The sequence below is a fragment of the Aquimarina latercula DSM 2041 genome (assembly GCF_000430645.1).
Classification (GTDB): Bacteria; Bacteroidota; Bacteroidia; order Flavobacteriales; family Flavobacteriaceae; genus Aquimarina; species Aquimarina latercula.
This window is the reverse complement of sequence record NZ_AUMK01000005.1, coordinates 1-115,343: the sequence shown is the minus strand read 5'-3', so window position 1 is coordinate 115,343 and position 115,343 is coordinate 1. Positions and strand designations below refer to the sequence as shown.

Below are 115,343 nucleotides of genomic sequence, written 5' to 3'. Positions count from 1 at the left end.
CCGTATACCTGCCTAATTTAGCTCCTAGTTTATAGTTGTAGAAATCTTTTGTATTTTCAAGATTTTCACACGGTAAGGCTAGGTGGAACTCTGCTTTTTTCATTGTTGTAATGGTTTAGGATTATTTTATATCTGATTCCTCTGGTAACTCAGTTTCCTTATCTTGGTCATCATCATCATCGTGGTCTTCCATTGCGTTAATTAGGCGTTTACTTACTTTAACCAGATATAAAGTGTCTTCAGTTTTTACCTCGACACATTCTACGATTTCGTTTTGTGCATTTCTGAACGTAATGATATCGTCATCATCGTATCCGTCAGGATATTTTGTAACCAATAAATCTAAAATGGTATTGGTTAACTTTTTGAAGTCGACAATAACTTTTTTTAAATGATTGTTTTTTGAAGTATTCATATCTTTTACATATCTAATAAGTAAGCAAATATTAATGGAGCTACGATAGTAGCGTCTGACTCAATAATGAATTTTGGAGTATCTATATCTAGTTTACCCCAGGTAATCTTTTCATTAGGTACCGCTCCACTATAGGACCCATAACTTGTGGTTGAGTCACTTATCTGACAGAAATAATTCCAGAATGGGGTATCTGTACGTTCCATATCCTGGTATAACATAGGCACTACACAAATAGGAAAATCTCCTGCAATACCACCACCTATCTGGAAGAATCCGATCCCATTATCAGAATTATCAGTATACCAATCTGCCAAGAATGTCATATACTCGATTCCAGATTTCATCGTATTGGCTTTCAATTCTCCTTTCAGAACATAGCTAGCAAAGATGTTACCCATGGTACTATCTTCCCATCCTGGGACTACCATTGGTAAATTCGCTTTTGCAGCAGCGTACATCCAGCTATCTTTGATATCAATTTCGTAGTACTGCTCCAAAACTCCAGATAATAACATTTTATACATAAATTCGTGTGGAAAATAGCGTTCTCCTTTTTCTTCGGCATTTTTCCAGATTTTAAAAATATGTTGCTGTAATCTTCTAAAAGCTTCTTCTTCAGGAATACACGTATCCGTTACGCGATTTAATCCTTGCTCTAATAAATCCCACTCTTGTTGTGGAGTGAGGTCACGATAATTTGGCACACGTTTATAATGACTATGTGCTACCAAATTCATAATATCTTCTTCCAGATTCGCACCTGTACAAGAGATAATATGTACTTTGTCTTGGCGTATGATTTCGGCAAAGATTTTACCTAATTCGGCAGTACTCATGGCTCCGGCAAGAGAAACCAGCATTTTTGAACCATTATTGATTTGGGCTTCATATGCTTTGGCGGCATCAACTACAGAAGCGGCATTAAAATGCAGATAATATTTCTCTATAAATTGTGAGATTGCTCCTTTAGTTTTCATCTTGATCGTACTTTAACTTGTTAATATTGTTTTCTTTTTGATTGGTGTATAGGTTTTCATTTTCGTCATCAGCATCTTGCTCTGTAAACTTGTAGCTCAACATTTTATAGTACAATTTGGCAGCAGCAAAATCAGAGGACTTATCATTTTTATTTGGGCATAATTCAACAATATCAAATCCTACCACATTTTTTTCTTCAAATATTTTCTTAAGAAACTCAAGGGTTTCATACCATAATAATCCTCCTGGTTCTGGTGTGCCTGTAGAGGGTAGGATAGAAGGGTCTAATGCATCCAAATCAAAAGTGATATAGACATTATCGGTCATTAATTCGATGGCATTATCCATCCAATAATCATCAGTTGCCATTTCGTGTGCGAAAAAGACATTTTCTTCATTCATCACTAATTTTTCTGAAGCATCCATACTTCTAATCCCAACTTGAATGAGATTTGTATTTTGATTGGCTTCATACAATGCACAAGCGTGATTGTACTTAGAACCTTCATATTCTTTTCTTAAATCGGCGTGAGCGTCTATTTGTACTACAGTTAAATCTCTAAAACACTCATCAAAAGCACGTATAGCCCCTATAGAAATGGAATGTTCTCCCCCGAAAAGGGTTACAAATTTGTTGCGTTTTATATTGGATTTAACAACATTGTGTACAGCAGTAACCATAGTTTCCGAAGAGGTGTTTTCATCCACAGGTTCTGTAAGGTAAATGCCTTGTTTGTATACCTCACTATTGGTTTCTATATCATATAGCTCCATATTTTCTGAAGCGTGTAGGAACGCTTCAGGACCTTTGTCTGCTCCTTTACCCCAAGTACTAGTTCCATCATAAGGAACAGGGATTAATACTACTTTTGATTTGTCATAGCCAGCGTATTGTTCTGGAATTCCGGCATATGTTTTTTTAGTTTCCATTTTAAAAATGTTTGGATTTAATAAATTTGATTAGTTAGGATTTATAATTATTTCATTTTGTGAATATTCTAAAACTTCTTCTTTTACTGTTTTTTGGTATCCAAGAATAGATAGTAACTGTTCTGAAGTTTGTTGCAGTGCAAAAACTTCTGTAGTTAATTTCCCCTTCTCGTCACGATCTATCAAAATGTGTTTAGGTTGCGGGATCAGGCAGTGTTGCAATCCTCCAAAACCACCAATGGTCTCTTGATAAGCACCCGTATTGAAAAATCCAATGTATAGCGGTTTGTCTTTTTTGTATTTTGGCAGGTAAATGGCGTTCATATGCTGTTCGGAGTTGTAATAATCATCACTGTCACAGGTTAATCCACCAAGCAATACACGCTCATATTCATCATTCCATCTATTTACAGCCAACATCACAAAGCGCTTGTTTATAGCCCAAGTATCTGGCATTGTGGTGATGAAAGATGAATTGATCATATTCCATTTTTCACGATCGTTTTGTTGTTTTTGATATAGTACTTCGTAAATAGCACCACCACTTTCACCAACTGTAAAACTTCCAAATTCTGTAAAGATATTAGGAACATCTACTCGTGCCTCTTCGCAGGCAATTTGGATTTGGTTTACGATTTCATTAATCATATACTGATAGTCATAATCAAATGCCAAAGAGTTTTTTATAGGGAAACCGCCACCTATATTTAAGCTATCTAAGGATGGACATATTTTCTTAAGACTGATATATACCTTTAAACATTTTACTAACTCATTCCAATAATAAGCGGTATCACGAATACCTGTGTTGATGAAGAAGTGAAGCATTTTTAGTTTCACCTTTGGGTTATTCTTGATTTGATTATTATAAAAAGACACAATATTTCTATATCCAATTCCTAATCTGGAAGTATAAAATTCAAACTTTGGTTCTTCTTCAGAAGCAATTCGGATACCAACCTGAAAATCTTCATTAATTACATCACTTAATAGCTCTAATTCTTCGTAATTATCGATTATTGGAATGCAGTTACGATGCCCGTTATTAATCAATCGGGCAATATTTTGAATGTATTGATCACGTTTAAAGCCATTACTAATAACATAGGTATCGTCATTGATTTTACCTTGTGCTTTTAGATTTTCGATGATATCAATATCAAAAGCAGAAGAAGTTTCTATATGAATATCATTTTTTAGTGCTTCGTTTAATACATGTTGAAAATGTGAGCTTTTGGTACAATAACAATAGTTATAGTTGCCAGCATAGTTATTTGCTCTAATAGCGTTGTCAAACCAACCTTTTGCTCGGTTAATGTTTTCAGATATTTTAGGTAGGTAGGTAAATTTTAGAGGTGCTCCATATTGAGCGATCAACTCCATAAGATCGATACCGTGAAATTGTAATTGGTTATCCTCCAGTTTAAATTCTTCTTGAGGGAAATGAAAGGTTTGATCGATAAGATCAATATATTTTGTTTTCATCTGTTTTGTTTTTGATTTGCAGATGAAATTCACCATCAGAATCACAGACCAGAATAGCCTGAAAATCTATGGATCATTCCATTATACGAGATTTAAAAAATTAGAAAGTGATAAGAAAAATGGCAATGCCATTTTTCTTATCTCATACTCGAATAATAGAAATGGTGTAGGGAACGAATTGTATTCGCTCTAAGGATCTTAGTGCAGTAGCATATTTTTCAGAAGTCAGCCTGAGAATTCGGTTCCCCATCCCTGAGGCAGCTTTTGGAGTAGACTTCTTTATGCTCCTAAGCCCGAATCTGAAAAACGGTTTCATTTATGTAGGCAATGCGTCCTTAAATAGACTCATTATTAATTATATCAAATGTAATAAAAAAGTGATATCAAAAACTTTTTTTGAAAAAAAAATCAAATTATTTTTTGAAATCTTTCTTATGTCTTAATATCACTAGGATTAATTCTCTTATGTATTATGACACGGTAAATAGAATTAGGTCACATTTAAGAAAATAAAAGAGCTGTTTTTTTATGTTTTACAGCTCTTTTGTAATGAACTAGCCAGAATTAAATTTTAACTTAAACACTTTGATAAATCCAAGAAAGCGTTTAGAGTAACTGTTTTCTATTTCTTAGGAATCAACCTTTTTTTCATTGATACCAGTATTCCCGCTATAACTCCTATTGAAAAACTACCAAGAATAACAAGAACACGAGATGTAGAAAGTTTCCAAACAAAAAAGGTAACATCAATTACCTCTGAGTTTTGCAGAGAAAAAATCACAATTAGTATAACAATAATAAGTGCTATAATGGTTTTAAATTTCATATCGGTTGTTAGTAAAAAATAGTTTCTTAGATATTTAGACCCTGTTATAAACAATAAGTCACTTTATTCATATAATAAGTTTTTAGTGATCAAGAATATTAGCTTTGTGTTTTTCAATGGCTAGATGTTGCATATCGTCAGTAAGATCAGCCTCATCTACTATTTCGACTTTAATAATTTCCTCGATGATATCTTCTAAAGTTACCACTCCTATGAATGTTCCGAACGTATTAAACACCAATGCTAAGTGCATTTTTTGCTTAATAAAATGATTCATTAGTGCATCTAATTGTATAGTCTCTTTTACCATAATAGGATTTTTATTAGTAAGATAATCTCCAACTATTTTGCCTTCTTCTACTATACCGATTAAATCTTTAGAATATAGAATACCAATCACATTGTCTTCTGTAGTATCGTAAACCGGAATTCGAGTGAATCCTTTTTCACGGATTTCTATCAACTTATTTTGATCTAATAGAGTACCTTTTTCTAAAGTGTATAAAACAGGTTTAGGAGTCATAATATGTAACGCAGTAGTTTCAGAAAAGGATAATGCACCAATTAAGATGCGTTCTTCGTCTTTATCAATATCGGAATCTTCGTTCTCTTCGTGATGTTTGATAATTTCTTTTATTTCACGTTTGCTCCATACAGTTTGTAACTCTTCTCCCAACATTTTATCAAGTAATAGTGATAATGGATATGCTACAGGGTATAGTAAAAAGATGAAAATTTTAACTAACCAAACGGTTTTAGCTCCAAGACTTAATGCAAATCTAGAGAACACTGCTTGAGGTATAATTTCTCCAAAAATTACAATAAGCACTGTAGAAATAATACCAGCAATAAGACCACTGGCGATTTCTCCTAAAAATATAGCGGCAGCCGAGTTAACTGCGACATTTCCTATTAGTAGTGTGCAAAGCAAAAGATTTCCTCTTTTACGTATCGGATATACCTTAATAGCTCTTTTATCCTTGAGCTTAATTTTACGTTCTAAAGAAGTAATGTTTAAGCTAAAAAAGCCTAAGGTGAGTCCGCTGAAAGATCCGGACAAAATAACTAAAATGGTAACTATCAAATATTCCATAAATTTATTAATATGATTTTATACGATATGAGACACAGAAAATTAATTAGGTCACACTAAAAGGTGGTTTTTGAAGAATGTTATTCTTTTCACAGTTCAACCTAGATGATATATTCAGGAATAAGAGTTCACTCTTGAACTTACCAAAACGAAAACCGAGCTTTGAAAAGCTCGGATTAAAGTATTCTTAGATATTTTTGACAAACCAGGAGATGAGATATGTGACTATCGCTAAAAGGATAACTGCCCAAATTTTCTCAGAGTTACTCTTTATTTTCTCCACAGTATTAAGATAAAATAAGTCTGTCTGATAGATGAGTTTATCAAATAAGTTATCTTCTAGTTTTATAGCTAGGTTAGGTCTTAATTCCTTTTTAACATGATTAATAGGAATTGCATCTGAATAGGGTTTGAAAACATCTTTTTTCTTTCTCCCTTTCAAATTCTTTTTGTTTTTTATTACTTTCATTTTATTTAAGAATTATTAATCATTAGACATTATAAAATTAGCTTAGCCTATAATCTTTTCAGAATGCATTTCAGCTTCAAAGCTTGTTAGATATTTCAGATCTTTAAACCAATATGCAGAGGATAAAATTTCGAAAGTCACTGAGTTATTATTGGTTTCAATTTGTATATACTGCCATACGATATCTCTCGCCTCATTAAATTCGTTGCTTCTTATTTGATAATTATAGAGCCTATTGATAAGTGTATTTTTTGGCATACCTTGAGTAAGTAATCGGATTAAAGCAGATTCTCCATTTTTTTTGAAAACCCATAAATCTTCTTCGTCTTTGGTAGTTATTTTGATTTGAAATTTTACAGCTTCGGGATGAGGAAACTTGCCATTGAAAGCTTCATATAATAATTGGGTTACATTAAAAAAATCTTCATGCATCGATAGATCTGAATATTCTTCCCATAATTTTTCATCAACTATTTCATGAGAAAGATTATCCAATTGCCCTGAAGTGAGTCTTTCTTTAAATACATATTCTAAAACTATCCTAGCAGCTTCTTCTGGTTCATTGTCTGTAAGTGATAGTAGACACATTTCTTTGAGATCTTCTGCTGAAATATCAGAGGTATCTCCATACTCTAATAGTGTCAATAACTCTCTGTAGTTTTTGAAAGTCCAAAAATTTGGCAATTCTTTAAGGTATTCAAACTTTAAGAGTTCAACTTCAAAAAGGGTTTTCATAAGCTATTATTTAAATTTAGTTGTCTATTTTCTTTATGACACTAAAAAAAAATAAAGTCACTGCAGAACAGTCTTTTTTTTGAATTTATTTGATAATACTATTCAAGTTTGGCAGTACATTGATGGCAATACTTTGCATCCACAGGATGATTGGTAGCTTTACACTTGAGGCAAGCATATGGTTTTACAGCATTAGCTTGGACTTTAGATTTAGTCATCTCAGAAGTTACAATTCCAGTAGGAATGGCAATAATGCCATATCCTAAAATCATAATGAAGCTAGCGATTGCTTGCCCCAAGTTTGTGGCCGGTGCAATATCTCCATAGCCAACGGTGGTAATGGTTACTATGGTCCAGTAAATACTTTTAGGAATACTCGAAAAACCAGAGTTTGCACCTTCTTCTACGATATACATCACCGAACCCATTATTATACACATAATAAGTACGATATAGATAAAGATGCTAATTTTAAGTCGTGATGCGACAATTGCTTTAGAAAGCGTATTTGCCTCGCCCATATATTTTACAAGTTTTAATATTCTAAAAACCCGCAATAATCGCAACGCCCGTAGCGCAAGAAAAGTAGAACCTCCTGTAAAGAAATAAGATAGGTACAAGGGTAGCGTAGATAGTAAATCTATAACCCCGTAGAAACTGAAAATATACTTTGCAGGTTTGTTTAGACTTATCACTTTGAGAATGTATTCCAAACTAAATAAAATAGTAATAATCCACTCTGCAGCTACCATATATGGATGGTATTTCTTGTCAATATCATCAACACTTTCTAACAAGACGTAGATGACACTAATAATAATAAGCACGAACAAGAAAAGATTAAAAATCTTTCCTTGTTTGGTGTTTGATGAGTGAACAATGCTATAAAGCTTAACTTTCCAAGAATGATGCTTTTCAATTGTTTCCATTCTATATTATGATTCCGTTTTTTCTAGTATCGGGGCTTTCCACTTAACTGTACCTACTTTGCGTTCGTTTGCTAATTTAATAGCGCTTGTAGCTCTTTTTTTATCATATATCATAGCTCCAGTCATAATCAAACTAGTGCCTATGATAACAAATAAGAGAATACCCGGTTCGAATGTGGCTATCTGTGCTTCTACAGGGATTGCATAGAATAGTAATACTGTAATTAACCCTCTTGGTGCCACAAATAATTGAGGAAGAATATCTTTGCCAACAAATACACGTAGTAATATAAAACGTATTGCATATATTGAAAGAATAATGAGCGTGCTTATACCTGCCACTTTAAGATCAAGTAGTGATGTAATTGCTATCGTTACTCCAAAAATTACAAAGAAAAATGTTCTTACCACAAAAGCGGTTTCAGCAGTTATTGTATGTAGCTCGTGGTATATGTGATGTGCTTTATCATAATTAAGAAATTTGGAAAGTTTCCCTTTAAAAAACAACTTCATATTAGCGATTACCAAACCAAAAATAAGAATGATGATGAGTGAAGATAAATGCATTTGTTTACCCACTGCATAAAGCAATAACAATACTGCGATTAAAAGAAATAATTTAACCTGACTCTTTATACGTTGAAAAATAAGAATAATCACATAACTGGCTACTAATGAAATTACAATAGTTAGTGCCAGATTTCCTGCAAAACCAGTAACACCTGTATCATTTGCTGGGTTTAGTTTTCCTGTTAAAAAATAAAACATCATGATACCCAGAATATCAGAGAATGTACTTTCGTAGACATGAAATTCTTTCTTGTCTTTATGTAAGCCAGATACACTAGGGATAATAATCGCACTAGATAAAATCGATAATGGCGTTGCATACAACCAAGCAGACTGCATGGTCATTTCTGGTATAAAATTATATAGGATTAGGGCTGCTACCCAGGCAGATCCTACTAATCCTATTAATGCAATAACGAGAGACTTAAGTATGGGAACTAGTTTTTCTCTTTTAAGTTCTAACTCAAGAGCAGCTTCTAATACAATCATTATCAATCCAACAATACCTAAAACTTCTAATATGGGGAAAAAATTTAACGAATCTGCACTAAAGTATTTAAGCGCATACTGTAATACAACTCCTAAAACAATAAGCATTAAGACCGCTGGTATATTTGTTTTTTTGGATATACTGTTGAAAAGGAATGATAAAATAATGATCACTGATACTTCAATGATAAGATAGTAGGAATTTAAAATTTCCATTTTATGATATATTATGAGTTAGACCTGTTTGTATATTTTGTTCTTTTAAAAAAGCAATTAAATCTTCGGTAGCACTACCTTGCTCTAATGTGTATTGCATTTTTAATTTTTCTGATTCTTTATCTCGGGTAACAGAAGGAGGATCATTGTAGTTAAGAATAGGATTATCAAAAAGTAAATCCAGAAGTTGCTCTATAGCAAGATCGGTTTTTAAGTACATTGTTTTTCTTAAAGAACTATCCTTGTCAGATTTAATAGTGAACCCTTTTTTTTCTACGTATGAATAGTTTATATAATGTTCACCTTCTTCTTCACTAATTGTAATACCAAAGGGTAAAACTTTTTCAATTTCGCCTTCGATATCACCAATCTTCACGAAAACTTCTTCTCTAAATAATGGATTGTTGCGAAAAAAGATACCATTGATATAATTTTTAATGTATTGATATCCAAAAAGACTAATTACTACCAAGATAATCGTATGAGTGATATAGTTAATAGATATGAAATCCAATATCAGTATTAGCGATGCAGCCGGAATATAAAATAGGGCTACTTTTTTGATAGTATTAATGAACCGTTTGTTTCCAAGATTTCTTTTTGCAAATCTTTTTAAAAGATAAATGATAAGCTGTATCGCCCAATATGTAATAATCAGGAAAATAAAAAGTGACCAAAGCCCTCTCCAGGTATTTAATGTTGAAATCATTTTATTATTAATTAATTATATCCCTATATAATAGAATTTCATAAATGTCATTACTCACTACAGGGTTTAGTTTTAATATCCCAGATGTGTCTCTTAATAGAACTTTAGTGTTGATCAACCTTTTTAAAGCGGATTGATAGCTCACATACTGTTTTCCTATGAATTTCTTTAGGAGCATCTCATTGATATATTTATACATAAAAACATATTTGAGCACGATAATTTCTTCTGAAGTAAAGAAATCCCTGAATACAAAATCTTTTTCGTCATAGATCACACTATTGTTATCAATTACGGTGGTACCATATGTCCAAGTCTGTAGTACTTCTCCAATATTATAATTTAGTTCTTTACCTAATTTTAGAACCTTACGCTCAATCTGCTTGGGAGGAATAGTTTGTTGATCGGCATTAACTATGGTTTTATGTGCCGCTCCGTGACGCAGTAATACAGCATTATAAATTTCTTTTGCACTGGCTTTATTTACATTGATCACAGAGGAAAAAGCGTTAGAGAAGGGTAATCTTTTATCCAGATGAGACTGCATTGCTCCAGAAGTAGATACCATAAGATATGCATTATCAGACTCTGATTCTATAAATTGAATTACGGCCCTTACATTATCCAGTAATGTTGACTTTTCATCTCTCCATAATTCAATATCATCAATAATAATTAAAAGCTTAGTGTTGTAAAGATGGTTCTTTATATACTGAAGTACTTCTTTCAAATTATGAGAAGTTTTAAACTTTCTTCCGTCTATTGTAATAGTGCTATTTATTGTTAGCGATATGATATGCTTTCCAAAATACTTTTTGGCAGCATATTCAATAAAAGTTGATTTTCCGCTCAGACTATTGCCTAAGATGAGCACAGACTGATTAAAACCTTCATTCCAAAGAGAAATACTGTCCCTAAATGTTTTTTCAGCCTCTGATCGAGGTACTAGAAATAAATCTCCAATAAAGTTTTTGTTTAAAAACAAAGTATCATAGTGTGCATTAGATTCTTTATACATTCTATAGTTAATACACTTTATAGTAGCTTCTAATTGCTTATGATGTTCTAGGTGATTCGTTTGCTCATATTTTGAACTGAAATCACTGAATAGATGTTTTAATTTATTTTTTATGCGCAGGAATGCTCCTCCTTTTATAGATGCATACTGGGTAATGGAAGATTGTAATGACACTTCTAGGAAATCCTCTACTCCATATATTTTTGTTGCCAGAAATTCTGTATTTATTTTATTTTCAATTTCTGCAATTGATTGTTCCTGCCTTATAGAATTTTTAGATAAAGTATCTTGTATCTCATGTAAGATCTGAAGCTGAGATGGTATAGCATCTAGTGTATCATTGTTTTTTGCCAGCGTTAGACTGCTCTTTAAGTTTAATAAGCTATGGCTTATAAAAGAAGTCATCGTTACTTTTGTATCCCAAATCTCAATCAATAACGGTAACGATTCATAATCCAACCATTTTTTTACTGATTTGTTAAAATCTACTTTTCTTTTCTGTAATAATCCTTCACTTGTTGAAACAGGGAGATTAATTTCGATAAGATTTTTTACTTCATTTTCCACCATACGAGTATAATTCTCCTGTTGCAAGTTGCTAGTATCAACTTTGGAGATTGTCTTTTCTATCCAGTGATTGATTTCACTTATTTGATCATTTTTTTCAATACCCTTAATCTTTTGAATAGCTTGGTTAAGTATTTCTGAGGTGCTATTGATTTCTTCTCTATTATCTGCACAGATTTGTATTGTTTGAATTTTAATATTCTTAAATGAGTTTACAACTTTGACAAAATCTTGATTAGCATCTTTTATTTCTTTTAAGTGTTCTAAGCCAACACGAAATTGTTCTTTGTAGATCTCCCAAGGATTTTGCTGGTGTTTGATCTTTAAAGCAATTTTATTTTCGCCTTTACGAGATAAAGTAGTAGTGTTTTGATATCCTCTAATGGTATTGCTTAACGAGTTGATTGCACTTAATAAGATGTTTCTGGAATTTTCGAAATGAGTAATTAAAGCATCTTCTATAACAGTGCTTTCTAATGCTTTATTTTGAGCTATTTGTAATTGCAAAAAAACATCGCGATGAAGTAATAGTATATCTTTAAACCATTCTGGTAAAACATATTGCAATAACTCTACTTCTTTAATTTCTGGTGTTGACCCTTCTTGTGTATTCTTTGATAGTTGATCCCCAATAGCTATATATAGATTGCATAATCCTACAAACTCAGATAAAATGAGTTTTGTAAGTTGCTCTCCGGATTCAGTTTTTTTAAGCTGTATGGTGTAGTACTCAATTTGATTTGTTAATTTCTTAGATGTAAATAGATCGGTAACTTCAAATTTTTCTGTGGTACTTGTATTCATTTAATTGGGTTTCGGTGTTGAACTACTTCTTTTATGTTAGACACATCTTTTTTGATTGGGTCACATTATATAATTCTATTTAATCTAATTATTTACCAGAATTACTAGGTGGCTTTTTCTGTTTCATTTTGTTGTTTTTATCTTTAATCTGGGTCTTTTTTCTGGTTTGTACCGAAAACCCATTATTCATTAAAGAGAGTAGTGCTATGCTTGATTTCATAGTGCCCTTTGGGTATATTTTATATCTCTTTAGACACGATTTTTAAAAAAAGTCACTTTCCATAAATTACTGAAATATCAAAGCTTATATTTTGTACATTTAATATAGATTTAAATCCTTACTAAAATGAAAAAAGTCTTAATACCAATTGATTTTTCTGACAATTCCTATAATGCGTTACAATATGCTAAGGTTTTGTTTAACAATGAAGATTGTACATTTTTTTTATTGAATGTTTATATAAGTAATCCTTCTAATCTTTTAAGTGAAGAATACAATGATACAATGCTTAATGGAATGTCGGATGAATCAGAGGAAAGCTTAAAGGATTTCCTAAATATTGTAATTAAGGAAAGTGATAATCCGAAACATCATTTTGAAATGGTTTCTAAAGCTAACACTTTGATCAAAGCGATTAATGCTATTCTAGTTTCTAAAAAGATCAATTGTATTGTGATGGGCACAAAAGGTGCTAAAGGTGCTAAAGAAATTTTCTTAGGGAGTAATGCGGTAAAGGTTATTAATGGTGTTGATGATTGTCCCGTAATAGTCGTGCCACAAAACTATATAACAAAAACACCATCCGTTATATCATTTTCTACCAATTTTAAACGATCTTTTTATGAGGATGAGCTAAAGCTATTGGTTGAGGTAGCTTTAGCTAACGGTGCCAAAATTAACATAGCTCGAATAATGCAGGAAGAATACCTAAACAATGACCAAAAGATAAACAAAGAAACCCTGAAAACACTGCTTAAAGATTTGGATTATATCTTTTGCAAGATAGATGTGAAGACCTCAGAAACAGAAGCATTAAAGGAATTTGCAAAACAAACAGAAAGTGATTTGATTTCATTGATACACCACAAACATAATTTCTTTCAAAGACTTACTGAAGAAGATGTGGTAGATAAGATTAGTTTTAATAGTCCGGTGCCTCTTTTGATTTTACCAGAATTAAAATAAAAAATGCCTCCACTTTTGGAGGCATCCGAACATAAGAATTCAGTGCGATTAACAGTTCTTTTGCTCTATTTTTTAATGATTTTAGACTTATCAGTTAATCCCTTAACTTCTACTTTAGGATTTCCATAGACATAAACGTTACTTTTCCCTTGTGCATATAATTCTAGATTTTTACTGGCGTATACATACACATCGGATGAATTAGAGGTATATAGATCTACTGAAGATACTTTCATTTTTTTAGCTTCTAGTTTTGCTGAATCTTTCAGGTTAAAAGTTGCGAAACCTGAATCTCCATCTAAGCTTAACTCTGATGATTTAGTCTGGGTGACACGAGTTTTATCTGCTACTACATAGGCTTTCAGATCCGTTCTGTCATTCATAATGATAGTGGTGTTTTTAGACTTTACTTTAATTTTTCCCCCAGCATCACGTTGTAGTGTGATGATGACATCATCTGCCTTTATATCCAGATCAAAACGACTAGAATTATAACCACTTAAATACAATTTATCAGAAGTCAATCTACCCTTACCTTCCACTTTGGCATCATTTTTAAGGATGAGGTGTTTTATCTCTTTAACATTCAAACTAATTTCCAGCTTTTTACTACTTACAATTCTATTGGTTGTATATATTTTTAGAATACTATCTTTTACAGAAAATTGAACAATATCTAATAAGTTTTCATCCGTGGTAATAAAATAGCTGTTTTCTCCTGTTTGGGTTAAATTCACCTCTAACGCATCGTCAATTTCAATAGCATTGAAATTTTCCAAAATCTCTTTATTCAGCTCTGTAACCACTTTATTACCCTTTATTTTTGGTTTTTTTTGTCCAAAAGTGATAGTCGTAATCGATAGTAATACTATGAGTATTGTTATTTTTTTCATTTTTATCTTAAGTTATGTTTAAATTTTGTTTTCATAGATTAAGACACTTCTTTTTAAGAAAGTCACTTTTATCATTTTTTTTATCTGTTTGTATTATAATATGAAATATTTTTGTAGAAAATTTGAGATAGAAATTCATGATTACTTATAAGCAAGAATTAATATATACTGTCGTACTGATTGTAATTGTATTTTTGGTGGTTGTCGTTACTAAAAGTGCAATAAGAAAATTTGGTTTAGCAAAATCCATAGAAGCTAATAGAAGAAAGATTATCTTTTATTTAAGTTATTTGGTTATTTATATGATTGCAGGATCAGCACTGGCATTAATCTGAGGCGTTGATCTCAAACAATTTACTGTTTTTATTTCTTCGGTATTAGCTGTTTTAGGAGTTGGTTTTTTTGCGCAATGGTCTATCCTATCCAATCTTACGGCAAGCGCTATTTTATTCTTTAGCCATCCATTACGAATAGGAGATAGAATTAAAGTTTTAGATAAAGACTTTGATTGGTCTGGAGAAGTAAAGGATATTACAGGTTTTTATCTTTTTATGAAGACGGATGACGGAAAAAATATTACGATTCCTACTTCTATAATTATGCAAAAAGGCATAGAAATTCTGGATAAAATTGATCTGGATGATGAGGAGCATTATGATTAATTATTTTTAGTTAAGAGTTCATAAAGTTACATTATATAAAATTTCTTCGTACCCAATGGTTCAGGAATATCTTCATCGTCAATAAGCTGTTTAATATTTATTTCTATAGTTCTGGCAATAGATGTCATTGCCGTATCCATAGGTCTATTCTCAAATGGATCTTGTATTTTGAGTGCTATTTTTTCTAACAAAAAGAATGGCAGCGAAATAAGAATCAAAATTGGTATCTCGATAAAGCTATCTAACTCCGTTAAGGAAAATGATAAAATGACTAGGAACAAATAGATGAAAAACTGCAATGTTAACCGATATGGTTTAGGAAAATTTGTGTTTTTTATACGTTCTGCCATCCCCATCGAAGCAATTAATCTTACTATTGTATTGTCTAACTGAATCTGTTGAAAATCATTAATGTGTTTGTCTTTATGTAGTTTTCTTAACTCAGCAGAATGGTTGTTCAATAATGCCAATGGAATGTTTTTGTGATGTTTAATTTTCGAATATTCTTCTTTTGAAATATACTTTTCTATACCTTGGAGTGAATCAAGTTTTCTGAGGTTTTGTCCTAAAGAATAACACCAGGCAATTTGGCGATATGCAAAGGCACTTGTTTTTGCATTATCATTATTTTCCGAGGTAAAAGTTAGCAGCTGATTTATTAATGTTCTGGAATCATTAACAATTGCACCCCATATCTTTCTAGCTTCCCACCACCGATCATAAGACTGACTGAGTTTAAATGATAGGATTAATGCAATTGCAGTACCCATAAATGCTCCTATCGATAGCGGAAGATTAATATCGATATAATATTTTGAAATATAATGAATAGCTGAAGCAAAGAGAGTTGTACATAATAAGTCCCATTTGACCATACTTAATGGGTACTTTAAAGGAATTCTTTTTTCGGTAATCATTTTTGAACCTTATTTTGTGAGTTTTCTCTCTTAAAAGTATCACTTATCTTATTAAATACCTTACATAAAGCAATATTTTGATAGTTATACTTTTGTTCTGATTCGTTCATATACTGATTTTCGCTATAGCTACTTATTATCAATTCTTTGTGATTGTCATAGTAGTCGGATTCCCAGAAATCAATAAAGCTTTCTAAATCATTATTAGACAATAATTGAAGGTGTTGATCTGGAAAACCTAGTTTTAAGTAGGATTCGATCTGGCGTCCAATTTTACTAAACATTTTAGCAGGTTCCATTTCTGTAAAGGAATAATAGATGACTGAATAACTTAACAAATGAAACAATTGCCTGTACCAAAAATGCAAATATTGGGGATAGGGGATTCTTTTCAGCCTTGGGCAATTGTCTTTGTTCCGCTCTAGGAAGCAAAAGAACTAACTAATAATAAATGAACGTACTTCTTTGAGCGGGATGATATTATGTTTTTAAGATATTTGAAAGAAACAAGATTCATTGCGATACACGTATTATTTTGAATGATTGTTTCTTTCTTTGATAGTTGTTTTGGGATGATTCACTTATTACATTTGCTCCTTGTTTAAGTTCTAATTTGCCCCTCAATCGCAACTATTATTGTTAATCTATAAGGAAGTTTTTACTTTTTGATTTCGACTTGACTTTCTACGACGTCTTTAATCGGTAATATAATTTTTCCGTCTTTGGTATTCAGAGTCATACAAATATTATCTATTGCTTCAATACTTCCTTCTATATCATTAATCTTTACCTTATCACCAATCTCATAATTTTTTCGGGTATAAAATGTACGTAGTAAGTCACCGATTACTTCTTTAGATCCTAATCCAAATCCAATAGATATGGCTAACAAAAACGCACCTAAAATTACAGTTACATTATTAGTGACAACCGTAGTGTCTATACCTGCTTGATTTAGTGCAGTGATGGTAATAATTATTGCTATAATATAAAATACCAACGTACTTATGATTTTAGAACCTGCTAAATCGAAGGATTCATAAAAGCCTTGTATGGCTCTCTTTACAAATTTAGCGATGTAAATCCCTATCATAAACAGTGCAATGGCACTAAATAATCTAGGTAAATACCTTAATAGGTTTCCAATTTCTTCTGAAACAATTGTCCAATTCATAATGTCAGAAGCAATTATTAAGAACACTAAAAACATTATCCATTTTACAAATATTACAATGGCATTAGTAACCCCAAATTTGATATCAGACTTTCCAAATAATTTCATTTGATTGATCTTCTCGGTAAGCTTATCTATTTTTACAAATTTTAGCACTCTTTTTAATAGGAATACCACTATTTTGGTGACTAACCATCCGATTAATAGGATAAGAAGCGCACCAACAACATTGGGTAATGCAGTCATAATTTTTTCTCCCATTGCCGTTAATGATTGAAATGTAAGGTCTTTCCATTCAGTTATTGTTTCCATTTTCTTATGATTTGATATTTGTGATTAGTTATTTTTGTTTTTGCTTTTCGTTCTGAAGAATGCTTTTAAGGCTGCTTGATAATTACTCGTAAATAATCCGGCCATATCTGTGATTAATTTTACCGAAGCTACATCTGCCATTACCTTATCTTTAAGCTCTTTTGGCACCTCCCTTGGTGGGGTTCCTATTTTCTTAAATGGGTTTTCTCTTTCCATATATTATATTGAATTATATACTTCAATAATTCTTGCTTTAGCTCTTTTTAATCTCATTTTTACAGCACTTTCTTTAATGCTAAGTAGTACTTCTAATTCTTTTATCGAAACATCATCTTGATATTTCAGTAATAAGATCGACTTTTCTTCTGGTGCTATAAGCTCTAATGCTTTTTGCAATTTATCAACTCGCATCTGAAACAAGCTATCATCACTAACTTCAATATGTAAATGGAGGTCTTCATCTTTTATCGTATCAGATACTTTACTAATCTTATTCTCTTTATCTCTATTGACATAATTAACGCACAGGTTATATGTGAATGCATATAGCCAGGTAGAAAATTTAGACTGCCTTTTATAACTATGCAGCTTGGTAAATAATTTCAAAAAAACATCCTGAGTTAGATCCTTTGCCTCATCTTTTGATTTTACAAACCCAAAACATTTATTATAAACTTTGTGGGCGTACCTATCATAGATTTCACTAAACATCATTGTATTTTCTTTAGATACAATTTTTTCTACAAGTTCCTCATCGCTAAGATGATGGAACGGATCATTATTTTTCAATTTTAGTTAAAGATTAGTTTCTTGTTATTTAAGACACTAATATTTTGAAAAAGTCACTTTTATATTTTTTTTATCTGAAATGAACTATGGGAGGTAGCTTTAATAGTTTTAAAACCAGCTGTTAACTATAGCGTCTTTACCTATAAATAGTTATGATTTGTTGTTTTTGGTTTTGAAAAAGTCTTCAATTACCGATGGGTATTTTATAAAAAACAAATCACCTAACTCCATAAATAGTTTTACCGAAGCGATATCTTTCATTACATTTTCCTTAACTTCTTCAGGAACTTCTTTATCAGTTTCTAGTTCTTTAAATGGATTCTTTTTCATCAGTTTACATTTATTGTATTTTGAAGGTCAGATGGAATCGCCAATTATCATATTGCTTTCCAGAAATATACTTGTTATGGCTTATTTCATTACTTCAATTTATTGTGCGCTTCAATAACTTTTGTTTTTGCTCTTTTTAATCTCATTTTTACAGCACTCTCACCAACTTTTAATAAAACCTGTAGATCTTTTACAGATACATCATCTTGATATTTAAGTAACAGCATCGTTTTATCTTCTGGATCAATAGTATCTAATGCCTTTTCTAACTTGGATGCTTTTAATTCAAAAAGCTCTTCATCATCGATATCTTCAATATTGGATAAATGGTAATCGTGATTATCCATAGTGTCGGATAAGTTATTCATTCTTTTTCCGGAATCTCTATTTAAATAATTAATACAGAAATTGTAGGTAAAAGCGTATAACCAGGTAGAAAATTTAGAATTACCCTTAAAAGTACTCAACTTGACAAAAAGTTTAAAAAAAACATCCTGTGTTAGGTCTTTGGCTTCATCTTCATTTTTGGTAAAACTATAGCACTTATTATACACCTTCTTACTGTATCGATCGTAAAGGATGCTAAATAGCAGGGAATTTTGTGTAGCAGTAATTTTGGCTATTAACTCTTCATCAGTTAAAGCTTTGGATTCTTTTAGAATAGCTCCTCTCTTTGGGTTGATTACTACGAGAAATATTCTTTTTAGAAAATTCACGACAATTTTAGTTTATAGAGTTGTTTGCTTGGTTATTCAAATTTAGTTAAAAATGTGACCCATTACGTATTGTAGTGTCTAAAAAATATATAACTCAAAACAACAATTATTATGTCAATTTCAGAACTATATGAGTCAGGTACTCAAAAAAACAATATTGCACATTTTGCAGCAATTACTAAAATAGCATCCATAGACGGCGAGATTAACTATGAAGAAAAAGAGCTACTAGCTAAGTTTGCAAATAAACTAGATATTAATGAAGAACAGTTTGCAGAGATTACAAAGAACCCACATAAATACCCCATTATTCCTGCGAACTCAAAAGAAGAGCGTTTAATGCATCTGTTTGATCTTTTTAAAATGATCTTTGCAGACCATTTTGTAGATCAACAAGAGGTGAAACTAATTCACAAATATGCAATTGGACTAGGATGCTCTGAAGAAAGAGCAAAAGATGTCATTAAAAAATCAATTAAAATTTTTAGTGGTAAAATTGATTTTGAAGATTATCAGTATCTCATTGAAAAAGGTTAACGTTTTTTAAACTTTTAAAACTTGTTATGATGAATACCAAAACCATACTATTAATAGAAAATGATATAGCATTAAGAGAAAATGTTCAAGAGCTTCTTGAACTATATGATCATAAAGTAATAACGGCTGCAAATGGTGCCATTGGTATAGCACTAGCTAACAAAGAAAAATTTGACATTATTCTTTGTGATATTATGATGCCTCAAGTTGATGGATATAGTGTATTTAATACATTACGTAATAATTCAAATACTTCGCAAATTCCATTTGTGTTTTGTTCGGCAAAGACGGAGAATAAAGAAATTAAAAAAGGACTTGAAGGTGGAGTAAAAGCCTATCTTAAAAAACCATTTGAGGAATAGGAGTTGATGAAGTGTGTTGATAATGTATGGCTGGATTGAATTAATGGGTTATCGTTTTAGTAAATAAGAATAGGGAGATTATGATTTTATCAAAGTTACTTAATAACAATAGGGCAGAAGACAATTTATTGCATTTTGCTTGTTTGGTCAGTTTAGCTAGAATAGATGGCGAGATTGATATTCAGGAACAGAAAACATTAGAAAAGCTTGCAACCGAACTTAAAATAACTCAAGATCAATTTGATAACTTGTTAAGTAATACAGATAAGGTTGTGATAGAACCAATAAAATCTTTTAGTAATCGCTTACAGTACGTATATAATTTCTTCAAAGTGATTTATACTAATAAAGAGTTAGGTGAAAAAGAAAGAGGATTAGTAAAACAATATATTTCTTCACTGGGTTTCAATGAAGAGAATACTGTTAAGTTAATGAAAACAAATAAGAAAGTTTTTGAGGAGAACTTAGGATTGTCTGAATATGAGTATTTTATTTTTGGTGATTAGCAAATATTTAAGACTCTCATAATAGTTTTAGATTATATTTTCTGTGCAAATTTTGTGCAAATAAAAAAGCGTTACAGTGATTTATTTCTGTAACGCTTTGATTATCAAGTGACCTCGGCAGGATTCAAACCTGCAACCTCTTGAGCCGTAATCAAGTGCACTATTCAGTTATGCTACGAGGCCTTTTTTGCGGGTGCAAATATATGAGTATTTAATAAAATATAAAACTATTTTGAAATTTCTTTTTTAAAATTTTCAATGATTTCACTAGCTTTTTTGGCATCATCGTTATAAATGAATAGCTCAGTTGAACCTTCAATAGCTCCAAAACCTGCTAACCTTCCAGATTCTTTGTGATCTTTTATAATAAAATGAATATTTATTTCATCTAATAAATAAGCTAGTCTGTTAACTATGATAGATGTTCCTGTATATATTTTTATATGCTTTTCCATATGTATTATGTTTATTTAGTTATTAGCGGAATGAAAATGTTTCATTCCGCTTTTTTTTAATGTTACTCTTTGGATGTTTTTTGTGACATCATCTTTTTGGCAAGATCAGCACCAATCAAAGATTGTAGTAGGTTGCCGTTGGTTCCCGATTTACTTCCATCTTGGATATAAATCTCTGGAAGCTGTAAATCTTTAAGCTGTTTCGCAACATTGACAGAGGTTTTAAATTCCCACTCCGCTCGTTCCTGTGGCGTAAGTCCTGCTGTTACTAGTTTTGCGTTTTCATAAGATTGTGCATCGGCCATGGTTTTCTGAGTTTTGGCCTTAAACTGTGCCACCTCATAATTTTTACGCTCCTCAATAAGGTTAAATTCTGCTACTTTGGCTTTTGTTTCGGCTTCAATAGTTTTCTGAATTTGCTCTTTTTCTAATCTAGCTCTTTCTGCGGCTTTTTCAGCTTCACCTCGTGCAGTTTCTTTTTGAGCACGATAAAATTCACGTTCTGCTTGTTGTTTTTCTAACTGAGTCTGCGCAACTTCTTCTTTTTGTAACTGAAGACGTTTGTCAAATTCTGGTTCCCAGTCTATTTCTGTAACAACAGCTTGTACAACCGTTAGACCGTATCCTTTTAACGAGTTTCCTTTTTCTCTAACAGGTTCTCCATTATGATATTTAATTCTAAAACGTTTTTGCTTTGATTCCTTGTTAACAATTGTTCGGACTGTAGTACTATCACCAATGGTTTCTCTGTTTTCATTAGCAATAAACTCCTCTAGAACATACATTCCATTTTCTAATTGATCTTTAAAATATCTATCAAAATCCGAAGCTTGTCCAGATATATAATCTTGAGCATCCATAAGCTTACAAGTGTTTTTAATAGATTGATCGATATTAGGAATGATTCTGGATCTAATCAAGTTTCTTTCGGTTTTGTTACGATCAGCAACAGATAAAAATTGATTTTGATCTGCTGTATTGATACTGATAACTACCGAAGTTGCAATTCTGGCTTTTACTGCATCACTAAACGCCCAATATTTAGCTTTGTCAACATTAGCGTATTTACTTTGCTCTCCTAATTCATTTTTCTTGTTAGGGATTACATATTTAATAGGTAATTCGAATTGAATAGGGATTAATCGTCCCCACATTTTAGTATGTATTCCTTGATGTACAACCGCTTTTTGACTCCCCCAAGGATACTGAACTGCATAAGCGGTTCCTGGTTCTGCATAAAAGAACATTCCTGAAATTACGCTCATGACTAATCCTATTATAATCATCGAGATATTTCTTTTTCGAGTAAACTTATGCAGTGTTTTTGATTCTTTAAAAAAAGGTTTAATTATGAAAATGGTGAGTCCGATAAACACCATGGTAATTCCTAGATATGTTAGCATATTAATTTTGTTTTAAAATTTATTAATCACTTAGTTGATAATTAAAGAATGCTTAGAATTACATGATTTCTATGGTTTTTATAATAGTTATAATTGATTTCTTTTTTAAAATATAGATCAAAGAATGATTAGAAAAATTTTTAAATAAAAATCTATGAAATTAAATAGGTATTGTAAGTTTAAAGATGGTTATGGTTTTGGAGTGTAATTAGATTTTCTTTAATGTTGTTATAAATTTAAAGTGAAAAATAATATTTGATTGGTAATTGTAATAATTGAAGATGCTTTTTTCGAGTACTTTTATTTCTGTAGTCGTTTTTCATTCTTTTTTGTACTCTTTTTTCTAATTTCATTATTTTGCGTTCATGAATTTAGAAGAATTAATTAGAGATGTTCCTGATTTTCCGAAGGCTGGTATTGTTTTTAAAGATATTACACCGCTTTTAGCGAACTCAGAAGCTTTAGTGTATTGTGCGGATCGATTAGCTGAACAATGTCCTACGGGTGTAAAAATTGATAAAGTTATTGGTATTGAAGCAAGAGGTTTTATGTTAGGCTGTATGATTGCAGAACGATTAGCCGCGGGTTTTATTCCGGTGCGTAAGAAAGGGAAGTTACCTTCTGAAGTAATTTCAAAAAGCTATGGGTTAGAATATGGAGAAGATATTTTAGAGATCCATAAAGATGCAATCAAACCGGGGGATAACATTTTGATACATGATGATGTTTTAGCAACAGGAGGGACAGCAAATGCTGTTTGCCAACTTGTAACAGAACTCGGTGGAAATATAGTACAATGTAATTTTATAATGGAATTAGGCTTTCTAAATGGGAAGGAAAAACTTAACTGTAATGTAGCTTCGTTGTTAAGTTATTAATAAAAAAGAAACAACTTTCAGTATTATAACCTGAAAGCCGTTTCTTTAATAATTTGGAATCTTATTTTTTAGAAGTTGCGATAATAGCACCGTCTTTTGCTTTGTCACCATATAAACTTATTGCAGTAGTAGCTTTTAGGAAGTCTACCGCTTCTAGTTTATCTGCTTTAGCTAATTCGTCCAATGTTTTAAAATCAGATTCTTTTCCGTCAATGATTATTAGCTTTTCTATGTCTGGATCATCTATAAAACTAAACTTTTTTGATTTGCTAAAATGCGAAGGGAATTGTTGTCCATTAAAAATTAGGTTTCCGTTTTCATCTTCTTCAAATTCGAAAGAGTTCATGATTTGATCTTTTAAACTACCGATATCAAAATGTTTTCCATTAAAAAATATGGAGTCGCCTTCTTTGTCAAAATCAAAGTTAAATTTAAAGTTTTGGTTTTTTAAAATACTATCTAAATCAAAGTTTTGTTTGTTAAAACCAATCTGATTTCTCCAAGAAGAAATGTCAAACATGCCAGAGTTAGTGATGTAAAGATTTCCATTCTTATACCCAAGCTCAACATCAGATATTGGTTCGGATGATGAGGAAGAGTATTTGCTTTTAGCATTTCCTTTTTTTAGAATAATGTTTAAACTAGTGATTTCATTTTGACTATTAAACTCTATGTTTTCAATAATTAGCTCAATGCCATTTTCTAAAAAAAACATTTTAAGATCCTCTAACTCCTTTTCAGTGGTGTTTTTGTTTATTGTTGCTATAATTTCATTAAACTCAGATACTAACTGTTGAGGTGTGTTTGTAGTCGATCCTGAGGTGAATGCTGATAGGGAAAGTATACCTAGTATACCCATTCCAAAAATGATCCATTTTTTCATACTAAATATTATTTTGATTTTCGATTTTTAATTGAAATGAATTCAATATAAAAACGAAAAAGGAAAATGGATGTTGCAGAATATAATTCTTTCTTATCAGAGTTTGTTGTTTGTATTTAAGCGGATACTAAAGAGCTCTTTTGGTTACATATAATCTCCAACCAAAAATTAGCATTTGTAGTTTAGAAGCTTTACTAAGATCCAGTTGTCGTTTTGTAAAACTAGGAAGTAATAGTTTGTTTAATTTTGCTAAAAATATAAAAAGCTGTTTTTTCATATATCTAAAGTAAAAAAACTCACTTAAATTTAAGTGAGTTTTTAAGTAATTGTGATATTGATTTTGTTATTTCAATATAACTTCTATAACACCATTTTCTCCTTTAGAACCAAATTTAGTGATTGCTTTTAAGGATTTATAGACATTTACAGATGCTATGTTATCCGGATTTATGTTGGTGAGTTCACTGTATTTAGATTCTTTTCCATTAATAAAAATTAAGGGCTTCGGTTCGTTGTCATTAGATGATCCAATTTGGATATCCTCTTTATCTATTCTAATGTCAAAACCAGTTTCTTTTTTTGCGCTCTTTTTTGTTGTAATATGAATGACACCATCTTCTCCTTTTTTTCCATATTTCATTACATTTTCTTTTCCTTTGGATACATCTATACTTTGTATCTCATCAGTCTTCAGCTTTTTCACTTCTTTTTTACTAGCTTCTTTTCCATCGATAATGTATAAAGGGTCTTTATCAGAATCATTATCAAAATCAAAAAGTGTTTTGCTATCGTTGGAGTGAAAAGATAAATGACTTTGATTGTCATCAGTTTTTATGAAAATTGTGTTTTTCCCATCTTTTTTTCGTGATACTTTTCTTTTTTTCTTTTTATCACCTTCTACAATAAAAATACTTTCTTCGTCATCATCAGAATTAATTTCTATAATATGTGTATCACTATGTTTACTTCCTTTATTCTTGCTGATCCAAATGTTATTACTGGATTGTCCGATGTTTATTTTGTCTTCTTTACTATCATAGGATAAAACTAATGGTGTAATTGGAGAATCATTTGATAATGAAAAATTAGCATTACTGTTTTTAGATGATACATCAACACTTATACTAGTGATGTCATTATTGCTGTCGCGTTCGACATCACTAAAAGTCACTTTTACGTTATATTCATTTTTTAAAATCCGCTTTATCTTTTCAAGATCTTTTTTGGTGGATTTCTTATTAATTACAAACTCAATCGTATTTTTCTTACTCTTTGTATGTACTTCTTTTTTTACACCAGTTTTGTTTTCTTCAATATTTTCTTGTTTAGGGAACTTGGTTGATAGGATTACTTTTTCTTTGTTAGGTGTATTATTGGTAGGGAACTCTTTTTTAGAATCCTCTTTCTTTTCTATAGGGAATTTCTCCTTTTTAATAATATTATCAGTTTCATTAGGTACTATATCTTCTATAGTAGTTGTGGCTTGATCAGAAGTTTTGTTTTGGATATATTGTATTTCTGTTTTAGTGTTAAAACTCCATAAAAATAAACTTAGCAATGGTAAGATAATTGTTGCTTTCCATAAATTTTGATTTTTTGATTCCTTTTTGTTTAGCATAACGATTCGTTTTTTGATTAATGATTGATAAAAATTATTGGTGATAGATGAATAATTATTAGATGATACTTTGACCAGTGTTAATTGATACTCTTTTTTTGAAGAAATATCTCGTACGGCCTCTTGATCAGCGATAAATTCTAAATTTTGCTGTAAACTTTTTTTATATATCCAAGAAAAAGGGTTGATCCACTGAAATATCACAAAAACATTGGCGATCAGTATATCTAGTGTATGATATTGTTTAGCATGAATTTTTTCATGTTTTATGATCATTTCTAGTTCTTTAGATTCGTGTAATGTGGGATTGAATATGATGTATTTAAAGAAAGAAAATGGAGCGATATCTTCTTCGGTTTTTAAGAAAGAAAACCCATTATTTCGTTTATTAGGGCTTTTTTTAAATATCCTTTGTAAGGATACAAGTTGAAAAATAAATCGTATTAATAAAATGGAGGTAATAGTGATATATGTGCTAAAGATTATAACCCACCAGTCTATCGACGTTGTCTGATTTTCGGAAATAGAAGCAGTTGAAGAATTAACTTCTATTATCTGAAAATTAGGTTGTTCTATAAATTCTATTGTTGTGAACTCTAAGAGTGGTAGTAATAGAGCGCTCACAATTCCTGTAAGTAAGAAGTGTCTATTAACTGTAAAGAAAGTGTCCTTTCTTAAAAGAAAAAAATAAACAAGGTAAAATAAGGATAATACAATACTGGACTTAACTAAATAGATTAAAAAAGCTTCCATAAGTTTATTTTTTTTGTTCGATTACATCTAAAATCTCTCTCAACTCTTCTGCGGTTATTTTCTCTTCTTTAGCAAAAAAAGAAACCATGTTTTTGTAAGAGTCATTAAAGTATTGACTCATCGCTTTACTAACAAAGTTGTTTCTGTACATTTCTTTTGTAATAACAGGGAAGTATTGGTGTGTTTTTCCATATGCTTTATGATCAATGTACCCTTTTTCTTCAAGGTTTCTTATGATAGTCGATACTGTATTATAATGAACAGTATTGTTTAATTCAGCTTGAACCTCTTTAGCAAAAGCTTTTTCTAATTTCCATAGCGCTTGCATGATCTCCTCTTCCTTATTAGTAAGTTTTTCCATTTTATCTTTTTATATGAGCTCAAATATATAACTACATAATTAGTTTTACAACTATTTTTATAGTTATTTAACTATTTTAATAGTTTTCATTTGTTTTTTAAGCAGAGTTACTACTAAAAAATGATTGTTATATTCATTACATATGGTATACTTATTTTATATTCGCAAACAAATTAACAGCATATGATTCAGAGTGTACTTTTTGTAATTATAGGATTTGTACTTCTTGTAGTTGGAGGAGAATATTTAGTACGTTCTTCGGTGGCATTGTCTTTTAGATTAAAGCTTTCAAAAATGGTGATAGGTCTTACAGTAGTTTCTTTTGCTACTTCTGCGCCAGAGTTATTAGTTAGCTTACAGGCCGCTTTGGGAGGTTCTGCTGATCTTTCTTTGAGTAATGTGATTGGATCAAACGTTGCTAACATTGGGTTGGTTTTAGGTATTACTGCATTAATTGGTCCATTGGCTATAGATAAAGATTTTTATAAGTTTAATTGGCCAGTGATGATGCTTTTGTCTTTAGTACTTTATTTTTTCTTAGATAATGATGGTGTTCTTACCAGAGTTGAAGGAGGGGTATTATTAGGATCACTTTTTGTGTATATGTTTTTGTTGATAAGAAGAGCAAGAAAGCACGCTGATAAAACGGTAGAAGATGTTGATGATTCGTTAGAAAAGATATCTAATTTTAAAATGATTCTCTGGTTGCTCATTGGTGGTGTAGCTTTGTATTTTGGTTCAGAGTTGTTAGTAGAAGGAGCCAAGGATATAGCAACTAGAATGGGAGTTAGCGAAGCTGTGATTGGTCTTACGATGGTTGCAATTGGGACTAGTGTTCCTGAATTGGCAGCTTCAGTAATTGCAGCATTGAAACAAGAAAAAGCAATTTCTCTAGGAAATCTTATAGGTTCTAATATTTTTAATATCGCATCTGTTTTAGGTGTTACTTCTTTAATTCAACCTATCGCTGTAACAGATACTCGTTTAATGAATATAGATATATTTTGGATGTTAGGATTTGCAATGATTTTATTGCCTTTGGCATTTATTCCCAAAAAAATGGTTTTAGGTAGACCAAAAGGGTTTTTGATCTTTTCTTGTTATTGCGTGTTTATTGCCTTGGTTTTTTTAAAGTAGATAGTTTTATGTAAGCTTAATGGTTTCTGTTGGTTTGTTTTAAATTGATTTATTTACTATTAGTTTGATTTTTTCTTGCAATAGAGATTTATACACATATATAGTTATTGCGGGATGTAGCTTATTCTTTTTTTAGGTTTAATAAGATGTAATCTTTGTTTTTAATTTGTTATTAGTGCAATGGCAGTTTAAATTGGTATTTTATTTAGGATAAGAGAATAAAAAAGCCTTCAAAGTACTTTGAAGGCTTTTTTGCGTTTAACAAACTTTTAGTTAGTTACACTTGCATCAAATCAATTATGCTGTTACTGCTGAAATATCAGCTGTTTTAACAGTCTTAACGATTCTAGCAGCGATTTTATAAGGATCACCATTAGATGCAGGACGACGATCTTCTAACCATCCTTTCCATCCATTCTCTACAGTGATAATAGGAATTCTTATTGAAGCTCCTCTATCCGATATTCCGTAAGAAAATTCATTAATAGATTGAGTTTCATGTTCTCCTGTTAATCTTTGGTCATTAAATTCACCATAAACAGCGATATGCTCCTTAGTTACTGGTCTAAATGCTTCACAAATAGTTTCGTAAACTTCTTTAGAACCACAAGTTCTTAATACTTCGTTAGAGAAATTAGCGTGCATACCAGAACCATTCCAGTCACCTTTTACTGGTTTTGGGTGGTATTCAATATAGTATCCATATTTTTCTGTAAGTCTATCTAGTAGGTATCTAGCTACCCATATTTCATCCCCCGCTTTCTTAGCTCCTTTAGAGAATAATTGAAATTCCCATTGTCCACTTGCAACTTCTTGGTTGATACCTTCGAAGTTAAGGCCAGCATCAATACATAAATCAGCGTGTTCTTCTACAAAGTCTCTACCGTGAGTATTTCTACCTCCAACAGAACAATAATACATACCTTGTGGTCCAGGATATCCTCCAACAGGGAAACCTAAAGGTAATTGAGTGTTTTTGTCCATAATAAAGTATTCCTGTTCGAAACCAAACCAGAAATCACCATCATCATCAATTGTAGCTCTTGCGTTGGATTCGTGTGGAGTTCCATCAGCATTAAGAACCTCAGTCATTACTAGGTATCCATTTCTTCTTGTTGGATCTGGATAAATAGCAACTGGTTTTAATAAACAGTCAGAAGATCCTCCTTCTGCTTGTTTTGTAGAACTACCGTCAAAAGACCATACAGGACAATCTTCAAGCTTTCCACTAAAATCATCTTCAACTTTTGTTTTACTTCTTAGATTAGCAGTTGGCTTATAACCATCTAACCAAATGTATTCTAATTTAGCTTTACTCATAATTAACACTTTATAAATTGAACTCTTAAAGGTTTCAAAATTAGTTTTATTTTGTGATAACGGAAAAAAAATAGGGGGTCAATTGTAGTTTTTTTATTAATTTTTATCAACACCCTACTTTTTTGCAGGGTATTTTGGTTTTATTTTAATTTTTAAAGAGCATTTTTTTAATATCAACAATAAAAACTTCTTTTATATTTGTAAAAAACTTATTCAATTATGTCAACACTTAGATTCCAAGCATTAAAAGAAGCATTAAATCGTAGTTCTGTGGTAATTACAGAAACAGAACGTAGATCTGTCTTGTTTGGGGAGAATGTATTTAATCAATCAACGATGCTCCAATATTTAACTAAGGACGCTTATAGTAGCGTGATGGATGCGATTGATCATGGAACTAAGATTGATAGAAGAATTGCCGATCAGATTGCATCTGCAATGAAGGATTGGTCATTGTCAAAAGGAGTAACTCATTATACACATTGGTTTCAACCTCTTACAGGAGCAACTGCGGAAAAACATGATGCATTTTTCGAAACTATAGGTAATGGTTTAGGGATAGAAAAGTTTGGTGGTGGTCAGTTGGTACAACAGGAACCTGATGCTTCTTCTTTTCCTCATGGTGGTATCCGTAATACATTCGAGGCTAGAGGTTATACTGCTTGGGATCCTACATCACCTGCATTTATTTATGGAACTACTTTGTGTATACCAACTGTATTTGTTGCTTACACAGGAGAAGCTCTAGATTATAAAACGCCATTGTTAAGGGCTTTACATGCAGTTGATACTGCGGCTACAGCAATTGCGAAGTATTTTGATAAAAATGTAAAAAAAGTAAATGCTTCATTAGGATGGGAGCAAGAATATTTTTTAATAGATCGAGCTTTAGTAGAGTCTCGTCCGGATCTTGTAATGACTGGTAGAACTCTTTTAGGTCATTCTTCTGCCAAAGGGCAGCAGTTGGATGATCATTATTTTGGGAGTATTCCTAATAGGGCTTTGGCTTTTATGAGAGATTTAGAAATTGAATGTATGTTATTGGGTATTCCTGTAAAAACTAGACATAATGAAGTAGCTCCGAATCAATTTGAACTTGCTCCTATTTATGAGGAAACTAATCTAGCAGTTGATCATAATTCTTTATTAATGGATATTATGGAAAAAGTTGCTTCTAGGCATAATCTAAAGGTTCTGCTACACGAAAAACCTTTTGCAGGAGTAAATGGATCCGGTAAACATAATAATTGGTCATTAAGTACGAATACAGGTGTAAATTTATTAGGACCTGGTAAAACACCAATGAGTAATCTTCAGTTTTTAACATTTTTTATAAATACAATTAAGGCTATTAATGAGCACGAAGAGTTGATGAGAGCAGGAATAGCTTCGGCTAGTAATGATCATCGGTTAGGAGCTAATGAAGCCCCACCTGCTATTATGTCTGTTTTTATAGGAGAGCAACTTACTTCTGTCCTAAAAGAATTAGAAGGTGTTACTGACGGTAAGTTATCTCCAAAAGAAAAAACGGATTTAAAGCTTAATGTAGTTGGTAAAATTCCTGAAATCTTGCTAGATAATACGGATCGTAATAGAACATCTCCTTTTGCGTTTACTGGAAACAAGTTTGAATTCAGAGCAGTTGGATCTAAAGCGAATTGTGCTAATCCGATGACAATACTAAATACTATAGTGGCAAAACAACTTGTGGAATTTAAGAAAGAAGTTGATGTGCTAATCGATAAGAAAAGTCTAAAAAAGGATGAGGCGATCTTTAATGTATTAAGAGAGTATATTAAGCAATCTAAAAGTATTCTTTTTGAAGGTAATGGATATGGAGAAGCTTGGGAGAAAGAAGCTAAAAAGCGAGGTCTTAGTAATAATAAAACAACTCCAGAAGCATTAAAAGCCAAGGTTTCTAAAAAAACAATAGACCTTTTCGAAGAAATGGGTGTAATGAATAAAATAGAAGCAGAGGCACGTTATGAAATCGAAATCGAAGAATATGTAATGCGTATTCAGATTGAAGGTCGGGTATTGGGTGATGTAGCAAGGAATCATATTATTCCTACAGCGATTAAGTATCAAAACATGCTAATTAGTAATGTTTCTGGATTAAAAAATCTCTATGATAAAGATTTTAAGAAATATGCAAAAGAACAGATGGAGATTATAGAAGAAATTTCTAAACATATTGGTGAGATAAATACTAAAGTCAATGAAATGACCGAAGAACGAAGAAAAGCTAACAAATTATCTAATATAGAAAAGAAGGCCTTAGATTATTGTAAGAAAGTAAAACCTCTCTTTGATCAGATTCGATATAGTTGTGATGAATTAGAGTTGTTGGTAGATGATGAGTTGTGGCCTTTAACTAAGTACAGAGAGCTTCTTTTCACTAGATAGGTAAGAATTTACTGACCATTTATTTTTTTTGTTTTATTCTTAACAAAAAATTAATATCTGTTAAACCCTTGACAAAATCATATAAAACTCTGGTTTTTATGGCTTTTCCGTAATGCATTTTGTCGAATTCTTACAGAATATGTAAAAATACCCTTAAGGTTTTCATAAATTTGCTTTGTTCGGCAATAGCGCATAAATATTATTTGCAGAACGACTCCCCCAGATTTTTTATAAGGAAAGAGCGTTAGGTATTGATAAATATCTATCACTCAATCGTACGCCCCAAAATGTTTATTGAGAATTGAATTATTAATCAAATTTAATATATTTTACGTATGAAAAAAGTAATTTTTAGTCTAGCAACTTTATTAAGCGCGTCAGTGATGGTTGCACAGTCAAATGCTAGTAGCGTTGATCAATCGGGTGATATGAATGCTGCTAACATTACGCAAGTAGGTTTAGCAAATACAAACACTACAACTCAATTAGGAGCAGGTAACAATGCAGAAGCTATTCAGGGTAGTGAAGCATTCGCTTCTAGAAACGGAATTGTTACTCAAATGCAAACAGGAGATAAGAATAGCGCATTCGCTCAGCATGAAGAGGACAGAAATGAAGTTTATCAAGTACAAATAGGAAACGGAAATACTGCTTCTGCTACTCAAAATTTATTAAATTTTGGTGGAGATAATCTTTCTGAGCAACTTCAAGAAGGTAATGGTAACAATGCTACGATCTCTCAAGAAGGAGCTGGTTTCTTCGGAAATGGATCATTAAATTATGCTGGTCAAGGTCAGTTTGGAGATGCTAACACAGCAACTACTTCTCAAGGAGGTGAAGAAAACTTTAGCTTAATTATTCAGGATGGTTCTTTTAATACAGCTTCTATGGCGCAAGTAGGAGATGTTAATACTGCTGACCAGAGACAAGTTGGTGAAGCTAACTTAGCAAGTGGAGAGCAGTGGGGAACAAATAATACGTTAATTCAATCACAAACTGGTGGAGGTAACGTAGCTACTTCATTACAAGGTAGTAGTTTCTTTGATTCTAGAGGTGGTGTTGTTGATCAATTACAGTCTGGAGACGAGAATGAGGCATTTGCTCAACACGAAGAAGATAATAATTTTATTATTCAAACTCAGTTAGGTGATGGAAACTCTGTTTCTGCAACTCAAAATTTAGCATTTTTCGGTGGAGATAATATTGCAAGTCAGTTCCAATCAGGTAATGGAAATGTTGCTTCAGCTTCTCAAGAAGGTGACTTCGGTATTTTCGGAGAAGGAAACTTAGTACTTCAAGGACAAATAGGAGATGAAAACATTGCAGAATCTTTACAAAATGGAGCTAGTAATATCAGTGATATTTTCCAATTAGGAGATTCTAACTTTGCACAAGATACTCAGTTTGGAACAGGTAACACTACTTTTGTAACTCAAACTGGAGAGTCTCATAGTAGTATCATTCTTCAAAGTGGAACAGGTAACGCTGCTGTTGTAACACAGAGCGGTTCTGGAGGAGAGCTTTAAGAAATATTTTTAATATATTTGAGAGAGTTACATTGACCTTTAGTTAGTGTAACTCTTTTACTACTTTTAAAACCCTTTTACTAATGAAAAAATACTTCACATTTTATATCATAGCGTTAGGCTTATTTCTCTGTGGAAATTCCTACGCTCAGAATAGCGAGAACCGAGATGAATCATTGGTAGGGAGTCAAGAACGATTCATAACACTGAATCAAATAGAAAGTAATACTAATGTGCAGCTTGCAAGGGAGAGTATGATAAATAATAGCGCAGTATTTATCCAGCAAGTAGGTGCTAATAACCAGGTGTTTTCTAATATAACAGCGGAGCGGTCCGATATTCGTTTAAGTCAGAATGGAGAGCAAAATTTAATTGATATAAATGAAACTTCTCGCGAAATTGAAAAGTTAATAACTCAGAACGGTAATAATAATTCAGTAATAGATTTTTCATTTAACCGAGATATTTCAACAAATCTCGAAATTCTTCAAGAAGGAGATAATCTGTCATTCGAACGATTTGGTAGTAACGAGCTAACTAAAAATTTAAAGTTTAAAATGACGGGTAATGCTCGTACAATTATTGTTAGGAGTTTTTAAACGATATTTTATTACTTCTTATGAACTTTAAACTGGTCATACTGTTTTTTTTGGTATTTCAATTCTCGAATGGTCAGCATACCAATATAGAAGTAGTCGCTAAGATTAAAACAGAAAGAATAGATGATATTGTTTCTATTAGTGCAGAAGCGACAAATGCTACAGAGGTTTATAAAAGTTTAAAATATACATTTTCAGTTTTTAGGACAGACAGCAAAAATAATGTTACTAAAAACAATCAAGAAGAAAGATTTACATTAGAAGCTAATGAACAAAAGAGTCTTGCTGTTACATCTGTAGGTGTCGATGAGCAAGATAAAATTGTGATACTTTTGTTGATTTATGAAGAAGAAACAATAGTAGGTAAAGACCGAATTGCCTTTAATGAGGAAACGAAAAAAAAAGAAAAAGAAGAAGAGTACGTAGAATATGATGGTATCGAATTAAAAGGTATTGTTATTGAAGAAACAAAAACAAAACCTGGAAAGGATTTTTATGAGTTTTTTTATAATTCTTATACACTAAATAGAATAAATGGTTCTAAAATAGTTGGAGTTTATGAAAAACTTAGTTTTGGTAGAAGTACAATTATCCAGGTTAAAATAGAAGATAAAGTCATTCATGAATTCCTTGGAAAACCAGATGTAGAATATTTAGAGCAAATGTCTAAAATTTCAATACGTCGGGTTTACAAATATTTTAAAGATCTTAAAAAACAAAAAAGAGATATTTTTCAGTATTAATTACTTATTAAAACATATGAAGTCAATCATAGTAACTACTTTGCTTGTTTTCTCAGCTTTTCAATTTAGCTATGGACAAGACTTAGTATATCGGCCAAAAAACCCTGCTTTTGGAGGTGATACTTTTAATTATCAATGGCTGTTAAGTTCTGCAGAGGCCCAGAATACATTTACAGATGAAAATGATCCGAACGCTGATGATAGATCAGAGTTAGAAAGATTTACAGAAAGTCTAAATAACCAATTATTAAGTCAGATATCCAGAACTTTATTTAATGAACAATTCGGACAAGAGGGACTAACTGAAGGTACTTTTAGTTTTGGAACATTGTTTATTGAGATTTTTCCCTCTGGAGAAGGATTGGTGATAAACATTTTAGATACTAGCACCGGAGATCAATCTCAAGTAATAATTCCTAATTAATTTTTAATGCGTCATAAGTTTTATCAAGTAATTCTAGTAATTTCTTGTGTCATATTGTTGTCCGGATGTGGAACCTATTTTAATCAGCCTATTACAATAGAACAAGCAAGAATTGGGGAGGATACACAGTTTACTCAGACTTTAAGAGATTTTCCCAGGCCTACGGAACCTGTAGTGGTAGGAGTGTATAAATTTAGAGATCAAACAGGTCAGTATAAGCCTACTGAAGCAGGAAGTACATTTAGTACCGCTGTTACTCAAGGGGCAACTACCATTTTGGTAAAAGCCTTAGAAGATTCTAAGTGGTTCGTACCTATCGAAAGAGAAAATCTTAGTAATTTATTGAATGAGCGAAATATTATTCGTTCTACTAGAAAAGAATATAGAAAAAATAAAAATTCTAAAGAACCTCAATTACCACCATTATTGTATGCTGGAATTATTTTGGAAGGTGGTATTGTTTCCTATGACTCTAATATCATTACGGGAGGATTGGGAGCAAGATATTTTGGAATAGGTGGTTCTACTCAGTATAGACAAGATAGAATTACGGTATATTTAAGAGCTGTTTCTACATCAAGTGGTAAAATTTTAAAAACAGTTTATGTCTCTAAAACAATATTATCACAGGCATTAGATGCTAGTTTTTTTAGATATGTTAAGTTCAGTAGATTGTTAGAAGCCGAAACTGGTTTTACCAAAAATGAACCCGGACAGATAGCGGTTTCTGAAGCGATAGAAAAGGCAGTTGAAGCCTTGATAATAGAAGGTATAGAAGATAAGCTTTGGAGTTCCAAAGCAGAACCAGAAAAAGTAAATGCGTTAGTAGCAGATTATAATGAAGAGAAGAATGAAGCACATAATACTGGGCTCTATGAACGATATTTTAAAGAAAGACGAGGAGAAAAATCATTATTCGCTAACGGAGGAATGGCTCTTATTAGTGGAGATTATAATAACGCGGATTTATCATATTCCATAGGAGTAGGAGGTAAGTGGTATTTTAATCCATACTTAAATGCTAATGTAAGTATTAGTAAGTTTGAGTTACGAAATGAAGGAGCATTCTCAGAGGGGTTTCATGCAATTGATGTAAATGCAGAGTTGACTCTATTGCCTTTTGAAAAACTTACACCTTATTTCTTTGGAGGAATGGGAACTGTAAATAGTGATGATTTTGATAGAACCTTTTTTAAATTTCAATATGGAGGAGGTATCGAATATTTAGTCTCTGATCATATAGGAGTGTCGCTAGGTGCTACCCATAATCTTGTATTAGGTGATAAGTTAGATAATGTTACTCAAGGTAAAAGAGATGATCAATATTTTAATTTTTCTTTAGGTTTAAATTGGTATTTTAAAACTCCTTTGAAAATGGATAAAGAACTTCGTAAACAAAAACGAAGAGAAGATAAAGAGCTTAGAAAACTAAAAAAAAGAAATCGACAAGTAATTGAAAATGGTGAAGTTCCTAAAGGATAAAACCCTGATGAAAATGAAAAAATACATAATAAAAATAATAACAGTATTTATGGTTTTTGCTATCACTTCGTGTAGCGAAGATACAATAGATTTAGAAGGTTTGGGTGCTGTTAGAGGAAGAGTTGTGGCCGTGGGAACCAATGAGCCTCTAGAGAATGTGAAAATATCTACAAACCCTTCTTCAAGCACAGTTTTTACTGATGCTGATGGAGAATATATTATTGAGAATATTCCTTCTGGTGATTATTCTCTTGCCGCTCAGAGAGATGGATTATTAGCGCAATTTGAAGCGATATCAATTATTGCTGATCGAGAGTTGGAGATCGTTTTTGAGATGGATGTAGAGACGGCTGGTAATAGAGCACCTGATGCTGCAATCTTAGATTCGCCAGCAGATAATTCTGTAGATCAACCATTGGAAGTTACATTAGTTTGGACAGGTTCTGATCCTGATGATGATGCTCTTACTTATACGATTACTTTGCGTAATGATGAAAACTCTGAAGTAGAAGTTTTTGAAAATATTACGGATACAACCTATACGCTTACCAATCTTTCCTATAAGGTTAAATATTTTTGGCAAGTAAGTAGTAATGATGGGATAAATAATTCTGTAAACAGTAGTAGTTTTGCTTTTGAAACTATGAGTCCTCCAAATAATCGAATTGTCTATACGAGATCAATCGATGATAACGGAGTAATTTATTCTGCGGATGAACAAGGAAGTACAGAGATCCAACTGACATCAGAAACTAAGAATAGTTTTAGGCCTAGACGTCATGTGGGAACAGGTAAGATTGCTTTTCTACAATCTGTTGGTTCGCAGACGCATTTGTTTACAATGAATGAAGATGGTTCTCAAATGATGCAGGTTACTTCTCAAGTTTCTGTTGCTGGATTTAATTTAGGAGAAATCGATTTTTCTTGGACAGAAAATGGTGCTAAATTGTTGTTCCCTAATCAAGATAAATTATATAGTATTAATGCTGATGGAAGTGGTCTAGTTTTAGTTTATCAAACCTCTAACGGAGATCTTATTTCAGAAGTAGATACGAATGATAATAATAATGTAATTGTACTTAAGACTAATAATTTAGAAGGTTACGAGGTAACGATTTTTACGATCAATACATCAGGAACTGTTCTTGATACAATATTGTCAGGAGTTTCCGGAGCTGCAGGAAGTATAAATCTTTCTGTTGATGGGACTAAACTTTTATATAGTCGTGATATTTCTGGTTTTGAAAGCAGTGAATATAGACAATTAGATTCTCATATATTTATATATAATTTTGATGATAGTTCTAATTTAGATATCTCAATTGAAAAACCGGCTGGGACTAATGATTTGGATGGAAGGTTTTCTCCAAATGAAGCTTCCGTTATTTTTGTAAACACTTCTAATGATGGAATATCACAAAAAAACATACAAACAATGTCAATTTTAGAAATAGCTAATAGAGCTGATTTAATTACGAACGCTTCTATGGCAGATTGGGAATAATATCTTTCTAGAGATACATATTTTGTGTCCCAAATTCAAGAATATTAATACTTGAATTTGGGATTTTTTATATTGAGTTTAGTGATTGAGGTAAATTCAATTATCTTTGCGGTTTACTATCCGTTTAATACTGTAATAATGAGTCAAGAAGTAAGTAAACGCTACGCTCAGCGTGGAGTTTCGGCATCTAAAGAAGATGTTCATAGTGCTATAAAGAACATAGATAAGGGTCTTTTTCCAAAAGCATTTTGTAAAATAGTTCCGGATTACCTTACTGGTGACGAGGATTATTGTTTGATAATGCATGCGGATGGAGCAGGTACCAAATCTTCTCTGGCTTATATGTATTGGAAGGAAACAGGAGATATTTCTGTATGGAAAGGTATAGCTCAAGATGCTTTAATAATGAATATAGATGATTTATTATGTGTTGGAGCAACTGATAATATTATGTTGTCTTCTACTATTGGAAGAAATAAGAATTTGATTCCTGGAGAAGTAATTTCTGCAATTATTAATGGAACTGAGGAGTTATTAGAGGAATTAAAAGGTTTTGGAGTTACTATCCATTCTACTGGTGGAGAAACCGCTGATGTAGGGGACTTAGTGCGAACAATTATAGTAGACTCTACGGTAACAGCTCGTGTAAAGCGTAAAGATGTTATTGATAACGCTAATATAAAAGAAGGAGATGTGATAGTAGGTTTGGCTTCTTTTGGTCAAGCGACTTACGAAAAAGAATATAATGGCGGTATGGGGAGTAATGGTCTTACTTCTGCTCGTCATGATGTATTTCATAAGATTTTGGCGGAGAAATATCCTGAAAGTTTTGATGCTGCAGTACCTTCTGAATTGGTGTACTCTGGAAAAACAAACCTTACAGATGAGGTAAAAAACGCACCAATTGATGCTGGTAAATTAGTATTGTCTCCAACGAGAACTTATGCACCTATAATAAAAAGTATTTTATCTAAGTTTAATAGTTCGGACGTTCATGGAATGGTTCACTGTAGTGGAGGAGCTCAAACTAAAATTTTGCATTTTGTAGATAATTTACATATTATTAAAGATAATTTATTTGATGTACCTCCTTTATTTCAGTTAATCCAAGAAAATTCTGGTACGGATTGGAAAGAAATGTATCAAGTTTTTAATATGGGGCATCGAATGGAGTTATATGTATCTCCAGAAATTGCAGATGAAATTATTTCAATTTCAAAAAACTTTAATGTAGACGCTAAAATAGTTGGACGTGTTGAGGGGTCAGATGAAAAGAAACTAACAATAAATAGCGAATTCGGAACATACACTTATAACTAAATTATATTGTTGGATTGTCCTATCTGTATAAAACAAGTATAAAACTTGTGAATACTAATTTTTCAAAATCTTTAAGGATTACCTGTTTAAAAATTCATTTTATCCCAATACTTGTTTCTAAGAAACTCTAATTTGGGTTGAATATATCGTATGCAAAACGTTTTTTTTGGATCCTTCTTGTAGTAGTTGGTTAATTCTGTTCTCGAAGGTTTAAAAGAATTAAATTTTAAAACTTTTGTTATTAATCGATTTTGAAAATTTTCATTTAGTTGAATAATGATTGTTTCAATAATTGGCTTTTGTTCATTTTTGAAATAATAAATCGCACTTCGGTATTTTTCTCTAAAACTATGATTAGAGGTACTTTTGTGTGTAAGTAAATGAATTTCAATTAAGTCCTTTAGACTTATTATTTCGGGTGAGAATACTATGATTACAGCTTCCGAAAAAGAGTTGTTGTTTCCAGTGCTTTTTATATAACCTTGTTCAACAGAGGTTATACCTTTTAAGGATTGAAAAACGGCTTCTGTACACCAGTGACATCCTCCACCTAGTCCTATTTTTAAATTACCCATTACATTCAAAAATCGTAATTTAATTTCTAATTATTATATTGAATTTTATAAAGTTATATTATGGGTAATCCAATTATTAAAGTTGAAAAGGGATTGATAGATGTTTTGTTAGAAATAATAATGCTAATTGGTTTGATTACTTTGATTTTAATTCCGTTGTTTTATTATAAAGATCTTCCAGAAATGATTCCAACTCATTTTAATGCAAAAGGAACTCCAGATGATTATAATTCTAAATCCATGATTTGGTTTCTTCCGATTATTGGTTTGTTTCTCGCGGCAGGTCTTTTTGTTTTAAATAAATCACCTCATGTTTTTAATTACCCTAAAGCATTTACTAAAGATAATGCATCTAAATATTACAGGAATAGTACGAGGCTTATTCGAGTGTTAAACCTAACTATTACATGGACTTTCGTTTTTATTTTATATAAATCTGTTCAAGTTGCATTAGGTCATTCTGAAAATTTAGGGATATGGTTTTTACCAGTTTTTCTAATTATTATTTTTGGAGCTATTATTTACTTCGCTTTAGGGGCAAGAAAAATAGCATAGATTTTCAAGAGTCTAGATGTTTGTGTCTAGACTCTCGAATACAGAATTTAGTTGTTTTGCCTAGTTTATTATGATCCTAGTTCGTCATTGAACCGAACTGTTTTGGTTTCTGTTTCTTCTTCTTTTGTCTCTACAAGTTCAATTGTGTTCTCATCATTAAACTTTCCTTCTTTTTTTTGAAAAAAGATAGGTACAGGAATCATAGTTACCATAATAATGAATAGCAGTAAGACGATACGTCTCATAATTTTTTTTAACCTTTTCATTTTAGGAATAATGTAATATGTACTACCAGTTGTTGGTAATGGTGTAAATAATTATTTTTTTGGCTAAAAAGCCTTTAAAGAAAGGGATTACCCTATATGAAAAGAATTTTCCTCAGAAGTGTAATTAGTTTTCTTTGGAAAGAATATTTTATGTTTTAAAGTTAAAGAAATAGTATTGTTAAATTCTTTACCCTTAACAATGTGGATGCTATTATGGAATCTTACTAAGAATTGTAAATCAGAATTATAATATCTAAATTTCTGGTCACTCTTTATGACTTTGTTGTAAGAAGTAGTTTTAAGATTATTTTCCTTAGAAGAAATTACTAATTCGATAGTATTTTCATAAGAAATTGGTTGGGTATAATTTGTATAGCCACCAATACCTAAGAAAAGTAAAAGTGTGATAAACCAACTAAAAAGTAGTTTGTGATTGTATGTGTACGAGCCTTTTAGCATTTGAAGGATAAAAATACAACTTTTTTATATTAATAATTATACCCCAGAATATTAAAAGTCAATATGACCTTTGGACAAAAAAACGTATTTTTGTAAATTCTACTTACAGGATAGATAGAACTATGATTGATAAATTAAATATTGTAAAGCAACGATTTGATGAGGTAACAGATCTTATTATTCAACCAGATATTATTTCTGATCGAAAAAGGTATGTGCAGCTCAATAAAGAATATAAAGATCTAAAAGCATTGATGGATGAGAGAGATCATTATATAGAGTTGACTGATAATAAGAAAGAAGCGGAAGAGATCATTGCAGATGGTAGCGATGCGGAAATGGTGGAGATGGCAAAAATGCAATTAGAAGAGGCCAAAGAAGAATTACCAGCTTTAGAGGAAAAAATACGGTATATGCTAGTGCCTAAAGACCCAGAAGATGCTAAAAACTGCGTAGTGGAGATTCGTGCCGGAACGGGTGGTGATGAAGCAAGTATTTTTGCTGGTGATTTATTCAGAATGTATACTAAGTATTGTGAAGGTAAAGGATGGAGTACTAGTGTGGTAGATCTTAGTGAAGGAACTAGTGGAGGGTATAAAGAAATTATTTTTGAAGTAAATGGTGAGGACGCTTACGGAACAATGAAGTTCGAAGCAGGAGTACATCGTGTACAACGTGTTCCTCAGACGGAGACTCAAGGACGAGTGCATACTAGTGCAGCGACTGTTATGGTGTTGCCAGAAGCAGAAGAGTTTGATGTAGAGCTCGATATGACAGAAGTAAGAATTGAACGAACTACGTCTACAGGTCCTGGAGGACAATCTGTAAATACCACATATTCTGCGATTAAGTTGCATCACGAGCCAACAGGTATGATTGTTAGTTGTCAGGATCAGAAATCATCTCATAAAAACTTAGAAAAAGCTTTAAAAGTACTACGTTCTCGTTTATATGATATTGAATTAGAAAAGAAACAAGCTGCTGATTCAGAAAAACGTAAGAGTATGGTTTCTTCTGGTGATAGATCTGCAAAAATTAGAACATATAATTATCCGCAAGGTAGGGTAACTGATCATCGTATAGGATTAACTTTATACGATCTTGGTAATATTATTAATGGAGATATCCAGAAAATAATAGATGAGTTACAACTGGTAGAAAATACAGAGAAACTAAAAGAGTCTAACGAGGTATTCTAATCGAATAGAGTTGGGTGATATTTATGGGATTGAAAAAAGGTTGTGTAAAAATATTTGCACAACCTTTTTTCTGAATAATTTTGGTTAAAAAAAAATCGATCACTAGTCAATAAGAAATTGAATTATTATGTCCTGTTGGTAGCAAATGAAATTGTTTCCACTCTTTGACGTGTATTATTCGAACCTCCATCAGGCATATAGGCTCCATGCTTCCAATAAAAATTACCATCTAATCTACTCCAGTCGGAATCAAAACTAAAAGTGTTTCGGGCTCTTTCTCCAGTGTCTAGGTTGTCAATTCTTACATCTAGATTTCGTGAGCCATTAGGGGTCTCCATTCTAATTCTGTACCGATCATTTTGTCTGAATGGGATGGTTTCTGCAGCGGTTGTAGTACTAGATCCTGTAGGTGCATTCGTTCTTTGTAAGCGAATTCTTCCGTTTTCTGCCACTACAGTTGCATATGGTCTACGAGCGTCTCCATGATCATTATGTAGTTGTGCTAAAATAAGTTCGTGTCTGTTGTCATAACCTCTAACATCAAAGGTGAGATCTAATCGATTTCTACGATCCATATCAATATTGGTTTGATCTCTATATTCGGCTCTTCTTCTTTCATTACCATTTGGACACTGTAAGATTAATCGACTACCGTCAACATAAATGTAATCAGTGATGTCAAAACCATTGTCGTTAGGATCATCCTTATATTCACGTTCATTCCAATTATGAGCTCCTCCACCATCATTGTCAACTTGAAAATCATCATTACTGGAGTAAGAACTATCAAAATCCCAAGGAGTATCAGAAGATGCTTTAGAGAGATTATTAAGATCGTTGCCTTCTACAATATTGGTTATATCCGTATCCGATATAGCTTCTTCTTCACATGAAATAGCAGTCAATAAAAGAACAATGAGTACTGTTGGTTTAAATAATAAATTGATAATATTTCTTTTTTTGTAAATTAAAATTGTCATAATCGTAAAATTAGTAGTTATAATTTGTGTTATATTTATTTGGTTAACCAAATTATATATTGGTCAACCAAAAACAATAAAAAAAATGTTAATTTCACGCTTTTAATGTATTTATTAACAATAATTAACTAATAAACTTGTAAAATACATGGTGTAGATGGTTTTTTTTGAGAATATCAAATATTTGAATATTAGTTTATAACAAGGTAACTCAGTTGAATATGTTTCTGTGTATATGTAATTTTATGCATATTGTTTCTTCTGGCGACAAATCTGCAAAAATTAGAACATGTAATTATTTATAAAGTAGGATAACCGATCATCTAATAAGATTAATTTTATATGATCTTGGTAATATTATTAATAGAAATATCCGTAAAATAATAGACGAATTATAATTCGTAGAAAGTAGAGAGAAACTAAAAGAATCTAATGAGGTTTTTAAATAGAATAACCTAGTTATTACTCTCTTTTTTATAAATGGCGTGTTTTTTATTTTAAAGTATATGACTTTGCGTCTTCTTTAATTTTCTTAGCTGTTACTACAAAATAGAGTCCAACTAATATAAAAGGTATGCTTAGCCACTGGCCAGTAGAAAGTATTCCGTTAGGTCCATCTCCAAATCCATCCTGGCTTGTTTTTACATATTCTACAATAAAACGAACAATGAATATAAGCATCATATACATTCCAAATAAAAACCCTCTGTTGTTTCGTTTGTCTGTTTTCCAGTATAATAGCCAAAGTATTAATGATACAAAGATATATCCAAATGCTTCGTATAATTGAGCGGGGTGACGATATGGAATTGCTTCTAGTAGATTAGCAAATTTAGGATTGTTTACAATAGCGGAGTATGCTTCATTAATATTTTTAATTCCTGTTTCTCTTACAACTTCTCCTTTGCTTAAACCATCCCTTATAAACTTTACTCCAAAGGCAGAGTCTTCGGAAGGTTCTCCGATAATTTCTGAATTAAAAAAGTTTCCTAGTCGAACAAAAATTCCTCCGAAAGCTGCCGGAATCGTTACCCTGTCCATAATCCATAAAGGATGTTTTTTTAAAACATTTTTAGAGTAATAATACATAGCTATAATAAATGCTATAGCTGCCCCGTGACTTGCAAGTCCTCTAAATCCTATAAATTCAAATGTTGGATTGAATTTAAAAGGTAAAATGATTTCTAGTAAATTATTTCTGTAATAATCCCAATCATAAAAGAATACATGACCTAATCGAGCTCCTAATAAAGTACCTATGACTGCATAGATAAATACAGAATCTAGTTTTTCCATTGAAATTTTTTCACGGATATATATTTTCTTCATTAAATACCATCCTAATGAAAAAGCAACTACAAACATCAGGCTGTAAAAACGAATAACAAAAAAACCAAGATCAAATCCTTCTATAGGATTCCATACTATTTTAGAGAATATCATGTGGAAAATTATTTTTCTAGGGTAAATATAGGTATTTAATTGAACTCAAAATTATAAATAAAACATTAATGAGATAAACAGGTGTGGGGATAAGTTTAACTTTTCTTTTTTTCTTTGGTGTCGGCATCCGGAACTGGGTCATATCCACTACCTCCCCACGGGTGACAACTAAAAATACGTTTTATGGCTAGTTTTCCACCTTTAAACAATCCATGCTTTTCTAGTGCCTCTACAGTGTAATGCGAGCAAGTAGGTTGATAACGACAGGTAGCAGGAGTTAAAGGTGAAATTACATGTTGGTATAATTTCACAACTCCAATAAATGGTAGTATTAAAACCTTTTTTAAGGTTAAATTTGAACCCAAAATAAAATATTAAATTAATTTAGAGTAAAAGTAGTTCCCTCACGGCCATCCTTTAGTTGAATTCCCATAGCTAATAACTCGTCTCTGATTTTATCACTAGTTGCAAAATCTTTATTTGCTCTTGCTTCTGCTCTTAGATGAATTAATAATTCAACCGTACTAGAAAGTTTATCGCTAATATCGGAAGAAGCTTCGTTAACATTTACCAATCCTAAAACATCGAATACTAGTTCACTTATTTTAGTTTTTAGCATTTCATAATCTTCTTTTGATACAGAAGATTTTTCTTCTTTTATTGAATTAATGAATTTTACCGCTTCAAAAAGTTTAGCAATTAGAATGGGACTATTAAAGTCATCGTTCATAGCAGCATAACATTCTGTTACCCAATTCTGAACATGAAATCCTTCTGTAGTGTCACCTATTTTTAGATTTTCTAAAGTTTCAATTGCCTCCATGAGTCGATAAAAACCCTTTTCTGAAGCTTCTAGAGCATCATTAGAAAAATCTAAGATACTTCGATAGTGCGCTTGAAGCATGAAAAATCTAGCAACGCTAGGGGCGAAAGCTTTGTTAAGTTTGTCGCTTTCTCCATTAAAAATTTCAGCTGGCGATAAGATGTTTCCTGTTGATTTAGACATCTTTTTACCATCGAGAGTTAACATATTAGCGTGCATCCAGTAATTTACAGGACTAACACCACAAGCTGCTTCTCCTTGGGCGATTTCACATTCATGGTGTGGAAACTTAAGGTCCATTCCGCCTCCGTGAATATCAAATTTTTCGCCTAGATATTTAGTACTCATTACCGTACATTCTAGATGCCATCCAGGAAAACCATCACTCCAAGGAGATGGCCATCGCATAATATGCTCCGGTTCTGCTTTTTTCCATAAAGCAAAATCCTGAGGGTTTTTTTTATCACTTTGTGCAGTTAATTCTCTGGTATTAGCAATCATATCTTCAAGATTACGACCACTTAATTTTCCGTAATCATTAGTTTCATTGAATTTTTTAACATCAAAATATACAGAGCCATTCGTTACGTATGCAAAACCATTATCAATTATGGATTTAATCATTTCAATTTGTTCAACAATATGACCTGTAGCAGTTGGTTCTATGCTAGGAGGTATGTTGTTAAATTTCGCTAAAATGTTATGGAAATCTAAAGTGTATCGCTGCACTATTTCCATAGGTTCTAATTGTTCTAATCTTGCTTTTTTAGAAACTTTGTCTTCTCCTTCGTCTGCATCATTTTCTAAATGCCCTGCATCTGTTATATTTCGAACATAACGCACCTTAAACCCTAAATGTTTAAGATATCTGTAAACCAAATCAAAAGAAATAAAAGTTCGACAATTTCCTAAATGTACATTACTATAAACGGTTGGGCCACAAACATACATTCCAATATTACCTTCAGTAATTGGAATGAATTCTTCTTTTTGACCTGAAATTGAGTTGTAAATTTTTAGTTTTTGAGTTTTGTACAATGGAGCTATTGCCATGATTTTAATGAGTTCTTGTGATTATTGATTGAATAAATATAAAATTAAAACGTGGTGTCTAATTTAATGTAGTCTAGGAATTCTCTGCGTACAGCTTGATCTTTAAATTTCCCTCCAAATTCGCTAGTTACTGTGCTGCTTTCGATATCTCTTATTCCTCTAGAATTTACGCATAGATGTTTTGCATCTATTACACAAGCAACATCTTTGGTATTTAGGACTACCTGAAGATCCTGAACAATTTGCATAGTTAAACGTTCTTGTACTTGAGGGCGTTTTGCATAATAATCTACTATTCGATTCATTTTAGATAATCCCACAACCGTTCCGTTAGAAATATATGCTACGTGAGCTCTTCCTATAATTGGGAGTAAGTGATGTTCGCAAGTAGAATATACTGTGATATTCTTTTCTACTAGCATCTCTCCATATTTGTAGTTGTTGTCAAAGGTAGAAGCCTCTGGTTTTCTTTGTGGATGCAAACCAGAAAAAATTTCATTCACAAACATTTTCGCAACTCGTTGGGGAGTTCCTTTAAGACTATCATCATCAAGGTCTAATCCCAAAGTTTCCATAATATGCTTTACATCTTCTCTAATTAAAGCGATTTTTTCTTTATCACTTAATTTAAATGCATCTTCTCTAAGAGGAGTTGTTGCGCTAGTAGCTACATGATTATCACCTAGCGCTTCAATAGCTTCAAGGGCCTTGTCTATCTTCACAAGTTCAAAATTTTATTATTATCAAATAAAAAGAATTATGAGTAGAAACATCAATAAATTAAATTACTAATTATTACTTTTCAATCAGTATTTTCTATTCAAAATTGAAAGTAAAATTATTTACAATTCCAACGTATTCTTTTTCTAAATTTCCTACAGTTTTAGTGTTGATTCTTATCAATAAATCTAAGTGATTTCTCGAAATCGAATAAAATCAACTATAAACAGGCTGCAAAGATACGATTTTGTCTTTTTACTTAGTGAAAGCTATGTTAACAATTATAAATAATATGATACTTTTATACGCACTATATATTAAAATTAGTAAATTTAATTCCTACACAAGAAAATAGACGAACCTACGTTATATAAAACATGACAAAATTACTACCTCAAATCTTATTATTGTCTGTACTGTTTTTTTTTAATAGTGCACTAACAAACGCGCAGGACTTTGATGTTGCCTGTAGAAACGCTCAGCCATTCTGTTCAGATGCTTCTTTAGAACTAACATTTCCTAATACAATTGGTGATATTGATGGGTTAGGAGAAGTTGGATGTTTAAACACTACGCCAAATCCTTCTTGGTACTTTTTGCTTATTGATGAATCCGGAGAACTGGTTTTTGATATAAGACAATGGATGGATACCGATGGAGATAATCGTTTGGATCGTGATGAAAGACAGCTTGATGTTGATTTTATTGCATGGGGGCCTTTTCAAACTTCTTTCATTATTAATTGTGATGACGAGTTGTCAAGAGGGTGTGATCTTAATGGAGATGGGGATAATATTAGGCCAGCGGAATGTGTAAATAATGCTGATGAACCTGATTTTTATATCGATGATGAAGATAATACAAACATTGTAGATTGTAGTTATGCTAGAACATCAGATGATAATTTTATAGAAACATTTACAATACCAAATGCTCAGACAGGAGAATTTTACATAGTATTGATTACTAATTTTTCTGATGAAGCTGGAGTAATACAATTAGAGCAGACAAATCTTGGAGAAGATGGAGCAGGAACAACCGATTGCAGTGTGCTAGAGCCAGGTATACCTCAGGATAGGATTGCTACTTGTGGAGAGTTTCCTTTAACAATAGAAGGAAGGTTTCCTGCAAGTACTGGACCTCCAGCTGTACCTGCTGCGGAAACTTTTCAATGGTCTAGAGCGGATTTAGGAGATACAAATTTTGTGGATATTCCAGGTGCTACTTTTCCTTTTTACGATAATGTTACTTCTAACGGGATTTATAGATTAAGAGGTTTTGATGCCAGCGGTATAGAAGTGCCAGATTCTCCTGATCAAGTTTCTGTGTTAGATGTTTCTCAAATTACATTTCAGGTTGGGTATACCATTACAGAAGAATCGTTTGCGGGGAGTTATACTATAACGGCAGAAATATCTACGGACCCAATCGTAGAGGCAGAAGGATTTACTGATTTTGAATATCGATTAGATAGAGATGTAAATATGGATGGTAATTTTGTAGAATCTAGGCCTTACCAATCTTCGCCAATATTTGAAGGGGTCCCTCCTGGGGATTATCGTATCGTTGCTAGATATGTTAATTGTCCAGATAATGAAAGAACATCTGTTGATATTATGATCTTAGGGTACCCTAAATATTTTACTCCTAATGGAGATGGTTTTCATGAAACATGGAATTTAATCAATCCAGAAGATCAACCTGCTCCCGCATTGGTTTATATATTTGATAGACATGGAAAATTGTTGAAACAATTGAATCCAACTGGAGCTGGGTGGGATGGTACTTATAATGGAAATTTAATGCCTTCTTCGCAGTATTGGTTTAGGGTGGAGTTTAATGAACAGTCCGATCGTGATCCGAATAGAGGGAGAAGGGTGTTTGCAGGTAGTTTTTCTTTAATTAGATAATTTAGAATAGATTTATTTTTGTGAACTTTTAGGATTAAAAAAGGTTTTTAAATGTAGTCTATTGATATAATAATTTTGGTTACTACACTATTCCGGTTTTATTATATTATTTGTTAGGGTTTCTTGTAATATGATTGTTTTTATATAAGAAAGCCTTGGATTTTAGAAACAAAGCTATTTTATCATTTATTTTAAAGACTGGTAATGAGTAAAAGAATACCTGTATCGATATTATTTTTGTCATTTTTCATTTATACAAATTTTAGTATAGCACAAGGTTCTGTTTGTGCTGATTCTGTAGGGGATAATGGTGCTGATCCTTTTTGTAGTACTACTGGTATTGTTTTCCCGAATTGTAATAGTACTAATAGTAGCTGTGTAAATAGCTCTGAAATTGGTCCTAATTATGGATGTTTAACTACACAACCTTTCCCTGCTTGGTATTATTTGCAGATAGATGATACAGGAGCATTGACTTTTCGCATTTCGCAATCTACTAATGAAGATGGAACTGGTACCCAATTAGATGTGGATTTTATATGTTATGGACCTTTTACCGACCCTGTTTCTCCTTGTACTGCTGAGCTAACAGCAGGTAATACTGTTGATTGTAGTTATTCGCCAGACGCAGTAGAAGCGATGAATATTCCAGCTGCAACTGCTGGAGAGTTTTATCTTGTATTGATTACTAATTTTTCAGAGCAACCTGGTTTTATAAATTTTCAGCAAACTGGGGGTACAGGTTCTACAGACTGTTCTATACTAGAAGCAGCGCTAGGGCCTAATCAGGATATTTGCGGTTCAGACCCTGTTGTGTTGGATGGTACATCGGATGGAGCTATCAGATATGAATGGTCTGTTTATAATGAGACTACCATGGTATTTGATATTATTTCGGGTGAAATTAGTCCGACATATACAGTTACTACATCAGGGAGATATCAGTTGCTTATTGAAGATGTTGATGGTAATACAGAAGTTGATGAGGTTGTGATTACATTTTATACTCCTCCTATTATTGCAAATACACCTCAGGATTTATCGGCTTGTGATGATGATGGAAATGGAATTGAAACTTTTGATCTTACTCAGAATACATCTATTATTTTAGGTGCTCAAGATCCAACTGAATTTACAGTGACGTATCACTTTACCCAGGAAGATGCGGAAAATTATACAGGCGCAGCAGGTGATAATATTATTACCGATCCAGATAATTTTGTAAATACTGTAGCAGACCAAGTTGTATGGGCTAGAATAGGTGGAACGAATCAAATATGTTTCGAAATAACTTCTTTTATGTTGAGGGTATATGAGAATCCTGTAGCGAATGTTCCTATGGATATAGAATTATGTGATAATGCATTGGATGGTAATGATACTAACGGTGTTGTAGAATTTGATCTTTCTAATATTGCATCAGAAGTTCTGGGAACTCAGAATTCTGCAGGTTTTTTAGTTTCTTTATATGCATCTCAAGCTGATGCGGATGCTGGTGTTTTGGGGACAGAATTACCTAATAATTATACCAACATAGCTAATCCTCAAACTATATATGCGCGAATTGAAAATGTTTCTGAACAAAGTTGTTATGAGACTACAAGCTTTCAATTGATAGTTAACCCCCTTCCAGTGGTAGTGCCAGTAGTATCTTTATTGCAGTGTGATGATGATACGGATGGTATTTCGTTATTTAATTTGTCAGAAGCAAACACGCTAATTTCTTCAAATGCTGCTAATGAGTTCTTTTCGTATTATCTTACCGAGACTGCAGCAATAAATGCTGATCCTGCGGATCAAATTATTAACTTTACTACGTATCCTAATCCCATTCCGATAAATAGTACAGTGTTTTCAAGGATAGAAACTGATAAGGGATGTTTTAGAACGGCCCAGGTAGATTTAGTAGTATCTGCAACGCAGATTCCTGCAGGTTTTGGATTATCTTATAGAACTTGTGATAATATCGATGTAGATAATGATGACGCTAACGGGATTGCTACTTTTGATTTTAGTGATGCTACAAGTCAAGTTACCGCGCTATATCCTTCAGGACAAAATTTAGTCATTACATATTATGAAAATTTAGCAGATGCCTTAGCAGAGGAGAATGCAATCGTAGATCCGACGAATCATAGAAATGATGCATCACCTTTTATTCAAAATTTATATGTACGAGTTGATGATGGTACTAATAACGGATGTCTGGGTTTAGGACAACATATTCAGCTAGAGGTTGTAGGGTTACCTGAAAATAATTCAGTAACTGATTTTGTTTTATGTAGTGATGATCCTAATCAAGCAACTTTTGATTTAACAGAAAAAGATGTCGAAGTGATTGGTTTTCAAGCGGGAGCATTATTAGTTAGCTACCATAGAACACAGAATGAAGCTATAAATAATACAGGACAGATTACAGGTGCGTTTATGAATGAGTCTAACCCGCAAACAATATGGGTAAGAGTACAATCAGATGATAATAATAATGGAGCTGCAGATGTTGATGAGTGTTTTAGGTCTACAATTTCATTCGATTTAGAAGTGCTGCATAATCCAGAATTAATTAATCCTGATCCTATTAGTTTATGCAGTGATCAGGTTGATACTGTTTATAACTTAACCCTTAGAGAAGACCAGATTACAGGAGGTGCTACCAATATTGTTTTATCATATTATGAGTCCCAAAACGATGTAGATAACGATAATGTTATTCCTAACCCTGCTTCTTACCTGAGCACTACATTAACTAGAGATTTAATAGTTGTGGGTAGAGATACAGATAATAGTTGTTTTTCTAGTGTAACATTGCAATTACGTACTACATTGTATGATGATTTTGATTTGTCTCCAACTTCATTGGAAACTTGTGAATCAGATCAAGAGGGTGTGGGGATTTTTGATCTTACTTTGACGGTACAAGACATTCTTAATTTAAATGATGCAGACATATCTAATGATTTGAGTATTTCTGATTATGATATTGATTATTATGAGTCGATGCAAGATGCTGAATTAGGTAATACTAATACAATTTCATCTCCTTCAGCATATCAGAACGTACAAATATTTAATCAAGTGGTTTATGTGCGTGTTGATCCATTAGCGATGGGTAATGATTGTTTTAGGGTGATTCCAGTTCAGTTGATTGTTAATGCACTTCCTGACTTTACTTTAGAAGAGGAGTATGTACTTTGTTTAGAAAATGATGGTGTGATTATTAACTTGATTCCAACAGATGTGATCGATACAAACTTAGATGATACTGTTTATGATTTTCAATGGTATGTTGGAGCTACAGCAGCAACAGGAAGTGAGATTCCAGGAGAGATCGAACCTACTTATAATCCCACGACTGCGGGTCAGTATGCTGTATTAGTCACTAATAATAGTACAATGTGTGTTTCGGTAGTAGTAACAACGATTGTAGAGTCATATCCACCTCAAATAGAAGATTTTACTGTAGAATTGCTTTCTGGTGCTTTTTCTGATAATGCTACTATTGAGGTAATGGTAGATTCTGATGCAATAGGGGATTATGAATATAGATTAGATACTGGCGATTGGCAATCTTCTCCGGTTTTTACTAGAGTGACTAGAGGAGAACATTTTGTGTATGTAAGAGATGTTTTTATGTGTGGCGAAATTGAACTTCCAGTAGAATTTGTGGTTGATTACCCAAGGTACTTTACGCCTAACGGAGATGGTTTTCACGAGAGTTGGGGGATTGTAGGAAACGATAATGTTCAGATTAATGGAATTCTAATTTTTAATAGATCAGGAAAACTTTTAAAGGATCTGGGGTCTTTAGGTACGTGGGATGGAACTTATAATGGAAATTTGTTACCATCAAGTGAGTATTGGTTTAAAGTGAGGTATACAGAAAATGGTGTTATGAAAGAATTTAACGCTAGTTTTTCTTTAATAAGATAGAGGATAATATACAGGAAAAGCAAAAAAGGAGTGATGAACATCAACTCCTTTTTTGCTTTTAAAGCGACTTATTTTTTTTTTATAAATTTAAACTTAAGGTGAAAGTTAGGTTGTCTCTGTAACTTTCTACTGTTGCAAAATTTGTGAAAGATGTATTTGGATAAAATTGTTCAATACGCTCCTGTTCTGAATAGTCATATGCGACATCAAATTTTACTTTCCCGAAGTTATAACCAATACCCATAGAGAGTCCAGTTCTATCTCCCAGAATGAATTCATTTTCATATGGACTTTCTTCATAGCTATAACCACCTCTAAAGCTCCAGTTGCCATTTCTTAATTCTCCTCCTATTCTAAGGGTAGAAGCTCCTTGTAAACTATTTTCAATTTGTCTATTTATATCAGAAAAATTCACGCCTTCATCAGAATCAAATTCGGTAGATGAATAATCTTTATATGAATAATCTAAACTAATTAACCCACGTTTTCCAAAAAGAACCGCAATACTTCCAGTTGCTTTTGCTGGAGTACGTAATTGATATTCTGGAAATATGTTTATTACGTTAGGATCTAAATTAATTCTTCCATTTACTCCGTCGGTAACTACTCTTTGCGTTGTTTCTTCTTCGATATAATACCAAGTTGGAGATTCTAAAGAAGCACCTAGTCGAAGCATGTGTGAAACCTTTAGTATTCCTCCTACTTGTGCAGAGAAGCCTGCTCCAATAGTAGATAGCCTATTTGTAAAAATAATTTCATTAACCACACTTCCTGTATTATTATTGAATTCGTCAAACCTCGTGATTTTATCATAGTTAATAAAGTGCGAATTAAGGTTAACTCCAACATAAAATCTATCGTTTATTTGGGCTCCTCCATTAATGGTGAATTTCCCATTTAAACCTGTACTTTCGTAATAGTAATCCTGGTCAAAAACTCCTGGAGCTACATTTGAGAAATATGATGTGTTATTGGAGTCTGTAAGATCATTTCCTTCGATAATAAATGATTCGTGACCAAGAAATGCTTGTTGAGCTCCATAACCTTCTGTTTCTCCTAAAAAACCGTAAAGATCGTCTGGACTTTCTCCTGCTCTAGGGGTTAATAAATCGAGAGGAATGCCTTGCGCTTCTGCTAGAAAAAAATTATCGATTGAATTGTTGCTTCTTCCGAAAGCAAATAGTTCTTCGGCAAAATCTGTAGTTTGATCATATGCAATACCTAATGATACCTTATTAAGGATAGTTGATTCATTACGGTTATTGTATATGAATACAGCACCTATCTGATTAAAGTTAAAATTAGAAGATGATGTTTCGTTAAAACCATCAAAATAATTTGTATCATTTTGGATATTTGACGAGGATAATGTTATTGAACCAGAGGAACCTAAAAAGACTGCTGATCCTGCAGGATTTATTTGTAATGCAGACATATCTCCTCCTAAAGCACCAAATGCGCCACTCATTCCTCTAAAACGTGCAGTACCTAAAATTTCTTGTTGAGAATATCTTACTGCATCTGTAATATCTTGGGCATTTATGAAGGATAGAGATAATAGACCAACGAATAAAAATATCTTTTTCATATATGTTGCAATATTTGATTTAACTATTGTTACTACACAACAGATTATGGATTTAGATAAGACACAATTTTTAATCGATTGTATATCTATCTAAATCCAATAAACTTTATTTTTTTTGAAAATTTTTAAAGAATTTAAAAGTGGATTTTAACCTCTTCCGCCACGACTTCTTCCTCCTCCACGGCTACCGCTAGATCTAGATCCGCTACTTCTACTAGATCCGCTGCTTCTGTAAGATCCAGAACTTCTGCTGCTGCTACTTCTAGATCCAGAATAACTCCTTGTACCTGAACTTCTGGAACTTCCTCTGTATGATCTAGTGCTGCTTCTATTAGCATTGTTTGATCTTGATCGCGAGTACGCGCCATTATTTGATGATCTAGTTGCTCCAGAATATGTTGAGGTTCTTGTTCTTCTATTATTGTTAGCGGAGATTCTTCTTCTATTATTGTAGCTACTGCGATTATTGTACGAGCGACTTCTTGATCTATTATTGTTATAGTTTCTAGATCTACTATTGTAGGCACTTCTGCTTCTGTAATTCCCTGCATAAGCATTTCTAAATCCTCGATTTCTAAAACCTCTATTGTATGCGATTCGATTTCTTCCAAACGCACCATATCCATAGTTATAATATGGAGGACACCAAAATCCACCACCATACCAATATGGATTTCCCCATCCAAATCCAGCATTCCATCCCCAGCCGGCGTTCCATCCAAAACCAGGTCCCCATCCAGCATTCCATCCCCAGGAGTTATATCCCCAGTTATTCCATCCCCAGCCTATTCCAGGGCCCCAGGCATTCCATCCCCAGTTATTCCATCCAGTATTTATTATGTTTACAGAAACTTCATCATAATCACTTCCCCATGCAGGTTGTCCGCCTTCATAAGCTAAAGCTACATTTGTCGTATCAGAAGCGTTGTAGTTTTCACTAGAATAAGAATCTATATCAGTGAAAATGGCATCTTGCTCCATAACATTGTCAATCTGAGCAGATTTTTCTGAAAAGTAATTAGAATAATAATTTGAACTAGTTTCGGTTTTGGTAGCGGTTGGTTGTGGTTCATAACTTCTTTGGCTTCTTGCTTCGCCATAAATACCATCATCATAAGATACATACTCATAAGAACCGCAAGATGTCAACATAAGTAGAGAGGCTGCAAGGAAGGTCCCAACAGCTCCATTTTTTTTAAAATAATTTTTAAGTCGCATATCTCCTTATTTTATTGTTGAACAATACAAATTTAGTTAGTTTTGCCCTAACTATTTTTTATTTAACAAAGTCACAACATTTGTGCCAAATAGCAGATTATGAGCAAAAATCTAACAAAACGTAGTGAAGATTATTCTAAATGGTATAACGAATTAGTCGTAAAGGCTGATTTAGCTGAGAATTCGGCGGTAAGAGGGTGTATGGTAATTAAACCCTATGGGTATGCAATTTGGGAGAAAATGCAAGCGGAATTAGATAGAAAATTTAAGGAAACTGGACATCAAAATGCATATTTTCCTCTTTTTGTTCCTAAAAGTCTGTTTGAAGCAGAAGAAAAAAACGCTGAAGGGTTCGCAAAAGAATGTGCAGTGGTAACTCATTATAGATTAAAAACTGATCCAGAGGATACCTCAAAATTAATAGTTGATCCAAAAGCTAAATTAGAAGAAGAGTTGATTGTTAGACCTACTTCTGAGGCAATTATATGGAATACCTATAAAGGATGGGTCCAATCGTATAGAGATTTACCAATTTTAATAAATCAATGGGCAAATGTTGTTCGATGGGAGATGAGGACTCGTTTGTTTTTAAGAACAGCGGAGTTTTTGTGGCAAGAAGGGCATACGGCTCATGAGACAAGACAAGAAGCAATTGCTGAAACTGATCAAATGAATAATGTATATGCTGATTTCGTTGAGGACTTTATGGCAATTCCGGTAATTAAGGGAAGAAAAACTGAAAGTGAACGTTTTGCAGGAGCTGAAGATACGTATTGTATTGAGGCATTAATGCAGGATGGGAAGGCCTTACAGGCAGGAACTTCACATTTCTTAGGCCAAAATTTTGCCAAGGCTTTTGACGTTAAGTTTACTTCAAAAGAAGGAAAACTTGATTATGTATGGGCTACTTCTTGGGGTGTATCTACTAGATTGATGGGGGCTTTAATTATGACGCATAGTGATGATAATGGATTGGTTTTACCGCCTAATCTTGCTCCAATACAGGTGGTTATTGTTCCAATATATAAAGGAGAGGAACAATTGAATCAAATTTCTGAGGTAGCAAATGAATTAGTTAATGATTTAAGATCTAAAGGTATTTCTGTGAAATTTGATAATAGAGATACGCATAGGCCAGGAGCTAAATTTGCACAATACGAACTTCAAGGAGTTCCGTTAAGAATAGCTATTGGACCTAAAGACCTAGAAAAAGGTACGGTAGAGCTAGCAAGACGAGATACTCTTTCTAAACAATTTGTAGATAAGGATCAGGTTGTAGACACGATTGAGTCTTTATTAAAAGAAATTCAGGAAAGTTTACATCAAAAAGCTACTCAATTTAGGGATGAGCATATTACCGAGGTTGCTTCATTTGATGAGTTTAAAGAAGTTTTAGAAAATAAAGGTGGTTTTATATCAGCTCATTGGGATGGAACGGCAGAGACAGAGCAAAAGATTAAAGAGTTGACCAAAGCCACTATACGATGTATTCCGTTTGATGCAAAAGAAGAAAATGGTAGTTGTGTATATAGCGGGAACCCCTCTAAAGTAAGGGTGTTATTTGCAAAAGCATATTAATTTTAGAAAAAAATAAAATAACACTTGCGCCATTAAAAAATAGTTGTATTTTTGCATCCGCAATTAGACAAACAACTATGGCCCGTTCGTCTATCGGCTAGGACGCCAGGTTTTCATCCTGGTAAGAGGGGTTCGATTCCCCTACGGGCTACGAATTAAAAAATTAATTGCAAGTTTACAGTGAAAACTATAAATTTGCAATCCTTGAAAAAGGAAATGGCCCGTTCGTCTATCGGCTAGGACGCCAGGTTTTCATCCTGGTAAGAGGGGTTCGATTCCCCTACGGGCTACGAATTTTATAGTAAAGAAATTTAACAAAGAAAAGATGGCAAATCATAAGTCAGCATTAAAGAGAATTAGAAATAGTGAGACTAAGCGTCTTAGAAATAAATATCAGCACAAAACTACACGTAATGCTATCAAAAAATTGCGTGAAGCTGATAAGAAAGAAGCTGAGACTTTGTTTCCTTCTGTAGTTTCTATGATTGATAGATTAGCAAAGCGTAATATCATACATGATAACAAGGCAGCTAATTTAAAGTCAAAACTTGCTAAGCACGTAGCTGCTCTTTAATAAAAAGAGAATTCTTAAAAGATATTAAGCTTCTTCACATCAGTGAAGAGGCTTTTTTTGTTTTCAATAATCTATTTTTTTTGTTTTTATTATTAATTGTTTGTAACCTGAATTTGTTTGATATCGTCTTATGAGAAAGTTGTAAGATGAATTCTAAATTTTCTTATTATATAGAGCTTGCTGCTAGATGGTATGTTTTTATGCTAATTACCATATATGGATCTGGTAAGTTGTTGGGAGGGCAGTTTTACAGAAGAGGTGTTTTACCCGAAGAAATAGCTATGATTCCTTTGTCTGAAGTAGGAGGGTTTGATCTAGCTTGGACTTTTATGGGGTATTCCTATTCTTATATATTGTTTATTGGTATTTCGCAATTGATTGGAGCCTGTTTGTTGTTGTTTCAGAAAACAAAGTTATTTGGGGTTTTTGTTCTCATGCCAATTCTTATTAATATAATTGTTTTTGATGCTATATTTTTTGATACATATGGAGCATTGGTGAGTGCAATGCTTTATCTTTTGTTATTGTTTTTAGTACTCTTTCTTAATAGGGTTAGGGTTTTAGAAATAATTAGAGTTCTCTTAGGTTATAGGGCAAAGTTTGATGATGAGTTAAAGTTTAGTACTCTGAAAACAGTTGGTTTTGTGTTTTTATTAATGGTTTTACTTTTTGGGATTGATCAGTTTTTTTGTAAACCTATTAGGGCATTAGTTGTTCTTGTTTTTTTCTTCAATCCACCGAGACATAAATTCAGTGCTTTTCATGGTGTGATGTTGTAGCATTGAGCCAATGAAATTTTGATGACGATGCTCTTCTAAATTATCTTTTAATTTAAAGATTCGCTGAATTAGTTTATTGCTAAGTTCTTCTTTTTTGAAACGAGTGTTGATGATTTCTATTCCATTTTGTTGTGCTTGATTCCAGATATTTTCATTGTTGTATAGTTTGATGGCTGCTTTTGCAAATTCTACTGGTTTATCTTTGATAAAGCCATTCCAGTCTGAGTCTTCTCCAAGCATCCCTTCTGCTCCTATAGTTGTTGTTATGCTAGGTGTTCCGTTTAGCATTGCTTCTGATAGTTTTCCTTTGATTCCTGCGCCAAAACGTATAGGGGCGATACATATACGTGCTTGCTGCATAACTTCTGCAGCGTTTTTTGTCCACCCTTTTATATGAAATCCTTCTTTTGGATTGTGTAGTTGAGTGGCTTTTGGTGGTGGGTACGCTCCATAGATGTGAAGTTCAGTTTCCGGAAGTTCTTTTTTTATCAGCGGCCAGATAGTTTCTTTTAAATATAAAACACTATTCCAGTTAGGTTCGTGTCTAAAGTTTCCGATAGTTATGAAGTGGCTTCTTTGGTTGTAGGGCTTCCAGTTATTTTTTGTTTGAGTGTTAATTGGGTCTAGTAGAAAAGGAAGGTATTGTAATAGTTCTTTTCTTATGTTGAATTGATTTCGTAAGATGTCTATTTCTTTACTTGATATAATTAAAGAGATATCAGAACGATAAATGCTGGCAATTTCTCTTTTTGCCATATCGCTTGATTTTAAATTAGAATATGTAAAGTCAATCTTTTTTTTAAAAGCTTCTTCTCTTGTCTTTCTTAGGCTGTGAAGATCTTCTGTGTTTAAAATCCTTAAAGCTTTCGGACAATGTTTAGCGATTCTCCATCCAAATTGTTCTTCGGACATGAATCTGTCAAACATAACAAATTGAGGTTTTAGGTTGTTTACAAAATTGTCAAAACTATTGTCATTAATAGCTATGGTAGTTTTGGTGACGCCAAGTGCATTAATGTCTTGCATGTGTTCACTTTCGGCAGCGGTACTTGCAAAAGTTATTTTAAAACCTTTAGATATGAATAGTTGAATTAGTTGAAGCATTCTACTTCCGGCAGCGGAGGAATTAGGTTCTGGCCATACATTGCCTATTATTAAGATGCTATCCATTTTTGATATTGTAATTTTTTAAAATAAAAAAAGCCTCAGAAACATCTGAGGCTGTAATATTATATAAAAAATTGGTTTATGACAATTTAGAAAACATTGTCTCCATTTTTTCTTTTTCTTCTTGCGCTAACTCTTGGTCTACTAAGATACGTCCACTATGTTCATCTGTGATGATTTTTTTTCGTGAAGCAATTTCCATTTGAACCTGTGGCGGAATAGTAAAGAAAGAACCTCCGGAAGCTCCACGCTCAATAGGTACAACAGCTAGACCATTCTTTACGTTATTTCTTATTCTTTTATATGCTGCAACTAGCCTTTCTTCAATGTTGTTTTGGAAATCTTCAGATTTAGCAATTAAGGCTAATTCTTCTTTTTCCGTTTCTGCAAGTATTGCATCAAGCTCTCCTTTTTTGTGAGTAAGGTGCTTATTTCTCTCTGTTAAACGATCTTTAGTTTGATCTATAATCTCGTTTTTCTGGATGATTTGAGCTTTGAACTCTTTAATATGCTTTTCAGATAACTGAATTTCTAATTCCTGAAACTCCATTTCTTTGCTTAGAGAGTTGTACTCACGATTGTTTCGTACATTTTTTTGCTGCTCTCCGTACTTTTTAATTAAAGATTTAGCTTCTTCGATTAGGTTCTTTTTAGTCTTAATACCTTCGTCGATAGTTTCAAGATCAGCATTGAGTTTGTCTAATCTTTTGTTTAATCCGGCTACTTCATCTTCAAGATCTTCTACCTCTAATGGAAGCTCTCCACGTACATTTCTGATCTCATCAACTCTAGAGTCAATTAATTGCAAATCATACAATGCTCTTAATTTTTGCTCAACAGTAACTTCTTTCTTTGCCATATTTTATATGTATTGAATGGGATTGGTATTTTTATCCGATAAAATGATTGCAAAATTACTGATTTTTTTTCTAAGATAACTAACAATTAAGTTTTTTGTGTACTGTTCGCTTTCATAATGACCAATATCTGCAAGAATTAGTTTGTTCTCGGCTTCGTAAAATTGATGATATTTTAAATCCGCAGTTATAAATATATCTGCCCCAGCTGCTTGTGCATTTTTTATAGCAAAGCTACCGCTTCCTCCTAGTACAGCAACTTTTTTTATAGGTTTGCCTAATAAAGAGGAATGCCTTACACATCCCGTTTTAAATATCTTTTTAATATGCCTTAAGAATGTTGTTTCTTCTATTTCATTGGGTAATTCACCAATCATTCCCATTCCAATATGCTGATTTTTGTTTTCTAAAGTTGTAATTTCATATGCAATCTCTTCATAAGAATGATTTTTACGTAATGACTTTATGATAGTACTTTCTAAGTGTTTTGGAAATGTGATTTGTATTTTAGTTTCTTTTTCGTGATGTGTTTGCCCAATTTTGCCGATAGATGGATTGGTGTTTTTGGTTGCTTTAAAAGTTCCTATCCCATTGGAGGAAAAACTGCAATTTTCATAGTTTCCAATAGTTCCTGCTCCTGCCTCGAATAATTTTGTTCGCAAGGAGTCTGCTTCTTTTTCGGGAGCAAAAGTTACTAGCTTCTTAATACTACCGCTTTGAGGGATTAAGATTTTACGATTTATCAATCCAAGTTGTTCACATATCATATCATTTACTCCGTGATATGCGTTATCCAGTGCAGTATGGATAGCAAAAATCGCTATATCATGTTTAATGGCTTTCATAACTACTCGTTCTACATAGTTATTGCCATTAAATTTTTTGATCCCTTTAAAAACAATAGGATGAAAGCTTACTATAAGATTACAGTTTTTTTCTATTGCTTCATCTACGATTGTTTCTAAAGTGTCTAATGTTACAAGAATTCCTGTAACTGTAGTGTTTTTATTTCCAACTAATAATCCTACGTTATCAAAATCTTCGGCATAACTCATAGGAGCTAAAACTTCAAGGTGTTGTATAACCTCTTTAATTTGCATTGGTGTCTGTTTTTGAAATATAAATTGAATGTAAAAAAACTTTTGTCAATAATCAAAGTTTCGTTTTATACATTTGCTATTATCATATTGTAAAAAGTAAGTTTATACATTTGAATTTATTAAGAAAAATACTTTTGCCGATCGTTCCTGTGTATTATTTCGTAACCTGGTTACGAAATAAGTTGTATGATTCAGGAATTAAGAAATCTGTTTCTTATGATTTTCCTGTGATAGCAGTGGGGAACTTAAGTGTGGGAGGTACCGGTAAATCTCCAATGGTTGAATATCTCATTAAGTTATTAAAGGATGAGGTGATTCTGGCGACATTGAGTAGAGGGTATAAAAGAGAGACAAAAGGATTTCAGTTAGTTCAAATAAATTCTACAGCTAAAGAGGTAGGAGATGAGCCATTACAATTTAAAACTAAATTCAAAAATGTTACAGTGGCTGTTGATGCTGATCGACGTAATGGAATATCAAACTTAAGAAATCAAGAAATAAGTCCAGAAGTAATTTTGTTGGATGATGCTTATCAGCATCGAAAAGTAAAAGCGGGTTTTTATATTTTGCTTACTCCTTATTATGATTTGTACAGTGATGACATTGTTTTGCCAACAGGGGATTTAAGAGAGCCTAGGAGTGGAGCTGATCGAGCGGATATAATTATAGTAACTAAATGTCCGACTACAATAAGTAGTGAGTTAAAGGAAAGTATTACAAAAAAGATGAATATCAAATCTACTCAGATTTTATTGTTCGCTACGATCGATTATGGTTCTGATATAATTAATAGCTCTAGAGAACGATCGGTATCTTCGTTAAAAGATACTCCGTTTACATTAGTTACAGGAATTGCAAACCCAAAACCTTTGTTAGAGTATTATTCTTCTTTAGGTTTAGATTTTACGCATATTAATTACCCGGATCATCACAATTTTACAGAAACCGAGCTTGATCAATTAAAAAAGCATGATTATATAGTTACAACTGAGAAAGATTATATGCGATTGGCTCCTAGTTTTTCCGAGGAAAAGTTATGGTATCAGCCGATAGAAATGAAATTTATTGATGATCAGAATGTTTTTGATACCCGAATATTAGAGTATATAAAAAAATGAGGTCTTATTTTAAGACCTCATTTTGTGTATTTTGGCTAACTCAAAAAAATAAAAAATGCTCTTCATTGTTTTTGAGTTAGATAATTATCAATAGGTGTGCCAAACTATGAACTTATTGTTTTTTTTGATAATGCTTTGTGTAATTTGGTAAAAAACTCTTCTGTCTTATAGGGTTTAGGAATAATATCATTGAAGCCATTATTGTAGAACTCATCTAGATTATCATCTAACGTTACTGCTGTTAATGCTACAATAGGTATTTCTGTATTGAACTCTCTAATTTGCTTTGTTGCTTCAATTCCACTTATTCCTGGCATGTGTATGTCCATAAGAATTAAGTCAAATTCATTATTTTTTGTTTTATTGATTGCTATATCTCCATTATCAGCAACATCACATATCATTTTGTTTTTCTCTAGTATTTTTCTTGTTATAAGTTGGTTGATTTTATTGTCTTCTACCACTAAGACCTTTTTATCGATCATTACGCTATAATCAATTTTCTTAGCTTCTTCTTGGTAATTAGAAACAACATCTTCAAACACATCAAATTTCAGATCAAAATGGAATCTAGATCCTTGTCCAAGTTCACTTTCTAATTTAATTTCGCTATCCATTAATGACAGCAAGTTCTTTACGATAGATAATCCTAAACCTGTACCTCCAAACTTTCTGTTGATTTGCACAGATCCTTGTGTAAAGTTTTCGAAAATACTTTGTTGTTTTTTGTCAGAGATACCAACGCCGTTATCTCTAATTTCGAAATTTAGAAAAACTTTGTTTTCTATGTGGTTGATCATTTTAACCTTGATCCAAATATCTCCGTTTTGTGTAAATTTAATAGAGTTACCAATAAGATTAATTAGTATTTGAGATATTTTTAGAGGATCTCCCTTAAGTTTAGATGGGATTGATTTATCAAACTCATAGTGAAGTTTGTTATTTCTATCTTTAGCAGATTTTCCTAATGCTATTAAAACATCATTAATTCTTTTCTGCAAATTAAAAGAAGTGTTTTCGATCTCTACTTTATTTGCTTCTAGTTTATTTAGATCTAAAATGTTATTTATTAAGGATAGTAGGTATTCACCAGAAAACTTAAGCGAATTAAGATGTTCTTTTTGATTGGGAGTTGGGCTTTCTTCTAGTAATAAATGTGTTAATCCAGTTACAGCATATAGTGGTGTTCTAAGTTCGTGTGTTATTGTGGATAAGAATTGTACTTTGGCTTCACTTGCTCTTTCCGCATTTTCTTTTGCTAAAATAAGTTCAGTGTTTTTGTTTTGTAGAAGCTCATTTGCTCTTGCTCGGAGGTTGTTGTTTTTGTATAGAGAAAGTGTAAGTAACGATAGTATTGTTATTAGTGCGATACTTAATATAGTGGTAAGTCTTCCTAGCTTTAATGATTTCTGCTGTTGCTTATTCTCTTCCGTAAGTTCTTCAATCTTTACTTTGTCATCACCTATATTTAGTTTAGCTCTTGCTTCTTGCGCAATTATTTCTTTATTGATGTTAAATAAAGAGTCTTTAAATTGTTGATGAAATCTTAGATTTATTAGAGAAGTTTTGAAATCTTCTTTCTTTTCATAGATTTTGCTATATAACTCAAAACTTTCTGACTGTATTTCGGAATATCCCATTTCAGTTCCAATTTGCATAGCTAAATCATTCGTAGCAATTGCTTCATCAAGGGAACCTAAGACCATTTGAGCTTTGGCTTTGTTTGTGTATAATTTAGCTTTATAATAAGATTGTCCTAGGGATTCGATTTTAGGTAACCCTTTATTAAAATGAATAATTGCTTCTTCTGGTTGATTCATCTCCAGAGCGAGAAGTCCAATATTGATTTTAACAGGACCTTCTAGAGTTTCTAAATTATTTTTTTTAATTAATGAAGATGCAAGTTGTAAATGTTTTTCCGCATCTGTAAATTCTTTAAGCTTGGTATGTATCGATCCACAAACGTTGTAAGAATTTGCTAAAGCAATTTCATTTTGTTGCTCGTTTTGGATTTCTATTGCTTTTTTTATTTGCTCTTTGGCGCTTTTTAGGTCTCCTAGTTCTAGGTATAATTCAGCAAGCACTCGATTGGTTTTTGCTCTGTATGTTTTGTCTTGATTTGCTACTGCCAGTTCCTTTGCTTTTGTAATATTGTGTAAAGCATTCGACAGTCTAGCTGTGTTGATAGCTTCCGATGCTTTAACAAGATAGTTTTCAATAGCATTTTTAACCTGGATACTATCCTTGGAATCTTCAATTTGCGAATAAGCAATGAAGTTACATCCAAGTATGAATATGATAATAAATTTTTTGATTCGGGTTGGCATTTTCCTTGAAATAACTCAACTAATATAGTTATTTCTTACAAATGTTGACAATTAAATCTATTATTCTGTTGCTATATCCTATTTCATTATCATACCACCCTATGATTTTTACCATTTTTCCGATAACAGAAGTCATTAGAGAATCAAAAACGCAAGAATGTGGGTTTCCTAATATATCAACGGATACAATAGGGTCTTCGGTATAAGATAAAATTCCTTTTAAATGTGATTCTGAAGCTTTTTTGAACGCTAGATTTATTTCCTCGATAGAAGTTTCTTTTTTTACATTAAATGTAATGTCAGTAAGTGACCCATCTGGAACAGGAACTCTAATTCCACACCCACCAATAACACTACTTAATTCAGGAAAAACTTTTGTTAATGCTTTGGCAGCTCCTGTCGTAGTCGGAACTATGGATTGACTGGCGGCCCTAGCTCGTCTTAAATCCCGATGTGGTTGATCGTGCAAACTTTGATCGGTGGTGTAACTATGAATTGTTGTTATGTACGCTTGTTCTATTCCACAAAGTTCGTCGATGACTTTGATCATAGGAGCGGCATTGTTAGTTGTACAAGAGGCATTGGAAATTATTGTTTCATTTCCATCTATGATATGATCATTTACTCCTAGAACAATAGTTTTTATGGAATCTTCAAGGGGAGGTGCGGAGAGTATTACTTTTTTAGCTCCCGCTTTTATATGATCCAGAGCAGCTTCTTTTGTTTTAAATTTTCCTGTGGCTTCAACTACGATATCAACATCATAATTTTTCCAATTACATTCTATAGGATTTTTTTTGTTTAATAATGGGATCGATTTGTCTCCAATTATTATATGATTCTCAGTGTATGAAATATTTTGCGATAATACTCCGTGGATACTATCATATTTAAGTAAGTGACTTAATGTTTTAGTATCTGCAAGATCATTTATAGCAACAACTTCAATATCCGAATTGTTAATCAATAATCTAAAAAGATTTCGACCAATTCTTCCAAAACCATTGATGGCTACTCTAATAGGTATATTCATTAAATAATTTCTTCAAAAAATATTAGGTCAGATGCTTTTGTGCCTTATAAGAAGATCTGACTAATGCTCCACTTTCTACATGTCTAAATCCCATTTTTAGTCCAATCTCTTCATATTTTTTAAATTGATCTGGAGTAATGAACTGTTTTACAGGTAAATGTTTTTTGCTAGGTTGCAAATATTGTCCGATAGTAACAATGTCTAAGTCTACTGATCTCAGATCTTTTAAAACTTGTATGACCTCTTCTTCTGTTTCTCCAAGTCCAAGCATAATACCACTTTTGGTGCGGCTAATACCATTGTCTTTAAGATATTTTAGAACCTGAAGACTTTGCTCGTATTTAGCTTGTATGCGAACTTCTCTAGTAAGTCTTTTTACGGTTTCCATATTATGGGAAACTACTTCTGGTTTAACAGCAACAATACGATCTATGTTTTTTGTTTTTCCTTGAAAATCTGGGATTAAAGTTTCTAAAGTAGTTTCAGGATTCATTCTGCGAATGGCCTGGATTGTTTCTGCCCATATAATTGATCCTCCGTCCGCTAAATCATCTCTGTCCACAGAAGTTATTACAGCATGTTTTATATTCATTATTTTTATAGAACGAGCCACTTTCTCGGGCTCTTCCCAATCTACTGTTTCCGGCCTTCCTGTTTTTACGCCACAAAAACCACAAGAACGAGTACAAGTGTTACCAAGTATCATAAATGTGGCAGTTCCTTCACTCCAACATTCACCCATGTTTGGGCAACTACCAGAGGTACATATAGTATGTAAGTTGTATTTGTCAACTAAACCTCTAAGTTCTGTATATTTTTTTCCAGTAGGTAGTTTTACCCGTAGCCATTTTGGTTTTCCTTTAGGAGGAGCTACAGAAGTAACATCATTATTCATACTTAGCAATGTTTTATGCAAAAATACGAAGAAAGCTCATATTAAAATATAGTTTTCAATATTCTTAAGAGTTTCTGAATAAGTATTTTATTTGGAAATATTTTGGAGTATCTATTACTGTAAATAATCAGTATAGAATTTGCGTATAAATAAATTTTATCCTTAACATAAAATTTACTCATACACAATATAAAATCTATGTATTTGTTTTGTGTTAATAATATGATAATGATAGTATCATTATGGAAAATTACTCAAAAGGGAAATTTTGGGTAAAAAAACAGAGAAATTTTTTATTAAATAGATGTTGAAAAAAATACTTATAAAATTATTTTTAAACACTGATAATCAAGTTGTTAATTTGATTAAAACGCTCTATTTGATATATCTTTAGGGATTTTTTCTTATTAAAATTATGGTAAAACCGTAATTTTAATAAGGTTTTTATGGATTAATAAAATTTCTTTTCCTATTTTTGAAACACATAATTTATAGTATCATACTTTAAATCATGGTTAAAATTAGCTTAACCCCATTTTTTATTCATTAAAAAAAAGTTAAAAAACCAATTAAAAATGTCAAAAGAAGAATTAGAACAACAGAAACAATTACAGAAAAACAGAAAGAGAGTTGAAAAGTGGTTAATTAATAATCAAAATTTTATTAATATAACCGGAATTGAAAAAGAAATATCTGCGCCGAAAGGACTGGTCCAAAAGTTTATCAAATATGATAAGAAAATAAATGATAAGTGGATTAATCCTTTACACGAAGTGTTAAAAAGAATAGCGACTTTTAGTCTCAGATAATACAAGTGATTTATTTGTAGCAAATGAAAGAGAAATGATTGGTTTTATAAACTGAATTATTTCTCTTTTTTATTTGTTATTATTTCAGAAAGAAGTTTTCTTGCCCTTAGCAGTTTTACCTTGATATTATTCATTGGTTCATCTAGGACTTCTGAAATTTCTTTATAACTTAATTCTTGAAAATATCTTAAGTTTATTACTTCTTGGTAGTGTGGTTTTAGTTGTTTGATGTATCTAAGTAATTGGGCTAGGTTTTGTTCTGTGATTAATTTGTCTTCGGGAGTTGGGGTATCATCAATGATCTTATACACAACATCATCTACCTCTCTAGTAGTTTTAGAACGGATAGAAGCATTTTTTTTTCGTAAAAGATCTATATGGATATTTTTCGAAATTTGAATTATCCAAGTTTTAAAGTTATACTCCTCTTTAAAAGTGTCTATTTTATCAAATGCTTTTGAGAAACTTTGGATTGTAATATCTTCTGACTCATATTCGTTTTGAGTCCGTTTTAATTGAAAATTAAAAACATCATTCCAGAAAGTGTCTAACAAATAATTAAAAGATGCTTGTTTGCCTTCTTTAGCTTTTTTAATGTGATCTGAAAGAGTTAAAGATTCTTTTTCCAATGAAGTGCTTTTGAACGAAAGTATTTTTAAAAACTACTTAGAATGTCCTGTTTCATTACAGTTAGCATATTGATCAGGAGTTTTTCCACACATAGAACAAGACTCACCTTCTTTGTTTAGAAAAGGACTTTGGCTTGCACAAGTTCCGGCAAATTTTCCGTCTTTTTTAGCCCATAATTTAATTGCAATTCCTGCAAAAGCAGCTAAAAGAAGAGCTACTGTTAGTAGTACCAATTTCATAATATTATTCTCTCAAAATTCTTATGCAAAGATACGAAGAAAAACTACCTGAAAATATGATTTTAAAAAAATTACATACTTCATAAGGTTAAAAATAACTATTACTTAAATTATGTTTACCTCTGTTTCTAGAGAAATATCAAATTTTTCTTTAATAGTGTTCTTTATTTTTATTGAAAGCTCTAGGATTTCTTGTCCATTCGCATTGTTATGGTTTACTAATACTAATGCTTGCTTATCATGTACTCCAGCATCTCCCCATCGTTTTCCTTTAAATCCCGATTGTTCTATAAGCCATCCTGCAGGTACTTTTATATTTTGTTCGTCTACTTGGTAGTGTGGTATGTCTGCGTATGATTTTTGTAAATTATTAAAAGCTTCTATCGAAATTACCGGGTTTTTAAAAAAGCTTCCGCTATTTCCTATAATAGCGGGGTCAGGTAATTTGCTTTTTCGAATAGCGATTACTGCTTCCGAAACATCTTTAATAGTTGGGGTGTTAATGTTTTTATCTTTTAGAGCATTTTCTATTGCGCCATAACTGGTGTTTAGACTGTGTTCTTTTGTAGATAATTTAAAGGTAACTTTGGTAATTATATACCTTCCTTTTAATTCACTTTTGAAAACGGAATTTCGATATCCGAAACTACATTGTTCTTTATTAAAAATTCTTTTTTTTCCGGTAGTTAAATTTATCGTTTCGCAACTAACAAAACTATCTTTTAGTTCTACCCCATATGCCCCAATATTCTGTATGGGAGCACTACCTACATATCCAGGGATTAATGAAAGGTTTTCTAAACCCCCATAATCATTATTGATACAGTATTGAACAAAATCATGCCAATTCTCTCCTGCAGAAGCAGAAACTAATACATGATTATCTGATTGTTTAGCAGTACTTATGCCTTTTATTGCAATATATAATACTAAGGATTCTAGATCTTTAGTTAAGAGCATATTGCTTCCTCCACTGAGAATAAAAATGTCCTTATTCTTGTGAATAGAAAGTGTCTCTATAAGCTCTTTTTCAGAATTGATTTTTATAAATTCTTTAGCTTTTACATCAATACCGAATGTATTGTGTTTTTTGAGAGATTTGTTTTGTTCTATTTTCAAAAAGGATATGGTTTTAGTTGTACGCGATTTTTTACTTATTCTGAAAGTGAAATATATGATTATTTATCATTTTATAGGCTAACTTTCTCTTTGATGATGCTAAAAGATTTTTGATCAGTATATTTTGCTAAAGCAAGTTTTAATATATTAATCGCCTTTTTTAAATCTCTTCTATTTAAAACATACGCAATTCTAACTTGGTTTAATCCTTCATTTGGACTAGAGTAAAAACCAGCAGCAGGAGCAAGCATAACGGTTTCGTTATTTACATGAAACTCATCTAAAAGCCATTTGGTAAAATGATCCGCATCTTCTATTGGTAATTCTGCAATGCAATAAAATGCGCCATTAGGTGTTGCTACTTTAACGCCTGGAATCTGTCTAAGTCCATCGACAAGCGTGTCTCTTCTGATTTTATATTTTGCTACAGTTTCGGTGTAATATGATTCTGGAGCTTCTAGCGCAGCTTCGCTGGCGATTTGAGCAAAAGTGGGAGGACTTAATCTTGCTTGTGCAAATTTCATTGCTGTTTCCATGACACTTTTATTCTTACTAACCATACAACCTATTCGTGCTCCACACATACTGTAACGTTTAGAAACTGAATCAACTACTATTGCGTGATCGTCAAGAATTCTTTCTTGTAAAATCGAGTAATGTTCTGAGTCATCATATACAAACTCTCTGTACACTTCGTCAGAAATTAAAAACAAATCATATTTTATTGCTAAATCAGCAAGCTGTTTTATTTCTTCCTTACTATAAAGATACCCCGTTGGATTTCCTGGATTACAGATAAGTATAGCTTTGGTTTTTGGTGTAATAAGTTTTTCAAAATCTTTTATTGGTGGTAGTGCAAAACCATTATCAATCTGAGAAATTACAGGAACAACAGTTACCGTTGATTGTGTAGAGAAACTATAGTAATTAGCATAGAACGGTTCAGGGACGATAATTTCGTCTCCTGGATCTGTAATACTACCCATTGTAAAGATTAACGCTTCGCTTCCTCCAGTGGTAACCAAAATATCATCTGATGATATCGTAATATCGTGTTTAGCGTAATAACCAGCTAGTTTTTTTCTAAAGCTCTCAAAACCGGCAGAATGACTATATGCTAAAACATCTAGTTTATGATTTCTTACTGCATTTAAGGCCTCTATAGGAGTCTTTATGTCCGGTTGTCCGATATTAAGATGAAAAATATGCTTTCCTTCTTTTACCGCTTTTTCTGCAAAAGGAGCTAATTTACGAATTGGAGATTCGGGCATCGCTTTTCCTTTACTTGATATTACAGGCATTCCATTTAATTTAAAAAGTAAAATAGCGGTAAATTTCTTAAATTATTTAGGATTTAAGTTAATTATTATCAGGAATTTTCAAGTATTTTTCTATATTTATTGGAATGGAGATTTTGTACTGGGATTTTTATCATTTTCTTAAAGAGAAGGCCCTAATTCTATTTTTGCTCGTTTCTTTTACACTAAATGCTCAAGAAGGTTTTAAACTACCACAAGGTCAGACTAGTGATAAGATTAAATTTGAACTAGCTAATAACCTTATTATTATCCCTGTTGAGCTCAACGGAGTTAAACTATCTTTTATTTTAGATACAGGAGTAGGTTCCACTATTTTATTTAGTATTGATAAAAGGGAGTCTTTAGAATTAAAAAATGCTTCTAAAATTTACCTTAGAGGTTTAGGAAATGAAGCCCCTGCAGAAGCCATTAAATCTACCAATAATTTATTAAAAATAGGAGAAACGTATAGTGATGATCATACAGTTTACATGATTTTTGATGAGTCTATGAACTTTTCTCCTCTAATGGGTTTTCCAATTCATGGTATAATCGGATATGATTTTTTTAAAAAATTTATTCTTAATATTAATTACACAAAAGAGTATATAAAAATCTATGATCCAGAATCATATACCTATAAGAAATGTAGAAAATGTTATCAAACTGATTTAGATCTAAGTAATGGTAGGAAAAGACCATTGATTAAGGCTAAGTATAAAACAAGTACTGGGTATTTAGATGTTAATCTTTTGCTAGATTCAGGATCTAGTTCTGCATTATGGCTTTTCGAAAACTCAGAAATTAACCTTAAAGCTCCAAGTGATTCTTTTGATGATTTTCTGGGTACAGGATTTAATGGAGAGATATATGGAAAGAAAACAAAAGTAAAAGGTTTGGCTATTGGGGATTTCGAGATAAAAGAAATAACAGCTTCTTTTCCAGATTCTCTGTATATACAAGGAATTTCTTTAAAATCACGTCAAGGTTCTATTGGTGGTAGTGTCTTAAAAAGATTCAATATGATTATTGATTATCCTAATAAGAAAATAACTTATAAGAAAAATAGTTTTTTCGATAAACCATTTCATTATAATATGAGTGGGCTTACAATTCAACATAGTGGTGTAAGGGTTTTAAAGGATTATAATATTCGTAGAAGTCCTTCTCGTCCTTCTTTAGATTTTGTAACAAAAGATAATGGTAAGATTTCAATAAATGTATTTAAAGCGGATGCAAGTTCCTTTGTATATTCATTACAACCAGAATATAAGATTACTGAAGTTAGACCTGATTCTCCTGCTGCGATAGCTGGATTGTTAAAAGGCGATAAGGTCTTAGAAGTTAATGGTAGAGCATCACATTTGTACAAGCTCTCTGATATGAATGATTTGTTTTATTCAGAAGAGGGAAAAAAAATTACAATTAAGGTAGAGAGATTGGGAGTGGTCATTAAATTTACCTTTTATCTTAAAAAAGTGATATAAAAAAAGGTTTTACGAATAAGTCGTAAAACCTTTTTTTAATATGTTAATTCTTTTTAATTCTTTTTTTCAAGAACACTCTTTGTGTCGTCTAATACCGTACCTTTTATTTTTATTGCTTTAGTAGATTCTTCTGCGTTAGAATAAACTGTTATTGTTTTACGAATTGGACCAACACGTTTTGTGTCATATTTTACTTCAATTACTCCAGTTGCTCCAGGAGCAATAGGATCTTCAGGTTTTTTAGGTATGGTACAACCACAACTAGAGTATACTCTGGAAATAATTAACGGAGCATTTCCTGTGTTTGTGAACTCAAATTGGCGAATTCCATCACTACCCTTGGAAATTTCCCCATAATCAATCACTTCTGTTTTAAAATCGATTTTCGCTTTGGCATCCTGAGCGTTTAGGGTAATTCCCAGAAAACCAATAAATAAAATCATCATTACATTTTTCATAACGTAGGTTTTTATAATGTGTAAAAGTAGTTACTTTTTATTCAACTTCAAAATTGCAAAAGACTTTCAAGTTGTCGTATATAATAATTACTTTTGCACTCTAAAATCCAAAAATCGGACCAAACTATGGCTTTAGCAGGAAAATATGATGCAAAATCAGTAGAAGACAAGTGGTATAACTATTGGATGGAAAATAATTATTTCCATTCTGAAGTTGATGAAAGAGAGGCATATACTATAGTCATTCCTCCGCCAAATGTTACAGGAGTATTGCACATGGGGCATATGCTTAACAATACAATACAAGATGTATTGATCAGGAGAGCTCGTCTGAAAGGATATAATGCATGTTGGGTTCCAGGTACCGATCACGCTTCTATTGCTACCGAGGCTAAAGTAGTTGCAAAGCTAAAAGCAGACGGGATTGATAAAAATGATTTAACAAGATCAGAGTTTTTAGAACATGCTTGGGAATGGACTCATAAGCATGGTGGAATAATTCTAGAACAACTTAAAAAACTGGGAGCATCTTGTGATTGGGAACGAACGGCTTTCACAATGGATGACAATTTGTCTGCTTCCGTGATCAAAGTTTTTGTTGATTTATATAATAAAGGTCTTATTTATAGAGGGTACCGAATGGTTAATTGGGATCCTGAAGCTAAGACTACTTTGTCTGATGAAGAAGTGATTTATGAAGAAAAACAGGGGAATCTTTATTATTTAAAATATAAAATAGAAGGAAGTGATGATACATTAACAATCGCTACTACACGTCCAGAAACAATAATGGGTGATACAGCAATTTGTATTAATCCAAATGATGAACGTTTTTCCCACCTGAAAGGAAAAAAAGCAATAGTGCCAATTGCTAATAGAGCTATTCCTATTATTGAAGATGAATATGTGGATATGGAATTTGGTACTGGATGTTTAAAGGTAACCCCTGCTCATGATCAGAATGACAAAGTTTTAGGAGATAAGCATAAATTAGAAGTTATAGATATCTTTAATGATGATGCTACTTTAAATTCGTTTGGGTTACATTATGAAGGTAAAGATAGATTCGTAGTAAGAAAAGAGATCCTTAAGGAGCTTGAATCTATAGGCGTGCTAGAAAAAACAGAAACACATCTTAATAAGGTAGGGACCAGTGAGCGAACTAAAGCTGTAATAGAGCCAAAATTGAGTGATCAATGGTTTTTAAAGATGGAAGGTTTGGCAAAACCTGCGTTAGATGCTGTTTTGGATAAGGATGTTAATTTAGTTCCAGAAAAGTTTATAAATACCTACCGTCATTGGATGGAGAATGTGCGAGACTGGAATATATCTCGTCAATTGTGGTGGGGACATCAAATACCAGCTTATTTTTATGCTGATGGTAAAGAAGATTTTGTTGTTGCAGAAACTAGAGAAGAGGCACTTGCTTTAGCAAAAGAAAAAACAGGAAACGTTGCCTTAACCGATGCTGATTTAACTCAGGATCCTGATGCACTTGATACCTGGTTCTCATCATGGTTATGGCCAATGAGTGTGTTTAATGGAATTTTAGAGCCAGATAATAAGGAAATCAATTACTATTACCCTACCAACGATTTAGTAACTGCACCAGAAATTTTATTCTTTTGGGTGGCAAGAATGATTATTGCTGGTTATGAATATAGAAAAGAAAAACCTTTTACGAATGTATATCTTACGGGTATTGTAAGAGATAAGCAAAGACGTAAAATGTCAAAATCTTTAGGAAATTCTCCTGATCCATTAGATTTAATTGATAAATATGGAGCAGACGCTATCAGAGTAGGGATGTTATTAAGTTCGCCAGCCGGAAATGATCTAATGTTTGATGAAGATTTATGTGATCAAGGAAGGAAGTCCTTTGTAAATAAAATTTATAACTCTTATAATCTTATTAGTGGTTGGGAAGTGGATTCGATTATTGAGCAACCAGAAGCTTCTAAAGTGGCGATAGAATGGTATCGATCTAAGTTTCAGAAAGCATTGATTGAATTAGAGGATGCTTATGCTAAATATAGGATAAGTGACGCTTTGATGATTACATATAAGCTAGTTAGAGATGATTTTAGTAGTTGGTTGTTAGAAATGATTAAACCGGCTTATCAGGCTCCAATTGATGCTAAAACATATAAAGAAGTGATTGAGATCTTAGAGGATAATCTAAAAATTTCTCATCCTTTTGTTCCTTTTATTTCAGAAGAGATCTGGCAAGATATTACTAAGAGAACTCCAGAAGAAGCTTTGATAGTATCTAGTTGGCCTCAGATTACTACTGTAGATAAAAATCTGATTAAAGAATTTGAAGTTGCTAGTGATGTAATTTCTGGAATTAGAACGATTCGTAAAGAAAAGAATATCTCATTCAAAGATACCATTGAGTTATCAATAGTAAATAGTGAAAATACTCCAAAAACTTTTGATTCGGTTGTGTCAAAATTAGGTAATGTTTCTTCTTTGGTTTATGTAGGGGAGAAGGTGGATGGAGCGCTTTCCTTTAGAGTTAAATCTAATGAGTATTTTGTTCCTATATCTGGAGCTGTTAATGTTGAGGATGAGATTAAAAAACTTACTGAAGAATTAGCATATACCGAGGGGTTTTTGAAATCTGTTCAGAAGAAACTTCAAAATGAACGATTTGTAAACAACGCTCCTGAGCAAGTTATTGCTAATGAAAGAAAGAAAGAAGCAGATGCGGAAGCTAAAATAGCTACTCTAAAATCAAGTCTTTCTGGGTTGAAGTAGTAGATTCAATAGCACATAGAATAAAAAAAAGCACTTTTATAAAAGTGCTTTTTTTATATATCCGTGATGTATTTATTTACAATCTCAATGTATTTTAGTTTGGCTTCTTTTGGGGTAAGATTTTTAACTTGAAAAAGAGCATTTAGTTTAAATGCATTTCTCAATTCGCTATTCCCAGATGGAGTATAAAAACCTTCTGTATGCATTGCTTGTTTATAGTACGCATAGAAATGTAACATAACATCAGGAGGTAATTCTATAGTAGTACTACTGGCTTTATCAAAAGCCTTTTGGAAAGCGATATTTAATTCCTCATCGGTCATACTTATACATTAGCGATAATACTTTCTCCACCTCTAACTTTTTGGTTTAAAGTTACATTAACTTCTGTGCCAACAGGTAGATAAACATCAACTCTAGAGCCAAATTTTATGAATCCACTATCAGAACCCTGTGCTACTTTTTCACCTTCTTCAGCATAATTTACAATTCTTTTTGCTAATGCCCCGGCGATTTGTCGATAAAGCACTTCAATAAAATTGTTTTTTACAACTACTGTAGTTCTTTCGTTTTCTTCTGAGGCCTTAGGGTGCCAGGCAACTAGGTATTTACCAGGATGGTATTTACTGAACTTAACCTCGCCATTTATTGGGTGTCTGGTTACGTGTACATTAATAGGAGACATGAAGATAGAAACCTGTAATCTATTTTCTTTAAAATATTCTTTCTCGAATACTTCTTCTATTACTACTACCTTCCCATCTACTGGTGCCACTACAGTATTGTCATTGACATCAGTATGCCTTTTTGGGTTTCTGAAAAACTGTAATATCAATATCAGAAAAACTAGTGTAACAGAAAAAATTGCAATAATCCATTCATCTATCTGTATTGATACATACGATGCTGCATTTATACCAAGAAAAAGTACTATTGCTACTGATATAATTTTATAACCTTCTTTATGAAACATATCTTAATATTTGTAAAAATGCGTATAAAAATGGACTCGCAAAAATAATACTATCTAAACGATCGAAAATGCCGCCATGTCCTGGCATTATTGATCCGCTATCCTTTACTCCAGCTTGTCTTTTGAATTTGGATTGTATAAGATCTCCAAGAGTGCCAAAAATACTCATAATTATACTTATAATCAACCAAAGAGGTATTGATAAAGTGTGTGAAAAGATTGCTATCAAATATCCCGCTAATAAAGTAAAAAGAAAACCTCCAATAAAACCTTCGATGGTTTTTTTTGGCGATATACGTTCCAATAATTTGTGCTTTCCAAAATTTTTGCCAACTAAATAAGCAAAGGTGTCATTTGTCCATATCATAAGAAGCGGTCCAGCTATCATAATAGGATCATATGTGTCGTTATAACACGGGATAAGTGTTAGAAAAACGATGGATGTGATAAGAAAAAATATACTGGTAAAATATTTTCTTTTTTCGAACATCGGAATGATCCTAATTGTAATTAAATCTCTAACCAGAAATAATTGAGTAATAATGGTAAGTCCAAGAGTTACTAAAATGACTGATAATGGAACTTTTAAATTAGGAGTGTGGAATAAAAGTAAAAATCCAATAAATATGATATATAACCAAGTATTCTTTAGGTGAATCAATTTTTGAAACTCATAAATACAGATGATACCAAAGATTAAGAATACTCCGATAAAGGTATATTTAGAAATAAATATAGAAATTAATAGTATCGAGATATATAAAAATCCCGATAAAGACCTTGTGAGCAGTTCCTTCATATTATAAATCTTCCAGCAGCAGCAAATATAGATTTTTTGAGCTACTTCCGTAACTTAAGAAGTCTTTTTCTTTTTGTGGTTCGAAGTTTTTTATAGTAGTAATATTAGAAGGAATTGAGTTTTTGTTTTTTTCTTTGATTCCTTTTAAACCTTCTCCAATACTTTTAACTAGTTGGCTAGTGGACGCAAGTATTATAAAGTCATCAGGTAACTCTGTTAACTTTTTTTCTCTAAGTTGATTAGAAGATATAAGAATGGCTCCACTATCTGCAATTAGATATTCGCAAGTGGCAAAAAAGAAAGAGGCTGGAGATTTTTTTATATAGTTAAGGTTGAAACCAGAAAACTTATGTTCTAGTCCCATGTCGAAACAGCAAACATCTTTTTCATACCAATCATTTTCTAAAAGGATCTTATCAAAAGAATCTAGAACTTCTTTGTCACTATCACAATATAAAAATTTGCCTCCATTTCTTTTGAAATTAATCATAAAACTTTCATCAACCGGAAGGTTGATTTCTGGCATATATTTACTGCGATCTTCAGTGTGTCGTTCCTTACTCTTTTGGTCTGATTTAGATTTTGAGGAAAATATTCTTCTAAATAGACTCATTTTTAGATTCGATCGGGGATTTACGGGTTAACAATACTTTCAAAGATAAAAAAATCTTAATCTAAATAGAGTGTTAGATTAAGATTTTTTTAATTTACTAGTAAAATCGAAATAATCGTTTACGATGGTTCGATTATAGTTTCTTCTTTTTTATCAAACGGACGTTCTCCGAAAATCTTTTCAAGATTGTCTTTGAAAATTACTTCTTTCTCTAATAAAACTTCTGCAAGTTCAGTAAGTTTATCTTTATTATTCTCCAGAAGTTTGATAGCACGTTGATATTGCTGTTCGATAATATTGGAAATTTCTTTATCAATAAGTTCACTGGTCTGTTCGCTATATGGTTTCGTAAAACCATATTCATTTTGTCCAGAAGAATCATAATAGGTTAGATTTCCTATTTTATCATTAAGACCATATATAGTAACCATTGCACGTGCTTGTTTTGTTACCTTTTCTAAGTCACTTAATGCTCCAGTTGAGATTTCATTAAAAATCACTTTTTCTGCAGCACGACCTCCAAGAGTAGCGCACATTTCATCTAGCATTTGATTAGGACGTACAATAAGTCTCTCTTCAGGAAGATACCAAGCAGCTCCAAGTGATTGACCTCTTGGAACAATAGTAACCTTTACAAGTGGTGCAGCATGTTCTAACATCCAGCTTACGGTAGCATGACCAGCTTCGTGAAAGGCGATTGCACGTTTTTCTCCAGGTGTGATGATTTTGTTTTTCTTTTCTAATCCACCTACAATTCTGTCTACAGCGTCAAGGAAGTCTTGTTTTCCAACAGCCTTATTTCCTTTACGAGCAGCAATAAGAGCCGCTTCATTACAAACATTAGCAATATCTGCACCGGAAAAACCAGGTGTTTGTTTTGATAAGAAGTCAGTATCTAATCCTTCTTCTTTTTTAAGAGGTTTTAAATGCACTTCGAAAATTTCTTTACGCTCTCTTACATCAGGAAGGTCAACATAGATTTGTCTGTCAAAACGTCCTGCTCTCATTAATGCTTTATCCAATACATCAGCTCGGTTTGTTGCAGCAATAACAATAACGTTTGTATTTGTTCCAAAACCATCCATTTCTGTTAATAACTGGTTTAGTGTATTTTCTCTTTCGTCATTTGATCCAGAAAAATTACTCTTACCTCTTGCTCGACCAATAGCGTCTATCTCATCAATAAAAATAATTGCAGGAGATTTTTCTTTGGCTTGTTTAAATAAGTCACGAACTCTAGAAGCTCCTACACCAACAAACATTTCTACAAAATCAGATCCTGATAATGAGAAAAAAGGAACTTTAGCTTCTCCGGCAACTGCTTTTGCTAATAAAGTTTTACCTGTTCCAGGAGGTCCTACTAATAAGGCTCCTTTTGGTATTTTTCCTCCTAATGAAGTGTATTTTTCAGGGTTTTTAAGAAAGTCTACAATTTCTTGCACTTCTTCTTTGGCTCCTTCCAGACCGGCTACATTTTCAAAAGAAACTTTTACGTCAGTATTCTGATCGAAAAGTTTTGCTTTTGATTTTCCAATATTGAAAATTTGACCACCAGCACCTCCACCAGCGCCACCACTCATCCTACGCATGATAAAGATCCATACTCCGATGATAAGTGCAAAGGGAAGCAAAGTAATAAATATATCACCCCACATATTGCTTTCGGTGTCATAACCTACTTCAGTGGCCACTCCATTTTCACTTTTAATTCTAGCGATTTCGTTTTCGAAATTTTGTAGATCTCCGAACTCAAATTCGTAATCTGGATCATTTGGACTAGCGGGTAAAATTGAATTCTTTTTGTTTTTGGTGTGTTTTTCTTGACTTTTAGCTTCTTGCGTCAGAAATACTTTAGCTTTACGTCTATTGATAATTGATACACGCTCTACTTCGCCGTTACTTAAAAAGTTATTGAAGTCAGAAGGAGTTGTTTCGGGAGCAGATCCCATGTTTCCTCCACCTAAAAAATTTAATGCTAAAAAACCAACAATTATAACACCATAAATCCAATATGCGCTAAACTTTGGTTTTTTATTTGGTTCCATTTTTTTATTCTCTTTAGCCATTTACGCTTTTTTTAATAGTTTGTTTCGATAGTTGTAGTTTTAGCATCGCCCCATAATCCTTCGATGTCATAAAATTCTCTAATATGCTTTTGAAAAACATGTACAACTACATTTACATAATCAATCAGTACCCATTCAGCATTTTCACCTCCCTCTACATGCCAAGGTTTATCTTTTATTGATTTGCTAACTGTTTTTTGGATGGAATTAACAATGGCGTTTACTTGAGTATTAGAGGTTCCATTGCAAATAACAAAATAATTACAAACTGTATTTTCGATTTCTCTAAGATCTAAAATAGTAATGTCATTACCCTTCACTTCTTCAATACCTTTAATAATTTGGGTTATTAATTGATCAGTACCGATTTCTTTTTTAATCATGCATTTTTTTAATTTGTGTAAAGTTATTACTTTTTATGGTTTTAATGTCTGTATTTCCGGACATTTGTAAAAACTTTCACATCGTTATTTATGGATATAATCAAAGTTGATGCCATTGGCTCTACAAATACTTTCCTGAGGGATATGAATCGGGAGAAATATTTAACAAAATCTACTTGCGTTGTAGCGAGAGAACAATTGGAAGGTAAGGGACAAATGGGAACAACTTGGCAAAGTAATCCAGGAGAAAACCTTACGTGTAGTGTGTTTGTGCCGATTAATGACCTTGATGTTATGGAACAGTTTTATATTTCAATGACTGTTTCATTAGGTGTTTATGATGCTTTGGATTTGTTAAAGTTGCCTAAGTTATCTATTAAATGGCCTAACGACATTCTGTCAGATAAGTTAAAGATGTGTGGTATTTTAATTGAGAATGTTGTTAATAATGGCAGATTACGAGGAGCAATTATTGGTATTGGTATAAATGTAAATCAACAGGATTTTGATAATCTTCCGTTAGCGGGATCTCTAAAAAAAGTTTTAGGTAGGAGTTTTGATATAGATGAAGTGTTGTCTGTTTTGTTAGCAAAACTAGAATATAGATTTTCTATACTTCATAATTCTAATTTCCAAAATATAAAAAGAGAATATGAATCTTTACTATTCAGAAAAAATAAACCCTCTACATTTTTGGATGTAAAGGGGGATTCTTTTGTTGGTATTATCCAGAGTATTACTTCAGCCGGAAAGCTTCAGATACTTCTAGAAGATGAGGTTATACAAAGTTTTGATCTAAAAGAAATAAGACTGTTGTATTAATAATAGTAATTAAATCTTACTAATATTTTCACTTAAAGTATTAATGAAATTTTGAATAGGATTTTTGATCATCATTCCCATCATAGCATTGAATTGTCCTTCAAATATAAGTTGCGTTGTACTTTTTCCATTTTCTATATCCACAATATTAGCTGTAAGTGTAAATGGCAGTTTTTCGCTAGCTGCTCCAAGAATAACGGTTGAGTGTTCTGTGCTTCCTTTTTGTTCTAAAACAATTTCTGGCATTCCTTTTAGTTGAAAAAGAAATCTTGAGTCATTTAATTTTTCAAACTTTTGTTTGCTTTCAGGCATCAATTGTTCGAAGTTTTCAACTTTTGTTAAAAATTCAAATACTTCTTGTTGAGTTTTTTCTACAGTTACTGTAGGGCTTTCTAAATTCATCGAAATAAAAATTTATTGATTCCACTCTGCTGGATTTGTTCTCCAACTTTGTAGTGTTTTTTGTTCTTCTTGAGTAATGTAATTAGTATCTAATGCTTGTTCAAGAAGATTTTCATAATTGCTTAAAGTATGCAAAGATAATGCCGCTTCTTCGAAATTTTCTGAAGCTATATCAAAACCATAGTTAAAAATAGCTACCATTCCTTTTACATTTGCATTTACTTCTTTTAATGCTTTTACAGCATTAAGACTACTTTTACCAGTGCTAATTAGGTCTTCTACAACAACAACATTTTTACCAGAAGGAACGATTCCTTCTATTTGATTTTTTCTTCCATGTTTTTTTGCTTCTGGTCGAACATAGATAAATGGAAGGTTTAAGTGTTCTGCTACTAGCATACCAATACCTATAGCACCAGTTGCGACACCGGCAATAACATCTGGTTTTCCATATTTTTCTTCAATAAATTTAGCAAGGTGCTCTCGTAAAAAATTGCGAATAACGGGATATGACAAGGTAACACGATTATCGCAGTAAATTGGAGACTTCCATCCAGAAGCCCATGTAAAAGGTTCTTGTGGTTGTAATTTAATTGCGTTAATTTGCAACAGTAGTTCAGCGGTTTTTTTAGCTGTATTTTTATCAAAAATCATAGTTGCAAATGTATAAAGTTTTTGTGAATAATACGCCTATTATTCTTTCAACAAAAGAGTCTGTTGAGGATTGCGAGACAATTCATATCAAAGATGTAGATTTTCCTAAAATTATAAGGGATATTTTGCTTAAAGAAAATAAGGGCAAGGAGGTAAAATATCATTTTCATCATAAAAACGAGGAAAAGCTATTAGATCATTTGTACACAAAGTTGCCTGTAGTAATAGCAGGAGGCGGTAAGGTGTATAATTCGAAAAAGGAGATTCTTTTTATTCACCGTAATGGTAAATGGGATCTACCAAAAGGAAAAGCCGAAAAAAAAGAAAATATAGAAACAACTGCTATTAGAGAGGTAGAGGAGGAAACAGGTGTTTCTGGTTTAGAAATCACCAAGTTTTTATATAGAACCTATCATGTTTTTAAAAGAAATGGAGAATTTAGGTTAAAGGTTACCTATTGGTTTGAAATGAAAACTGAATATAAAGGAATCTTAATACCTCAGAAAGATGAAGGGATTATGAAGGTTAAATGGAAAGATGCAAAAAAAGCTCGAAAGGCACTTAAGGATTCATATGCAAATATTAGACAGTTGTTTTCACATGAGTATTTGTGATAATAAGTTTACTTATTTATGATTAAGAGATGTAGTATGTTTATTAAGGGGTCCAGTATTCGATATGTTTTTTTAATGTTAATGATAAACTTACAGGCTCAATCACATAAGGAATATCCTCCTGTGATTGAAGATTTTAATAATGATAATGTACTAGATACCTTATATTCTTTTTATGAAAGTGGGAGTACATTTGGAGGGACTGATATTAAAATTGTGAATGGAAATAGTAATGAAGTCTATAAATTCAGTGATTTTGGTTGTTATTGTGAGATGAAACGTATTTATCCTGTTCCTGCTTTATTAAGTAAACCTGAAAACAAACCATTCTTGTCAGTTATTCAGAAAAAATTATTTTCAGAACCAAGGAAAAAACCAGATTCTTCTCTTGAGTGGATTTTTAAAGGGTATTCTTCAAAGAAAAAGATATCTCAAAATAAATACTTTAACTTAATTATTTATCCTAAAGTTGATTGGAATACTGAAAAGATTAAAATCCCTGATAATTATTCTCTTGTCTTAAATAATGATACGTTAAATTTATTATTAGACGAGAAAGATTCGTTGTTTCATGTGAAAGATAAAATAGCCTTTTTATCCTATTGCGGGAATTGTCATTTTTATAATAAGTCTTCTCCAGAGTTAGTTGTAAGCGATAATGAATATAAAATATATAAAACCTCTCACGGAATTTTTGTTAAAAAAGGAGATTTACAAAAATGGTTTTTAGTGAATGATCTTAATTTAACTGGCAGTCCTGAAAAATTAAGATGGGATTCTGTATTACAAGTAGTCTTAATTGATAAATATTTAATTATTCAATTTTCCGGTGCTCCAGATATGTTTGATAGTATATTTGTAGGTAATATAGAAACAGGTGTTTTGGGGAGATTAAAATATCCATTTAGACGTAATGTTGAAGATTATGAAGGGAGTTTAGTAATAGGGGATAACATTAGGTATAGTAATGAGGAGGAGGAATCTTTTTTTGTTAACTCTAAGGATGTTTTTAAGGAGTTGGAAAGATTATATAATACTATAAAAAAGTAGACTTCTTTTATTTCTAGTTTATAGAGATTATTACTACAATATTAGAAGATTGCTATTTCCTAGAACTTTCTTCTCTTTCGTCGAAGGTGTTTTGTTCCATGATTTGTACTTCATTAGCGATTCTTTTCATTAAGATGCTAAAGTCATCTTGATTTATGAGATTGCTTTCTCGATTTGGAAAAATTTCTTCTACAGGAAATCTATAATTAAGGTCAATTGTAAATTGATAGAAATTGGTAAGAGGTTCTCCTTTAGTGTTTAAAAGGGGTACATCTAAGACAATAGCGTCAGTACTGTTGCTTGTCTGATTAGGAATTATCCAAGGACGGCTGGAATGAAGTATATCGGGGTCACGTTTTAACGTGATTTTAGAACTAGGGATTCGTTTTTTATTTGTGTACCACTTGTTATGAATAGCATCATATGCATCATAGGTTTCTTTTGCTGTTTTAACAACTCCTAAACTGTCCAATGTGGTTCCAATATTCAATGTTGCCGCCTTATTAAAAGGTAGTTTTGAATGTAAAGTTTTCATTCCTACGTGTATCCCAAGTAAGTTAGAGTATACATCCTCAACTGAAAAACTAGAAAATTTTTCTGGTATAAATGGGATGGTTGATGCTCCAAACCAAGTAGAAATCTCATGCCAGAGAGAGAGATCGTATGTTATCTTTCCTGCCAATAAAATAGAATCATCGGTGCTTAGATCTTCGGGTATATTTAAGTATAAAGTTTTACGACCAGCTTCGTTACGTAAAGGTATGGTTACTTTTCCTTTTCCTTTATAGTGTACGATAGTAGTGTATAAATAACGAGTCCAATCTATTTGATCTCGTAAGTGGCCGATGTCTATAAAACCACCTTTATTAGTATAGATAGTTCCCGTTCCTTCATCCTTATTACCCATATAATGATGTTCGTTCAAATCATCAATACTAATAACTTGATCAATCGAAACAAATGGTATTCCCCATATTTTTAAATCATATCCAAAAGCACAACAAGCCCTTATAATTCTAGGGGGAGTTTTACTTAGATTAATACTGTTATCTATTGGTGTATTTTGGGCATTAATGTTTATGGAAGTAATAAAAATGCTTAAAAATGTAAAAATTTTTACTTGTTCTAATGTTGTCCTATAAATAATAAATTTCATGAAGTAGGATGATAAATATTATAGATTATTACGTTTTATCATATCAGGATAGAGTTCATCTTCAACCCACATAAAGTTTGGGAATATTCGCATTATTTTCTCATAACATAATTTGGCTAACTGTATTTGGTCCGTAGCTTCATAAGCCTGCCCTAGAGCCGTCATTGTGTTTATGTACATCCAATTATTTACAACCAATCCTTGTTTTTCAAAGCTTTTAACTGCCTTAATGTAGTATTTAATCGCTTCTGCTTTATCTCCACCAAAAGCAGACGGGCGGTAATACATAGAGTTTCCTTTTTCGATATTTCCTTGAATATTTTCTGGGTCAAGTTCAATAGATTTATCTATGTATCTCATGCTTTTTCTGCCTAAGTAAATAGCCTTTAAATTAGAGATACCAATGGTAAATGCGATATAAGCTCCTTTGTAGGCTAACAAAGTTGCATTTTCTGGGGATTTCTCTAGTAACTTGTCTATAATTCTTTCTGATTTATCGATGTATTCCTCAGCTGTATCATCTTTTTCTGCCCCAATTAACCAAGCGGTATAGCCATAGTAGTAACTGATAAGCTCTAATTGTTCTTCGAAATTATTGGGATTAGCATTTTTTTCGCAAGAATGCATTAATTCGTACCATTTATCCATTTTACCTCTTGAATAAGCTTTGTAAATTGGATCACGATAAGGGCTTTGAGAAAAGCCTAATTGCATTGAAAACAGTATAGTTATGATCGAAATTATAGATCTTGTAATATATTTCTGTCTTTCCATATTAGTTTTTTCTGTTTGTTATTGATGAGCCCCTTAATTATTATTAAAAGAAATATAATATGCTGTGGTAGGACTAATAGTAGGTTTAGAACAATTGATTGTTGACTTGCTAGCATGACAAAAAATCGAATGAATACAATGCCAAAAAGATAAGCAATTAGCCACCATAAACCCATGTATAGGTATACTACGAATGGTGCGATAGTTGTTAGTATTCCAAAAGTAATAGTCACTAAAATACTATTACCAAAGAATTGGAATATGTTTTTTATAAATCCTTCAATAGCTTCATCTAATCCAACATACATTCTACAAGAAATATCATTATCTCCTAAACGTGTGTCGCTGGCTAGTTTTTTTTGTTTAAATAGTCTTATAATAGCTATATCTTCTACTTTGTTAGATTTATATCTTTCGTGAGGCCATATTTCTTTGTATGTAGCAGCTTTAAACATCATAAATTGACCATTAGCCGCTGAAAAAATTTTATTTTTTGATCTTCTTATTAGGTAAATTGGAAGGATGCTTAATAAAACCCAATTCATTAAAGGTACCGAAACTTTTTCGCCAAAAGATTTAACTATTTGCTTTGGAAATATCGATAGTAAGTGTAGATCGTGTTGCTGAAGATAACTAATGCTGCGTTTGATTACCCCTTTTTTTACACTTACATCTGCATCTAAAAAAAGTAATATGTTACCAGTAGCAGCCTTTGCGAGTTGATGGCAAGCATGGTTTTTACCTAGCCAACCTTTTGGAAGCGTATCCCCATTTAGTAATTTAATGTTAGGTTTGAGGGCTGCCCAGTGTTTAATAATACTCTCCGTTTTATCCGTCGAGTGATCATTATAGACAATGATTTCTAGCTCATTATATTGGAATGTTGATAGTTGTTCTAGTAGAGTTCCGATATTTTCTTCCTCATTACGAGCTGGTATTAAAATAGAAACAGACGGAACAGAAGTTAATGAAGTTGTTTTTGGTAAATACGCAAACGAAAGGTAATTAACAAATGCTACCAGCAATCTGATACTAAGTAAGATTATTAAAAAATAACAGAAATAGATCATTTTACACCTTGTTTTGTAAAACACACTTCTGCAAAACGATTAAACTGTCGTTCTACATCTTCGGCATTTGTATTTTTAGTAATAGTATGTGTTTCATAGTACGCAGATATATCTGGCCTTAGTTTGGTGCCATAATTAATAAGGTTAATATTGTATACCAATTGGAAATCATTTTTAGTATTTGCTAAAATATGAGAAAGTAACCCTTTTTCAAAAGTAAATTCTTTTGTGTAGATACTTTGGATTCTCCCTTGAGGGAAAAATAAAAATAGATTTTCTTTGTCTTCTAGCATTTCGACAGCATAATCAAGGCTAGCGATACTAGACTTTTTTCCTTTATTGATTGAACTTGCACCAATTTTGGTGAGCATCATGTTTTTTTTCAATTCTTTTTCAAGCATCATAAAGTTAAACCTTCGTTTAAAGACTTTTAGATTTAATAAGATTTGAATAAAACCATCATAAAAAGAGAAATGATTACTGATCATTAAAATAGGAAGGCCTTTTTCTTCATATTCACCTTTATATTTAATACTACTAAAGAAAAATCCTATTAGTATTTTGGTATACAAATAAGAAAATTTCACCCAGTATTTATTATGATTCGCTCGTATCATTTCAGTGTGTAGATATGGTGAATAACTAAAATTATAAAAAAGCCAAATTGAATAAAAAATAACCAACGTGCAGGGCGATTGTTTGTTTTTATGTTGAACTTCTGAATTACCCAATTAAACAGTAAAGCTAATAGAAACCAAGCTATATAGTTATTTACAGGAGGTTCGTTGTTAGAAAACATCCACATATCTATCAACGGAGCTGCTTTTTCTAATAGGATATCGTATAATACCATTAATAATGCAGCGCCCACAATGATCAAACTATTTTTTGATGTGTATTTAGATATTATTCCGTTTGATGCATATGTTAAGAAGACCCAATTAAGACCAATAATAACTGGTACGTCTATTATTTTAATACCAAGTCCTTGACCATAAGTGTAAGTTCCAAAAATTTTACCGGTTGCTACACCAATAATTTCGATTAGTATACCTGATATAAATATACTGGCTAAAACTATGATCGTTTTTAAACTCCATTCTTTGTGATGGGAAAAGACTGCTGCAGAAACAAGCACTAAGGTATATGGCGTAATTAGTATAAATAGATCATGAGTAATAGGTGTGAAATACAAAACTAACCCTACGCAATAAAAAACTATAAAAGTTATAGGAAGTCCCTCATTAATAATGTATTTAATCATCCGATTCATCTATCATGAGAGTGTTTTATTAGCAATAATTTTAGTGCTTGCTAAACAGATTGATATTTCATTAAATGAACAAACATGCTCACCAAATAAATACAAGCCATGAATTCTGAAATCCTTTAATGCAATTTTCATACCTGTTTGTTTTTTTTAGCTCTCATTTCAAAAATATGAGTGAGCATTAAGGGGGATAAAAGCAATGAAAAATTATAAAACATATCTTCGAGCGGAATTGAAAGAACATGAATTCCTAGTATTACTTCTGGATTATAGTCAAAAACGGCTTGCTCAATTCCTGTTCCAGTTAGTATTCCATTAATAATGAAAAATGGAATAAGTAAAATTGGGTATATAGCTAAATAATATTGTACTACTTCTCTTGTAAAATAATAACCCAATAGGAGTATTATTGGTAAAACAAGAAAATTAACAAAAGTGTACGTGAGATCGTAGTTTAATAATGAGGTTGTAAGGGATGCGATTACAATTAGAATGGTTAAAATTTTAGTCCATTTCTCATTTACTTTGAATTTAGGGAAATGAAACTTAACCGCATAAAAAGAGAATGCGCAAGCATACGGAATTGCAATAAAAAATAGATATTCTTCTAAAGGAAGCTTTTTTATATAAATCCCAGAATTATAGATTGGATTAAAAAACCAACATCCAATATGAGTAAAAATGATATCCCAAGCAACAAAAACAACCATGGTTATTAGTATTGCTGGAATTAAATATTTCCAACGCTTATATAGTTTAAGATTTTTCTCAAAACTCAAAGCCAGAGGTCCAGCGAGTGATATGATAAGAATAATTAGATAAAGAGACATAGTTCGTAAAGTTTAGTATTGTGTTCTATGCCAGTTTAAGTTTGTTACTGATGTAAATAGACGCTAATGTCCATATTTTAGATCTATTTGGTATACGAATTCGTTCATTCAGTAATTTCTCAACAGGTGTATACTCTATTTTGGTGGTAAGCTTAGTGTAATAAAGATATGCTGCATAAACTCCATTTTTTGAGTTGTCCGGAAGTTCTTTAATACCTTCTAGAGCTACTTTGAAATCTTCATTAATATATTCAATAATTTTTTTCTTGATATTTTCAGTTAGTTCATTATCCCGTAAGATAGGGAAGTAGATGCGATGTAACTGATTAATATCATCGTTGATGTCACGCAAGAAATTTACTTTCTGAAAAGCAGAGCCTAAACGCATTGCAGCGGGTTTTAAAGCCTGATAACGTTCTTCATCACCGTTTACAAAAACCTTAAGACACATTAATCCTACTACATCTGCAGATCCATATATGTATTCTTTAATCTCATTATCATCAAACTCTTTCTTTGATAAATCACTGCGCATGCTTTTTAAGAAGGCCTGGATTAACTCATCATCAATGTTGTATTTTCGAACAGTTATTTGAAATGAGTTTAGTATTGGATTAAGACTTATACCTTGATCATAAGCACGGTAATAATCTTCTTCAAAATTCGAAAACAAAGTAGTCTTATCGTAATCGTGGAATGTATCGACAATCTCATCGGCAAAACGTACAAATCCATAAATACTAAATATGCTATCTCTTATTGATTTGTCAAACAGTTTGATACCCATAGAGAATGAAGTACTATAATTTTGTGTAACTATCTTACTGCACTTAAATGATACATCATCAAATAATCCCTTCATTTCCCGTTTTTTAAATTTTTTTAATGCAATTTTGCATTAGCGGAGTATGATTTTTCCTCTTTACTTTAATCTATTTTTTTACTTGATAGCAATCAGTTCAATAGATTGTTTAAGCATTAAAACTATTTAATTCCTAATTGTTGTTTTCTAGTATTTTGATAAGTTAATATCATTTGCAAAAGTAATCATCTTTTTCAAACTACCCCACTTTTTAAATTTGCAATAAAACTATTCAATAAACCTTCTATAGAACAGTTTGATTATCGTTAAGGTTTAATAATAAAACGTTGTAAATATTTGTTATAATTCAACAGGTACATGAAAATAGTGCTAAATATTATGATAAAAGTTTATTGATTAATTATATGAAGCTATATGTTGTTGAATAAGTTTTCTGTTACCTATGGTTGTGTTTTTTAAGTCACTAAGATTTTTTTAGGTAAATTAAAACGATAGATAGTCTTTTTAGAAAATCTTTTTTCGAAGTCAGATATTTGGGAACATTGTAACTTTTATGGCTAAAACATGACCAATGATAGAGATTCTTTTTTTAATAAATAACTTTTGAAATATTATTATCAATTGCAATGTAAGCGTCTTTACCGATCTTTTAAAGATTTTGGTACAGAGCCAATAATAGGGTATCCTATTATTATTGTACTGTTTTATTGGTTGTCAATATTTTTTTTTAACAAAGTACCTTATGCATCTTATTTTTATATAGCATTGAGTGCCGCTTTTGTTTATTCGTTTAGTAGCTCTGGACATAGTGATTTTATAAAACAACATTTTTCAAGTTACAATCTCAAAAAAATCAAATTGCTTAATAGTTTGCTAGGAACATTACCGTTTGCAATATTCTTGTTGTATAAATCATATTATGTGGAAGTAGTTTTTATGCTTTTATTGACATTGTTAGTTTCGTTGTTTAAGAAAAGAAGTAAAGTTTCTTTAATAGTACCTACACCATTTAGTAAAAAACCTTCTGAGTTTATAATAGGGTTTAGAAAAACTTTTTGGATATTTTTATTGATATATGGTTTAGTAATTATTGCTGTTGTTAAAGGTAATTTTAACTTGGGTTTATTTGCTATCGTAGCTGTATTTTTGACCTGTTCTGGTTACTACATGAAACAGGATCCAGAATTTTATATATGGGTACATGCAATGAATTCTAAAGAATTTTTAATGCATAAAGTATTAATTGCTATCAAATATAGCTTTCTGCTAACTATTCCAATGTTTGTGTTTTTATCTGTATTTTATTTGAATCAGATACACATAGCGGTACTTTTCTTAATGTTAGGTTGGGTATATTTGATAATGTTTGTATTTATGAAATATGCTTTTCGGAGTCAAGGGTTAGAGATTATGCAAGGAGTGATTGGAGTATTGTGTATTTTGTTTCCTCCATTAATGATAATAACATTACCTTATTTTTATAATAAAGCTTTGAATAACTTAGATCTTTTGCTAAAATGATATCAATAAAATCTTTAGATAAGTATTACGGTAATAACCATGTCTTGAATGATGTTAATCTAACATTTAATCCTGGCGAAGTTCATGGTTTAGTAGGAGAGAACGGAGCTGGAAAAACTACTTTGTTTAGATCTATTTCGGGGATGGAAAGTTTTAATGGTTCTATCGACTATGATGCAGGTAATATGAAGAATGTAATGGGGTTTTTACCTACAGATCCTTATTTTCTTTCTAAAATTACAGGAAAAGAGTATTTGCAATTATTATGTAATGCTAGGAATATTAAAATTAATGATTTTAGCGAAAAAAATATTTTTGACTTACCCTTGCAACAATACGCAGAAAGGTATTCTACAGGAATGAAGAAAAAATTAGCGTTAACAGGTATATTATTGCAGAATAATAATGTTTTTATTCTAGATGAACCTTTTAACGGAGTTGATATATATAGCAATACTGTCATTAATGAAATTCTTATTAAGTTAAAACAACTTAATAAAATAGTAATATTATCATCCCACATTTTTTCAACACTTTATGAAACTTGCGATTATTTACATTATCTGAAAAATGGTAGTATCATAAAAAGCGTAGATAAAACTCAATTCGAAAGTATCGAAAAAGAGATGCAAGCATCAGGAATTAAGGTTAAAATAGATAAACTAAATCTGACATAAAGTTATTTTAGGATTCGATAAATAGGATAGCGCATATGTGCTTTCTCATAATTATCAGATTGTTTATGAATCCAATCTAATTGTGCATACCAGTTTTTAGCAAATACAGTGTCATTTTTCTTCTCTTCAAACTTTTGTTTAAGATTACTGTCATTTTCCAATAATTCTAATGCTTTGTCTTCCCAAACATAAGGAGAAAACCCTTCTTTTTGTTGTAAAATGGTATCAAAGAAGTTCCAGTTGAAAAATGAATCTGGGGCTTCAGGTTCTAATGTTTCTAGTAAATACCTAAAGCCTTTTTGATTTGTAGGGATTATATAATCTCCTTTTCGAAAAGTTATTATTTCGGTGCTTCTTTTGACTGTAGTTTCATAATGAAGATAATGTCCTTCATATGGCGTTTTTCGACTTTTATAATCTTTTATATGGTATACTTCTACAGAGATTGTAGTGTCTTTTTGTACAGCTTTGTATGATATTTTGTTAAGGTCTAATTTATCAATGACATTCCACCAACCTTTAGGTATTATATATGAAGTTGGAATAGTAATTTCGGAAGTTGGAGAGAAATAGTTTTGGTATCTAACCTTCTTGGTGTAGGGTTTATTTTGATCATATTTTAAACGTTTAGCACCTGTGATTTCGCTATTTATATATAACCCTTCGTATCCTTTAAAATCGAAATTAGTAGCGTTGGTAGTGTCTACTTTCCAATTTACCGGATATGTATTTTGTTTTGGTAAGTCGGTAAAAGCTTTTTGCCGAAGATCTTTTATTTTTTCTCCATCTTTTTCGGTGATATCGATCATAGATTTCATTAATTCATATGTCCCTAGTACTCTTGGTTTATATGGTTTTAGCATATGAGTTTCTACCATCATTCCTAAGGTATTCCATAGCGTTGTGTATCCTGTAGAGTATCTAGGAGAATCCATGAATTGTGTCCATCCTTTATCTGGTGTTGTTCCCCAAACATTTACATAAGGTGTTATGTCCCAATTTTTGTTGGATAGCGATTTTTCTAACTGTGGATGCATTTGGTTGTGTAAATAATCACCAAGATTTCCGTTTAGTTTATTGTGTTGAGTAAATAGATGTGTTAGTGTGTACTGGTAGTCGGCACCATTACTAACGTGATTATCAATAAAAACATCTGGTTGCGTTAAATGAAAAACCTCTGCAAACGTCTGTGCATTTTTTGTGTCATTTTTTATAAAATCTCGATTTAAGTCATAATTCCTGGAGTTCCCTCTAAAACCATATGCTTTAGGACCATTTTGATTAGTTCGAGTTCCAGAATTTCTATTTAACGCACCTCCAATATTGTACACCGGAATTGTAACTAAAACAGTATGTTCTGGCGTTTTGATCATCCCTTTAGCAATATCTCTAAAAAGGAGCATAGTTGCATCAATACCATCACTTTCTCCAGGGTGAATTCCATTGTTGATCAATAAAACACGTTTGTCACGTCTTATTTTTTCGAAATCAAATATTTTATCTGGATTGAGTGTTACTATATGAAGCGGGTGGCCACTATCCGTACTTCCAATTTCTTGAATATTGATTTCTGGGTAGACTTTGGATAAATTTTGATAATAGGTAATAACTTCTGGATATGTTGGAGTCTCTGTGCCATTACTTTTTTCAAAAATAGTGGTAAAATCAAAGTTTTCGGCAGTATCTTTTTTAGTAGAATTACAAGATATAATCAACAGTGAGCTGATAATGAGAGTGATGGTTCGCATGAGCATTATGAGTTAGGCATAAATATACTAAGTTTTATATTTTTAAGATCTTCTATAACGTTTTAGTTTTGTTTTGGTAATAGATAGGTTATGATTTTACTTGTCAGGACACAAAATAACTGTATTTTTGCACCCTCAAAATAGACTGATTATGACTGAGTTTGTAAGAAAAAGAGTGGCAAATGCCAAAAATGATATTCTATCAGGATTGACTGTAGCTTTAGCTTTAGTTCCCGAAGCGGTAGCCTTTGCATTTGTGGCTGGTGTAGATCCTTTAGTGGGTTTGTATGCGGCATTTATGATTGGATTAATTACTTCTATTTTTGGAGGGCGTCCTGGAATGATTTCTGGTGCTACTGGAGCACTTGCTGTAGTTATGGTGAGTCTTGTGGCAGAAGGAAATGCTATGGGAGCAGAGGGTGAACAATTAGGATTGTATTATCTTTTTGCTACAGTTATCTTAATGGGTGTTATCCAAATGCTCGCTGGTGTTTTTAAGCTTGGTAAGTTTGTGCGTTTAATACCGCATCCAGTGATGATGGGATTTGTCAACGGATTAGCAATTGTAATTTTCCTTTCTCAGTTAGGAATGTTTAAGGAGTATGTTCAAGGAGAAAAAGCTTGGATGCAGGGATCGGGATTGTTTTTAATGCTGGGATTAGTTGCTTTAACAATGTTGATTATGTGGGGACTTCCTAAAATAAAAGCTACTGCTAAGTTTCCTGAAGCTTTAATAGCTATTTTGGTAGTTTCGGCTATTGTAATCTTGGGTAAATTGGATGTTGCTACAGTGGGTAGTTTTATTAAAGATGGAGGAGGAGAAGGTCTAAAAGGAGGATTACCACAATTTCAGTTTGATATTTTTAATAAAGTCCCGATGACCTGGGAAACATTTAAGTTTATAGGGCCATATGCATTGATTTTGGCTGCAATTGGGTTGATAGAGTCGCTAATGACACTTAATCTTATTGATGAACTTACAGAAACCAGAGGAAATTCTAACAGAGAATGTCTTGCGCAAGGTGGTGCAAATATAGTTACAGGTCTTTTCGGAGGAATGGGTGGCTGCGCTATGATTGGACAATCGATTATTAATATAAAAGGTGGTGGACGTACTCGTTTATCAGGTATTGTTGCAGCAGTTACTTTGTTAATGTTTATACTGTTTGCATCTGGATTAATTGAGCAAGTTCCTATTGCAGCGCTTGTAGGTGTAATGTTTATGGTAGTGATAGGTACATTTGCTTGGTCTAGTTTTAGAATACTAAATAAAATTCCTTTAACAGATGCAATTGTATTGATCTCAGTTTCTTCATTGACTGTGTTTTTTGATTTAGCAGTTGCCGTTATTGCAGGAGTAATTATGTCTGCATTGGCATTTGCTTGGGAAAATGCGAAAAAAATTAGAGCAAGAAAGCACATTAAGGAAGATGGGACTAAAGTTTATGAGATATGGGGGCCATTATTCTTTGGAAGTATTCAGGCTTTTAACTCTAAGTTTGATGTGGCAAATGATCCAGAAAATGTAGAAATTGATTTTATCGAATCTAGAGTTAGTGATCATTCAGCATTAGAGGCTATTTTTAACTTAGTAGGTAAGTATGAAGAAGCAGGTAAAACAGTGCGTGTAAAACATTTGAGCGAAGAGTGTCAGGCTTTGATGATTAAAGCTTCTCCAAGATTGGCAAATGTTATAGAACATGATATTGATGATCCGAGATATCATGTGATGGCCAAAGTTATGAAATAAGGTTTAGATATATTTAATCAACTCTTTCTAGAAGATACATATGTTCATTAAGTATTTCTTTTGCACTAGCTAATTGAGATTCTGGATTATACTGTTTGGATAATTGATACTCATCGATATGCTCTTTTAAAACATATCCATCGAGATTTTCATAATATGAATTTGGAATAGTCTGATGAGCAAATGCATCATTAGCGTCATTATGAGAATCAAAATAATTGAGTAATCTTTTATAGACCTCTAGTTTTTCAATTTCAGGGACATACGATACGCTACCTATAAGATCACCTTGTTTTTGTAATCCTTTAAATACGGTAAAGAGTTTTTGAGTAATAGTTTTATTTAGAAAAAATAATACACCTTCCAGTACTATAAAAGTAGGTGCTTTTGTAATCATTTTTTTTAATGAACTAATCATCTTTTCTTCAGAATCTAGATTAAAATCAAGACTTAGATATTGAACATCACGTTTTGGTAATTTACCTTCTTGAGTCCACAAATCTATTTTACTCTTTTTGTATTCAATAATATCTGCTTTGTCAATTTCAATGGTTGATACATGATCATTCAGTAAGAATTGGTACATACTAAAGCCTGCTCCAAAATTGATCAGTGTTCCTCCATTGTTTTTGTCAAAAAAAGATTTCAATCTTTCGTAAAAGTATCTATTCCTAATACTGTGTAAGATAGGTTCTTCCTTAGATATCGCTTTAGTAATTGATGGTATAAGAGCTTCTGTTTTAGGATTGTTCCATAATTTAGCATAGATATCTTTACTTACATTCTCATGATATGAACGGTATGTGGAAACAATAAAAGCGGTTTCATGAATTTGCATACATAAATGTAAGCTTTTCTAAACTTAACTAAAAAAAAACACCACTATATCAAGCAAGAAAATAGTGGTGCGGTTAGTGTATATATATTCAAAAAATTATGGCAATAATCCAGTAATCTGTGTGCTATCAGTAATTGTAGAGTCCTTATCTTTTAGGTTGTTGTTAGCTAAACGGGTAGTTTTTTCGCTATCATTGATAAAACCGTTTTTAATCATTAAGGTCTTATAGAAATCAGTTTTAGTTTCTACGCTGGTAGTCTCTACTTTCTTAATTTTAATATCAAAATTATTCACAGCAATTAAAGTCTGATAAAAATCAACTTTAGTATTCTTTACATTATTAGATTCAGCTTTTGTTGGTTCTGTAGAAGTGGTCTCTTGAGCACTAATTGTAGAAAGAGAAAACAAAACAAAAATGGAAAGAATTATAGTTTTCATGTTTTTTGGGGCTTAATGAATTTACTACTTGATTTGTATCAAATTTACAATCAAATAGTTATGTAATGAAATGATTTGACATGTTTTAGATGAAGAGTTGTTTTGTATCGACAAACAACACGTTTTTTACGGTTTTACCGTAAAAAACGTGTTGTGTTTTTTGTAGTTCTTCCTTGTTTTTAGTTTTGATAAAGTGTAAAAGCATTGATTTTTAGTGAGTTTTGTCTTGTTTTTATTTAAAGTACTAAGGCCTGTATTTTGGTATAAGTTTTTTAATTTTGTAACTAACTACTTACATAGTATGCAAAAGGGTTTGATTCGTTGGAAAAACTTGTAATACTTTATACAAAAGAAAGCTTTTTGAAATAGTTGTCCAAGACTTGTCGATCGTTAACCTCTAACCAATTATTTAAAATTGTGGCATAAATACTTCTAAAATCTATCGTATACTTGATATCTCCATTAGCATCAAGATTTGATAAATTTGGTAATTCATTATAGACACCTACTTTTTTTAATGAACCTCCTATAGCTATTACATTATTGGCAGCTCCATGATCGGTTCCATGACTTCCATTTTGTTTTACTCTTCTACCAAATTCTGAAAAAGTTAGTATTAGCGTATCTTTAAATCGATCATTCTTTTTAAGATCTTTTACCAAAGCTCCAATTGCTTTAGAATATACACTAAGCAAACGGTCTTGACTATTTACTTGATTTACGTGACTATCAAAACCACCTAGAGAACTATAATAAACCCGTGTTTTTAATCCAGATACTATAAAATCAGCTATCGTTTTTAGATTTCTGCCAAATGTTGATTGTGGATATTCTATATTGGTTTTATAGATTTTAGAAGTGTTATAAATGTAAGCTGCGGATGAATGAGTCTCTAGCATTGTTTTATATAGATACCCTTGATTATCCTCATCCAGCATTTCTTTATTAGTATTCTTCGCTAGATTATTAAAAAAAGGTTCTCTTGTTGTTCGATGTAATTGGTTAGAGTAAGAAACAGCAATACCATTTAAATCTTTTCCTTTCATAGCAAGTGATAGTGAATTATCCACCTCTATTGCTTGATACGGATGCTGGCAATTAGCATCGAGATATCTGCCTACCCAACCAGAGGATAAATACTGGTTAGTATCACTAGCCGTTTGCCAGATGTCCGTACTTCTGAAATGAGACCGATTAGGGTTCGGGTATCCTACATTATTAATTATAGACACTTCTCCTAGATCATATAACTCTCTTAATTCTTTCAAGTTATTGTTAAACGCCAAATCATCTGTTATTTTTAAAGTTTCTATGGCTTTTTTAGAAATGGTAGGTCTTAAACGATAATAAATGTCATTATTAATAGGAATAATACTATTTAGACCATCATTACCACCTGATAGTTGAATAATGATTAAATTTTTATATCCTGATAATTGTTCTGGTGTTAAAAATTCCATCCCTTTCAGGAATGAGGGAACTAATGCTATTCCTGATGCAAAAACTGATTGTCTTAAAAAATCTCTTCTGTCCATAATTAGGGTTTTAGCAAAGTTGATATTCTGGTAAACTCATTAATTCAACTATAAAATTTTTAGTGTCTTTAGAATCTAGTTTGTTTACAACCATTTTTGCACCATTTGATAATTCTGGCTGTATTATAAAATCAATTAATTCTTCTTTATTTTCTTTTTCCAATGAAGCAAGAAAGGACTGCCAATTAGGGGTAGCTTTGGTTTTTCTCTGCATTTTTGATTTTACTTTATTATAGAATTTTTCTCGCATCATTGCTGTAGTTCCATCATCATTGTTATTCCACTCAATAACTCCGTTGTTTAGGGTTACGGATGCCAGTTTTAAGCGTAGCATTAAAGTAGAGCTGTCGATCCAAGATTTTCCACCAGGCCATCCAGCTACATTAGGTGGTAAAAATAAAGTTTGATTTAGTTTACGTTGAAGGTATAATAGTACTTTTGGATCCTTATAGGCTATCCTAAAAGGTTTACTTAGTCCGACAAGTAGTTCTACAGGTGATTTTATTTTGACACCTATGTTTTGAGGTTCATAAAACCAATCACTTAAGAATATGGTTTTCATTAAAGTTTCGAGATTGTAATTGGAGTTATAAAAGATATTTGTTAGTTCTTTTATATGAGAAGGTTCTATTTTTTCATTAACAAAGTATCGATATATCTTTTCAACGAGATATTTCGCTGTCTGTTTTTGTTCTAAAAGAATTTTGATAACATCTTCGCCTTTAAAATCACCAGTTTTTCCTAGGATAGTTTTAGAACCAAAATCGTGATGTTTTTGTCTAAACACAAATGCTCCACTTTTATTAAAATTCCACCCAGTAAAAGCCCTTGCGGCTTCTTTTATATCTATTTCTGTGTATCCATTATCTTGTCCAAGTGTGAAAAGCTCCATAACCTCTCTGGCAAAATTTTCATTGGGATTATTTTTTCGATTTTGCCTATTGTTTAGAAATAATAACATGGCAGGAGACTTAGAGACTTCGATCAACATCTCTCCAAAGTTTTCTAATGCATGCTTTCTTATTATATTGTTTAAATGCAATGCTGCTCTTGGTGTTTTTAATCTAACAGCAAAATGATTGTGGAAAAACAATGTAATCTTTTCTCTTAAGACATGTTTGGTTTCTACTAATTGTTTTAACCAAAGAATATTAAGTTCTAACAATTTTTTATTGCGAAGTTTTCGTAACTCTTTTCGTTCTTCTCTAGATAAATCTCGTGGATTTTTTAGTAAAGCTCCAAAATCAAGGGATAGATCAGTGCTTTGTCTGCTTTCTGAAAACAGATGATTTACTATTTCGTTTTTAGAAAATTTTCTAACATTTTTTAATTCTGAAGAATCGATTCCAAAACCAATACGCCAATAGAGATGTTGTATTTGTTTATCTGTTAAAGAAGTATTCATGATCGCAGTCTTTTTTAGTAAGACCGTGATTTAGGAAAAAGGTTTAAATGAGAAATTTACTTTTTGGGTTCTATAAGGTCCCACTTGTTTCCATATAAATCTTCAAAAACTACCACAGTTCCGTAGATTTCTTCTCTGGGTTTTTCTAAGAAAATAACTTCTTTTGATTTCATCGTATTGTAATCTCTCCAAAAGTTATCAGTTTGAAGGAAAAGAAAAACCCTTCCGCCGGTTTGATTTCCAATTGCTTTTTTCTGTTCTGCAGTGGTTCCTTTTGCTAGTAAAATAGAGGTTTCTGAGTCGTTTTCTGGAGCTATGGTTACCCAACGTTTATTATCAAGTTGGATGTCTTGAATTAATTGGAAACCTAGTTTTTCGGTATAAAATCGGATTGCTTCATCATATTCTCTGACAACAATACTAATGGTTCCAATTTTTCTTTTTTTCATTAATCACAAGTGATTTCGCTCAATATTGTGGTTTCGTCAATTGCATCATTTTGATTGATATTTTCAGAGAATAAAACAAATCGATCAAGTGCATGAAAGGTAGATCTAGCCGAAACCTCCATGGTGTAAGTGCCAGGCGTATCAAATTCTACAAAAATATCATGAGCATCATTATCACTAGTAGAGGATTGCCATTTCCATTGATCCGCAGGACCACTTTTGTATATTTTAAACCAGCCATCTTTGCTAGAACCATTTGGAGTAGGAGATTGACCAGTATCTGCAGGGTAGACTACACTTTCTCCTTTTTTTCCATAAAACTTTGAAGCATCTGCAAATCGCAACCATGAATCATTGTGTTCAGAACCTGATGTTCCATTAGTTATTCTGGATCTCCAGATAAACCGATAAACACCTGGATTGGAAATTTTTATTTTATAAGTAAGAAGACCATTTCCAGGAGCTCCTAAGAATTGATTTTCTTTCCATACCAAGTAATGTGTTCCTAAGAATCCTGTAGTAGTGTTTTCTTTTATCCAATCATTATGGTCTTTAATACTTTCGAATTCGACGGCTACTAATCCGTCTTTTTCTTCATAAATCGCACTATCAGGGTTTTGGCAAGTTATAGGATCAATAGTATCATCACCAGATTCATTATCATTATCACTGCTACAAGCATAAAAAAGAGTAATAATGCTAATAATGAATAGTTTACTGATGTTAGGTGTGGTTTTCATGTAGGTATATTTTTGGGGTTTTACGAATTCTATTCTTTTTTGACAATTACGGTATCTGGTACCAAACCTGTATAATCTCCATTGTTTCTTATAACGTCTCTTACGATTGAAGAAGATATATAGCTTTTACCTGATGATGTTAGTAAAAAGACAGTTTCAATTTCAGTTAGTTTTCTGTTTGTATGAGCAATGGCTTTTTCAAATTCAAAATCAGCTGGATTTCTTAATCCTCGTAGAATAAAATTAGCATCTTGCTGTTTGCAAAAATCTACTGTAAGACCTTTGTAAGTCATTACTTTGATTTTAGGTTCATCTTTAAATGCTTCTTCAATAAAATGTTTTCTTTCTTCAAGCGAAAACATATATTTTTTTTCAGCATTTACACCAATTGCTAGAATGATTTCATCAAAAAGAGTTAATCCTCTTTCTATTATATCGTAATGCCCCAAAGTTATAGGATCAAATGAACCAGGGAAAACAGCTCTTCTCATAAGTGATTTCTCAATGTTAATATAAAGATTAGGTAAAGTTACAAAGTTTAAAATTAGTATAATCTTAATTTCTAATGTACTTACTTATTATCCTTTTATTGCTTCTTCTATAGTATTGGTTAGTAAATCTTGTAAGCTAATCCCTGCCGCAATTGCTTGTTGTGGTAAAATACTTGCTTCACTAAATCCTGGATTAGTGTTCATTTCGATAAAATGAGGTTCGCCATTGTGAAAAATGTATTCACTTCTCGAAAAGCCTTTCATTTTAAGTATTTGATATACTTTTAATGCTAGATCTTTTACTTTTTTCTCATCGTTTTCATTCAATCTAGCTGGTGTAATTTCTTGTGATTTACCTAAATATTTAGCTTCATAATCAAAAAAATCATTTTCAGAAACAATTTCAGTAATTGGTAATACAGTATCTTTTCCTTTGTAGGTAATCACTCCTACAGAAACTTCTGTGCCGCTTAAGAAAGATTCAATGATAATTTCATCATCTTCTTTATAAGCTATATCTATTGCAGAAAGTAATTCATCTTCTTTATTTACTTTAGAAACTCCATAACTACTGCCTGCTTTATTAGCTTTTACAAAACAGGGTAATCCTACTGTATCAATAATAGCTTTAGGGTTTATAGTATCTCCTTTATTTAGAAAGTAATTTGTAGCAGTAGGAATACCATAAGGTTTTAAAGTACTGATACAGTCTCTTTTATTAAAGGTAAGTGCTGCCTGATAAAAATCACAAGCAGTTTGCGGAATTCCTATAAGCTCAAAATAAGCCTGTAATAATCCATCTTCTCCTGGAGTCCCATGAACAATATTAAAAGCGGCATCAAAAATAATTTTAGAACCATCTAAGTGTAACGAAAAATCACTTCGATCTATAGGTGTCTTTTCATTGTTATCATTAACGTAATACCAGGAATCTTTGGTTATGTAAATACGATAAGGTTCATAGATGTTTTTGTCCAAATGTTTGTATACTACATTTCCACTTTTAATAGAAATGTCAAATTCACTGGAATAACCTCCCATAAGGATGGCAATTTTTTTCTTCATTGAATAAGGTTTACAAACAAAAATATCATTTATCTAACAACAAAAGCTAAAAAGTTTCCGTTTTTATATCTTTGCCGAAACTATCAATTGATACATGGAATTTTTTAAAGGACTTTTGAGATTTATTTGGAGTAAGACATTTCTTATTCAACTAGTAATAGCTGTCGCTATGACTGCAATCTTATGCTTTATTGCACTAAAATGGTTGGATAGCTCTACAAACCACGATCAGCGAATAGTGGTTCCAAGCTTAAGTAAGAAGTCATTAGATGAGGTTAAAATGCTTGTGGAATCTAAAGATTTACGATTTGAAGTTCAAGATTCTGCAAATTTCAATCCAGATTTCCCAAGATATTCTGTCATAGAGCAAAACCCTCCTGCTGGAAATATGGTAAAGGAAAATAGAAAAATCTATGTTACTTTAAACCCATCGGGTTATCGTAAAATTGAAGTTCCAGATGTTATACGTAAAACTAGAAGACAAGTAGAGCCAAGATTGGTAGCTTTAGGTTTTAAGATTGGAACTATAACATTTAAACCCGATCCATCAGACCAAGTATTAGAACTTAGATATAAAGGAAAGAGATTAAAGCCTGGAGATAAAATAATGAAGACATCAACTATTGACTTAGTAGTAGGAGATGAGAGTGGGAATCTAAGACTTCCTCAATAAAATTAAATTCTTAAAGAAAATACTTTTGCAAGAGAATCCGAATATTGAAGAATTAGGACCTAATGAGGATGACCTATATGAACATCATCGTTTTGTTGCTGGCGCAGGTCAAGTTCCGCTTAGAGTAGATAAATTTTTGATGAATTTTGTTGAAAATGCTACTCGTAATAAAATACAACAGGCAGCTAAGGCTGGTAGTGTTTTTGTCAATGATATCCCTGTAAAGTCAAATCATAAGGTGAAACCAAATGACGTGGTTAGAGTTTTGTTTGCTCATCCCCCTTATGAGAATTTGTTAACTCCAGAAAATATTCCTTTAGATATTGTATACGAGGACGATGTTTTGTTGGTGGTTAATAAACCTGCCGGAATGGTAGTACATCCGGGTCATGGAAATTATTCAGGAACCTTAATTAATGCACTAATCTATCATTTCGATAATCTCCCAAATAATAGTAGTGATCGTCCTGGATTGGTTCATCGAATAGATAAAGATACTAGTGGGTTATTGGTAATAGCAAAAACTGAAGATGCTATGACACACTTGGCAAAGCAGTTTTTTGATAAAACTTCGGAGCGAGAATACGTTGCCATCGCTTGGGGTAATATAAATGAAGATGAAGGAACTATTGAAGGTAATATTGGGCGCCATCCTAAGAATAGATTACAAAACACAGTTTTTGAGGGAGATGAAGCCGATAAAGGAAAACCAGCAGTTACTCATTATAAAGTTATAGAACGTTTAGGGTATGTAACCTTAGTTTCTTGCAAATTAGAAACAGGAAGAACTCACCAGATTCGTGTACATATGAAGCATATAGGGCATACATTATTCAATGATGAACGCTATGGAGGAGAAAAAATTCTGAAAGGAACCACTTTTACTAAGTATAAACAGTTTGTAGAAAATTGTTTTAAGGTGTTACCGCGGCAGGCCTTGCATGCTAGGACTTTAGGGTTTGTACATCCCGTAACCGGCGAGAAAATGCATTTTGAAACTTCTATACCTGATGATATGGCGCAATGTGTAGAGCGTTGGAGGAATTATGCTAAGAATCAATTGGATGTCGAGTAAACTTTTACTACAAAAACTACTAAGGTGATATATTAAATAAACGTTACTAAAAACTTTATTTTGAAATAAATAGGGATTGCTCGGTAAATAATATTATCTTCGCGCTTTAATTATTTATAATGAACAAAGGAACAGTAAAATTTTTTAATGACTCCAAAGGATTTGGATTCATCACAGAAGAAGGATCAAACAAAGACCATTTCGTACACATTTCAGGCTTAATCGACGAAGTTCGTGAAGGTGACGAAGTAGAGTTTGAACTTAAAGAAGGTAAAAAAGGAATGAACGCGGTAAACGTGAAAGTATTATAATATATACATTTTGACTTTTTTAAAACATAAGCCCGTCTTTTAAGACGGGCTTTTTTTGTTTATAAATGATTGTTGTATAAAATGTTTAATTATAGAAACCGATTTACAGCTTTAATAATTTTATCAGCTCGTACCATATTTTGTTGTTTAATATATTTATAGGTCCTGTCAAGGTATTTTTGGGCTGTAATATTATTCTTAAATTCTTTTCTAGCTGCGTATAGATCTAATGCGACATTTAAGTCAGTTGTAGTGAATTCTACGCCAGTATATTGCTGTAGGAGTTGTAGATACATAAAACCAAATTCTTCTGTTGGTTCTATCATAGTTCCTTCGCCAAAATCATTCCAAGTAATTATTTGAATAAAATCTGAAATTTCATGATGTGTATAGTTTAATGTTTCTGCAAATATTTGACCTTGGTTATGATCTATACTCCATGAGTTGATCCCTTCAGACCAACCACCTTCTTCGTAAAAACTGTTAAAACCTGGATATGATGATCCTACTATAGTTAAATTCTCGGTTGGATAATAATTATAATAATGTTCATGCGCTAGTAAGTGATCCTTGTCTACCCATAGGAATTCCCCAGTTGCATTTTCTCCTACTAAATTATTTGCTGCCCATAATGTTAGAAAATCTGGACGATTATCTGTTGGTAATATATCAAAAATAGTATCCCATTCTGGTTGAGTTGTAATATGATGCGGACCAAATACAAATAATAGATTTTTATTATTATGTTTTATATAATTGGGACTAGAAAAGTATGTATCATTAATATATAATAAATCTTCTTGTACGGCTTCAATAGGACTAGGAGATAGGTTTTGGTTAAAGGATTGAACTGCTACTCGGTCTTCATACATAATTGAAAAATCAAAATCTAAATCTTCTAATCTTGTTATAAAACTTTCCGTAGCATTTTTGATTTTTTGGTAATCGTGTAGATCTTTACTTCCATACCAATCGAATATCACCCCATCAATACCTGCTAATTTCATCATTAAAAAATGATATTCTTGTAAATCAGGATCGCTTGAAGAATAAGGACCAATTGCTGGATAATAGTAGGAAGCAATTTCTCGTTTGCCGTTTTCTTTAATATTATCGGGGTTTTGATTTGTCATGGTCCAATGCTGACCCCAGTATCCATCAAAATCTTTGTTCTGGAACCATGGCATATAATGCATATAAATTTTTTTAGGATTTTCTTTTTCTACATTCATTCCGGATACGTCTTTTATATATCCGTTTTTTGCTAGTTTGATGATTTCTAGCTCTTCATCTAGTACTTTTTTTAGTTGTGCATTCGTATAAGTTGTATCCTGAACAGCTGAAGGAATTGCTTGTTCTTTTTCGGTTTTTAGTATTTCATCCTTTTCACAAGAATAAAATAAAACAACTAAAAAAGTAATAGAAAGGCATTTGGTTGTAATTCGTAGTTTCATGTCATATATGTTTATTTATTTAATAGAATATGTGAGCTTGCTATTAAATAAGATAAATAGGTGTGTTATTGATTGAAAAAATATCAATCAAACTATATATGACAATTGTAAATTTTTTTGAGTAAATTACGTTTAAAACGTTATAAAGTTAAGGGATTTTTTCTGTTAAAAAAAATATAATTTCCTTTTTGTTAGTTAATTAGGTTTTTGGTGTTGAAAAAAAGTATTCTTTTTGTTTTGTTAGAATAGAACATGTCAATACTTCAATAGACAAGAATTACCTGGGCTGATTTTATATGTCGACTTACTATTGTATTTTTGGGAAAACAAAAGTTATCGGAATGAAAATCGTAATATCTCCTGCAAAGTCTTTGGATTTTGAAACGCCTTTGCCTACTAAAAAATATTCGGAACCATTATTTTTGGCTGAAGCAGAAAAGTTAAATTCAGTTCTTCAGAAAAAAACTCCTAAAAAATTGTCAGATTTGATGAATATCAGTGATAATTTGGCGCAACTAAATTGGCAACGTAATCAGGATTGGAACCTTCCTTTTACAGCAGAAAATGCACGACCTTCTGTGTACGCATTTAAAGGAGATGTTTATCTAGGACTAGATAGCTACAATATTCCAGAAGATAAATTAGATGTTTTACAAGATAAATTAAGAATACTATCCGGTTTATATGGAATTCTAAAACCTTTAGATTTAATGCAACCTTATCGATTAGAAATGGGAACTAAGCTTAAGGTAGGGTGTAAAAATAACTTATACGAATTTTGGAAAAAACAGGTAACCGAACAAATTAATGAGGAATTACAAGAAGATGAGTTGTTTGTAAATCTGGCTAGTAATGAATACTTCAGTGTTATTGATAAAAAGACGTTAAAAGTTCCTATTATAACTCCACAGTTTAAAGATTGGAAAGGTGATAAATTAAAGATGATTAGTTTCTTCGCGAAAAAAGCCCGTGGTATGATGGTACGTTATATTATTGATACAGGAGCAGAAACCATAGAAGAATTAAAAGGATTTAATTATGATGGATATAGCTTTAGCTCAGAGTATACAACAAAAGAAAATGAGCTAGTTTTTGTGAGATAACCAGTATTAAGTTATCCGGAAATTATTTTCAAAAGCAACAATTGTATCTAATTTTAGTATCTTCAACACTTATATATTTATATACAAGTGTAGATGCAAAAAATCATAAGTTTTCTTGATCGAATTGGCGAAAAAACAGGCGCTTTAGTAAGCTGGATTGCTGTTTTTTTAGCAGTTGTAATTGGTTTGGATGTTATCATAAGGTATGTGTTCCAATTTACATTTATCTGGATGATCGAAACGGAGATCTATTTATTTGGTATTCTATTTTTGGTAGGTTCTGGATACACTTTTAAACACGGAAAACATGTACGAGTAGATGTTTTTTATACTAATTTTTCTGAAAAAAGAAAAGCTTGGATCGATTTGCTAGGAGGAGCTTTTTTACTAATTCCATGGTGTTATGTAGTAATCGTTTCTTCGTGGTACTATGGCTTGTCATCATTTATGATACAAGAATCTTCTCCACAAGCGGGAGGGTTGCCAGCACTTTATGTACTTAAATTTTGTATTACACTGGGATTTGTGTTTTTGCTTATACAAGGCATTTCTCAGATGCTAAAATCAATTCATATAATAATTTTTAATAAAGATAATTAATGGAGTTTTTAGCAATTATTCTATTCGTAATTATCTTTATTTTAATTTTAAAAGGATATCCTGTTGCCTTTACTTTGGGAGGGATTTCTGTGGCTTTTGCTTTTGGGGTATCGATTTTTGCTCCTGAGTATTTTACAATGTCTACATTTTATTTATTGCCTTCTCGGATTATGGGAGTTGTAAATAATTATGTTTTAATGGCGGTTCCCTTGTTTATTTTTATGGGAATTATGCTGGAGAAATCCGGACTTGCTCAAAGTTTATTAGAAACTATGGCAATGATGTTTGGTCGTGTAAGAGGAGGTTTAGCAATTTCTGTAGTTATTGTAGGTGCTTTATTAGCCGCTTCTACAGGTATTGTAGGAGCTACCGTAGTGACAATGGGATTAATTAGTTTACCTACAATGCTAAAAAGAGGTTATAAAACTGAACTTGCGGTTGGAGTAATTGCATCCTCTGGAACTTTAGGGCAAATTATTCCTCCTTCTATAGTTTTGGTATTATTGGCTGATACTATAAATAGTTCATCAAGAGGAGCGGCTTCAGTAGATGTGGGCGCATTATTTTCTGCAGCTTTACTGCCCGGTTTAATTTTAGTTGGTTTATATATATTATATATATTACTAAAGTCATTTTTTCATAAAAAAGATGCCCCGAGTATACCTGCTGAAGAAATTGCAGCATTTCGCGGAAGTAATTTCACTTCTAAAATCATTAAAATATTATTACTACCAGTGCTGTTAATTATAATCGTATTAGGTTCCATTTTTACAGGTGTTGCTTCTCCTACCGAAGCTTCAGCAATAGGAGCATTAGGAGCAACTTTTTTAACCATTATTCAGAAAAAGTTTTCGCTTAAAATACTTAAAGAAGTTGCGCAGGAGACAACTCGTTTAACATCTATGGTGTTTTTTATATTGTTAGGCGCAACTACATTTACATTGGTCTTTAGAACATTAGGTGGAGATAGATATCTTCAAGAATTGATTATGTCATCTCAATTGACTCCAATGATGTTTTTGTTGTTAGTAATGGTTGTGATTTTTGTAGCAGGATTTTTTATAGATTTTATAGAGATTGTATTTATAATAGTACCTGTTGTAACCCCAATTTTTAATGCTTTTGATATGAATATGCTTTGGGTTGGGATTTTAATGGCATTAAATTTACAAACTTCGTTTCTTACTCCACCATTTGGTTTTGCTTTGTTTTATCTAAAAGGTGTTGCGCCAGAAACCGTCAGAACCAGTCAAATATATCGAGGTATTATACCTTTTATTATAATTCAACTTATCATCGTAAGTTTAGTAATGTTTTTTCCTGAGATTATTTTTAACGGAGACTAATTTTTTAAGTTACTTTATAAATATAGAACTATGAATTTAAATTCAGTAAAAAGAACACGAGTTATTAGAGGATTTGTGCTGACTACAATGACAACTTTAGTTCTGTCTTGTTTGGGTGAACCACCTGCTAGTATGAGTAACCCGACATCATATGGTATTGCAAAACCAGATAAAGTATTTCATTGGAAAATGACTACAACTTGGCCTCCTAATTTTCCTGTTGTAGGAGAAGTAGCTGAAAAGTATGCCGAATGGGTAGATGAGCTTTCTAATGGTCAGATTAAAATTAAAGTATATGGAGGTGGAGAATTAGTACCTCCTTTAGAAGCTTTTGATGCGGTTTCTCAGGGAACAATTGAGATGGGCTGTGGAGCAGCATATTATTGGGCAGGTAAAACTCCGGCTGCACAATTTTTTGCAGCGGTTCCTTTTGGAATGAATAGTCAGCAAATTACATCTTGGTTAGAGGTAGGAGGAGGTTACGAACTTTGGAAGAAAACATATGCAAAATTTAATCTAGTGCCTTATATGGGAGGGAATACTGGAGTTCAAATGGGTGGATGGTTTAATCGTGAGATTAATTCAATAGAAGATTTTAAAGGACTTAAAATGCGTTTACCGGGGATTGGGGGTAAAGTTCTTGAAAAAGCGGGAGGAGCAGCTGTTTTAGTTGCGGGTAGTGAGATTTATACAAGCTTAGAGCGAGGAGTCATTGATGCTACAGAATGGATTGGTCCTTATCATGATTATAAAATGGGATTTCATAAAATCTCAAAATATTATTACACGCCAGGTTGGCATGAAACTGGTTCTCAATTGGAATTTTTTATCAATAAAAACTTGCACGATGGTTTACCACCACATTTACAAGCTGTTTTACAAGCAGCAGCAAAACGAGCACAAGTTTGGGTGTTATCAGAGTTTGACAAACAGAATGGAATTTACCTGGATAAATTGGTGAATGAAGAAGGGGTAGAGATCAGAGAATTTTCCAAAGAAACGTTGGATGCTTTAAGAGGTTTTACTGATGAGGCTATAGAAGAGATGATAGGTAATGATCCATTATCAAGAGAGGTTTATGAAAGTTATTCTGGTTTTCAGAAAAGAATTTCTAAATGGTCTGAGGTCACCGAGAAAGCCTACTATAATAAGATTCAGAAATAGTGTGCACATTATATACAAAAGTATGGAACATAACAGGAAGAGCGAATTAGTTAATTATTAATATAAAACTTATTTATTTGATTTATTCTGTTTAAAATGTATTGCAAGTATTCATACTAATCGATATCTTCGCAGCGAATGTTCGCTAAATATTATTTAAACACAAAATTATAATCATGCAAATCAAAAAGGTTTTAGTTGCTAATCGTGGTGAAATTGCCATCCGAATTTTTAGAGCGTGTACAGAAATTGGTCTACAGACGGTTGGAGTGTATACTTATGAGGATAGGTATTCATTACACCGATATAAAGCAGATGAAGCTTATCAAATTGGTGCTGATAATGAACCTTTAAAGCCATATTTAAATATTGAGGCGATTATTCAGGTAGCAAAAAAGAATAATGTAGATGCAATACATCCGGGATATGGATTCTTATCAGAGAATGCTGATTTTGCCCAAAGCTGTCAAGAAAACGGGATTATTTTTATAGGTCCTAAAGTATCAGTACTTCGTTCATTGGGAGATAAAATTATGGCAAAAGAAGTTGCTATCGCTAATAATATTCCAATTATTCAAAGTAATAAAGAAGATCTTACTGACGTGAAAATTGCTATAAAAGAAGCAAAACGTATAGGGTTTCCTGTGATGTTAAAGGCAGCTTCTGGAGGAGGAGGAAGAGGAATGCGTGTGATTAGAAGTGTCGAAGAATTAGAAAAAGCATATCCAGAATCTCAAAGAGAAGCTTTAAATGCATTTGGTGATGATACTGTTTTTCTAGAAAAGTTTGTAGAAAACCCAAAACATATTGAGATACAAATTGTAGCGGATCATCATGGAAATATGGTGCATCTTTTTGAACGTGATTGTTCTGTACAAAGACGTTATCAAAAAGTAATAGAATATGCTCCTTCATATGGAGTTTCGCAGGAGATTTTAGATAATCTATATAAGTATGCGTTAACAATTTGTAGTGCAGTAGATTATAATAATATTGGAACCGTAGAATTTTTAGTTGATGATGATGAAAGTATTTATTTTATTGAAGTAAATCCTCGTGTACAAGTTGAGCATACGGTTACTGAGATTGTTACAGGTGTTGATTTAATTAAAACACAAATTTTTATTGCGGGAGGATACCAACTTTCTGACAAACAGATTAAGATCGAAAGTCAAGAAAGTTTGAAAGTAAATGGATATGCAGTACAATGTAGGATCACCACAGAAGATCCGGAAAACGATTTTAAACCTGATTATGGAACCATAACTACCTATAGAAGTGCATCGGGATTTGGAATTCGATTGGATGCAGGGAGTGTATATCAAGGAGTAACTATTTCTCCTTTCTTTGATTCTATGCTAGTAAAAGTTTCTGCCAATAGTAGAACTTTGGATGGCGCTTGTAGAAAAATGCGTAGAGCATTATCTGAATTTAGAATTCGAGGTGTAAAAACGAATATGCCTTTTTTAGATAATATTTTAAATCATGATACTTTTAGGAAAGGGGCGGTAACGGTCAACTTTATTAAAGATACAAAGGAACTGTTCAAGATTAAGGAATCTCGAAACCGAGCTACTAAATTAGCTAATTTTTTAGGAGATATTATTGTTAACGGTAACTCTGATGTTAAAAATATAGATCCAACGAAAACTTTTGTAATACCTCAAATTCCGAGTTATAATGAGAAAGCTAGTTATCAAAAAGGAACAAAGGATTTACTTACAGAACTGGGGCCTGAAAAATTCGCTTCTTGGTTAAAAAATGAGAAGAAGGTTCATTTTACAGATACAACTATGCGTGATGCGCATCAAAGTTTACTTGCAACAAGAATGCGAACGTATGATATGCTTAAAGTTGCTGAAGGATTTGCAAAAAATCATCCGGAGGTTTTTAGTATGGAAGTTTGGGGTGGAGCAACCTTTGATGTTTGCCTTCGATTTTTAAAAGAAAATCCTTGGGAACGTCTTCGTTCTTTGAGAAAAGCTATGCCTAATCTGTTGTTACAGATGTTGATTAGAGGATCTAATGGTGTTGGGTATACAGCCTATCCGGATAATTTGATTGGTAAATTTGTCGAACAATCTTGGGAAAATGGAGTAGATGTATTTAGGATCTTTGATTCATTGAATTGGATGAAATCGATAGCACCTTGTATAGAACATGTTAGAACTAGGACAGAAGGACTTGCAGAAGGTTCATTATGTTATACAGGTGATATTTTAGATCCGAAGCGTACTAAGTACACTTTAGAATATTATGTGCAATTGGCGAAAGATATCGAAAATGCTGGAGCTCATATATTAGGAATAAAAGATATGGCTGGTTTGCTAAAACCATATGCAGCATATGAATTAGTATCGGCTTTAAAATCAGAAATTAATATTCCAATACATTTACATACGCATGATACTTCTTCGGTACAATCTGCAACGTATTTAAAAGCAATAGAAGCTGGAGTAGATGTTGTAGATGTTGCATTAGGGGGACTTTCTGGATTAACAGCACAACCTAATTTTAATGCAGTTATGGAGATGTTGAAATTCCATGATCGGGAGAATCAAATGGATAAAGTAAAGTTAAACGAATATTCTAATTATTGGGAAGCTGTACGTGAGTATTATTACGTTTTTGAATCTGGTCTAAAAGCAGGAACAGGAGAAGTATATCAGCACGAAATTCCAGGTGGACAGTATTCTAACTTAAAGCCACAAGCACAAGGTCTGGGATTAGCAGATCGTTTCCATGAAATTACCAAAATGTATGGAGAGGTTAATACGCTATTTGGCGATATTGTAAAAGTTACACCAAGTTCTAAGGTAGTGGGTGACATGGCTCAATATCTGGTAAGTAATAATTTAACGATAGAAGATGTAAAAGAAAGAGGAGAGACTATTTCATTTCCGCAATCTGTAGTTAGTTTGTTTAAAGGGGAATTAGGGCAACCAGAAGGAGGTTTTCCGAAAGATCTTCAGAAATCAATTTTAAAAGATCAAAAACCATTTACGAATAGACCAAATGCTCATTTAGAACCGGTAGATTTTGAAACAGAGTTTAAAGATTTTGTAAAAGTCTTTAAGAAAGGAATGGGTAGAGAACTAGATATAACAGATTTCCTTTCATATAAATTATATCCCAAAGTATTTACAGGAGCATATAATCACCACGTTAAGTATGGTAATGTAGTTAATATCCCAACTAAGAATTTCTTTTATGGAATGACTCCAGGAGAGGAAATTATCATAGAGCTAGATAAAGGTAAAATCTTATTGATTGAATTAATTTCTATAGGAGAGCCTCATGAGGATGGAATGGTAACAGTTTTCTTTAAAGTAAATGGACAGACAAGAAATGTAGAAGTTAAGGACAATTCAATTAAAGTTGATAAGGTAGTTCACGCCAAAATCGATAAGGCAGATAGTAAACAAATTGGTGCGCCTTTACAAGGATCTCTATCTTCTGTATTAGTGAAAACTGGTCAAGAGGTAAAGAAAAATGATCCATTGTTTATTATAGAAGCTATGAAAATGGAGACAACAATTACTGCTAATGAAGATGCTACTATTAAGAAAATAGTTTTGAAATCTGGAACAATGGTTGAAGCAGATGATTTGGTAATTGTACTGAAATAATAAATATTCAATATTTATTTAGAAAACAAAAAAGTCTCTAAGTTTTTAAGCTTAGAGACTTTTTTTTGATCACATATAAAATTTTATTCTTTTATAATCCTTTTTACAGTGTTTCCTTTTTCTCCTTCAATATTTACGAAGTAAATACCAGAGTTTAATTCCGAAATATCAAAAGTATTGGTATTACTTTCAAAAACTTTTTTACCTATCATATTGAATATTGTTGCTTTTTTTATTGGAATAGATATGTTTAACAGGCTTTTAGTTGGAATAGGGTAAATACGTAAATCTTGATCTTTTAATTCTTCTTCTTCCACGTTAAGAGTAGCAACAAGAAAACAGGAGGATCTTTCTGAACATCCATTAAAAGTGATTTCTACTGAGTAATTACCATTCTCTATTGCGGTAAAAGATTGATTTGTTTCACCAGGAATAGAGGTATTGGTTTCACAATCAATCCATTGGTAAGAAGCTCCGGAAATGTTGGCTGTAAAAGTTGGTGATGAGGTATCATCTACAGATGTGTCTGGAATTCCAAATACTTCAATAGTATCTGAAGCAGTATCATTACATGCATTAGCATTTGTAAAGCTGTATGTTATTGTATGAACACCTGCAGCTGCTATTGTGGGATTAAAGGAATATGTTGTTCC

General features: G+C 32.2%; 116 protein-coding genes, 3 tRNA genes and 1 pseudogene (1 of these 120 running past the window's edge). 43 read left to right on the top strand and 77 right to left on the bottom strand.

All coding sequences use genetic code 11. The features are described from left to right. From H526_RS0107675 to H526_RS32475, 14 genes are all read right to left on the bottom strand, one after another. Positions 1 to 103, bottom strand: partial view of a VOC family protein gene (locus tag H526_RS0107675; protein WP_035084895.1) — the beginning only. Its footprint begins 314 nt before the window's first position; only the first 103 of its 417 coding nucleotides appear in the window; it begins with the start codon at positions 101 to 103; its stop codon lies beyond the left edge, outside the window. A gap of 18 nt (positions 104 to 121) precedes the next feature. Continuing rightward, complete coding sequence (locus H526_RS0107670) at positions 122 to 415, bottom strand: hypothetical protein (protein ID WP_027392463.1); 294 nt, start codon at positions 413 to 415, stop codon at positions 122 to 124. A gap of 5 nt (positions 416 to 420) precedes the next feature. Further along, positions 421 to 1,395: a deoxyhypusine synthase family protein gene (locus tag H526_RS0107665; RefSeq protein WP_027392462.1), complete on the bottom strand. Its 975-nt coding sequence runs from the start codon at positions 1,393 to 1,395 to the stop codon at positions 421 to 423. Next, positions 1,385 to 2,326 (bottom strand): agmatinase, encoded by a 942-nt coding sequence (speB, locus tag H526_RS0107660; protein WP_027392461.1) that lies wholly within the window; start codon positions 2,324 to 2,326, stop codon positions 1,385 to 1,387. Before speB ends, H526_RS0107665 begins: the two co-directional genes overlap by 11 nt. A 30-nt stretch (positions 2,327 to 2,356) precedes the next feature. After that, positions 2,357 to 3,811 (bottom strand): arginine decarboxylase, encoded by a 1,455-nt coding sequence (locus H526_RS0107655; protein ID WP_027392460.1) that lies wholly within the window; start codon positions 3,809 to 3,811, stop codon positions 2,357 to 2,359. Between the two features lie 622 nt (positions 3,812 to 4,433). Next, positions 4,434 to 4,637 (bottom strand): lipopolysaccharide assembly protein LapA domain-containing protein, encoded by a 204-nt coding sequence (locus tag H526_RS28605; protein WP_027392459.1) that lies wholly within the window; start codon positions 4,635 to 4,637, stop codon positions 4,434 to 4,436. 82 nt (positions 4,638 to 4,719) lie between these two features. Further along, positions 4,720 to 5,730 (bottom strand): CNNM domain-containing protein, encoded by a 1,011-nt coding sequence (locus tag H526_RS0107645; RefSeq protein WP_027392458.1) that lies wholly within the window; start codon positions 5,728 to 5,730, stop codon positions 4,720 to 4,722. Positions 5,731 to 5,917: 187 nt separating this feature from the next. Then, positions 5,918 to 6,199 (bottom strand): hypothetical protein, encoded by a 282-nt coding sequence (locus tag H526_RS0107640; protein ID WP_027392457.1) that lies wholly within the window; start codon positions 6,197 to 6,199, stop codon positions 5,918 to 5,920. A gap of 42 nt (positions 6,200 to 6,241) precedes the next feature. Then, positions 6,242 to 6,934 carry a hypothetical protein gene (locus tag H526_RS0107635; RefSeq protein ID WP_027392456.1) on the bottom strand — a complete coding sequence of 231 codons (693 nt, stop codon included), beginning with the start codon at positions 6,932 to 6,934 and terminating at the stop codon, positions 6,242 to 6,244. 98 nt (positions 6,935 to 7,032) lie between these two features. Further along, on the bottom strand, positions 7,033 to 7,863 hold the full coding sequence (locus H526_RS0107630) for an ion transporter (protein WP_027392455.1): 831 nt from the start codon (positions 7,861 to 7,863) through the stop codon (positions 7,033 to 7,035). A gap of 6 nt (positions 7,864 to 7,869) precedes the next feature. Further along, positions 7,870 to 9,138: a cation:proton antiporter domain-containing protein gene (locus H526_RS0107625; protein ID WP_027392454.1), complete on the bottom strand. Its 1,269-nt coding sequence runs from the start codon at positions 9,136 to 9,138 to the stop codon at positions 7,870 to 7,872. 1 nt (position 9,139) lies between these two features. After that, entirely contained in the window at positions 9,140 to 9,847 is a 708-nt protein-coding gene (locus H526_RS0107620) for a hypothetical protein (RefSeq protein ID WP_027392453.1), read from the bottom strand. A gap of 7 nt (positions 9,848 to 9,854) precedes the next feature. After that, positions 9,855 to 12,236 (bottom strand): hypothetical protein, encoded by a 2,382-nt coding sequence (locus H526_RS0107615; RefSeq protein WP_027392452.1) that lies wholly within the window; start codon positions 12,234 to 12,236, stop codon positions 9,855 to 9,857. Positions 12,237 to 12,324: 88 nt separating this feature from the next. Further along, a complete protein-coding gene (locus H526_RS32475) occupies positions 12,325 to 12,456 on the bottom strand; it encodes a hypothetical protein (protein WP_281171942.1) in 132 nt (43 codons plus the stop codon). A gap of 126 nt (positions 12,457 to 12,582) precedes the next feature. On the opposite strand from H526_RS32475, the gene H526_RS0107610 reads away from it, so the two are divergent. Next, a complete protein-coding gene (locus tag H526_RS0107610) occupies positions 12,583 to 13,422 on the top strand; it encodes a universal stress protein (protein ID WP_027392451.1) in 840 nt (279 codons plus the stop codon). A 65-nt stretch (positions 13,423 to 13,487) separates the two neighbouring features. Here H526_RS0107610 and H526_RS0107605 read toward each other — a convergent pair whose 3' ends face one another. Continuing rightward, positions 13,488 to 14,315 carry a GIN domain-containing protein gene (locus H526_RS0107605; protein WP_027392450.1) on the bottom strand — a complete coding sequence of 276 codons (828 nt, stop codon included), beginning with the start codon at positions 14,313 to 14,315 and terminating at the stop codon, positions 13,488 to 13,490. A 365-nt stretch (positions 14,316 to 14,680) separates the two neighbouring features. Between H526_RS0107605 and H526_RS32470 the strand changes: the two genes are divergently transcribed. Continuing rightward, positions 14,681 to 14,977 (top strand): mechanosensitive ion channel family protein, encoded by a 297-nt coding sequence (locus H526_RS32470; protein WP_155839638.1) that lies wholly within the window; start codon positions 14,681 to 14,683, stop codon positions 14,975 to 14,977. A 26-nt stretch (positions 14,978 to 15,003) separates the two neighbouring features. On the opposite strand, the gene H526_RS0107595 is transcribed toward H526_RS32470, so the two are convergent. From H526_RS0107595 to H526_RS0107565, 7 genes are all read right to left on the bottom strand, one after another. Further along, on the bottom strand, positions 15,004 to 15,894 hold the full coding sequence (locus tag H526_RS0107595; RefSeq protein ID WP_027392449.1) for a bestrophin family protein: 891 nt from the start codon (positions 15,892 to 15,894) through the stop codon (positions 15,004 to 15,006). Continuing rightward, on the bottom strand, positions 15,891 to 16,178 hold the full coding sequence (locus tag H526_RS0107590; protein ID WP_211237832.1) for a hypothetical protein: 288 nt from the start codon (positions 16,176 to 16,178) through the stop codon (positions 15,891 to 15,893). The genes H526_RS0107595 and H526_RS0107590 overlap by 4 nt, the downstream gene beginning before the upstream one ends. A 374-nt stretch (positions 16,179 to 16,552) precedes the next feature. Next, on the bottom strand, positions 16,553 to 17,380 hold the full coding sequence (locus H526_RS0107585) for a mechanosensitive ion channel family protein (protein ID WP_027392447.1): 828 nt from the start codon (positions 17,378 to 17,380) through the stop codon (positions 16,553 to 16,555). Between the two features lie 24 nt (positions 17,381 to 17,404). Next, complete coding sequence (locus H526_RS0107580; RefSeq protein ID WP_027392446.1) at positions 17,405 to 17,596, bottom strand: hypothetical protein; 192 nt, start codon at positions 17,594 to 17,596, stop codon at positions 17,405 to 17,407. A 3-nt stretch (positions 17,597 to 17,599) separates the two neighbouring features. Next, the gene (locus H526_RS0107575; protein WP_027392445.1) at positions 17,600 to 18,169 is read right to left on the bottom strand and encodes an RNA polymerase sigma factor; all 570 of its coding nucleotides are present in this window, start codon (positions 18,167 to 18,169) and stop codon (positions 17,600 to 17,602) included. Between the two features lie 150 nt (positions 18,170 to 18,319). Continuing rightward, complete coding sequence (locus H526_RS0107570) at positions 18,320 to 18,499, bottom strand: hypothetical protein (protein ID WP_035084890.1); 180 nt, start codon at positions 18,497 to 18,499, stop codon at positions 18,320 to 18,322. A gap of 89 nt (positions 18,500 to 18,588) precedes the next feature. Continuing rightward, positions 18,589 to 19,215, bottom strand: a complete 627-nt coding sequence (locus H526_RS0107565) for an RNA polymerase sigma factor (protein ID WP_081415573.1) — start codon at positions 19,213 to 19,215, stop codon at positions 18,589 to 18,591. Positions 19,216 to 19,326: 111 nt separating this feature from the next. Between H526_RS0107565 and H526_RS0107560 the strand changes: the two genes are divergently transcribed. From H526_RS0107560 to H526_RS0107550, 3 genes are all read left to right on the top strand, one after another. Then, positions 19,327 to 19,752: a tellurite resistance TerB family protein gene (locus tag H526_RS0107560; protein ID WP_027392442.1), complete on the top strand. Its 426-nt coding sequence runs from the start codon at positions 19,327 to 19,329 to the stop codon at positions 19,750 to 19,752. A gap of 29 nt (positions 19,753 to 19,781) precedes the next feature. Continuing rightward, entirely contained in the window at positions 19,782 to 20,114 is a 333-nt protein-coding gene (locus H526_RS0107555; protein ID WP_027392441.1) for a response regulator transcription factor, read from the top strand. Positions 20,115 to 20,194: 80 nt separating this feature from the next. Next, positions 20,195 to 20,620, top strand: a complete 426-nt coding sequence (locus H526_RS0107550) for a tellurite resistance TerB family protein (protein ID WP_027392440.1) — start codon at positions 20,195 to 20,197, stop codon at positions 20,618 to 20,620. 109 nt (positions 20,621 to 20,729) lie between these two features. Here H526_RS0107550 and H526_RS0107545 read toward each other — a convergent pair. The 3 genes from H526_RS0107545 to H526_RS0107535 form a co-directional block, all read right to left on the bottom strand. Further along, positions 20,730 to 20,803 (bottom strand) — tRNA-Arg (locus H526_RS0107545). Positions 20,804 to 20,847: 44 nt separating this feature from the next. Next, a complete protein-coding gene (locus tag H526_RS0107540) occupies positions 20,848 to 21,075 on the bottom strand; it encodes a putative signal transducing protein (protein WP_027392439.1) in 228 nt (75 codons plus the stop codon). A 62-nt stretch (positions 21,076 to 21,137) separates the two neighbouring features. Next, positions 21,138 to 22,478, bottom strand: a complete 1,341-nt coding sequence (locus H526_RS0107535) for an SPFH domain-containing protein (protein ID WP_027392438.1) — start codon at positions 22,476 to 22,478, stop codon at positions 21,138 to 21,140. Between the two features lie 365 nt (positions 22,479 to 22,843). Between H526_RS0107535 and H526_RS0107530 the strand changes: the two genes are divergently transcribed. Then, positions 22,844 to 23,356, top strand: coding sequence for an adenine phosphoribosyltransferase (locus H526_RS0107530; protein ID WP_027392437.1), 513 nt, complete (start codon positions 22,844 to 22,846; stop codon positions 23,354 to 23,356). A gap of 61 nt (positions 23,357 to 23,417) precedes the next feature. On the opposite strand, the gene H526_RS0107525 is transcribed toward H526_RS0107530, so the two are convergent. The 4 genes from H526_RS0107525 to H526_RS0107510 all read right to left on the bottom strand — a co-directional run bounded on the left by H526_RS0107525 (position 23,418) and on the right by H526_RS0107510 (position 26,971). Next, positions 23,418 to 24,239 carry a hypothetical protein gene (locus H526_RS0107525; RefSeq protein ID WP_027392436.1) on the bottom strand — a complete coding sequence of 274 codons (822 nt, stop codon included), beginning with the start codon at positions 24,237 to 24,239 and terminating at the stop codon, positions 23,418 to 23,420. A gap of 127 nt (positions 24,240 to 24,366) precedes the next feature. Continuing rightward, positions 24,367 to 24,516 (bottom strand): hypothetical protein, encoded by a 150-nt coding sequence (locus H526_RS32325; protein ID WP_027392435.1) that lies wholly within the window; start codon positions 24,514 to 24,516, stop codon positions 24,367 to 24,369. A gap of 66 nt (positions 24,517 to 24,582) precedes the next feature. Then, positions 24,583 to 26,610, bottom strand: a complete 2,028-nt coding sequence (locus tag H526_RS30710) for a M56 family metallopeptidase (RefSeq protein WP_027392434.1) — start codon at positions 26,608 to 26,610, stop codon at positions 24,583 to 24,585. 4 nt (positions 26,611 to 26,614) lie between these two features. Continuing rightward, the gene (locus H526_RS0107510; protein ID WP_027392433.1) at positions 26,615 to 26,971 is read right to left on the bottom strand and encodes a BlaI/MecI/CopY family transcriptional regulator; all 357 of its coding nucleotides are present in this window, start codon (positions 26,969 to 26,971) and stop codon (positions 26,615 to 26,617) included. Between the two features lie 183 nt (positions 26,972 to 27,154). Between H526_RS0107510 and H526_RS0107505 the strand changes: the two genes are divergently transcribed. Continuing rightward, positions 27,155 to 28,108, top strand: a complete 954-nt coding sequence (locus tag H526_RS0107505) for a calcium/sodium antiporter (RefSeq protein ID WP_027392432.1) — start codon at positions 27,155 to 27,157, stop codon at positions 28,106 to 28,108. Positions 28,109 to 28,405: 297 nt separating this feature from the next. On the opposite strand, the gene H526_RS0107500 is transcribed toward H526_RS0107505, so the two are convergent. Beyond that, entirely contained in the window at positions 28,406 to 29,428 is a 1,023-nt protein-coding gene (locus H526_RS0107500) for a glutamine synthetase beta-grasp domain-containing protein (protein WP_027392431.1), read from the bottom strand. A 219-nt stretch (positions 29,429 to 29,647) separates the two neighbouring features. Between H526_RS0107500 and H526_RS0107495 the strand changes: the two genes are divergently transcribed. From H526_RS0107495 to H526_RS0107460, 8 genes are all read left to right on the top strand, one after another. Next, a complete protein-coding gene (locus H526_RS0107495) occupies positions 29,648 to 31,834 on the top strand; it encodes a glutamine synthetase III family protein (protein ID WP_027392430.1) in 2,187 nt (728 codons plus the stop codon). Between the two features lie 335 nt (positions 31,835 to 32,169). Then, a complete protein-coding gene (locus tag H526_RS0107490; protein WP_035084888.1) occupies positions 32,170 to 33,360 on the top strand; it encodes a hypothetical protein in 1,191 nt (396 codons plus the stop codon). An 83-nt stretch (positions 33,361 to 33,443) separates the two neighbouring features. After that, on the top strand, positions 33,444 to 33,959 hold the full coding sequence (locus tag H526_RS0107485; protein ID WP_027392428.1) for a hypothetical protein: 516 nt from the start codon (positions 33,444 to 33,446) through the stop codon (positions 33,957 to 33,959). Positions 33,960 to 33,979: 20 nt separating this feature from the next. Further along, positions 33,980 to 34,702 carry a CsgE family curli-type amyloid fiber assembly protein gene (locus H526_RS30705; protein WP_051336045.1) on the top strand — a complete coding sequence of 241 codons (723 nt, stop codon included), beginning with the start codon at positions 33,980 to 33,982 and terminating at the stop codon, positions 34,700 to 34,702. A 16-nt stretch (positions 34,703 to 34,718) separates the two neighbouring features. Further along, the gene (locus H526_RS0107475; RefSeq protein WP_027392426.1) at positions 34,719 to 35,126 is read left to right on the top strand and encodes a curli production assembly/transport component CsgF; all 408 of its coding nucleotides are present in this window, start codon (positions 34,719 to 34,721) and stop codon (positions 35,124 to 35,126) included. Between the two features lie 6 nt (positions 35,127 to 35,132). Further along, on the top strand, positions 35,133 to 36,608 hold the full coding sequence (locus tag H526_RS28590; RefSeq protein ID WP_051336044.1) for a CsgG/HfaB family protein: 1,476 nt from the start codon (positions 35,133 to 35,135) through the stop codon (positions 36,606 to 36,608). A gap of 13 nt (positions 36,609 to 36,621) precedes the next feature. Continuing rightward, positions 36,622 to 38,112 carry a carboxypeptidase regulatory-like domain-containing protein gene (locus H526_RS0107465; protein ID WP_035084885.1) on the top strand — a complete coding sequence of 497 codons (1,491 nt, stop codon included), beginning with the start codon at positions 36,622 to 36,624 and terminating at the stop codon, positions 38,110 to 38,112. Between the two features lie 138 nt (positions 38,113 to 38,250). Beyond that, positions 38,251 to 39,432, top strand: coding sequence for an AIR synthase related protein (locus H526_RS0107460; RefSeq protein WP_027392424.1), 1,182 nt, complete (start codon positions 38,251 to 38,253; stop codon positions 39,430 to 39,432). An 86-nt stretch (positions 39,433 to 39,518) separates the two neighbouring features. On the opposite strand, the gene H526_RS0107455 is transcribed toward H526_RS0107460, so the two are convergent. Continuing rightward, the gene (locus H526_RS0107455) at positions 39,519 to 40,007 is read right to left on the bottom strand and encodes a peptide-methionine (S)-S-oxide reductase (protein ID WP_035084882.1); all 489 of its coding nucleotides are present in this window, start codon (positions 40,005 to 40,007) and stop codon (positions 39,519 to 39,521) included. A 60-nt stretch (positions 40,008 to 40,067) separates the two neighbouring features. Here H526_RS0107455 and H526_RS0107450 point away from each other — a divergent pair, with 60 nt between their 5' ends. After that, positions 40,068 to 40,562, top strand: coding sequence for a DUF1648 domain-containing protein (locus H526_RS0107450; RefSeq protein ID WP_035084879.1), 495 nt, complete (start codon positions 40,068 to 40,070; stop codon positions 40,560 to 40,562). Between the two features lie 68 nt (positions 40,563 to 40,630). On the opposite strand, the gene H526_RS31710 is transcribed toward H526_RS0107450, so the two are convergent. Both H526_RS31710 and H526_RS0107440 read right to left on the bottom strand, forming a co-directional pair. Then, positions 40,631 to 40,807: a hypothetical protein gene (locus tag H526_RS31710; RefSeq protein WP_155839637.1), complete on the bottom strand. Its 177-nt coding sequence runs from the start codon at positions 40,805 to 40,807 to the stop codon at positions 40,631 to 40,633. A 108-nt stretch (positions 40,808 to 40,915) separates the two neighbouring features. Then, positions 40,916 to 41,287, bottom strand: a complete 372-nt coding sequence (locus H526_RS0107440) for a hypothetical protein (protein WP_027392421.1) — start codon at positions 41,285 to 41,287, stop codon at positions 40,916 to 40,918. A 122-nt stretch (positions 41,288 to 41,409) separates the two neighbouring features. Here H526_RS0107440 and prfA point away from each other — a divergent pair, with 122 nt between their 5' ends. Next, positions 41,410 to 42,486 (top strand): peptide chain release factor 1, encoded by a 1,077-nt coding sequence (prfA, locus tag H526_RS0107435; protein ID WP_027392420.1) that lies wholly within the window; start codon positions 41,410 to 41,412, stop codon positions 42,484 to 42,486. 125 nt (positions 42,487 to 42,611) lie between these two features. Here the strand turns inward: prfA and H526_RS0107430 are convergent, their stop codons facing one another. Further along, positions 42,612 to 43,466 carry a polysaccharide lyase family 7 protein gene (locus tag H526_RS0107430; protein WP_027392419.1) on the bottom strand — a complete coding sequence of 285 codons (855 nt, stop codon included), beginning with the start codon at positions 43,464 to 43,466 and terminating at the stop codon, positions 42,612 to 42,614. 251 nt (positions 43,467 to 43,717) lie between these two features. Between H526_RS0107430 and H526_RS32320 the strand changes: the two are divergent. Continuing rightward, positions 43,718 to 43,864: pseudogene (locus H526_RS32320) on the top strand (peptide chain release factor 1); the annotation flags it as partial. 94 nt (positions 43,865 to 43,958) lie between these two features. Here the strand turns inward: H526_RS32320 and lgt are convergent. From lgt to folE, 4 genes are all read right to left on the bottom strand, one after another. Continuing rightward, the gene (gene lgt / locus H526_RS0107425; protein WP_027392418.1) at positions 43,959 to 44,909 is read right to left on the bottom strand and encodes a prolipoprotein diacylglyceryl transferase; all 951 of its coding nucleotides are present in this window, start codon (positions 44,907 to 44,909) and stop codon (positions 43,959 to 43,961) included. Positions 44,910 to 45,004: 95 nt separating this feature from the next. After that, on the bottom strand, positions 45,005 to 45,274 hold the full coding sequence (yidD, locus tag H526_RS0107420; protein WP_027392417.1) for a membrane protein insertion efficiency factor YidD: 270 nt from the start codon (positions 45,272 to 45,274) through the stop codon (positions 45,005 to 45,007). 14 nt (positions 45,275 to 45,288) lie between these two features. Then, the gene (gene cysS, locus H526_RS0107415) at positions 45,289 to 46,785 is read right to left on the bottom strand and encodes a cysteine--tRNA ligase (RefSeq protein ID WP_027392416.1); all 1,497 of its coding nucleotides are present in this window, start codon (positions 46,783 to 46,785) and stop codon (positions 45,289 to 45,291) included. Between the two features lie 44 nt (positions 46,786 to 46,829). Further along, positions 46,830 to 47,507, bottom strand: coding sequence for a GTP cyclohydrolase I FolE (folE, locus tag H526_RS0107410; protein WP_027392415.1), 678 nt, complete (start codon positions 47,505 to 47,507; stop codon positions 46,830 to 46,832). A 375-nt stretch (positions 47,508 to 47,882) separates the two neighbouring features. Here folE and H526_RS0107405 point away from each other — a divergent pair, with 375 nt between their 5' ends. Both H526_RS0107405 and H526_RS0107400 read left to right on the top strand, forming a co-directional pair. Then, positions 47,883 to 49,415, top strand: a complete 1,533-nt coding sequence (locus tag H526_RS0107405; RefSeq protein WP_027392414.1) for a T9SS type B sorting domain-containing protein — start codon at positions 47,883 to 47,885, stop codon at positions 49,413 to 49,415. Positions 49,416 to 49,619: 204 nt separating this feature from the next. Next, positions 49,620 to 53,345, top strand: a complete 3,726-nt coding sequence (locus H526_RS0107400) for a T9SS type B sorting domain-containing protein (RefSeq protein WP_027392413.1) — start codon at positions 49,620 to 49,622, stop codon at positions 53,343 to 53,345. A 79-nt stretch (positions 53,346 to 53,424) separates the two neighbouring features. On the opposite strand, the gene H526_RS0107395 is transcribed toward H526_RS0107400, so the two are convergent. After that, positions 53,425 to 54,933, bottom strand: a complete 1,509-nt coding sequence (locus tag H526_RS0107395; protein WP_027392412.1) for an OmpP1/FadL family transporter — start codon at positions 54,931 to 54,933, stop codon at positions 53,425 to 53,427. A 147-nt stretch (positions 54,934 to 55,080) separates the two neighbouring features. Beyond that, positions 55,081 to 56,151, bottom strand: coding sequence for a hypothetical protein (locus tag H526_RS0107390; RefSeq protein ID WP_051336043.1), 1,071 nt, complete (start codon positions 56,149 to 56,151; stop codon positions 55,081 to 55,083). 99 nt (positions 56,152 to 56,250) lie between these two features. On the opposite strand from H526_RS0107390, the gene proS reads away from it, so the two are divergent. The 5 genes from proS to H526_RS0107365 all read left to right on the top strand — a co-directional run bounded on the left by proS (position 56,251) and on the right by H526_RS0107365 (position 59,082). Further along, positions 56,251 to 57,729, top strand: coding sequence for a proline--tRNA ligase (gene proS, locus H526_RS0107385; protein ID WP_027392410.1), 1,479 nt, complete (start codon positions 56,251 to 56,253; stop codon positions 57,727 to 57,729). Between the two features lie 79 nt (positions 57,730 to 57,808). After that, positions 57,809 to 57,880: transfer RNA gene (locus H526_RS0107380), tRNA-Glu, on the top strand. Between the two features lie 67 nt (positions 57,881 to 57,947). Then, positions 57,948 to 58,019 (top strand) — tRNA-Glu (locus H526_RS0107375). Positions 58,020 to 58,054: 35 nt separating this feature from the next. Further along, entirely contained in the window at positions 58,055 to 58,303 is a 249-nt protein-coding gene (gene rpsT, locus H526_RS0107370; RefSeq protein ID WP_027392409.1) for a 30S ribosomal protein S20, read from the top strand. 146 nt (positions 58,304 to 58,449) lie between these two features. After that, positions 58,450 to 59,082 carry a hypothetical protein gene (locus tag H526_RS0107365; protein WP_027392408.1) on the top strand — a complete coding sequence of 211 codons (633 nt, stop codon included), beginning with the start codon at positions 58,450 to 58,452 and terminating at the stop codon, positions 59,080 to 59,082. Here the strand turns inward: H526_RS0107365 and H526_RS0107360 are convergent. The 3 genes from H526_RS0107360 to H526_RS0107350 form a co-directional block, all read right to left on the bottom strand. Continuing rightward, on the bottom strand, positions 59,011 to 60,252 hold the full coding sequence (locus tag H526_RS0107360) for a glycosyltransferase (RefSeq protein ID WP_035084873.1): 1,242 nt from the start codon (positions 60,250 to 60,252) through the stop codon (positions 59,011 to 59,013). The two genes, H526_RS0107365 and H526_RS0107360, sit on opposite strands and share 72 nt — an antisense overlap. 76 nt (positions 60,253 to 60,328) lie before the next feature. Next, positions 60,329 to 61,108: a zinc ribbon domain-containing protein gene (locus H526_RS0107355; RefSeq protein ID WP_027392406.1), complete on the bottom strand. Its 780-nt coding sequence runs from the start codon at positions 61,106 to 61,108 to the stop codon at positions 60,329 to 60,331. 3 nt (positions 61,109 to 61,111) lie between these two features. After that, positions 61,112 to 62,206 carry a Nif3-like dinuclear metal center hexameric protein gene (locus H526_RS0107350; protein WP_027392405.1) on the bottom strand — a complete coding sequence of 365 codons (1,095 nt, stop codon included), beginning with the start codon at positions 62,204 to 62,206 and terminating at the stop codon, positions 61,112 to 61,114. Between the two features lie 110 nt (positions 62,207 to 62,316). Here H526_RS0107350 and lpxK point away from each other — a divergent pair, with 110 nt between their 5' ends. Beyond that, positions 62,317 to 63,324 (top strand): tetraacyldisaccharide 4'-kinase, encoded by a 1,008-nt coding sequence (gene lpxK, locus H526_RS0107345; RefSeq protein ID WP_027392404.1) that lies wholly within the window; start codon positions 62,317 to 62,319, stop codon positions 63,322 to 63,324. A gap of 104 nt (positions 63,325 to 63,428) precedes the next feature. On the opposite strand, the gene H526_RS0107340 is transcribed toward lpxK, so the two are convergent. Genes H526_RS0107340 through lipA form a run of 3 tightly spaced genes read right to left on the bottom strand, consistent with a single transcriptional unit; the run spans position 63,429 to position 67,579 of the window. Beyond that, positions 63,429 to 65,651 (bottom strand): tetratricopeptide repeat-containing hybrid sensor histidine kinase/response regulator, encoded by a 2,223-nt coding sequence (locus H526_RS0107340; RefSeq protein WP_027392403.1) that lies wholly within the window; start codon positions 65,649 to 65,651, stop codon positions 63,429 to 63,431. Between the two features lie 28 nt (positions 65,652 to 65,679). After that, the gene (gap, locus tag H526_RS0107335; RefSeq protein WP_027392402.1) at positions 65,680 to 66,684 is read right to left on the bottom strand and encodes a type I glyceraldehyde-3-phosphate dehydrogenase; all 1,005 of its coding nucleotides are present in this window, start codon (positions 66,682 to 66,684) and stop codon (positions 65,680 to 65,682) included. A 22-nt stretch (positions 66,685 to 66,706) separates the two neighbouring features. Further along, positions 66,707 to 67,579 (bottom strand): lipoyl synthase, encoded by an 873-nt coding sequence (lipA, locus tag H526_RS0107330; RefSeq protein ID WP_027392401.1) that lies wholly within the window; start codon positions 67,577 to 67,579, stop codon positions 66,707 to 66,709. 575 nt (positions 67,580 to 68,154) lie between these two features. Between lipA and H526_RS0107325 the strand changes: the two genes are divergently transcribed. Further along, a complete protein-coding gene (locus tag H526_RS0107325; protein WP_027392400.1) occupies positions 68,155 to 68,388 on the top strand; it encodes a hypothetical protein in 234 nt (77 codons plus the stop codon). 56 nt (positions 68,389 to 68,444) lie between these two features. On the opposite strand, the gene H526_RS0107320 is transcribed toward H526_RS0107325, so the two are convergent. From H526_RS0107320 to H526_RS28585, 4 genes are all read right to left on the bottom strand, one after another. Beyond that, on the bottom strand, positions 68,445 to 69,017 hold the full coding sequence (locus H526_RS0107320; RefSeq protein ID WP_027392399.1) for an RNA polymerase sigma factor: 573 nt from the start codon (positions 69,015 to 69,017) through the stop codon (positions 68,445 to 68,447). A 33-nt stretch (positions 69,018 to 69,050) separates the two neighbouring features. Further along, a complete protein-coding gene (locus H526_RS0107315; protein ID WP_027392398.1) occupies positions 69,051 to 69,257 on the bottom strand; it encodes a hypothetical protein in 207 nt (68 codons plus the stop codon). Between the two features lie 105 nt (positions 69,258 to 69,362). After that, positions 69,363 to 70,415 carry a UDP-N-acetylmuramate dehydrogenase gene (gene murB, locus H526_RS0107310; RefSeq protein ID WP_081415571.1) on the bottom strand — a complete coding sequence of 351 codons (1,053 nt, stop codon included), beginning with the start codon at positions 70,413 to 70,415 and terminating at the stop codon, positions 69,363 to 69,365. 32 nt (positions 70,416 to 70,447) lie between these two features. Further along, positions 70,448 to 71,677: a pyridoxal phosphate-dependent aminotransferase gene (locus tag H526_RS28585; protein WP_051336042.1), complete on the bottom strand. Its 1,230-nt coding sequence runs from the start codon at positions 71,675 to 71,677 to the stop codon at positions 70,448 to 70,450. 104 nt (positions 71,678 to 71,781) lie between these two features. Between H526_RS28585 and H526_RS0107300 the strand changes: the two genes are divergently transcribed. Continuing rightward, the gene (locus H526_RS0107300) at positions 71,782 to 73,161 is read left to right on the top strand and encodes an aspartyl protease family protein (protein ID WP_051336041.1); all 1,380 of its coding nucleotides are present in this window, start codon (positions 71,782 to 71,784) and stop codon (positions 73,159 to 73,161) included. A gap of 53 nt (positions 73,162 to 73,214) precedes the next feature. On the opposite strand, the gene H526_RS0107295 is transcribed toward H526_RS0107300, so the two are convergent. After that, positions 73,215 to 73,619, bottom strand: coding sequence for a DUF1573 domain-containing protein (locus H526_RS0107295; RefSeq protein WP_027392395.1), 405 nt, complete (start codon positions 73,617 to 73,619; stop codon positions 73,215 to 73,217). A 126-nt stretch (positions 73,620 to 73,745) separates the two neighbouring features. Between H526_RS0107295 and H526_RS0107290 the strand changes: the two genes are divergently transcribed. Then, the gene (locus H526_RS0107290) at positions 73,746 to 76,379 is read left to right on the top strand and encodes a valine--tRNA ligase (RefSeq protein ID WP_027392394.1); all 2,634 of its coding nucleotides are present in this window, start codon (positions 73,746 to 73,748) and stop codon (positions 76,377 to 76,379) included. Positions 76,380 to 76,432: 53 nt separating this feature from the next. Here H526_RS0107290 and H526_RS0107285 read toward each other — a convergent pair whose 3' ends face one another. The 6 genes from H526_RS0107285 to rsfS form a co-directional block, all read right to left on the bottom strand. After that, a complete protein-coding gene (locus H526_RS0107285) occupies positions 76,433 to 76,702 on the bottom strand; it encodes an acyl-CoA-binding protein (protein WP_027392393.1) in 270 nt (89 codons plus the stop codon). A 2-nt stretch (positions 76,703 to 76,704) separates the two neighbouring features. Beyond that, positions 76,705 to 77,352, bottom strand: coding sequence for a phosphatidylserine decarboxylase family protein (locus H526_RS0107280; protein ID WP_027392392.1), 648 nt, complete (start codon positions 77,350 to 77,352; stop codon positions 76,705 to 76,707). After that, complete coding sequence (locus tag H526_RS0107275) at positions 77,342 to 78,151, bottom strand: phosphatidate cytidylyltransferase (RefSeq protein WP_027392391.1); 810 nt, start codon at positions 78,149 to 78,151, stop codon at positions 77,342 to 77,344. The genes H526_RS0107280 and H526_RS0107275 overlap by 11 nt, the downstream gene beginning before the upstream one ends. Position 78,152: 1 nt before the next feature. Beyond that, positions 78,153 to 78,764, bottom strand: a complete 612-nt coding sequence (locus tag H526_RS0107270) for an LUD domain-containing protein (protein ID WP_027392390.1) — start codon at positions 78,762 to 78,764, stop codon at positions 78,153 to 78,155. A 119-nt stretch (positions 78,765 to 78,883) separates the two neighbouring features. Next, the gene (ftsH, locus tag H526_RS0107265) at positions 78,884 to 80,830 is read right to left on the bottom strand and encodes an ATP-dependent zinc metalloprotease FtsH (protein ID WP_027392389.1); all 1,947 of its coding nucleotides are present in this window, start codon (positions 80,828 to 80,830) and stop codon (positions 78,884 to 78,886) included. 11 nt (positions 80,831 to 80,841) lie between these two features. Then, complete coding sequence (rsfS, locus tag H526_RS0107260) at positions 80,842 to 81,213, bottom strand: ribosome silencing factor (protein ID WP_027392388.1); 372 nt, start codon at positions 81,211 to 81,213, stop codon at positions 80,842 to 80,844. Positions 81,214 to 81,303: 90 nt separating this feature from the next. On the opposite strand from rsfS, the gene H526_RS0107255 reads away from it, so the two are divergent. Beyond that, positions 81,304 to 82,035, top strand: a complete 732-nt coding sequence (locus H526_RS0107255; RefSeq protein ID WP_027392387.1) for a biotin--[acetyl-CoA-carboxylase] ligase — start codon at positions 81,304 to 81,306, stop codon at positions 82,033 to 82,035. A gap of 9 nt (positions 82,036 to 82,044) precedes the next feature. On the opposite strand, the gene H526_RS0107250 is transcribed toward H526_RS0107255, so the two are convergent. Continuing rightward, complete coding sequence (locus H526_RS0107250) at positions 82,045 to 82,437, bottom strand: SRPBCC family protein (RefSeq protein WP_027392386.1); 393 nt, start codon at positions 82,435 to 82,437, stop codon at positions 82,045 to 82,047. Positions 82,438 to 82,449: 12 nt separating this feature from the next. After that, positions 82,450 to 83,091 carry an orotate phosphoribosyltransferase gene (pyrE, locus tag H526_RS0107245; protein ID WP_027392385.1) on the bottom strand — a complete coding sequence of 214 codons (642 nt, stop codon included), beginning with the start codon at positions 83,089 to 83,091 and terminating at the stop codon, positions 82,450 to 82,452. Between the two features lie 8 nt (positions 83,092 to 83,099). On the opposite strand from pyrE, the gene H526_RS0107240 reads away from it, so the two are divergent. Then, on the top strand, positions 83,100 to 83,705 hold the full coding sequence (locus H526_RS0107240) for an NUDIX hydrolase (protein WP_027392384.1): 606 nt from the start codon (positions 83,100 to 83,102) through the stop codon (positions 83,703 to 83,705). 81 nt (positions 83,706 to 83,786) lie between these two features. After that, on the top strand, positions 83,787 to 84,755 hold the full coding sequence (locus H526_RS0107235) for a hypothetical protein (RefSeq protein ID WP_155839636.1): 969 nt from the start codon (positions 83,787 to 83,789) through the stop codon (positions 84,753 to 84,755). Between the two features lie 52 nt (positions 84,756 to 84,807). Here the strand turns inward: H526_RS0107235 and H526_RS30700 are convergent, their stop codons facing one another. The 7 genes from H526_RS30700 to H526_RS0107200 form a co-directional block, all read right to left on the bottom strand. Then, positions 84,808 to 85,911, bottom strand: a complete 1,104-nt coding sequence (locus tag H526_RS30700; protein WP_051336040.1) for a DUF4056 domain-containing protein — start codon at positions 85,909 to 85,911, stop codon at positions 84,808 to 84,810. Positions 85,912 to 85,929: 18 nt separating this feature from the next. Beyond that, positions 85,930 to 86,625, bottom strand: a complete 696-nt coding sequence (locus H526_RS0107225) for a tetratricopeptide repeat protein (protein ID WP_027392382.1) — start codon at positions 86,623 to 86,625, stop codon at positions 85,930 to 85,932. Positions 86,626 to 86,651: 26 nt separating this feature from the next. Continuing rightward, entirely contained in the window at positions 86,652 to 87,755 is a 1,104-nt protein-coding gene (locus tag H526_RS0107220; RefSeq protein WP_027392381.1) for a glycosyltransferase family 2 protein, read from the bottom strand. Beyond that, positions 87,752 to 88,327 carry a 1-acyl-sn-glycerol-3-phosphate acyltransferase gene (locus tag H526_RS0107215; RefSeq protein ID WP_211237831.1) on the bottom strand — a complete coding sequence of 192 codons (576 nt, stop codon included), beginning with the start codon at positions 88,325 to 88,327 and terminating at the stop codon, positions 87,752 to 87,754. The genes H526_RS0107220 and H526_RS0107215 overlap by 4 nt, the downstream gene beginning before the upstream one ends. A 41-nt stretch (positions 88,328 to 88,368) precedes the next feature. Next, on the bottom strand, positions 88,369 to 89,019 hold the full coding sequence (locus tag H526_RS28575) for a carotenoid biosynthesis protein (RefSeq protein ID WP_158594455.1): 651 nt from the start codon (positions 89,017 to 89,019) through the stop codon (positions 88,369 to 88,371). Positions 89,020 to 89,156: 137 nt separating this feature from the next. Further along, positions 89,157 to 89,855, bottom strand: coding sequence for a lycopene cyclase domain-containing protein (locus H526_RS28570; RefSeq protein WP_035084859.1), 699 nt, complete (start codon positions 89,853 to 89,855; stop codon positions 89,157 to 89,159). A 25-nt stretch (positions 89,856 to 89,880) separates the two neighbouring features. Next, positions 89,881 to 90,717, bottom strand: coding sequence for a phytoene/squalene synthase family protein (locus tag H526_RS0107200; RefSeq protein ID WP_027392379.1), 837 nt, complete (start codon positions 90,715 to 90,717; stop codon positions 89,881 to 89,883). 564 nt (positions 90,718 to 91,281) lie between these two features. Between H526_RS0107200 and H526_RS0107195 the strand changes: the two genes are divergently transcribed. Both H526_RS0107195 and H526_RS0107190 read left to right on the top strand, forming a co-directional pair. After that, positions 91,282 to 92,199 carry a hypothetical protein gene (locus tag H526_RS0107195; protein ID WP_035084855.1) on the top strand — a complete coding sequence of 306 codons (918 nt, stop codon included), beginning with the start codon at positions 91,282 to 91,284 and terminating at the stop codon, positions 92,197 to 92,199. Further along, positions 92,196 to 92,876, top strand: coding sequence for an ABC transporter ATP-binding protein (locus tag H526_RS0107190; RefSeq protein ID WP_027392377.1), 681 nt, complete (start codon positions 92,196 to 92,198; stop codon positions 92,874 to 92,876). Before H526_RS0107195 ends, H526_RS0107190 begins: the two co-directional genes overlap by 4 nt. Before the next feature lie 2 nt (positions 92,877 to 92,878). On the opposite strand, the gene H526_RS0107185 is transcribed toward H526_RS0107190, so the two are convergent. Next, positions 92,879 to 94,624 carry a M14 family metallopeptidase gene (locus H526_RS0107185; RefSeq protein ID WP_027392376.1) on the bottom strand — a complete coding sequence of 582 codons (1,746 nt, stop codon included), beginning with the start codon at positions 94,622 to 94,624 and terminating at the stop codon, positions 92,879 to 92,881. Positions 94,625 to 94,775: 151 nt separating this feature from the next. Here H526_RS0107185 and H526_RS0107180 point away from each other — a divergent pair, with 151 nt between their 5' ends. Next, a complete protein-coding gene (locus H526_RS0107180) occupies positions 94,776 to 96,374 on the top strand; it encodes a SulP family inorganic anion transporter (protein WP_027392375.1) in 1,599 nt (532 codons plus the stop codon). 13 nt (positions 96,375 to 96,387) lie between these two features. Here H526_RS0107180 and H526_RS0107175 read toward each other — a convergent pair whose 3' ends face one another. From H526_RS0107175 to H526_RS0107140, 8 genes are all read right to left on the bottom strand, one after another. Continuing rightward, positions 96,388 to 97,212, bottom strand: coding sequence for a class I SAM-dependent methyltransferase (locus H526_RS0107175; protein ID WP_027392374.1), 825 nt, complete (start codon positions 97,210 to 97,212; stop codon positions 96,388 to 96,390). Positions 97,213 to 97,308: 96 nt separating this feature from the next. Next, on the bottom strand, positions 97,309 to 97,650 hold the full coding sequence (locus H526_RS0107170) for a hypothetical protein (RefSeq protein ID WP_027392373.1): 342 nt from the start codon (positions 97,648 to 97,650) through the stop codon (positions 97,309 to 97,311). A gap of 341 nt (positions 97,651 to 97,991) precedes the next feature. Further along, the gene (locus H526_RS0107165; protein ID WP_027392372.1) at positions 97,992 to 99,185 is read right to left on the bottom strand and encodes a DUF1501 domain-containing protein; all 1,194 of its coding nucleotides are present in this window, start codon (positions 99,183 to 99,185) and stop codon (positions 97,992 to 97,994) included. Positions 99,186 to 99,195: 10 nt separating this feature from the next. Beyond that, on the bottom strand, positions 99,196 to 100,590 hold the full coding sequence (locus H526_RS0107160; protein ID WP_027392371.1) for a DUF1800 domain-containing protein: 1,395 nt from the start codon (positions 100,588 to 100,590) through the stop codon (positions 99,196 to 99,198). A gap of 56 nt (positions 100,591 to 100,646) precedes the next feature. Next, complete coding sequence (locus H526_RS0107155) at positions 100,647 to 101,039, bottom strand: VOC family protein (RefSeq protein ID WP_027392370.1); 393 nt, start codon at positions 101,037 to 101,039, stop codon at positions 100,647 to 100,649. Next, complete coding sequence (locus H526_RS0107150; RefSeq protein ID WP_035084852.1) at positions 101,039 to 101,779, bottom strand: hypothetical protein; 741 nt, start codon at positions 101,777 to 101,779, stop codon at positions 101,039 to 101,041. The genes H526_RS0107155 and H526_RS0107150 overlap by 1 nt, the downstream gene beginning before the upstream one ends. Before the next feature lie 29 nt (positions 101,780 to 101,808). Then, a complete protein-coding gene (gene coaD / locus H526_RS0107145) occupies positions 101,809 to 102,270 on the bottom strand; it encodes a pantetheine-phosphate adenylyltransferase (protein WP_027392368.1) in 462 nt (153 codons plus the stop codon). A gap of 87 nt (positions 102,271 to 102,357) precedes the next feature. Then, complete coding sequence (locus H526_RS0107140; protein ID WP_027392367.1) at positions 102,358 to 103,335, bottom strand: D-alanine--D-alanine ligase; 978 nt, start codon at positions 103,333 to 103,335, stop codon at positions 102,358 to 102,360. A 94-nt stretch (positions 103,336 to 103,429) separates the two neighbouring features. Between H526_RS0107140 and H526_RS28565 the strand changes: the two genes are divergently transcribed. The 3 genes from H526_RS28565 to H526_RS0107125 all read left to right on the top strand — a co-directional run bounded on the left by H526_RS28565 (position 103,430) and on the right by H526_RS0107125 (position 105,394). Continuing rightward, positions 103,430 to 104,008, top strand: coding sequence for a PASTA domain-containing protein (locus H526_RS28565; RefSeq protein WP_035084849.1), 579 nt, complete (start codon positions 103,430 to 103,432; stop codon positions 104,006 to 104,008). 25 nt (positions 104,009 to 104,033) lie between these two features. Next, positions 104,034 to 105,083 (top strand): RluA family pseudouridine synthase, encoded by a 1,050-nt coding sequence (locus H526_RS0107130; protein ID WP_027392366.1) that lies wholly within the window; start codon positions 104,034 to 104,036, stop codon positions 105,081 to 105,083. Positions 105,084 to 105,202: 119 nt separating this feature from the next. Beyond that, positions 105,203 to 105,394, top strand: coding sequence for a cold-shock protein (locus H526_RS0107125; RefSeq protein WP_027392365.1), 192 nt, complete (start codon positions 105,203 to 105,205; stop codon positions 105,392 to 105,394). Between the two features lie 89 nt (positions 105,395 to 105,483). On the opposite strand, the gene H526_RS28560 is transcribed toward H526_RS0107125, so the two are convergent. After that, entirely contained in the window at positions 105,484 to 106,848 is a 1,365-nt protein-coding gene (locus tag H526_RS28560) for a glycoside hydrolase family 99 protein (protein WP_051336038.1), read from the bottom strand. 341 nt (positions 106,849 to 107,189) lie between these two features. On the opposite strand from H526_RS28560, the gene yaaA reads away from it, so the two are divergent. The 5 genes from yaaA (at position 107,190) to H526_RS0107095 (ending at position 114,690) form a co-directional block, all read left to right on the top strand. Next, positions 107,190 to 107,951: a peroxide stress protein YaaA gene (gene yaaA, locus H526_RS0107115; RefSeq protein ID WP_027392364.1), complete on the top strand. Its 762-nt coding sequence runs from the start codon at positions 107,190 to 107,192 to the stop codon at positions 107,949 to 107,951. Positions 107,952 to 108,044: 93 nt separating this feature from the next. Then, entirely contained in the window at positions 108,045 to 108,551 is a 507-nt protein-coding gene (locus H526_RS0107110) for a TRAP transporter small permease subunit (RefSeq protein ID WP_027392363.1), read from the top strand. After that, positions 108,551 to 109,897: a TRAP transporter large permease gene (locus H526_RS0107105; RefSeq protein WP_027392362.1), complete on the top strand. Its 1,347-nt coding sequence runs from the start codon at positions 108,551 to 108,553 to the stop codon at positions 109,895 to 109,897. The genes H526_RS0107110 and H526_RS0107105 overlap by 1 nt, the downstream gene beginning before the upstream one ends. Positions 109,898 to 109,927: 30 nt before the next feature. Then, positions 109,928 to 111,061: a TRAP transporter substrate-binding protein gene (locus H526_RS28555; RefSeq protein WP_035084846.1), complete on the top strand. Its 1,134-nt coding sequence runs from the start codon at positions 109,928 to 109,930 to the stop codon at positions 111,059 to 111,061. A gap of 176 nt (positions 111,062 to 111,237) precedes the next feature. Next, positions 111,238 to 114,690, top strand: a complete 3,453-nt coding sequence (locus H526_RS0107095) for a pyruvate carboxylase (protein WP_027392361.1) — start codon at positions 111,238 to 111,240, stop codon at positions 114,688 to 114,690. Between the two features lie 83 nt (positions 114,691 to 114,773). On the opposite strand, the gene H526_RS28550 is transcribed toward H526_RS0107095, so the two are convergent. Then, the coding region (locus tag H526_RS28550; RefSeq protein WP_035084843.1) for a T9SS type A sorting domain-containing protein at positions 114,774 to 115,343 on the bottom strand (570 nt) is incomplete at its 5' end.

Excerpts from the sequence above, each read along its gene's own strand:
- H526_RS0107280 (WP_027392392.1), bottom strand. The coding sequence starts at position 77,352 with ATGTTTCATAAAGAAGGTTATAAAATTATATCAGTAGCAATAGTACTT.
- H526_RS0107355 (WP_027392406.1), bottom strand. The coding sequence starts at position 61,108 with ATGGCAAAGAAAGAAGTTACTGTTGAGCAAAAATTAAGAGCATTGTAT.
- H526_RS0107505 (WP_027392432.1), top strand. The coding sequence starts at position 27,155 with ATGATTCAGAGTGTACTTTTTGTAATTATAGGATTTGTACTTCTTGTA.
- H526_RS31710 (WP_155839637.1), bottom strand. The coding sequence starts at position 40,807 with ATGAGACGTATCGTCTTACTGCTATTCATTATTATGGTAACTATGATT.
- H526_RS0107300 (WP_051336041.1), top strand. The coding sequence starts at position 71,782 with ATGGAGATTTTGTACTGGGATTTTTATCATTTTCTTAAAGAGAAGGCC.
- H526_RS0107485 (WP_027392428.1), top strand. The coding sequence starts at position 33,444 with ATGAAAAAATACTTCACATTTTATATCATAGCGTTAGGCTTATTTCTC.
- H526_RS0107185 (WP_027392376.1), bottom strand. The coding sequence starts at position 94,624 with ATGCGAACCATCACTCTCATTATCAGCTCACTGTTGATTATATCTTGT.
- H526_RS0107255 (WP_027392387.1), top strand. The coding sequence starts at position 81,304 with ATGGATATAATCAAAGTTGATGCCATTGGCTCTACAAATACTTTCCTG.
- H526_RS0107620 (WP_027392453.1), bottom strand. The coding sequence starts at position 9,847 with ATGATTTCAACATTAAATACCTGGAGAGGGCTTTGGTCACTTTTTATT.
- H526_RS0107350 (WP_027392405.1), bottom strand. The coding sequence starts at position 62,206 with ATGCAAATTAAAGAGGTTATACAACACCTTGAAGTTTTAGCTCCTATG.
- H526_RS0107360 (WP_035084873.1), bottom strand. The coding sequence starts at position 60,252 with ATGGATAGCATCTTAATAATAGGCAATGTATGGCCAGAACCTAATTCC.
- H526_RS32325 (WP_027392435.1), bottom strand. The coding sequence starts at position 24,516 with ATGAAAAAACAGCTTTTTATATTTTTAGCAAAATTAAACAAACTATTA.
- H526_RS0107440 (WP_027392421.1), bottom strand. The coding sequence starts at position 41,287 with ATGCTAAAAGGCTCGTACACATACAATCACAAACTACTTTTTAGTTGG.
- H526_RS0107510 (WP_027392433.1), bottom strand. The coding sequence starts at position 26,971 with ATGGAAAAACTTACTAATAAGGAAGAGGAGATCATGCAAGCGCTATGG.
- H526_RS0107550 (WP_027392440.1), top strand. The coding sequence starts at position 20,195 with ATGATTTTATCAAAGTTACTTAATAACAATAGGGCAGAAGACAATTTA.
- H526_RS0107635 (WP_027392456.1), bottom strand. The coding sequence starts at position 6,934 with ATGAAAACCCTTTTTGAAGTTGAACTCTTAAAGTTTGAATACCTTAAA.
- H526_RS0107590 (WP_211237832.1), bottom strand. The coding sequence starts at position 16,178 with ATGTTTAGTAAAATTGGACGCCAGATCGAATCCTACTTAAAACTAGGT.
- lipA (WP_027392401.1), bottom strand. The coding sequence starts at position 67,579 with ATGAATAATGATGTTACTTCTGTAGCTCCTCCTAAAGGAAAACCAAAA.
- H526_RS0107665 (WP_027392462.1), bottom strand. The coding sequence starts at position 1,395 with ATGAAAACTAAAGGAGCAATCTCACAATTTATAGAGAAATATTATCTG.
- H526_RS0107095 (WP_027392361.1), top strand. The coding sequence starts at position 111,238 with ATGCAAATCAAAAAGGTTTTAGTTGCTAATCGTGGTGAAATTGCCATC.
- H526_RS0107175 (WP_027392374.1), bottom strand. The coding sequence starts at position 97,212 with ATGCAAATTCATGAAACCGCTTTTATTGTTTCCACATACCGTTCATAT.
- H526_RS28605 (WP_027392459.1), bottom strand. The coding sequence starts at position 4,637 with ATGAAATTTAAAACCATTATAGCACTTATTATTGTTATACTAATTGTG.
- prfA (WP_027392420.1), top strand. The coding sequence starts at position 41,410 with ATGATTGATAAATTAAATATTGTAAAGCAACGATTTGATGAGGTAACA.
- H526_RS0107160 (WP_027392371.1), bottom strand. The coding sequence starts at position 100,590 with ATGAATACTTCTTTAACAGATAAACAAATACAACATCTCTATTGGCGT.
- H526_RS0107465 (WP_035084885.1), top strand. The coding sequence starts at position 36,622 with ATGAAAAAATACATAATAAAAATAATAACAGTATTTATGGTTTTTGCT.
- H526_RS0107640 (WP_027392457.1), bottom strand. The coding sequence starts at position 6,199 with ATGAAAGTAATAAAAAACAAAAAGAATTTGAAAGGGAGAAAGAAAAAA.
- H526_RS0107275 (WP_027392391.1), bottom strand. The coding sequence starts at position 78,151 with ATGAAGGAACTGCTCACAAGGTCTTTATCGGGATTTTTATATATCTCG.
- H526_RS0107570 (WP_035084890.1), bottom strand. The coding sequence starts at position 18,499 with ATGAAAAAGAATCCATTTAAAGAACTAGAAACTGATAAAGAAGTTCCT.
- H526_RS0107180 (WP_027392375.1), top strand. The coding sequence starts at position 94,776 with ATGACTGAGTTTGTAAGAAAAAGAGTGGCAAATGCCAAAAATGATATT.
- H526_RS0107170 (WP_027392373.1), bottom strand. The coding sequence starts at position 97,650 with ATGAAAACTATAATTCTTTCCATTTTTGTTTTGTTTTCTCTTTCTACA.
- H526_RS0107165 (WP_027392372.1), bottom strand. The coding sequence starts at position 99,185 with ATGGACAGAAGAGATTTTTTAAGACAATCAGTTTTTGCATCAGGAATA.
- H526_RS0107240 (WP_027392384.1), top strand. The coding sequence starts at position 83,100 with ATGTATAAAGTTTTTGTGAATAATACGCCTATTATTCTTTCAACAAAA.
- H526_RS0107495 (WP_027392430.1), top strand. The coding sequence starts at position 29,648 with ATGTCAACACTTAGATTCCAAGCATTAAAAGAAGCATTAAATCGTAGT.
- H526_RS0107460 (WP_027392424.1), top strand. The coding sequence starts at position 38,251 with ATGAGTCAAGAAGTAAGTAAACGCTACGCTCAGCGTGGAGTTTCGGCA.
- H526_RS0107315 (WP_027392398.1), bottom strand. The coding sequence starts at position 69,257 with ATGAAATTGGTACTACTAACAGTAGCTCTTCTTTTAGCTGCTTTTGCA.
- H526_RS0107110 (WP_027392363.1), top strand. The coding sequence starts at position 108,045 with ATGCAAAAAATCATAAGTTTTCTTGATCGAATTGGCGAAAAAACAGGC.
- H526_RS0107250 (WP_027392386.1), bottom strand. The coding sequence starts at position 82,437 with ATGAATTTAGAAAGCCCTACAGTAACTGTAGAAAAAACTCAACAAGAA.
- rpsT (WP_027392409.1), top strand. The coding sequence starts at position 58,055 with ATGGCAAATCATAAGTCAGCATTAAAGAGAATTAGAAATAGTGAGACT.
- H526_RS0107430 (WP_027392419.1), bottom strand. The coding sequence starts at position 43,466 with ATGACAATTTTAATTTACAAAAAAAGAAATATTATCAATTTATTATTT.
- H526_RS0107625 (WP_027392454.1), bottom strand. The coding sequence starts at position 9,138 with ATGGAAATTTTAAATTCCTACTATCTTATCATTGAAGTATCAGTGATC.
- H526_RS28585 (WP_051336042.1), bottom strand. The coding sequence starts at position 71,677 with ATGCCTGTAATATCAAGTAAAGGAAAAGCGATGCCCGAATCTCCAATT.
- H526_RS0107490 (WP_035084888.1), top strand. The coding sequence starts at position 32,170 with ATGAAAAAAGTAATTTTTAGTCTAGCAACTTTATTAAGCGCGTCAGTG.
- H526_RS0107400 (WP_027392413.1), top strand. The coding sequence starts at position 49,620 with ATGAGTAAAAGAATACCTGTATCGATATTATTTTTGTCATTTTTCATT.
- H526_RS0107645 (WP_027392458.1), bottom strand. The coding sequence starts at position 5,730 with ATGGAATATTTGATAGTTACCATTTTAGTTATTTTGTCCGGATCTTTC.
- H526_RS0107615 (WP_027392452.1), bottom strand. The coding sequence starts at position 12,236 with ATGAATACAAGTACCACAGAAAAATTTGAAGTTACCGATCTATTTACA.
- H526_RS0107560 (WP_027392442.1), top strand. The coding sequence starts at position 19,327 with ATGTCAATTTCAGAACTATATGAGTCAGGTACTCAAAAAAACAATATT.
- H526_RS0107155 (WP_027392370.1), bottom strand. The coding sequence starts at position 101,039 with ATGAAAAAAAGAAAAATTGGAACCATTAGTATTGTTGTCAGAGAATAT.
- H526_RS28565 (WP_035084849.1), top strand. The coding sequence starts at position 103,430 with ATGGAATTTTTTAAAGGACTTTTGAGATTTATTTGGAGTAAGACATTT.
- proS (WP_027392410.1), top strand. The coding sequence starts at position 56,251 with ATGAGCAAAAATCTAACAAAACGTAGTGAAGATTATTCTAAATGGTAT.
- H526_RS0107295 (WP_027392395.1), bottom strand. The coding sequence starts at position 73,619 with ATGAAAAATGTAATGATGATTTTATTTATTGGTTTTCTGGGAATTACC.
- H526_RS0107630 (WP_027392455.1), bottom strand. The coding sequence starts at position 7,863 with ATGGAAACAATTGAAAAGCATCATTCTTGGAAAGTTAAGCTTTATAGC.
- H526_RS0107580 (WP_027392446.1), bottom strand. The coding sequence starts at position 17,596 with ATGGAAAGAGAAAACCCATTTAAGAAAATAGGAACCCCACCAAGGGAG.
- H526_RS0107125 (WP_027392365.1), top strand. The coding sequence starts at position 105,203 with ATGAACAAAGGAACAGTAAAATTTTTTAATGACTCCAAAGGATTTGGA.
- H526_RS0107530 (WP_027392437.1), top strand. The coding sequence starts at position 22,844 with ATGAATTTAGAAGAATTAATTAGAGATGTTCCTGATTTTCCGAAGGCT.
- H526_RS32475 (WP_281171942.1), bottom strand. The coding sequence starts at position 12,456 with ATGAAATCAAGCATAGCACTACTCTCTTTAATGAATAATGGGTTTTCG.
- H526_RS0107475 (WP_027392426.1), top strand. The coding sequence starts at position 34,719 with ATGAAGTCAATCATAGTAACTACTTTGCTTGTTTTCTCAGCTTTTCAA.
- H526_RS0107540 (WP_027392439.1), bottom strand. The coding sequence starts at position 21,075 with ATGGAAAAGCATATAAAAATATATACAGGAACATCTATCATAGTTAAC.
- H526_RS0107610 (WP_027392451.1), top strand. The coding sequence starts at position 12,583 with ATGAAAAAAGTCTTAATACCAATTGATTTTTCTGACAATTCCTATAAT.
- H526_RS0107340 (WP_027392403.1), bottom strand. The coding sequence starts at position 65,651 with ATGCCAACCCGAATCAAAAAATTTATTATCATATTCATACTTGGATGT.
- H526_RS0107595 (WP_027392449.1), bottom strand. The coding sequence starts at position 15,894 with ATGATTACCGAAAAAAGAATTCCTTTAAAGTACCCATTAAGTATGGTC.
- H526_RS0107140 (WP_027392367.1), bottom strand. The coding sequence starts at position 103,335 with ATGAAGAAAAAAATTGCCATCCTTATGGGAGGTTATTCCAGTGAATTT.
- H526_RS0107190 (WP_027392377.1), top strand. The coding sequence starts at position 92,196 with ATGATATCAATAAAATCTTTAGATAAGTATTACGGTAATAACCATGTC.
- H526_RS0107325 (WP_027392400.1), top strand. The coding sequence starts at position 68,155 with ATGTCAAAAGAAGAATTAGAACAACAGAAACAATTACAGAAAAACAGA.
- H526_RS0107405 (WP_027392414.1), top strand. The coding sequence starts at position 47,883 with ATGACAAAATTACTACCTCAAATCTTATTATTGTCTGTACTGTTTTTT.
- H526_RS0107605 (WP_027392450.1), bottom strand. The coding sequence starts at position 14,315 with ATGAAAAAAATAACAATACTCATAGTATTACTATCGATTACGACTATC.
- H526_RS0107670 (WP_027392463.1), bottom strand. The coding sequence starts at position 415 with ATGAATACTTCAAAAAACAATCATTTAAAAAAAGTTATTGTCGACTTC.
- H526_RS0107455 (WP_035084882.1), bottom strand. The coding sequence starts at position 40,007 with ATGGGTAATTTAAAAATAGGACTAGGTGGAGGATGTCACTGGTGTACA.
- H526_RS0107285 (WP_027392393.1), bottom strand. The coding sequence starts at position 76,702 with ATGACCGATGAGGAATTAAATATCGCTTTCCAAAAGGCTTTTGATAAA.
- H526_RS0107270 (WP_027392390.1), bottom strand. The coding sequence starts at position 78,764 with ATGAGTCTATTTAGAAGAATATTTTCCTCAAAATCTAAATCAGACCAA.
- H526_RS0107390 (WP_051336043.1), bottom strand. The coding sequence starts at position 56,151 with ATGCGACTTAAAAATTATTTTAAAAAAAATGGAGCTGTTGGGACCTTC.
- H526_RS0107525 (WP_027392436.1), bottom strand. The coding sequence starts at position 24,239 with ATGAAAAAATGGATCATTTTTGGAATGGGTATACTAGGTATACTTTCC.
- H526_RS28590 (WP_051336044.1), top strand. The coding sequence starts at position 35,133 with ATGCGTCATAAGTTTTATCAAGTAATTCTAGTAATTTCTTGTGTCATA.
- H526_RS0107220 (WP_027392381.1), bottom strand. The coding sequence starts at position 87,755 with ATGATCTATTTCTGTTATTTTTTAATAATCTTACTTAGTATCAGATTG.
- cysS (WP_027392416.1), bottom strand. The coding sequence starts at position 46,785 with ATGGCAATAGCTCCATTGTACAAAACTCAAAAACTAAAAATTTACAAC.
- gap (WP_027392402.1), bottom strand. The coding sequence starts at position 66,684 with ATGAATATACCTATTAGAGTAGCCATCAATGGTTTTGGAAGAATTGGT.
- H526_RS0107395 (WP_027392412.1), bottom strand. The coding sequence starts at position 54,933 with ATGAAAAAGATATTTTTATTCGTTGGTCTATTATCTCTATCCTTCATA.
- H526_RS0107225 (WP_027392382.1), bottom strand. The coding sequence starts at position 86,625 with ATGCAATTAGGCTTTTCTCAAAGCCCTTATCGTGATCCAATTTACAAA.
- H526_RS28575 (WP_158594455.1), bottom strand. The coding sequence starts at position 89,019 with ATGATTAAATACATTATTAATGAGGGACTTCCTATAACTTTTATAGTT.
- H526_RS0107105 (WP_027392362.1), top strand. The coding sequence starts at position 108,551 with ATGGAGTTTTTAGCAATTATTCTATTCGTAATTATCTTTATTTTAATT.
- rsfS (WP_027392388.1), bottom strand. The coding sequence starts at position 81,213 with ATGATTAAAAAAGAAATCGGTACTGATCAATTAATAACCCAAATTATT.
- H526_RS0107655 (WP_027392460.1), bottom strand. The coding sequence starts at position 3,811 with ATGAAAACAAAATATATTGATCTTATCGATCAAACCTTTCATTTCCCT.
- yaaA (WP_027392364.1), top strand. The coding sequence starts at position 107,190 with ATGAAAATCGTAATATCTCCTGCAAAGTCTTTGGATTTTGAAACGCCT.
- H526_RS0107450 (WP_035084879.1), top strand. The coding sequence starts at position 40,068 with ATGGGTAATCCAATTATTAAAGTTGAAAAGGGATTGATAGATGTTTTG.
- H526_RS28560 (WP_051336038.1), bottom strand. The coding sequence starts at position 106,848 with ATGAAACTACGAATTACAACCAAATGCCTTTCTATTACTTTTTTAGTT.
- H526_RS30710 (WP_027392434.1), bottom strand. The coding sequence starts at position 26,610 with ATGGAAGCTTTTTTAATCTATTTAGTTAAGTCCAGTATTGTATTATCC.
- pyrE (WP_027392385.1), bottom strand. The coding sequence starts at position 83,091 with ATGATTTTTGATAAAAATACAGCTAAAAAAACCGCTGAACTACTGTTG.
- H526_RS0107500 (WP_027392431.1), bottom strand. The coding sequence starts at position 29,428 with ATGAGTAAAGCTAAATTAGAATACATTTGGTTAGATGGTTATAAGCCA.
- H526_RS0107535 (WP_027392438.1), bottom strand. The coding sequence starts at position 22,478 with ATGCTAACATATCTAGGAATTACCATGGTGTTTATCGGACTCACCATT.
- H526_RS0107290 (WP_027392394.1), top strand. The coding sequence starts at position 73,746 with ATGGCTTTAGCAGGAAAATATGATGCAAAATCAGTAGAAGACAAGTGG.
- H526_RS0107365 (WP_027392408.1), top strand. The coding sequence starts at position 58,450 with ATGAATTCTAAATTTTCTTATTATATAGAGCTTGCTGCTAGATGGTAT.
- H526_RS30705 (WP_051336045.1), top strand. The coding sequence starts at position 33,980 with ATGAACTTTAAACTGGTCATACTGTTTTTTTTGGTATTTCAATTCTCG.
- H526_RS0107585 (WP_027392447.1), bottom strand. The coding sequence starts at position 17,380 with ATGGAAACAATAACTGAATGGAAAGACCTTACATTTCAATCATTAACG.
- H526_RS0107200 (WP_027392379.1), bottom strand. The coding sequence starts at position 90,717 with ATGAAGGGATTATTTGATGATGTATCATTTAAGTGCAGTAAGATAGTT.
- H526_RS28555 (WP_035084846.1), top strand. The coding sequence starts at position 109,928 with ATGAATTTAAATTCAGTAAAAAGAACACGAGTTATTAGAGGATTTGTG.
- H526_RS0107150 (WP_035084852.1), bottom strand. The coding sequence starts at position 101,779 with ATGAAAACCACACCTAACATCAGTAAACTATTCATTATTAGCATTATT.
- H526_RS28570 (WP_035084859.1), bottom strand. The coding sequence starts at position 89,855 with ATGTCTCTTTATCTAATTATTCTTATCATATCACTCGCTGGACCTCTG.
- speB (WP_027392461.1), bottom strand. The coding sequence starts at position 2,326 with ATGGAAACTAAAAAAACATATGCCGGAATTCCAGAACAATACGCTGGC.
- lgt (WP_027392418.1), bottom strand. The coding sequence starts at position 44,909 with ATGATATTCTCTAAAATAGTATGGAATCCTATAGAAGGATTTGATCTT.
- H526_RS30700 (WP_051336040.1), bottom strand. The coding sequence starts at position 85,911 with ATGAAATTTATTATTTATAGGACAACATTAGAACAAGTAAAAATTTTT.
- H526_RS0107555 (WP_027392441.1), top strand. The coding sequence starts at position 19,782 with ATGAATACCAAAACCATACTATTAATAGAAAATGATATAGCATTAAGA.
- H526_RS0107235 (WP_155839636.1), top strand. The coding sequence starts at position 83,787 with ATGATAAACTTACAGGCTCAATCACATAAGGAATATCCTCCTGTGATT.
- coaD (WP_027392368.1), bottom strand. The coding sequence starts at position 102,270 with ATGAGAAGAGCTGTTTTCCCTGGTTCATTTGATCCTATAACTTTGGGG.
- ftsH (WP_027392389.1), bottom strand. The coding sequence starts at position 80,830 with ATGGCTAAAGAGAATAAAAAAATGGAACCAAATAAAAAACCAAAGTTT.